Genomic DNA, 113,133 nt, shown 5'->3' with positions numbered 1-113,133 from the left:
AGCGGATGACGATGGTCGACTCCGCCCAGCCCTTCTTCTCGAAATGGTGGTGGATCGGCGCCATCAGGAAGACCCGCTTGCCCGTCCGCTTGTACCAGGCGACCTGGATGATGACCGACAGCGCCTCGACCACGAAGAGCCCGCCGATGATCGCCAGCACGATCTCGTGCTTTGTCGCCACCGCGATCGCGCCCAGCGCGCCGCCCAGCGCCAGCGAGCCGGTGTCGCCCATGAAGACCGCGGCAGGCGGCGCATTGTACCACAGGAACCCAAGCCCCGCGCCGATGACCGCCGCGCAGAACACCGTGATCTCCCCGGTTCCGGGCACGTAATGCACGTCGAGATACTCGGTGAAGTCCACGCGCCCCACGAAGTACGCGATCACCCCGAAGGAGGCCGCCGCGATCATCACCGGCATGATCGCCAGACCATCCAGCCCGTCGGTCAGGTTCACCGCGTTCGCCGCCCCCACGATCACCAGCACGGCGAAGGGAATGAAGACGTAGGAGAGGTTGAGGAGCAGTTCCTTGAACACCGGGAAGGCCAGATGCCCCGACAAATCCGGCGTGTGCAGCCACATCGCCCACACCCCGGCAGCGGCCGACAGCGCGATGCCGATGGCGAGCCGGGTCTTCGCCGGCACGCCCTTCACGTTGCCCTGGCTCACCTTGGCATAGTCGTCGGCAAAGCCGATCGCGCCGAAGCCGAAGGTGACCATCAGCACCATCCAGACATAACCGTTGTCCCACCGCGCCCAGAGCAGCGTGGACACCAGCAGGGCCACCAAGATCAGCACCCCGCCCATGGTCGGCGTGCCCGCCTTCTCGATGATGTGCCGCTCGGGTCCGTCATCGCGGATCGGCTGGCCCTTCTTCTGGCGGCGGCGCAGCTCGTCGATCAGCGGGCGCCCGAAGGCGAAGCCGATGATGAGCGCGGTAAAGAACGCGCCGCCCGACCGGAAGGTCAGGTAGCGGAACAGGTTGAACAGGTCGCCGCCGTCGGACAGGCCGGTGAGGTAGTAGAGCATCAGGGCTCCTCGTCGTCGGGTTCATGGGCGGCCGTGGCCTGCCCGAGTTTGAGAATGGCGTCAACGATCAGCGCCGCCTTCGATCCCTTGGAGCCCTTGACGAGCGCAACGTCACCCGCATCGAGCAGGCGCCCGGCGCGACGGGCCAGCGCCTCGGCCTCGCCATGCCACTCGCCGCGCTTGTCGTGGGGCAGCGCGTGGTGCAGCGCCTGCATCAGTGGCCCGGCAGTGTGGATCCGGTCGCAGGTGGCGAGCGCGGGGTGCTGCGCGAGCTCCGCGTGGAACTCCGCCGCCTTCGGTCCGAGCTCCAGCATGTCGGTCAGGAACGCGACCCTGCGGCCGCGCGCGACGCGACCGATATCGTGCTTCGGCGCGGCGGCCGCCAGCACCTCGAAGGCCGCACCCATCGAGGTCGGGTTGGCATTATAGGCGTCGTCGATCAGCACGATGGAGCCGTCGAGCGCGGCTTCGCCCAGGTTCACCCGCCAGCGCGCGCCCCGCCCCTGCGGCGCCTGCCAGTGGCCGAGCGCCAGCGCGGCCTGCGCGAGGTCGAGGCCCAGCGCCTCGACGGCGGCGAGCACGGCCATCGCGTTCTCCGCCAGATGCCGCCCGGGGGCGGCGAGCTTGAACATCAGGCGATGCCCGCGGATCCGCGCCCGCGCCACGGTGGTCGCGCCGCTGATCCGCGCGCTCACCAGCCGGAATGGCGGCCGTCCCTTTGCCCCGAAGGTCGTGGTCCGCGCCCCCACCTTCAGTGCGCGGTAGCGCAGGGTCGGATAGGTCTCGATATCGCGGTTCAGCACCGCCGTCCCGCCGGGCTCCAGCCCTTCGAGGATCGAGGCCTTCTCCCGCGCGATGCCCCGCACGTCGCGGAAGGCGGCGGCGTGCACCGCAGCAACCGTCGTGACGATCCCCACATGCGGCCGCGCGAGGCGGGAGAGCGGCGCGATCTCGCCCGGTGCGTTCATTCCGATCTCGATCACCGCGAAGTCCGCATCCCGCGGCATCCGCGCCAGCGTCAGCGGCACGCCCCAGTGGTTGTTGAAGCTCTTTTCAGCGGCGTGGACCGTGCCGAAGGCCGCAAGCGTGGCGCGCAGCATCTCCTTCGTGCCGGTCTTGCCGACGGAGCCGGTGACGGCGACCACCTTGGCTTTTGCCCGGGCGCGGGCGGCGACGGCGAGCGCTTCGAGAGCGGGCAGCACGTCGTCCACCATCAGGAGCGGCGCATCCTCGGCCACCCCCTCGGGCCGGCGGGAGACAAGAGCCGCGGCCGCCCCCTTCTCCAGCGCCTGCGCCACGAAATCGTGGCCGTCGCGCACGTCCTTGAGCGCGACGAAGAGGTCACCGGGCTCCAGACTACGCGTGTCGATGGACACGCCTGTGGCGCTCCAGCCCGTGGGGCCGGTGCCTCCGGTGGCCTCCTGCGCCTCCTCTGCCGTCCAGAGCGCGCTCATCGATGGCCTCCGGCAGCATCTGCGTATTTGGAGAAAGATGAAATCACGGCAGGCCGTCCAGTTCGGCGACGATGCGGGCCGCAACCTGGGCATCGTCGAAGGGAAGGGTGACGTCGCCCACGATCTGACCGGTTTCGTGCCCCTTGCCCGCGATCAGGAACACGTCGCCGTCGCGCAGCAGGGTGCAGCCCTCGCGGATCGCCTGCTCGCGGTCGCCGACCTCGCGCGCCCCCGCAGCACCCTCGAGCACGGCAGCGCGGATCGTGGCGGGATCCTCGGAGCGGGGGTTGTCGTCGGTGATGATGGCGATGTCCGCGTTCTCCACCGCCGCGCGGCCCATCAGCGGGCGCTTACCGGGATCGCGGTCGCCGCCCGCGCCGACGGCGACGATCAGGCGGCCCTCGACATGGGGGCGCAGGGCTTTCAACGCAGTCGCCACGCTGTCGGGCGTATGGGAGTAGTCGACATAGACCGTGCCGCCCGCCTGCCGATGCGCCACCCGCTGCATCCGCCCGGCGACGGGCTTCAGCTGCGAGAGTGCGGAGAAGACGCGCGCTGGCGCACCGCCCGCCCCGATGGCGAGGCCGGCGGCGAGCAGTGCATTCTCCGCCTGGAAGGCACCGACCAGCGGCAGCTCCACCTCCGCCTCAACCTGGCCGTAGCGATAGGTGAGGCGCTGGCCGGTCGGGCGGAATTCGACGCGGATCAGGCGGATGCGAGCCTCCTCGCCCTGCCCCACCGCGATCACCCGCTGGCCGCGGGCGGTGGCGAGGGCGGCCATGCGCCGCCCGGCCTCGGTATCGGTGTTGATGACGGCCGTCGCCCCTTCGGGCAGCACCCGGTGGAAGAGCAGCGCCTTGGCGGCCTCATACTCCTCGAACGTCGCGTGGTAGTCGAGGTGATCGCGGCTCAGATGCGTGAAGCCCGCCGCCGCGAGCCGCACGCCATCGAGGCGACGTTGAGCGAGGCCATGGCTCGACGCCTCCATCGCCGCATGGGTCACGCCCTGCTCGTTGAGTGCGCAAAGGAGGTGATGGAGCGTGATCGGCTCCGGTGTGGTGTGGCTGAGCGGCGCCGCGATATGGCCCTCGACGCCCGTCGTGCCGAAGTTGACCGCCGGAAGCCCCATCGCCTGCCAGATCTGGCGGGTAAAGGTGGCGACGGAGGTCTTTCCGTTGGTCCCCGTCACCGCCACCATCGTCTCGGGCTGGGCGCCGTACCAGCGGGCGGCGGCATGGGCGAGCACCGCGCGGGGATCGTCGCTGACGACCACCGGCGCGCCCTCGATCAGGCCCGCGCCCTCGGCGTCGGTCAGGATCACCGCAGCCCCGGCGGCCACCGCCTGATCGGCGAAGCGCGCGCCATGGGCATTCGAGCCCGGCAGGGCGGCGAAGAGATGCCCCGGCCGCACCATCCGGCTGTCCACCGACAGGCCGGTCAGTGCGATCCCCTCCCATCCCGGCGCAGCGCAGCGGACCTCACTGGCGAGGCCGAGCGTGGCAAGGGTCCGGGGGGCGGCGGCGGTGTCGGTCACGGGGCGCGGGCTCTCCACAAAGGTTGCGTCGCGCCACATCTACGCCGACCGGCGATGGGCGCAAGGGGCGATCATGGGCGGGATCCTGCGAGCGTCAGCGGCTCGTCCGACGCCGCGGGCGCCTCCGGCACCGGGCGCAGGCCCAGGATCGGTGCGATCCGGCGGATGGTCTGCCCCGCGGTCGGCGCCGCGGTCCAGCCCGCGGTGCGGCGCACGACGGGGCCGGAGCGGTCGACCGGCTCGTCCAGCGTCACGACCAGCACGTATTCGGGGTCGGAGGCCGGGAAGATCGCGGCGAAGGTCGCGATCACCCGGTCCTCGGCATAGCCGCCGGCGATGGGTTTGTCGGCGGTTCCGGTCTTGCCGCCCACCTCGTAACCCTCGATATCGGCGAAGCTCGCGGTGCCATCGGCGACCACCGCGCGCAGGATGCCGTTCATCGTGGCCGAGGTCGCGGCGGACAGCACACGGTCCTCCTCCGTCGGCAGGGGGGCGTCCGCCATCAGCGTCGGCTCCACCCGCAGGCCGCCATTGGCGATCGTCGCGTAGGCGGTGGCGAGGTGCAGCGGCGTGGCCGCCAGCCCGTGGCCATAGCTCACCGTCATCGTCGACAGCTCCGACCAGCGCGGCGGCAGCAGCGGCCGGGCCGAGCGTGCCTCCGGCAGCTCCACCGGCGAGGGATCGAAGAAGCCGAGGTCGCGCAGGAAGTCCTGCTGCGGGCCGATCCCGGTCTCCAGCGCCATGCGGGCCGTCCCGATATTGGAGGACTTCACCATGACATCCGTCACCGACAGCTCCGGGCCGTAGTTGCGGAAGTCGCGGATGCGGAAGCGCCCCCAGGCGAGCGGGCCGCGGGTGTCGATGATGGTGTGGGGTGTGACCTCGCCCCGCTCCAGCGCCAGCGCCGTGGTGAACGCCTTGAAGGTGGAGCCGAGCTCGTAGACGCCTTGGCTCGCGCGCGAAAACAGAAGCTCGTCCTCCGGCCCCCGCGGCGCGGGCCGGTCGTTCGGATCGAAATCGGGCAGCGAGACCATGGAGACGATCTCGCCATTGTCCGCGCGCATCAGGATCCCGGCGGCGCCCACGGCGTCGAACCGGTCCATCTGGTGCTCCAGCACATCGCGCATGGCGTTCTGGACGCGCAGGTCGATCGAGAGGCGCAGGGGCGTGTTGACCTGCGCCGGATCGCCGAGCCGGTCATCGTAGGTGAACTCGATCCCGGCCACGCCCGCGACCTCGGCCGCGCGCGCGCCCTCCCGCTCGAACCGCGCTCCGCCGAGGATATGGCCCAGCCGCTGGCCCTGCGGGTAGATCCGCGTCTCGCGCGGGCCGAAATAGACGCCCGGCTGGCCGAGATCGTGGACGGCCTGCTGCTGCTCCGGGCTGATCTGGGAGCGGACCCAGTGGAAATTGCCGCGCCCCTCGAAGCGGGTGAGCAGCGTCTTCTCGTCGAGATCGGGGAAGATCTCGGCAAGGCCGCGCGCCACGCCCGGCATGTCCACCATCTGCCGCGTCTCGACGTAGAGCGCGGAGGTCACGATGTTCGTCGCCAGAAGCTCGCCGTTGCGGTCCACGATGTCGGCGCGGTGCGCACGCATCGGATCGCCCGCGAACTCGGCCACCGGCTCCTCCGGATCGGTCGCGGCGAGCATGGTCATCCGCCCGCCCACGGCGAGGAAGCACATCAGGAACAGGACCGACAGGAGCCACAGCCGCCCCTCGGCACGCCTCCGCTCCTCGGCCCGTCTCGCGCGCAGGGCGGCCGCCCGGCGCTCCGCCTCGGCGATGTCGGGGTCGATGCCCTGGTTGCGCGCGGCGATGACGCGGGCGAGGGGGCGCAATGGGACACGGATCATCGGGCCACCCCCTCGACATAGGTCTGGGTCACCTCGTCCATGGTCATCGGCAGCCGGAAGTCGCGGTTGAGCGGCATGCGGGACGAGATCGCGGCCGGGTCCTCCACCGGGTAGGCCACCATCGAGAGCTCGCCGAAATGCTGCGGGTCGAGCGGCATCAGGCCCAGCCGGTCGAAATGCATCGCGGTCAGCCGCTCCAGCCGCTCGGGGCGGTTTAGCCAGGCCCACTCGACCCGAAGGACAGAGATCGTCTCGCGCGTCTGCGCAATCTCCGCGCGCAGCTCGGCCACGTTCTCTAGGGCGGCCTTGGTGCGGTAGTTCACCTCGTAGGCCCAGGAGGCGACGGCGACGACGAGGGCCACGGCAAGGACATAGATCGGGCTCTTCATGGCGCGCCCCCGAGCAGGTCGAGGTCGAGGCGCGGCAGGCCGAGCCCCGTCACCTTCGCCGGATGGGCGGGGGCCGACGTGCGGCGCGCCGCACGGAGCTTGGCGGAGCGGGCGCGGGGGTTCGCCTCCAGCTCCGCAGGGCCGGCGGTGACCGCGCGCTTCGTGATCGGCTCGAAGCTGGGTGCCGCGGCCTCCTCGGCCGGCTGGTAGCGGTTCCCGCCCCCGGCGCGGCCGGACCGTTCGGCGAGGAACCGCTTCACGATCCGGTCCTCCAGCGAATGGAAGGTGACGACGACCAGCTTGCCGCCCTCCACCAGCATCTCCTCCGCCGCGAGCAGGCCCCGAACAAGCTCCGCCAGTTCCTCGTTCACCGCGATGCGCAGCGCCTGGAAGGTGCGGGTCGCGGGATGCGGCTGGCCGGGTTTCTGCTTGGGCAAGACACTCGCCACGATCTCGGCGAGCGCAAGCGTCGAGTCCGGGATGGGACGTGCGGCGACGATGGCCTTCGCGATGCGGCGCGACGCCCGCTCCTCGCCATACTGGAAGATCAGGTCGGCGAGGTGCGCCTCGCTCGCGCCGTTCACGATGTCTGCGGCGCTCTCGCCCTCCCCGCTCATGCGCATGTCGAGCGGGCCGTCCTTCTGGAAGGAGAAGCCGCGCGCCGCCTCGTCGATCTGCATCGAGCTCACGCCGATATCGAGGACGACGCCGTCCAGCGCCTCCACCCCCGCGGCGCGGGCAAGCGCATCGAGCCGCCCGAAGGTGCCTGCGAGGAAGGTGAAGCGCGCGCCATAGGCGTCGGCCCAGCGCGCCACCTCCGCCTCGGCCCGTGGATCGCGATCAACGCCGAGCACCCGCTCCGCCCCGGCATCGAGCAGCGCGCGGGTATAGCCGCCGGCACCCAACGTGCCGTCGAGCCACACGCCCTCCACCGGGCTTGCGGCCTCCAGCACCTCGCCAAGCAGGACGGGGATATGCGGCGCGTCGGTCATTGGACGTTGTACTTCGCCTTGGCGGCGCGGATCAGCTCGAAGAGGTTCTCCGGATCCGGCTCGCTCGGCATCGCGCCGGAGCTCACGGCCTCGAAGCCCTCGGGCGACCAGATCTGGAAACGCTCCACCATGCCGGAGAAGACGGCCTGATCGCCGATCCCCGTCTTCTCCCTCATCTCGGCGGTCAGGCCGAAGCGGCCGTTCTCGTCGAGCGTGAGGTTGGCCGAGCCCGAGGCGAGACGCCGCGCGATCCGGTCCCGCTCCTCGGTGAAGCGGGGCAGTGCATAGATCTCGTCATCGATCAGCTCGATCTCGGCCACGGAATAGACGTTGAGGCAGGGCTGGCTGTCCTGGTTCTTCACAACGACGAAGGGAACGGGATCGCCGGACTGCCAGCCGGGCGCGCCGGCCTCCAGCACCCGGCGGAACGGCGCAGGCACGGAGACGCGACCTTTCGCGTCGACCTTATGGGTCCATTCTCCACGGAACCTCAGCGCCACGTCTGTCCCTCACCCACGCGCGTTAACCGGGGTCGAGGAAAAGAAAACGGCGGGTGCGCCTGCTCAAACGCGCATCCCGCCGCCTCTGTCCCTCGAAGATCTGCCGACGCAGCGGCTGCTTGGTTCGGTTCGCGCCAGTCTTATCTGCGTCTTGTCTTCGCCTTCTTCTTCGGACGAAAGGGCGGCCTGATGAAACCTGCCTCTGATTTCGGCCGGCGCCTTTGCGGCGTCTCGACGTGGTGCTCTTTCATCTGAATCAGGGTGTACCATGGGTAACCATGGGGAACAAACAATTTTCATGGGCCATGATGGGATTTAGATGGGAAACCGGAGGGCGAGTACGCCGCCGGGCGTTAACCCTTCGGCAGTTTGGTGGCTCAAGCCGTCAATCAACCACTATATGTTGTGCTGTTGCGCCAAAGATACGCGCCCCACGCTGTCCCACGGTGTCCCATGACAGATCAGGTGCGGAGGGTCTGTAAGCCGGATTCTGTCCGGGGGACCGTCAGACGTGTCCCCGTGGATGATCATTCATCTGGGCCGCCGCTTGCGCGGGACCTCGAGCAGCCAACCCGGACCGCGGGGAGAAGCACCCCATGCGCGATCCCTATTCGGCCTTGCTCCCGGCGGGGCTTGCCGTGCCCGGTCTGTTGCCAGCCCGGCGGTGGGCTCTTACCCCACCGTTTCACCCTTCCCCGTCGCCGGGGGGTCTGTTCTCTGTGGCGCTGTCCCTCGGGTTGCCCCGGCCGGGCGTTACCCGGCGCCGTCGCTTCTGGGAGTCCGGACTTTCCTCGGACACGCATGCCCGCGATCATCCAACCCTCCGCACGGCCCCTGCCCTAGTCCCTCGCAGGCGCCTGGTCAATCGCGCAAAGCCCTCGATTCGCTGGGCAGTCAACCGTTGACCATGGGGAATCTGCACTAATGTAGAGGCCAGTCCTGCCGCACCGGGACGGCCACCACCCGCATTGAGGCCCTGCAAGAGGCCGCGCGGCGACCCGGCGGCGCTTCGCGGCATGGTCCGCATCTCAACGAGACCGGCACGCGAACCCGGCACTACTCGCTAGCTTATTCGGGAGGCCAGCCATGGCAGTTTCTTTCACCGTGAACGGGGAGCGTCGCAGCGTCGACGTGGATCCGGACACTCCGCTCCTCTGGGTCCTGCGCGACGAGTTGGGCCTGACGGGCACCAAGTTCGGCTGCGGCATCGCGCAGTGCGGCGCGTGCACCGTGATGCTCGACGGCGCGACCCGCCGCGCCTGCGTGACGCCGGTCTCCACCCTCGAAGGCGCCACGGTCGAAACGATCGAGGCGCTCGACAGCCCCGAGAGCCGCGCCGTGCAGGCCGCCTGGACCGAGATCGACGTGCCGCAATGCGGCTACTGCCAGTCCGGGCAGGTCGTGACCGCCACCGCCCTCCTGCAGATGATCCCCCGCCCGACGGACGAGGACATCGACGCCGCCATGGCCGGGAACATCTGCCGTTGCGCCACCTATGTGCGCATCCGGCAGGCGATCCACCGCGCCGCCGACATGCTGGAGGCCTGAGCCCATGACCATCATGAACGTCTCCCGCCGCGGCTTCCTCGCCGGAGCCGGCGGCCTCGTCATCGCCGTTACCCTGCCCTCCGCGGGCCGGGCGCAGCAGGCAGCCTCCGTCCTGCGGCCCGACACGGCGACCGGCGCGATCCTGTCGCCGAACGCCTTCGTGCGGATCGGGGAGGACGACCTCGTCACCGTGATCGTGCACCACCTCGAGATGGGCCAGGGCTCCTATACCGGCATCCCGATGCTGGTGGCCGAGGAGCTCGACGCCGACTGGGGCCAGATGCGCGTGACCAGCGCGCCCGCGGACATCTCGCGCTATGTGAACCCGATGTTCGGCATCCAGGGCACCGGCGGCTCCACCGGCCTCGCGTCGTCCTGGGAGCCTCTGCGGCGCGCCGGGGCCACCGCCCGCGCGATGCTGGTCGAGGCGGCCGCCCGCGAATGGGACGTGCCCGCCGAGGAGATCACGGTCGTCGACGGCCGCATCGCCCACGAGGCCAGCGGCAACGAGAGCGGCTTCGGCCCCATGGCGCAGGCCGCCCTCGACCGCGGCGTCGAGGCTCCGGAGGACGTTCGCCTCAAGGAGCCCTCCGAATACAAGCTGATCGGCAAGCAGGCCGGCCGCCTCGACAGTGCGTCGAAATCGGACGGCTCCGCGATCTTCACCATGGACGTGATGCGCGAGGGCCAGCAGGTCGTCTCCATCGTCCATCCGCCGAAATTCGGCGCGACGGTCGCGTCCTTCGATCCGTCGGCAGCGCTGGAGATCAACGGCGTCAACGCCGTGCGCGAGGTCCCCACCGGCGTTGCGGTCTACGCCGACAACACCTGGGCCGCCTTCAAGGGCCGCGAGGCTGTGAGCGTGACCTGGGACGAAACGGGGGCGGAGACGCGCTCCTCCGAGCAGATGTACGAGATCTGGGCGGCGGCCGCGCGCGCCTCGGGCCGCGTGGCCGAAGCCTCCGGCAATGTGGAGGAGGCGCTCGCCTCGGCTACTACCACCCACGAGGCCGAGTACGTTTTTCCCATGCTCGCCCACACGCCGATGGAGCCTCTGGACGGCGTCATCGAGCTGACCGAGGACGGGGCGGAGGCCTGGCTCGGCTCCCAGCTTCCGACCGTCGATCACCAGACGGTGGCCGGACGGCTGGGCATGGAGCTCGACCAGGTCCAGATCCACACGATGATGGCCGGCGGCAGCTTCGGCCGCCGCGCGACGCCCGCCTCCCACTTCGCGGGTGAGCTGGCGGAGGTGGCCCGCGCCGCGGGACCGGGTGCCTACAAGCTCGTCTGGACGCGCGAAAACGACGTGCGCGGCGGCTATTACCGCCCGATCACGGTGCACCGCCTGCGTGGCGGCCTCGACGCAGACGGCAACATCGTCGCCTGGGACAACGGCATCGCCAACCAGTCCATCATCGCGGGCTCGCCCTTCGAGATGCTGATGGAGGACGGGGTGGACGCGACCTCGGTCGAGGGCGCGACCCGCATGCCCTACGCCTGGCCCGCCCACCGGGTGAGCTGGTCGCAGATGGAAAGCCCGATCCCCGTGCTCTGGTGGCGCTCGGTCGGCCACACCCATACCGGCTACGCGACGGAGACGTTCCTCGACGAGCTGCTGGAGATGGGCGGCAAGGACGCGATCGCCGGCCGACTGGAGCTCATTCAGGACAGCCCCCGCGACCGCGGCGTGCTGGAGCGGGTGGCCGACATGGCCAACTGGTCTGGCCCCGATGCGGGCAACGGCCGGATGCTGGGCGTCGCCCTGCACGAGAGCTTCTCGACCTATGTCGCCATGATCGCGGAGGTTGAGGAGCGCAACGGCATGCCCCACACCACCCGCATGTGGTGCGCGGTCGATTGCGGCATCGCGGTGAACCCGGACGTGGTCGTCTCGCAGATCGAGGGCGGCATGCTCTTCGGCCTCGGGACGGCGATGTTCAACGAGATCACCATGGCCCGCGGCGGGGAGATCGTGCAGTCCAACTGGCACGACTACCGCATGCTGCGCATCAACGAGCAGCCGCAGATCGAGGTCTCCATCATCGACAGCTCCGAGGCGCCGACCGGCGTGGGTGAGCCCGGCACGCCGCCGGTCGCGCCCGCCGTCGGCAATGCGTGGCGCGCCCTCACGGGCCGCACTCCGCGCCGCCTGCCCTTCCAGCCCGTCAGCGCCGTGTGAGGAGACCCGACATGAAGACGCTACTTGCCACGGGCGCGGCCCTCGCCGCGCTCGCCCTGAGCCTGCCGCTCGCAGCCCAGGACACGCTGCGCGAGGTCTCCTCCTTCGACAGTATCGAGGACGAGGAGGAGCGCGCGCAGGCGATCTTCCGCGAGATGGCCAAGGTCATCACCCACCCGCGCTGCATGAACTGCCACCCGGTCGACAACTTCGCGCGGCAGGGCGATGCGATGGCCATGCACCAGCCCCCCGTCGTGCGCTATGACGAGGGCGGCTTCGGCGCACCCGGCCTGCAGTGCAATTCCTGCCACGGGGTGGAGAACGTGGCCTACGCCACCGGCACCGGCTCGATCCCGGGTCACGAGCCGTGGCATCTCGCGCCCGGCTCCATGGGCTGGATCGGTCTGACCGTCGGCGAGATCTGCCAGCAGATCCAGGATCCGGAGCGCAATGGCGGCCGCACCCTTGCCGACATCCACGAACATCACGCCGAGGACGGCCTCGTCGGCTGGGCGTGGGATCCGGGCGAGGGCCGCACGCCGGCGCCGGGCAGCCAGGCGCTCTTCGGCGACCTCACCCAGGCCTGGATCGATGCCGGAGCGCACTGCCCGAGCTGATCCTCACGATTTCGGCAGAAAGTTGCCGCCGACGTGAACAAAAGTTGCCCCGCGGCCGATTGAAGCGGCCGCGGGGCGTCCCATTTCATGACCTAACGTCAGTTGAGAATGGAGGGCGTGATGTTTCCCCTGAGATCCACCCTGAACCGTCGCGCCGTCCTGTCGGGCGCCGCAGCCATGGGCACCGCGGCACTCGCCGCACCGGCCGTCGTCCGGGCGCAAGGCACCCCGGCCGACAGCGCCGAGACCGAGTTCGCCTACGAGATCACCCGGTCGGATGCGGAGTGGCGTGAGCAGCTCAGCGAGCTCGAATACGCGATCCTGCGCGAAGGCCAGACCGAGCGGACCTTCATCAGCTCCTATGCGAGCGAGAACAATCCGGGGCTCTACCACTGCAAGGGCTGCGACCTGCCGCTCTACAGCTCCGAATGGTACTCCCCGCAGGAGATCGGCTTCGTCTTCTTCGAGCACGCGATCCCGAACGCCGTGCTGACGGGCATCGACATCACCGACTATAACGGTGCGCTGCCCCAGCCGACGGAGTTCTTCCAGGTGCACTGCCGCCGCTGCGGCAGCCATCTCGGCCACGTCGTCGCGATCCGCGGACAGGTGCTCCACTGCATCAACGGCACGTCGCTGCGGCTGGAACCGGCGGAGGCGTAAGGCGGCGCAGCCTTTAGAGCTGCGCCATCACCTCGTCGGAAATCTCGAAATTGGCGGTGACGGTCTGCACGTCGTCATCGTCCTCCAACGCCTCGATCAGCTTCATCAGCTTCTGCGCGCCTTCCAGGTCGAGCTCGGTGGTCGTCTGCGGCTTCCAGATCAGCTTGGTCGACTCGCTCTCGCCAAGTTCCGCCTCCAGCGCATTCGACACGTCGTTGAGGTCGGTGTCCGCGGTCAGGATCACATGCCCGTCCTCGGAGCTTTCGACATCCTCGGCCCCCGCCTCGATCGCGGCCATCATCACGGTGTCCGCGTCGCCCGCCTCCGCCGGATAGGTGATCTCACCCTTGCGGTCGAACATGAACCCGACCGAGCCGGTCTCACCGAGGTTCCCGCCGTTCTTCGTGAAGGTCGAGCGGACGTTGGACGCCGTGCGGTTGCGGTTGTCGGTCATCGCCTCGACGATCACCGCCACGCCGTTGGGCCCGTAGCCCTCATAGCGGATCTCATCATAGGTCTCCCCATCGCCGCCCGTCGCCTTCTTGATCGCGCGCTCGATATTGTCCTTGGGCATGGACTGCGACTTCGCCTCCTTCACGGCGAGGCGCAGGCGCGGGTTCTTGTCGGGATCCGGATCGCCCATCTTCGCGGCGACCGTGATCTCCTTTGAGAGCTTGGAGAAGAGCTTCGACCGCACGGCGTCCTGACGACCCTTGCGATGCTGGATGTTGGCCCATTTGGAATGGCCGGCCATGGGGGCCTCCGTTCATGCGTCGTGAAATCTGCCCTGCGGTATAGGACAGGCCCGCCACCCTGTTCAAGAAAGCGGCCTTCATCTTTCCTCAAATACGCGCCCTAGAGCGGCCAGATGAAGGGGATGACGATGGCTGAGACCAAGCCGAGGGTGATATTGAGAGGCGCGCCCACCTTGATGAAGTCGGTGAAACGGTAGCCGCCGGGCCCGTAGACCAGCGTGTTGGTCTGGTAGCCGATGGGCGTTGCGAAACTCGCCGAGGCCGCGACCATCACCGCGATGACCAGTGGGCGCGGGTCCACGCCCAGCTCCGCCGCGAGCCCGACGGCCACCGGTGTCACGACCACCGCCACCGCGTTGTTCGACACCAGCTCCGTCAGCACCGACGTCATCAGGAAGATCGCCCAGACCAGTAGTACGGGCGGCAGGTCGGCCAGCGCCGGGGCGAGCGCCATGGCGATCAGGTCGACACTTCCGGCCGCGCTTAGCCCTGCCCCGATCACCAGCATGGAGAAGATCAGCGCGAGCAGCCGCCCGTCCACGAGGCTCATCGCCTCGTCACTGTCGATGGCGCGCGTGACCAGCACCACGGCGACCCCGATCAGCCCGAGGATGTGGATCGGCGCGACGGAGAACGCCGCGAGCCCCACCACGCCGGCCAGCACGAACAGCACCATCGGCGCGTGGGTGCGCCGGTAGGCCCGCTCCACCGGCTCGGCGAGGTTCACGAGGTCCACATCGCGGGCCAGCCGCTCGATATCCTCCGGATCGCCTTCGAGCAGCAGCGTGTCACCCACCCGCACGATCACGTCGTCCATCTGCCGACCGAGATTCTGGTTCCGCCGGTGGATCGCCAGCGGATAGACCCCGTAGCGCCGCCGCAGCCGCAGCCCGCCCAGCGTTCGGCCCACGAGGCGGCAGCCCGGCGAGATCAGCGCCTCGACCGTAACCATCTGCCGCCCGTCGGCGCGGTCGACCATCACGACGTCCGGGCTCTCCTTCAGCCCCAGAAGCTCGTTGACCGCAGTGCGCAGTACGACGCGATCACCCTCCTCCAGCTTCACGTCCGGGAAGTCGCGGCGCAGCGAGGCATCGCCCCGCAGCACGTCGATCACCCGCATGCCGTCGCGGGTGAAGAGCCCGATCTCCATCGCCGGGCGCCCCACGAGGCGAGAGCCGACGGGGATCGCCACTTCCGTGAAGAATTTCGGGCTCTTGCGCGCACTCAGAAAGCCCGCCATCGAATGCCGGTCCGGCAAGAGATGCGGCCCGATCAGCCGCAGATAGACCATGCCGACACAGGCGAGGATCAGGCCAAGCGGCGTGATCTCGAACAGGGTAAACGGCTCCAGCCCCAGATCGCGCGCCACCCCGTCCACAAGCAGGTTCGTCGAGGTGCCGATCAGCGTGCAGAGCCCGCCGAGGATCGCGGCATAGCTGAGCGGGATCAGGAGCTTGGAGGGGGCGAGCCGCAGCCGCTGCGCCAGCCCCACCACGATGGGGATCAGCATCACCACGACGGGCGTGTTGTTCATGAAGGCCGACGCCACCACGGTGAAGAGGCCCAGCGCCATGATCACCCGGATCGGCCGCTTGCCCGCCTGCTCCGCGATCCGGCTCGAGAACGCGGCGAGCGCCCCGGTCCGCACCAGCGCCCCGGTCAGGATGAACATCGCCGCGATCGTCCACGGCGCGGGGTTGGAGACGGCACCCAGCACGACCTCCTGCGGGGCGATGCCGCTGACGATCATCAGCGTGGCCGCGCCCATCGCGACGACCTCGACCGGCCAGCGTTCGGTCAGGAACAGGACGAACATGACGAGGACGATGGCGATGCCGCCCATCGCCGGACCCATATTCGCGGTCATCAACTCTGTCACGGACGCCTATCCCCTCGGCAAAGCGGAGGCAGCATGGCGCATCGCCCGCGCGGCCTCAAGCGGTTCCGCGCGGACGCACCAGCGTCAATCCGGCCAGCATCAGCAGGAGTGCTGCCCAGACCCACGGCGAATAGCGCTCGCCAAGGAGCAGCATGGACCACAGCACGCCGGCCCCCGTCACCACGTAGGCGACCTGCGAGGCGAAGACCGCGCCCGCCCAACCAACGAGTGCGATGTAGCCTGCGTAGGCCGCGACATGCAGCACGCCGTTGATCACGATCGCCCACTTCGCGACGTCCCACGCGCCGGTGGGCGAGGCCCATTGCCCGGAGCCCAGCGCCAACGGCAGCGCGATGACCACGCCGAGCGCCGAGGCGCCGAACAGCACCTCCACCGGGTCGAGGCCCTGCGTGCCGAAGCGCGACAGCAGGTTGCCCTCGAAGGCATAGGCGAGCGGCGCGAGGAGCGCGATCAGAACCCAGGGCGCCTTCTCCGGCTCCGGCAGGCTCGCCTCCGGCCCTACGATCATCACGACCGCCACGGCCCCGAGGGCGACGCCGAGGAACCGCATGAGCCGCGGCCGCTCCCGCCCGAGGGACAAGGCGACGGGCAGCGCGAACATCGGCACCATCGCGATCACGATGGCCATGACGCCCGCGGGCAGCTCCGCCGCGGCCCGGTAGGAGAAGCTGTTGGGCACCAGCGTCCCGAGCAGCGCCACCATCAGGAAGAGCGGCCAGGCGCGCAGCAGCGACGGCAGGCGGCCGCGCCGCGCGAGCCAGCCGCCCAGCAGCACCGTCGCCATCGCCAGCTGCCAGAAGATCAGCCCGAAGGGCTGGTAGCCGGTTGAGACCGCGAGCTTGGTCATCGGGATCGTCGCACCCCAGGCAGCACCAATGGCGAGCAGTGCGGCAACCGCGCGCCAGCGCGTCCCGGGCAGGGCGACGGTCATACGGGCTGCGCCGGGCTCATAGGGTCCGCGCCGCGCTCATGCCGGCCGCGCCTCCGCCAGCCGCCCGCCGACCCGCACCGGCGCGCAGGCCAGCGCCTTGCCCGTCGCGTCATCCGTCTCGACGAAGAGGCCCGACAGCGTCGCCTCCCCCTCCGCCGGTTGGAACCGGCCCTTGGGCATCCCGGTGATGAAGCGGCGCAGCGGCTCGTCCTTGGTCATGCCGATCACGCTGTCATAATCGCCGCACATACCCGCATCGGTCATGTAGGCCGTGCCCTTCGGCAGCACCTGCGCATCACCGGTGGGCACATGGGTGTGGGTGCCCACGACGACGCTCGCACGCCCGTCGCACCAATGGCCCATCGCCATCTTCTCACTCGTCGCCTCGGCGTGGATGTCCACGAGCGTCGCGTTGACCCGTCCGCCCAGAGGGGCGCGCTTCAGCTCCGCCTCCACCGCCGAGAAGGGATCGTCGAAGGGCCGCTTCATGAAGACCTGGCCCAGCGCCTGGACCACCAGCACCCGCCGCCCGCGCGACACCTCGAAGATGCGCGCGCCGCGCCCGGGTGCCACCTTGGCGTAGTTCAGCGGCCGCAGGATCCGGTCGTCGCCGTCGATATGGGACAGCATCTCCTTCTGATCGAACGCATGATCGCCGAGCGTCACGCAGTCGGCCCCGGCCTCGAACAGCAGCGAGGCATGACCGCCCGTCAGCCCCATGCCACCCGAGGCGTTCTCCCCGTTCACCACCACGAAGTCCGCCTTGAGCTCGGCTCGCAGGCCTGGAAGCCGCTCCACGACCGCCTTGCGACCGCCGCGGCCCATCACATCGCCCAGAAAGAGAATACGCATGCCGTCCGGCCTAGCCTGCCTCTCCCGGCGCGGCAAGGCCCGGACGTGTCGCAGGTGTGACCAGTCCACGCTCGGTCACGATCACGTCGAGCGGCTCGTCGGTGGGCTCGGGCTGGAGCGGGGCCTCCTGTGCCGCATAGGCGAACCCCGCGGCGAAGATCGGACCCGCGGCGCGCAACCGCGCCAGCGTCCGATCATAGAACCCGCCGCCATAGCCGAGCCGGTGGCCCGACGGATCGAAGGCCACCAGCGGCACAATGAGCGCCTGCGGGGTGAGCCAGTCTCCCGCCGCGGGCACCTGCGCGCCGAACGGACCGGCGACCATCTCGACCTCCGGCGTCCACTCGCGAAAGTCAAGCGGCTGGCCCTCCCCGGCGATCACCGGCACGCTGACACGTCTCCCGGCCGCCACGAGGGCTCGCATCGCGGGCAGCGGATCGATCTCGGTCCGGATCGGCATGTATCCCGCAACCACCCGCTCCGGCCGGGCGAGCAGCAGCGCCGCCAGCCGCTCCGCCGCATCCCCCGGCCCCGCCGCATGGGCCGCCTTGCGCCGCGCGAACGCGGCCTTGCGCTGTCCGGACTTGTCCATGGGCGCGACGTTAGGAGCGATGATCGGCAAGGGAAAGGGCGGCGGGCCCGTAGCAACCGTGGAGCTACTCATTCTCGGGACCTGGTAAACCAGGTGGGCGCCGGGTGCGATAGGCCAGGACCAGTCGCAGAGCCAGCTCCCATAAGAATGAATAAGGCCTCGTGAATATAGAGCTCTCACGAGAGGAACAGCACCCGCCGGAGCAACAAGATAAGGCGGCGTCCGCGCGATGCAATCCCCGCCGACCGGACTTGCCCTTCACTCTCGTCAGATACGCCCGCGCAGCGCGCGGTCCCGTCCTTGACCATTCGTTCACCATCCGTTCCAATAAGGCCATGACCGAGATCCTCGCCCCCGGATTCGAGATCGCCCGTGGCGTTTGGCGCCATCTCGACACGCTCGACGTGACCGCCCTGCCGGAATTCGTGCCGGCGCGCGGCCTCCGGGTCGATCTCGCCTGCCTGACGCCGAAGGGCGAGATCTGGATCGTCGAGGTGAAGAGCTCCCTCGCCGACTTCCGCGCCGACCAGAAATGGGAGGGCTACCTGCCCTTCTGCGACCGCTTCTACTGGGCGGTTCCGGCGGATTTCCCCTCCGAAGTGCTGCCGCTCGAAACCGGCCTCATCATCGCCGACCGCTTCGATGCCGCCATCTTGCGGGAGGGGCCGGTGACGCCACTCGCCGCCGCGCGCCGCAAGGCCCTGTCGCTGAAGATCGCGCGCACCGCCATGCGCCGCCAGTTGGGCTGGCTCGAACCCGATCTGGGCCTCGCGCGGGCGGATGGGTGAGGAAGGGCGTATTTGAGGAAAGATGAAGGCACGGGGCCGTACCTCCCGCTTTCATCTTTCCCGAAATACGCAAACGCTCCGCCCGCAGGCCGCGCGACGCCCGATCAGCCGCCGGTCCGGGCCGCCTCGATCGCCGGGCGGATGCGGGCCTCCAGCACCTCTTCGGTGACCGGACCGGGGAAGCGCAGCACGATCCGGCCGTCGGCATCGAGGACGAATGTCTCCGGCACGCCGTAGAGACCCCAGTCGATGCCGGTCCGCCCGGTCTCGTCGACGCCGATCGCGGTGTATGGATCGCCGAGCTCGGCGAGGAAGCCGCGCGCGTCGTCGGGATCGTCCTTGTAGTTCACCCCGACGATGGCGAGCCCCTCTTCGGCGAGGTCCATCAGGTGCGGGTGCTCGATCCGGCAGGGCCCGCACCAGCTTGCCCAGAAGTTCACCAGCATCACCTCGCCGCCGAACTCCGGCAGCGGGCGGCCGTCCATCGGCTCCACGGTCAGCGGCGGGGCGGCCTGCGCGATGAAGGTCGAGGGCAGCTCGTCGGGGTTCTCCCGGAACATCGCCCACAGAAAGGTGCCGAGGATCACGCCCGCGATCAGCGGCACCAGCAGGATCGGATTGAATTTCATCTACTTACGCCCCTCCAGCCGGTCTAGCTCACGCCGCACGCGCGCCGACCGGATCACCGATTGCGCCACCAGCCCGCCGATCAGCACCAGAGCCGCTCCGTAGGACGATAGCACCCAGACCGCGTATTCGCCGAGCATCAGGCCATCTCCCGCAACATCAGCGCGCGGGCCCGGCGGGCGCGGATCTCCGTCCGGGTGCGCAGCAGCACGAGTGCGACGAACAGCAGCACGAAGCCCGCGATGCTCAGGAGCAGCGGCTGGTAGAACACATCGGCCACGTTCTCCTCCCGATCGACGGAGAGCGACGCGCCCTGGTGCAAACCTTGATTCCAGATCAGCACGGCGTAGCGCGACAGCAGCGCGAAGACGGTGCCGACGAGGCAGAGCACGCTCGTGAGGTCCGCGGCGGTGTCGGGCTCGTCCACCGCTTCCCAGAGCGCGATGTAACCGAGATAGAAGACGAAGAGGATCAGGAAGGAGGTCAGCCGCGGATCCCAGACCCACCACGTCCCCCACATCGGCTGACCCCACAGCGCGCCGGTCACCAATGCTACGATCGTCATCACGGCTCCGACCGGGGCGGCGGCGCGGGCCGCCAGTGCGCTCACGTGATGCCGCCGGATCAGCCAGATAAGCGAGGCCACCATCATCATGAACCACGCATTGATCGCGATGAAGGCCGCGGGCACGTGCAGGTAGATGATCTTGACGGTGGAGCCCTGCCGGAAATCGTCGGGCGTGAAGAAGAAGCCCCAGATCAGGCCGATGCCGAGGCAGAGCGCTGCCGCGCCCGAGATCCAGGGCAGCACCCGGCCGGTCAGGCGCGTGAACCGCGCGGGATTGGCGAACTCCCAGAAGGACATGGGTTGGATGTATCGGCGCGGTGTTCCGCGCGCAAGCGGTGCGGCGTCACGGCTTTGTCAGGCTGGCCTCTTTCGTCCGGATCGGCTGGGCGGCGGGCCTATGCGTCGACCCCGACCGCGTCGGTGACGGTGGCAAATCCGTCGCGCTCCAGCAGGGTTTCGAGCTCCGTGAGGATCCGCGGCACGAGGCCCAGCCCCTCGTAGACCAGCGCGGAATAGAGCTGCACCGCCGACGCACCCGCCCGGACCTTGGCATAGGCCTGCGCACCGGACCCGATGCCTCCGACGCCGATCAGCGGGATGCGGCCGCCAGTGAGGCCGCGCACCTCGCGCAGCACCGCGGTGGATCCCTCGAAGAGCGGCGCGCCGGAAAGGCCGCCTGCCTCATTCGCCTGCGGATCGGTCAGGCCCTCGCGGCCCAGCGTCGTATTGGTCGCGACGATGGCGTCGATGCCGGCGGCCTCGGCGACGGAGCAGAGTTCGGCGAGTTCGCTCGTGTCGAGATCGGGGGCGATCTTGAGGAAAACCTTCGGGGGTTTGGCGAGCCCGTCGCGCGCCTCCATCACGCCGGAGAGGAGGCGGCTGAGCGCCTCGGCCCCCTGCAGGTCGCGCAGCTTCTCGGTGTTCGGGGAGGAGACGTTAACTGTTACAAAATCCACGAGCTCCCCGGATTTCTGTAACACGTCGGCGAAGTCGGCCGCCCGGTCCGCGCTGTCCTTGTTCGCGCCGAGGTTGAGGCCGAGCACGCCCTGCTCCCGCCGCGCCGCGAGCCGGGCGGCGATCGCCTCGACCCCCTCGTTGTTGAAGCCGAACCGGTTGATGACGGCGCGGTCGCCGGTCAGCCGGAAGAGCCGCGGTTTCGGATTGCCCGGCTGCGGCCGCGGAGTGGCGGCCCCCACCTCGACGAAGCCGAGACCGGTGCGCAGCAGCGGATTGATGGCCACCGCGTTCTTGTCGAAACCCGCGGCGAGGCCCAGCGGGTTCGGAAGGTCGATCCCGGCCACGGAGGTCGCGAGGCGCGGCGAGGTGATCGGCCCCGGCTTCGGCGCGAGCCCGGCGCGCAGGGCCGCGAGTGCGAGGCCATGCGCCCGCTCCGGCTCGAAGGCGTGGAGGGCGCGCAGACCGAGGCGCTCGATCACGTGATGCCCTCCGGGAAGACATGGCCATCGGGGCCGAGGGGCAGATCCCGGTGCCAGGCGACTTCGTCGCGGCGCAAGCGTCTGTAAAGGTGCGGAAAATTGACGCCGCCGCGGCTGGACTCCCATTTGAGAGCATCTAGGCTATCGGCCTCCACCGCGGCGAGGACGAGGCCCTGCTCGCCTGCGAAATGCTTCGCGGCGGTCTCCCGCACGGTCTCGGCGGTGGAGAAGTGGATGTAGCCGTCGGTGAGGTCGATCGGGGCGCCCGCAGTGTCGCCGTCACGGTCGAGCAGGGCCCATTCGTCGGCACGGAAGATTTTGTAGATCAGCATGCGGGTGGAGTAGCGCGTTGCCGGGGCGGTGTCATCAGTGGTTGGCGTGGCATGTCACCCTACCGCCCGGCGGCCACGCCGGGCCGCGCCCGACCTCCCCCCGGAGGGCGCGTTGTTGAGGCCGAAAGCAGAATGCGCGGCGTGGATGCTTGAGGGCGCGAGCCTATCAATTCTGTCCGGCAAACGCCCTCCAGGTCGGGCGCAGCCCTTGTTTCTTGGCTTCAACGGTCCGGGGCTCCGTCCGTTCACACCTTAAACGCTCCACCGGAGCGTTTGCGAGACGCGCCTCTCCCGGGCCTCCGGCCGTAATCGGGCGAAATCGTCCACTGGACGATTTCCAAGAAGCCCGCTTCTCCGGGGCTCCGCCCGTTCGGCGCTGAAAACGCTCCACTGGAGCGTTTTCCGGGCGCGCCTCACCCACGCCAGAACGCGACGGTGAAGAGGACATAGACGCTCATCAGTTCGAGCCGGCCGATCAGCATCGCCATCGCGAGCACCCATTTCGCCTGGTCCGGCAGCCCCGCGAAGTTACCTGCCGGGCCGATCTCCGGCCCCAGGCCCGGGCCAATATTGGCCACGGCCGTCGCCGCGCCCGACAGCGCCGTGATCATGTCGAGCCCCATCAGGCCCAGGATGGCCGTCACCACGCCCAGCGTCAGCATGAACATCACGAAGAAGGCGACGACGGAGCTCATGACATCGTCGGCCACCGTCCGGCCCTCATAGCGCGGGCGGAAGACGCCGGAGGGGCTGTGGAGCTGGCGGATCTGGCTCACGAGCGCCGCAAACAGAAGCTGGAACCGGAACACCTTCACCGAACAGCAGGTCGAACCCGCGCAGCCTCCGATCAGGCCGATCAGGAAGATCACGGCGACCGGGAAGCTGCCCCACAGGTTGTAGTTCGCACTCGCATAGCCCGTGCCGGTCATGATCGAGGTGGCGTTGAAGAGCGCCTTGCGGAACGCGGGCTCCGTCGGCTGCTCGGACACGGCAGTCTGCCAGAGCGCGAGCACCAGCACGGCGCCCGCGAGGATTGCCAGAAACGCGCGGATCTGGCTGTCGTGGAACAGCGGCTGGTGCGCCCCGGCGACAAGCTGGATGTAGCGCACGAAGGGCAGGCTCGCGAGGATCATGAAGATCGCGGCCATGTACTCCGCCGCTGGGGTGAACGCCGCGAAGCTGTTGTTGTAATTGGCAAACCCGCCTGTCGCCACCGTCGTCATCGCATGGGTGATCGCATCGAAGAGGCCCATGCCGGCGGCTCCGTAGCTCAGCGCGCAGGCCAGCGTCAGGACCAGATAGATGCCGGAGATCGAGCCCGCGATCTCCGCCGCGCGGGGCAGGATCTTGCCGAAGGTGTCGAACGCCTCGGACCGGAAGAGCTGCATGCCGCCCACCTTGAGCATCGGCAGGAAGGCGAGCGCGAAGACGATGATCCCGACGCCCCCCATCCATTGCAGCAGCGCGCGCCAGAGCAGCGTGCCGCGCGATAGCTGGTCGAGATCGGAGTAGATGGTGGAGCCTGTGGTGGTCAGCCCGCTCATCGCCTCGAAAAACGCATCGGTGTAGGAGACGGGCACCGGCCCGGTCCAGAGCGGGATCGCGCCGAAGATCGGCAGGCTCAGCCAGCAGGCGACCGTCAGAAGGAAGGTCTGGCGGATGTCGAGCCCGCGCGTGCGGCTGTTCGCACAGCTCAGGATCAGCGTGAGGCCCGCCATCATCGTCACCACGCTCGACAGCGCGAAGGTGCCGCTCGCCCCCGCCTCGGTCGGCAAGTCGATGAGCGCGGGCAGCAGCATGGCCGCGCCGAGGGCGAGGACAAGCAGCCCGACGACATAGCCGATTGGACGCAGGGAGATCATGCCGCGAGCCTTCGCGCTGCACTGCGGCACTGTCAAGCGGTCCGGTGGCTGGGACAGAGCGGGACGGCAGGAAGACCATCGTTGACGTGAGGCGTTCTCTCTTCGACAAGAGGGCCGTTTGCCAATCTGGGAGGCGTCGCAATGCCCGATCCGGCAGGAGCATCCTTCAAGGCTGCCGACGTGGTCGACCTCTACACGCATCGGCCACCCTACGCGCCGAAGATCTACGAGTACGTTGTCGAGCACGCGCTCTCCACCGGGCGCCTTCTGGATCTGGGATGTGGCGAGGGGAAGGTGGCGCGGCCGATGGCCAGGGTCTTCGGCCACGTCACGGCGGTCGATCCCTCGGCGAACATGATCGCGCTCGGACAGTCGCTGGAAAACGGCGCGGCTGAGAACCTGGAATGGATCGAGGCGACGGCGGAGGATGCGCCTCTGGTTGGCGCATTCGACGCGGTCACGTTCGCGTCGAGCATCCACTGGATGGATCCGGCGAGGCTGTTCCCGAAGCTCGCCGACCATCTGAATGCAAGCCATGTTCTTGCGATCATCGGGGGTGACGAGGCCTTCGCGCCGCCGTGGCACGACGAGTGGCGGCGGTTTCTCGCGAGATGGGTGCCCGAGATCACGGGCCTGCCGCTGGATTCGGAGGAATGGCGGGCATCGAGGCGGAAGCATCTGGATTACGTGGACGTCGTCGACAGCACCGAGTTCGTGTCCGACCCCTTCCGGCAGACGGTCGAGAGCTTCATCCTGTGCCAGCATTCCCGCGACACGTTCGCACTGCACAAGATGGGAGACCGGCGTGTTGAGTTCGATCGCGAGCTCGAAGCGCTCTTGCGGCCCCATGCGGATGGTGACGGAGAACTGACGTTCCGGGTGAAAACCAAGCTCACGCTCGCGACGCTTCGGACGATGTGACGCCACGGATCGCGGAGCAGGTTTCGCGGATGGAGGGGCGGCACCGGCCCCCGCATGAAGGCCGGTGCGGAGCGGTCAGCTCATCCGGTTGGTCGGATTGCCGATGACGGTCATGAATTCCTTGCGCGTCGCGGGGTCGTCGCGGAAGGCGCCGAGCATCGTAGAGGTCACCATGCTCACCCCCGGCTTGTGGACGCCGCGGGTGGACATGCAGTGGTGCTCGCCCTCCAGCACGACGGCGACGCCGTGGGGCTCCAGCGTGTCCATCAGGACCTGCGCGATCTGGGCGTTCATCTTCTCCTGCACCTGTAGGCGCTTGGCGAAGGCGTCGACGATGCGCGCGAGCTTGGAGATGCCGACGACGCGGCCCTTCGGCAGGTAGCCGACATGGGCCTTGCCGATGATCGGCGCCATGTGATGCTCGCAATAGCTCTCGAACCGGATATCGCGCAGGACGACCATCTCGTCGTAGCCCTCGACCTCCTCGAAGGTGCGCTGGAGGAGCTCGGCCGGATCCTCGTCATAGCCGCGGAACCAGTCGGAATAGGCCTTGGTCACGCGCTTGGGCGTGTCGAGCAGACCCTCGCGGTCGGGATCATCGCCGGCCCAGCGCAGGAGGGTGCGCACGGCATCCTCGGCTTCCTGCCGGGTGGGGCGCGCGGGCTTCGCGCGCTCGGTCTCGATGGTGATTTTGGGATCTTGAACGTTCATGGCGATCTCCCCGGATGCCGTTTTACACGGATACGTAGTCGGCCGGGGCATGGATCAGCCTGCGCCGACCGCTCCGGTTGGAGAGTCACATAGGGTGTCAGGGCGCCGTTACGACCGGCGCCCGGTCACGCCTTCGCCAGCGCCTGTGCGAAATCCGCGATCAGATCGTCGGCATCCTCCAGCCCCGCGGAGATGCGGATCGTGCCCGGCGTAATGCCCAGCGCGGCCCGTGTTTCCTCGTCCAGACGCTGGTGCGTCGTGGTGGCGGGATGGGTCAGGATGGTGCGCGCGTCGCCCAGATTGTTGGAGATGATGGCGACCGTCGCTGCATTCAGAAAGCGGAAGGCGGCGGCTTGGTCGGCGAGTTCGATGGCGAGCATTGTGCCGCCCGTCTCCATCTGGCTGGCTGCGACATCGTGCTGCGGGTGGTCGGCGCGGCCGGGATAGAGGACTCGGGTGACCGTGTTCTTCTCCGCGAACCAGTCGGCGAGGCGGGCGGCGGTGGCGGCCTGCGCGCGGACCCGCAGGTCGAGCGTCGTCAGCCCGTTCAGCATGACCCAGGCGTTGAAGGGGGAAAGCGCGCCGCCGGTGTGCTTGAGATAGGGCTCCAGCGTGCCGCGGATGAACTCCTCCGTTCCCAGCACGACGCCGCCGAGGCAGCGGCCCTGCCCGTCGATATGCTTGGTGGCGGAGTAGATGACGACGTCCGCCCCCCGCTCCATCGCGCGCATCAGGATCGGGGTGGCGAAGACGTTGTCGGCGACGACCATAGCCCCCTTGGCGTGGGCGATCTCGGCGACGCCGGCGACGTCTATGACTTCGAGAACCGGGTTCGACATGGTCTCGAAGAACACAAGCTTGGTGTCGTCGCGCACGGCGGCGCGCCACTGGTCGAGATCGGTGCCGTCCACGAACGTCACCTCCACGCCGAAGCGGGGCAGCAGCGTCTCCACGATGTAGAGGCAGGAGCCGAACAGCGCCCTGGCGCTGACCACGTGGTCCCCGGCCTTGAGCATGGAGAAGAGCGCACCGTTGACCGCCGCCATGCCCGACGCGGTGGCGAAGGCGGCCTCGGCCCCCTCGATCGCCGCGATCCGGTCCTCGAAGGCGGCGACGGTCGGATTGCCGTAGCGGGCGTAGATGAACTCGTCCTCTCCGAGTTCGATAAAGCGCTGCTCCGCGGCCTCGGCCGTCGGGTAGACGAAGCCCTGGGTGAGATAGACGGCCTCGGCCACCTCGCCGTATTGCGAGCGGCGGGCGCCGGAATGGACGAGCTTCGTGCGGTGCTGCCAGTCGGACGTATCGGTCATGGAGAGGTATCCTTTCCTCGCGCGGTCGATCGGCCCGCGCGGGGTCCGACCTCTTTAGCGGCTTGTTTTACGTGGCCCGCAATCCGGTTCGACAAATCGCCACGAGAGCCGCGATACGATGCGGACTGCGCGAGGTCAATGCCGCGGTCCGGCGCGCCCCTTTCGCAGTGCGTCACGGCTGCGCGAGCGTGCCCTGTGGAAAACGGGGACAAGCTTGGGATTAGGGCGCAAGTGCAACAGCTTTGCCAGCTCGGGTGCGCCGCCGCGCAGAGTCACGTTTTCTTCACGGAAACTAAACGGGCTTGTCGCAGGATGAGCCCATGCCTTCGCGAAACAAAATAATGCTGAGGCAGGCTGTCATGCGGTGCGTTGCAACGCCCGAGCAAGTGAGTGCCGATCGCACCGGCACTCCCGTCGATCCAGCGCTTGCGGAGCTGCTGGAGCGGCCCGGCCCCGTTACGATCCTGCTGCATGGCTTCAAGTTCTGCCCCCTCCACGAGCCCTCCGCGGGCGATCCGGCGCTGCGTGACCCGCACCGGCTGGTCTACGCGGCGGAGCCGGAGGTGCGCTGCGGCCGCATGGTGAGCTGGCCGGGTATGCTGGAGCGCAATGGCCCGGTGATCGGCGTCGGCTGGCCCGCGATGCATCGCGGGCGCGGCACCTGGGGGGCTATCGCGGGCTTTGCCGAGGTTTACGAGCGCGCGGGCGCCGTCGCGCGGCAGGTCGCGCGGCTCATGGACCGGATCGCCGCACTCGACCCGCATCGGCGCATCGACCTCGTCGGACACTCGCTGGGGGGTCGCGTGGCGCTCGCCGCCCTGCCCCACCTGATGCGGGCCGAACCGCGCCGGGTGCTCCTTTGGGGTGCGGCGGAGCGGCAGACGGTGGCGGACGCCGCAGTGGCCGAAGCCCCCGCGCGGACGGAGATCGTGAGCGTCACGGCCCGCAGCAACGCGCGCTACGACGCGATGTTCGAGTGCTTTGCGCCGGGCGCAGGCCGCAGCATGGGTCGCGGGCTCGACCGGCCGGGCCTCGCGACGCTGCAACTCGACGATCCGGTGACGGAGGCGTCGCTGAGCGTCCGCGGGCTGCCGCTCGACGCCTGGCCGCAGCGCCATTGCCACTGGAGCTTCTACCGCCGCGGCGGAACCGGCGCGCTCTATGCCGACCTGCTCGACCGGCCCGAGTTCTGGAGCCTGGAGCGGATCCGGGACCTTGCGATCGCGGACGAAAGCGACGCGCAAAGCGGCCTCTGGCAGAGCGTCGCCGCCTTCTTCCCGATGCAGGGGCCGCGGCGCGCCTGATCCTTCCTGGGGCTTGAACCGCCCTGCAATCCCGGCATGTTGAGGTCCAACCAAGAACAGGGGAGGACCGCGACGTGCCGCAACCGATCGAGCTCTATTACTGGCCCACGCCGAACGGATGGAAGATCACCATCGCACTGGCCGAGATGGACCTGCCCTACAACCTCAACCTCGTGAATATCGGCAAGGGCGAGCAGTTCGCGCCGGAGTTCCTGAAGCTCTCCCCCAACAACCGGATGCCCGCGATCCTGGATCCCGAGGGGCCGGACGGGGCGCCGATCTCGCTCTTCGAGTCCGGTGCGATCCTGCAGTACCTCGCCCGCAAGACCGGGACGTTCTGCGGATCGACGGAGCGGGAGCGGATCGAGGTTGACCAGTGGCTGATGTGGCAGATGGGCGGGCTCGGGCCGATGGCAGGCCAGGCGCACCACTTCCTAAAGTACGCGCCCGCGATGGAGCCCCCGAACGACCTTCCTTACGCCAAGGACCGCTACCGGAATGAGACCGGGCGGCTCTACGGCGTGCTGAACAAGCGGCTGGCGGATCGGGAATACGTGGCCGGCGACTTCTTCTCCATCGCCGACATGGCGATCTGGCCCTGGGCGAGCCTGTGGGAGGGGCAGCAGCAGGACCTCGATGACAAGCCGCACATGAAGGACTGGCTCGACCGTTGCGCCGCGCGCCCCGGCGTGCAGGCGGGCCGGGCGGTGGCCGCCGAGTTGCGCCAGAACCTCCAGGATCAGAAGGACACGCACAAGGTCCTCTTCGGGCAGAAGGCGGGCAACTGATGAAGAGCGGACAGCACATCCTCGCCCTCGACCAGGGCACGACCTCCTCGCGCGCAATCGTCTTCGACGACAAGCTGCGGCCCGTGGCGACGGGGCAATACGAGTTCACCCAGCACTTCCCCCAGCCCGGCTGGGTCGAGCACGATCCGGAGGAGATCTGGAGCTCCACGCAGCGCGCGGTGCGCACGGCGCTGACCGATGCGGAGCTGACGGGGCGTGGGATCGCCGCGATCGGCATCACCAACCAGCGTGAGACCGTGGTGGTCTGGAACCGCGAGACGGGCGAGGCGATCCACCGCGCCATCGTCTGGCAGGACCGCCGCACGGCGGAGACGACGGCGAAGCTGCGCGACGATGGCCGCGAGGCGATGGTGACGGAGCGGACGGGGCTGCTCTTAGACCCCTACTTCTCCGCCTCCAAGCTCGCCTGGCTGCTCGATCACGTGGAGGGCGCGCGGGCGGACGCGGAGGCCGGGCGCCTCGCCTTCGGCACGGTCGATAGCTGGCTGATCTGGAAGCTGACGGGCGGCGCGCGGCATGTGACGGACGCGACGAACGCCGCGCGCACCATGCTCTACAACATCCACGAGGGGCGGTGGGACAGCGAGATGCTGTCGCTCTGGAACATCCCCGCCGCGATGATGCCCGAGGTGCTCGACTGCGCCGCGGAGTTCGGCGAGACCACGGACGAGACGATGGGCTGCGCCATCCCGATCCGCGGCGTGGCGGGGGACCAGCAGGCAGCGACCGTCGGCCAGGCGTGCTTCGAACCGGGGATGCTGAAATCGACCTACGGGACGGGATGCTTTGCGCTGCTGAACACCGGGGAGACGGCGGTGCGGTCGGAGAACCGGCTGCTCACCACCATCGGCTACCAGCTCGACGGCACACCGACCTACGCGGTGGAAGGCTCGATCTTCATCGCCGGGGCAGCGGTGCAGTGGCTGCGTGACGGGCTTCGGATGATCCACTCGGCCGGTCAGACGCAGGGGCTGGCGGAGGACGCGGACCCCGCGCAGAACGTCTACCTCGTGCCCGCCTTCACCGGCCTCGGCGCGCCCTACTGGGATGCGGAGGCGCGCGGGGCGCTCTACGGCCTCACCCGCAACACCGGTCCGGCGGAGATCGCGAAGGCGACGCTGGAGAGTGTCGCCTACCAGACCCGCGACCTCTTCGAAGCGATGAAGAAGGACGGCGCGGGCGGCGACGTGGTGCTGCGCGTGGATGGCGGCATGACGGCGAGCGACTGGACGATGCAGGCGCTGGCCGATCAACTTCAGGCCCCCGTCGACCGGCCCGTGGTGCGGGAGACGACGGCGCTTGGGGCGGCGTATCTCGCCGCCTATCAGTCCGAGCTCGCCGGACCGCCGCAGGAGTTCGCCAAGGGCTGGCAGCGCGAGCGTCAGTTCGCGCCGAAGATGCCGACGGAGGATGCGGACCGGAAATACGCAGGCTGGCGCGACGCGGTGCGGCGCACCCTGAGCTCCACCTGATGTGGGCCGCGGCCGCCCTGCTCTGGATCGTTGCGGTGGTGACGCCGGGGCCGAACTTCTTCGTCATCGCGCGGCTGGCGGCGGCGAACGGGCGGCTGGCGGCCTTGGGCGCCGTCGCAGGCGTTGCGGTGGGCACGGCGGTCTGGGGGCTGGCCGGGCTCTTCGGCATCCGGGCGCTGTTCGCGCTGGCGCCGGGCGCCTTCGTGATGCTGAAGCTGGTGGGCGGCGCCTACATCCTGTGGCTCGGGGTGAAGGCGCTGCGCGGGGCGCTTGTAGGTGGCGCGGAGCCGGAAGTTGCGCCCGGCCACGGCTTCCGCCTGGGCCTGATGACCAACCTCGCCAATCCGAAATCGGCGGCGTTCGTCGCGGCGCTGTTCGCCGCGACTCTGCCGCCGGATCTGAGCCTCGCGGCCGGGCTGACGGCGGTGGCGATGATCGTCGCGATCTCCGCCGGATGGTACGCGCTGGTGGCCCTCGCCCTCTCCCGCCCCGTGGTGCGGCGAGGCTACCTGTCACTGCGGCGCGGCGTGGACGCGGCAGCCGGGACGATCTTCGCGGCCTTCGGGCTCTCGATGATCCGCGACGCGGTGCGCCCATGATCTGGACCGTTGAGGCACCGCCGGGCCGGATCGGCATCATGGGCGTTCCGCGCTCGGCGGAGGATATCGAGAGGATCGTGGACTGGGACGCCGGCATGGTCCTGTCGATGACCACCGCCGCCGAGATGCCGATCACGCTGTCGCAACCCCTGTCGGACCACGGCATCGGGTGGGAGCACCTGCCGATCCCCGACTGGCGCGCGCCACCCGCGGAGGTGCAAGCCCTCTGGCGCGATGTCGGCCCGCGCGTGCATGCGGTGCTCGACGACGGCAAGGGGGTCATCGTGCACTGCCGCGGCGGCTGCGGACGCTCCGGCATGATGGCGCTGCGCCTGCTCGTCGAACGGGGAGAGGCCGCCTCGAAGGCCCTCGATCGCATCCGGAAGGTCCGCCCCTGCGCGGTGGAGACCGATGCGCAGTACAGCTGGGCCGCCGCCGTTTGACGGTTGCAAATCGCCGCCGCAGCCTGACCTGAAAAACGGGGAGAAACGACATGACGGTCCTGATCGCGGGCGCGGGCATCGGCGGGCTGACGCTGGCGCTGAGCCTGCACGAGGCGGGCGTGCCCGTCCGGGTCTTCGAGGCGGTGCGCGAGATCAAACCGCTGGGCGTCGGCATCAACGTGCAGCCCCACGCGGTGCGGGAGTTGCAGGCCATGGGCCTGTCGGATGCGCTCGACCGGGTGGGGCTGAAGACGGAGGAGGTCGCCTACTTTTCCTCCCACGGGCAGCTCGTCTGGGCCGAGCCGCGGGGGCTGAAGGCGGGCTACCGCTGGCCGCAATACTCGCTACACCGCGGCGGCCTGCAGATGGAACTCTACCACGCGCTGATCGAGCGGGCGGGGCCGGAGGCGGTGACGACCGGCGCCATGGTCTCGGGCTGGGTCGAGGACCCGGACGAGGTGGAGGTCCAGCTCACCGACCGCAAGAGCGGGGAGAGCCGGGGGCTGGTCCACGGCTCCCTCCTGATCGGCTGCGACGGGATCAACTCGACGGTGCGCAGCGTGCTCTATCCCGACGAGGGGCCGCCCGCCTGGGGCGGCATCATGATGTGGCGCGGCGTGACCGAAGGGCCGCGCTATCGCACCGGGCGCACGGTTGCGATGACCGGCTGCAAGCGGCGCAAGTTCGTGGCTTACCCGATCGCGGACACCGAGGGCGGCAGCCTGATCAACTGGATCGCCGACCTCGCCTTCCCGCCGGAGCACCTCTTCGCCCGGCAGGACTGGAACCGGCCCGGCGATCCGGCGGACATCCTGCCGCATTTCGCGGACTGGTCCTTCGACTGGCTCGACGTGCCGGACCTGATCCGGCGGGCCGAAAGCATCTGGGAATACCCGATGGTCGACCGTGATCCCCTGCCCCGCTGGCGGCACGGCCGGGTGACGCTGCTGGGTGACGCAGCGCACGCGATGTATCCCATCGGCTCGAACGGGGCGAGCCAGACGGTGCTCGACGCGCGCGTTCTGGCGCGGGAGATCGCGCGGCAGGGCGCCGGTATCGCGGCGCTCGACACCTACGAGGCGGAGCGGCGCGAGGCGACCTCAGCCATCGTGCTGGCCAACCGCGGCGACGGGCCCGATGCGGTGCTCGACATCGTGGAGGGCCGCGCGCCGCAGGGCTTCGAGCGGATCGAGGATGTGCTGAGCCGGGAGGAGCTTGCGACGGCCGCCGACGGTTACAAGCGGATCGTGGGCGGGGACATGGCGCGGCTCAACGCCTCCGAAGCGATCCGGGTCGCATGAAGCTCGCCACGGTCGCACTGCCGGTGCCGGATTACGATGCGGCGATCGCGTTCTTCACGGCCGCCGGGTTCGAGCTGCTGGAGGACACGGCGCTCGGCGGCGGCAAGCGCTGGGTGAAGGTCGGCGCGCCCGAAGGCGGCTCGGCGCTGTTGCTGGCGCAGGTGGCCGACCCGGTTCCGGCGGCGGGTGGTCGGGTCGCTTTCTTTCTGGAGACGGCCGAGTTCGAGGCGACGGCCGCGCGGCTGGAGACGGCGGGTGCCATGTTCGAGGAAGCGCCGCGCGACGAGCCCTATGGCCGCGTCGCCGTCTGGCGCGATCCGTGGGGCAACCGCTGGGACCTGATCCAGCCGGCCTGAGCCGGCCGAGGGATCGTCAAACGCTGTGGCGGCTGCCGGGTGCGGGCGGCGGATGGGGCGGGCCGGCGAAGCACTGGGCGTTCTCCATCCAGCGCTGGGCGACCTCGCCTTCGACCACCAGCGCCGTATCGGCCACGTTCCGCGTCTGCGTTACGACCTGGGCGAAGTGCTCGGCCTCACCCTCGATCCGGCCTGCGGCTGCGTCCCCCCATTCCTTCACCTCGTCACCGATGGTCAGGCGGACGAGCGGCATGGTCTCGGGCACCGGCCAGTCGCGTACCTGGTGGGTCCAGCCGAAGGTGTTGATGCCGAGCATGACCACATTCCACAGCCGCGGCGTGGGTTTTCGGTCGAGCCCCGCGACGTCGTAGATCGCCTGCCCGTGCGACCAGACCTCCATGATCCGCGCCGTCATCGACGAGCGGACCGACATGGACGGCCCCGCCCATTTCAGGCGACGCTTGGGGTCCTCCGCCGCCCATTCCGCACCCATCCGCTCGTAGCGGGCCTGCCAGGCGGCGACCAGCGCCCGGCCCGTGGCAGGCACCAGCTCGAGCTCGGTCACCCGCGTGTTGCCGCCCATCACGGCGGCCCCGGCCTTGGGGATCGTGGCGAGGAACGCCTCCTCATCCGTGCGGGCGAGGTCGGCGAGGCCGTCCCAGACGTGGAGGTGGCGGACGATCTCCTCGACCGTCCAGCCCTTGAAGAGGGTGGGCGTGGCGAGGAACGCCACCGGACGGGCGGCGATCACGCGGTGGAGCGCGCGGGCTTCCTCCAGAAAGTCGATGGCCTGCTGCATCATCCGATCTCCCAATCCTTGAGGACGTCGTCGAGATCCGCGCCGCGGGCGGGCGGCGGGCGGTCGAGCGCGCCCGGCGTGCGCGACAGGCGCGGGGCGGGCGCGGGCTGCGTGACGCCGTCGCGGGTCTCGAAGGTCCGGCGGGCGGCGTTGTGCGGATGCTCCGGCGCCTCGGCAAGCGAGAGGACGGGCGCGACGCAGGCATCGGTGCCCTCCAGCAGCTCCATCCACTCGGCGCGGGGGCGGGTGGCGAAGAGCGCGGCGAGGCGGGCCGAGAGCTCGGGCCAGGAGGCCGGGTCATGCTGGGGCGCGGTACAGTCCGCCCCCGTGAGCTCCAGCAGGCAGGCGTAGAACTGCGGCTCGATGGCACCCACCGCGAGCCACTTGCCATCGGCGCATTCATAGCAGCGGTAGTAATGCGCAGCACCGTCGAGCGCGTTGCTCGCCCGCCGATCTTGCCACAGCCCGTTCGCCGCCATCCCGTAGATCATCGCCATCAGATGCGCCGTCCCGTCGGTGATCGCGGCGTCCACCACCTGCCCCTTGCCGGAGGTCCCGCGCTCCACCAGCGCTGCAAGCAGTCCAGCCACCAGGTACATCCCCCCGCCGCCGAAATCGCCGACGAGGTTGAGGGGCGGCACCGGGGCCTCGCTGCCGATCGCGTGCAGCGCGCCGGTCAGCGCGATGTAGTCGATGTCGTGCCCGGCGGCATGGGCCAGCGGGCCGTCCTGCCCCCACCCGGTCATGCGCCCATAGATCACCCGGGGGTTCGCCGCGAGCGCCACGTCGGGGCCGAGCCCGAGCCGCTCCATCACGCCGGGGCGAAAGCCCTCGATCAGCAAGTCCGCCTTGCCGATGAGGGAGAGGGCGAGCGCGTGGCCCTCCTCCGACTTCAGGTCGGCCACCACCGAGCGGCGGCCGCGCGCCAGCACGTCGTAGTCCATCGGGAAAAGATCGCCGCCGCCGGGCCGGTCGATCCGCACCACGTCAGCGCCCATATCCGCCAGCCACATCGCGGCGAAGGGGCCCGGCCCCAGCCCTGCGAACTCCACCACGCGGATGCCCTTGAGTGGCCCCACCGGTTCCCTCCCCGTCTTTTGGCCAGAGCGTGGCCGAAACCGCCCGCGGCCACAAGGGCTTGACCCCGGCGGGCGGCCCCGGCCTTGTGAGCCCTGAGACGAGGAGGACGAACCATGACCGGCGGCGAGCTTTTGATGCAGTGCATTCTGGCGCAGGGCGGCCGCATGGGCTTCGGCGTGCCGGGGGAGAGCTACCTCGCCCTCCTCGACGCGATGCGCGACGCGCCGTTCCGCTTCGTCAATGCGCGGCACGAGGGGGGTGCTGCCTTCATGGCGGAGGCTTGGGGCAAGCTCACCGGCGAGGTCGGCCTCTCCTTCGTCACACGCGGACCAGGAGCCACGAACGCCGCCATCGGCGTGCATTCGGCGATGCAGGCCTCCACCCCGATGATCCTCTTCGTCGGACAGGTGGGGGCGGAGATGCGGGGCCGCGAGGCGTTTCAGGAAGTCGACTACCGCGCCGCCTTCGGCCCCCTCGCGAAATGGGCGGTGGAGATCGAACAGGCCGACCGCATCCCCGAGATCGTGGCGCGGGCCTGGGCGACCGCCCAATCCGGCCGCCCGGGTCCGGTGGTCGTCGCCCTGCCCGAGAACGTGCTGAGCGCCGAGGTCTCGGCCCCCGTCTGCCGCCCGGTCGTCGTCGCGGAACCGGCGCCGTCGGCGGAGGACGTGGCGGCCGCGATCGACGCGCTTGCAAAGGCGGAGCGCCCCCTGATCCTCGCCGGAGGGTCCGCCTGGCGCGACACGGGCCGCGCCGACCTGCAGGCCTTCGCCGAGGCCGCGGACATCCCGGTCGTCGTGAGCTTCCGCCGGCAGGACGTGATGGACAACGCCTCGCCCTGCTATGCGGGCGACGCGGGCGTCGGGATGCCCGCGGCCACGGCGCGGCTGATCCGGGAGGCGGACGTGATCCTCGCTATCGGGCCGCGCTTCGGGGAGATGACGACGGACGGCTACACGCTCCTGCGCGCACCCGATCCGGAGCAGGTGCTGATCCACGTGCATCCTTCGGCCGACGAGATCGGGAAGATCTATACACCGCGGCATGCGATCGTGTCCGGGCCAAACCGGATGGCGGCGGCACTGCGGGACGCGGGCCTTCGGCCAGTGGCGGCCCGGGCGGGGTGGCGCGAGACCGCCCGCGCCGGCGTCGAGGCGGTCTTCCGCACCCGCCCCCAGCCCTCGCCAGTCGATATGGTCGCGGTCTGCGCCCATCTGCGCGAGGTGCTGCCGCCGGACACTATCCTGACCAACGGTGCCGGCAACTTCGCCACCTGGCCCTCCCGCCACGTGCCGTTGGGTGGGGGCCGGAGGCTCCTCGCCCCGCAATCGGGTGCGATGGGCTACGGCATCCCCGCCGCCATCGCCGCGAGCCTGGAGGCGCCGGAGCGCACGGTGGTCTGCTTCGCCGGCGACGGCGACTTCCAGATGACCGGCATGGAGCTTGCGACCGCGGCGCAGGAAGGAGCCCGACCCATCGTGCTGGTCCTCGACAACCGCAGCTACGGCACGATCCGCATGCACCAGGAACGGCACTTTCCGGAGCGGGTGTCCGGCACCGATCTCAGCAACCCCGACTTCGCGGCCCTGGCGCGTGCCTGCGGCCTTCACGGCGCCCACGTCGCCCGGACCGAGGACTTCCCGGCCGCCTTCGACGCCGCCTTGGGCTCCGGAACCGCCGCAGTCCTGCACCTCGACATCGCGACGGAAGCGATCACCCCGGGCCAGACCATCGCCGAAATCCACGCGGCCGCGTCCGGGTGACTGACTGCCTCAGACTTTGCTATTTTCGGCCAAAACAGTCGCGACAAGGGCGTGCTAACCTTCATTGCAAATCGCGTTCACAATCATCGACGAGGGAGTTGTCGGGGATCGGTCATGCTTAAGCTGTCACGGCAGCCCAAGTCGCGGGGTGGTGCATAAGACGCGGAAAAATAACATTTAACCGAGCTTCTTTCAGGTGAAACGCTGCCTCAGCGCTTCTTCTGACCGACCTTCCGCGCCTGCGCCGCCGCCGCCTTCAGCTCCTCGGCGATCTCGTCGGCCTCGTCGGGGTCGAAGTCCAGCGGCAGCTCCACCCCGTCGCCCTCGACATAGAGGCGCACCATGCCCCGGTCGGTCGGGCCGATCTGCAGGTTTGCCGCGATGTCGCTTTCGCTGTTGATGCCCATGGTGCAATCTCCTTTGCCGCGCCACGTATAGCGGGCCGCCGCGCATGTCCAGATCGCCCCTTGCAATCGGTCAGGCCCGGCGGTATTTCGCAGGCCAGTGCCGACATAGCTCAGTAGGTTAGAGCGCTTGATTGTGGATCAAGAGGTCCCCCGTTCGAGCCGGGGTGTCGGTACCATCCCCTCCGGACCCGTCTAAGCGATGTAGATCGCCCGGAAATCGTTGACGTTGGTCAGCGTCGGTCCGGTCACGACCTGGGCGCCCAGCGCCTCGAAGAGGCCGTGGCCGTCGTAGTCGCGCAGCGCCCGGGCGAGGTCGCCGCGGTCCGTGTCGGGCCCGATCACGGCGCCCGCGACCTCCGCCGCGCCATCGACGCCGTCCGTATCGGCGGCGAGCGCATGGATGCCGGATGCGCCGTCGAGCGCCTCCATCAGGCCCATCAGGAACTCCACATTGCGCCCGCCTCGACCCGGCGCGCCCTTGGGCAGCGTTACCGTGGTTTCCCCACCCGACAGCAGCACGCAAGGCGGACGGATCGGCAGGCCATGGGTCTTCACCGACAGGGCGATCCCGGCCATGGCACGTCCGACCTCGCGCGCCTCACCCTCGATCGCGTCGCCGAGGATCAGGCAGGGCACGGGGGCCACCGCCTCCGCCGCGCGCAGGCTCATCAGCGGCGTGGCGATCATGCGCAGCTCGGTCCCGGGCAGCGCATCCGGCGTCTCGTTGGCCGGATCGGCGAGGGCGTGGCGGATGCTCTCCGGCAGGTCGAGGCGGTAGCGCGCCACGATCTCCAGCGCGTCTTCCAGCGTCGTCTTGTCCGCGACCGTGGGGCCGGAGGCGATGTCCGCCGGATCGTCGCCCGGCACGTCGGAGATCACAAGCGTCAGCACCCGCGCCGGCGCCGCCGCCGCCGCGAGCCGCCCGCCCTTCACCGCCGAGACGTGCTTGCGCACGCAGTTCATCTCATCGATGGACGCACCGGAGGCGAGCAGCGCGCGGTTCAGCGCCTGCTTGTCGGCGAGGCTCACGCCCGGCGCGCCGAGCGACAGCAGCGAGGAGCCGCCCCCGGAGATCAGCGCCACCATCAGGTCGCCTTCGCCGAGGCCGGTGGCGAAGTCCAGAATGCGCCGCGCCGCCGTCTCTCCCGCCGCATCGGGGACGGGGTGTGCGGCCTCGACGATCTCGACCCCTTCGCAGGGGACCGCATGGCCGTAGCGCGTGACGATCAGGCCCTCGCAGGGACCCCACGCCGCCTCCAATGCCGCGCCCATGGCGGCCGAGGCCTTGCCCGCGCCGACCACAACGACCCGGCCCTCGGGCTTCGGCGGCAGATGCTCGGCGAGGACCTTCGCGGGCAGCGCCGCCTCCACCGCCGCGCCGAAGAGATCCCGCAGGAGCCGCTCGGGGTTCAAAGCGCGGCCTGCGCGGTGACGGAGCGCATGGCGATCGCCACCTCGTGATGCAGGTGCCGGGCAAAGGAGCGCATGACGAAGATCCTGACCCCACCCTCGATCCCCACGACCAGCGCCATGAGATGCGCAAACTCGCTGCGCTGCGCCGTGCCGGTGGCGATGGTCGCGGGGTCAAGCGGACAAAGGCGGGCCAGCACCCCCTCCCAACCCGAGCCCGTCAGGTCGAGCGCCGCCCAACCGTCGGACTGGTCCGTGACCCGGCCCTCGGGACGGTCGCCGAAGACGAACCAGTGCGCATGATCGGCGCGGATCGCCTTGGCGGTCGGGGCGGTATCGACGGCGACGGACCACATCCGCTCGATCGGGTACTCGGAGAGGCGCAGGCCGCCAGCAGTCAGCGGCAGTTCGCAGGTGGCAAAGGGGGAAGTCGCGGTGAGGGTCATTACCGAAGACTCTCACAACGAGCGCCGATGGCATCCAAGGGCGCGCACCGACGAAAGACTTTCGCCCGGCGGTACCGCCGGGCAGCGCCCGAGCCTCCCCCCGGGAGGGCGCTTTGCAGCCTCTCAAGTCGCTCCGCCGTGGATTGTCTTGAGGGGACAACGCCTTGAGCGACCGTCACGAGGGCGCCCACCCAGGCTCGGGCGCGGCCCTCCGCAAACAGTGTCGTCGTATCGTTCACCGCTTCACGCACGCATCCGCTCCCCATCCGGGTCGAAGAAGACCGGATCACAGATCTCGCACGTCACGTCCGCTCCGCGCAACAGGTCGACGGCCCGGATCCGCTCGCCATGCCGCGCGCGACCGTTCACGAGGAAGCCCAGCGCCAGCGGCCCCAGCGTCGGCGAGATGCAGGCCGAGGTGATGTAGCCCTGATCCGTGCCCGTACCCGGCACCGCGCCCTCCGCGAAGAGATGCGCTCCGGCAAGCAGCCGCCCCTCCTCGACCGCGCGCAGACCCACCAATTGCTGGCGGTCCGGCCCAATCAGGCCGGGCCGCGCGGCCAGCACCTTGCCGATGCAATCCTTGGAAGGGCTGATCATGCGACCCATGCCGAGGTCCTCCGCAGTCACCCGGCCATGGATCTCGGAATGGGTGAGATAGCCCTTCTCGATACGCAGGATGTTGAGCGCCTCCATCCCGTAGAGCCCGCCGCCGCGCGCCTCCGCCTTCTCGGCCAAAAGCCTTGCGAGCGCATCGCCGTAGCGGGCGGGCACGGCGACCTCGTAGGCCTGCTCGCCGGAGAAGGAGATGCGGAAGAGGCGGCCCGGCACGCCCGCAACGATGGTCTCGACAAAGGCCATGAAGGGGAGCGCCTCGGTAGAGAGATCCGCCTCCACCACCTCCGCCAGCAGGTCGCGCGCCTGCGGTCCGGCGACGGCGAACTGCGCCCACTGATCCGTTACAGAAATCACCGACACATCGGAATTCTGTAACAGAACCTGCGCGCAGAATTCGATATGGGACATCACCTCCCCGGCCGCCGCGGTGGTCGTGGTGATGACGTAGTGCTCCGTCCCCAGCCGCGCGCAGGTGCCGTCGTCCATCACGTGGCCGTCTTCGCGCAGCATCAGGCCGTAGCGCACCCGGCCCTCCTTCAGCGTGGACATCTTGCCGGTGTAGATGAGGTCGAGCAGCGCCTGCGCCCCCGGCCCCTGCACGTCGATCTTGCCGAGCGTGGTGACGTCGCAGATGCCGACTGTGTTGCGCACGTAGCCGACCTCGCGATCGGCGGCGGTTTTCCAGTCCTCGCCGCCCTGCGGATAGTAGGCGGCGCGATGCCAGAGCCCGGCTTCGAGGAACGCCGCCCCCCTCTCCACCGACAGATCATGCGAAGGCGTCAGGCGGTGCGGCGCGAACTGATCTTCCCGCGCGCGGCCGGCCATCGCGGCGATGGGCACGGGCGTGTAGGGCGGGCGGAAGGTGGTGGTGCCGACCTGCGGGATCTCCCGGCCCGAAAGCTCGGCGAGCACCGCGAGACCGCCGACATTGGAGAGTTTACCCTGATCGGTCGCCATGCCGAGCGTGGTGTAGCGCTTCATGTGCTCGACGGAGGTGAAGGCCTCGCGGTGGGCGAGTGCGACGTCCTTCACGGTCACGTCGTTCTGGAGGTCGAGCCAGGCGCGGCCCTTCGCCTCCACATGCCAGAAGGGGGTGATGCGGGTGGGGCCGTCCTCGGCCTCGGGCACCTCGCCGCCGCCCCCGGCCTCGGCCCCGGCGCGCAGGGCGGCTGCCGTCGAGAAATCGCCGTTCGCCGCTCCGATGGCCGTGAGGCCCGGTACCGCGTTCTCCGCCGGGACGAAGGCCGCGATGTCCTCACGCCAGACCGGGCGTCCGTTCATTTGGCAGGTAAGGTGGACCGAGGGGTTCCAGCCGCCGGAAACGGCGAGGCAGTCGCAGGCGATCCGCTCGGTCCGGCGACCGTGGCGCACCTCGATGCCCTTCAGCCCCCAGTGGCCGCTGGTGGAGATCACCTCGCCTTGGATCAAACGGGCCTGCACGTCGGGCGCCGTGCCTTCGCGCGTGTCGATGAGGGCCGCGACCTCGATGCCCGCCGCCTCCAGATCGCGGACCGTCCGCCAGCCGTCGTCGTTGTTGGTGAAAACAGCGATCCGCTTGCCGGGGGCGACGCCGTAGCGGTGGAGGTAGGCGCGCACGGCGCTCGCCTGCATCACGCCGGGGCGGTCGTTGCCGGGGAAGGCGATCAGGCGCTCATGCGCCCCGCCCGCCAGCACCGCGCGCCGGGCGGCGATCCGCCAGAAGGTGCCGCGGGGGCAGTGCTGCGGCAGCGTGCCGAGATGCTCGGCGACCCGCTGATAGGCGCCGTAGGTGCCGCCGTCATAGGCGCCGGTGACGGTGGTGCGGGTCATCAGCGTCACGTTGGGCAGCGCGGCCAGTTCCGCCGCGACCCCGGCGGCCCAGTCGGCGCCGCTCGTGCCGCCGATCTCGAAGCTCTCAGCGTCCAACCGCCCGCCCGGCCGCACATCCTCGTCGACGAGGATCACCCGGTCGCCCCGCCGGGCGGCGGTGAGTGCCGCCATCAGGCCCGCGGGCCCTGCGCCGATCACCAGGAGATCGCAATGGGCGAAGGCCTTGTCATGGGCCTCCGGCACCTCGCCGGACAGCGCGCCGAGCCCCGCGGCACGGCGGATCATAGGCTCGTAGACCTTCTCCCAGAAGCTCTTGGGCCACATGAAGGTCTTGTAGTAGAAACCCGCGCCCAGGAACGGCGCGAGCCGGTCGTTCACCCCCATCAGGTCGACGGCGAGCGAGGGCCAGCGGTTCTGGGAGGCGGCGTCGAGCCCGTCGAAGATCTCTTGCGTGGTGGCCCGCACATTGGGCCGGTCACCGATGGTGAAGAGCGCATTGGGCTCCTCGGAGCCCGCCGTCACAACGCCGCGCGGCCGGTGATACTTGAAGGACCGGCCCATCAGCCGGGTGCCCCCTGCGAGCAGGGCGGAGGCTAGCGTATCGCCCTTCATCCCCGGATGCCCGCGGCCGTCCACGGTGAAGCGCACCGAGCGCGACCGGTCGATCCGGTTGCCGTGGGAGGGAAGCCTCATGCCCGCTCCACCTTCAGAATCTGGTGGGTGCGCGTGTCCCGCTCGACCCGCAGCCACGCGCGACAGCCCGAGGCGTGCTGCCAGAGCTCAGCATGGGGTCCGGCGGGGTTGTCGCGCAGGTGGACATAGGCGTCCCAGGCCTCGGCGGACGCCTCCGCCCCCGGCCGGTCGGCCAGCCGCGCGTCCCCGAGATAGGAGAACTCCCGCAGGTCGCGTTCGCCGCAGAGGGGACAGGTGATCCTCATCGCAGGTCCAACGCCTGGAACGAAATGACATTGCTCCGCTCGACCACAGCCTTCAGGCCCTGTGCAGGTGCCGCCCGCTCGATCTCGTCGATCTGTTTGCGGATGCCGCGGTTCACGATGAAGAGCCAGATCAGTCCGCCGAAGAAGGTCAGCGACCCGGCGGCGAACAGCTCGAACACCTCGTTTGCCAGCAGCCACTGATCCGCATCGGGATCGGCCGAGAGCCCCATCAAGGCGATTACCGCACCGAAGGAGATGAGGACACCGATGCCCAACAGCTTCTTCTGCTTCTTGCCGAGTTCCGCTACCGCCCGGCGCAGCTCCTCCGGCACCCGGTCCTCCCAGTATTCGATCCGTTCAGCCACGCCCCACCTTCATCTTTCCCGAAATACGCACGATCCCGCCCTCAATGCCGGTTGGGACGCGCCCCGGTCCCTTCCTCGTCCAGAAGATGCCCGGTGGCGAAGCGGTCGAGGCGGAACTTGGCGGCGACCTCGTGCGGTTCGCCCGTCGCGATCAGGTGGGCGAAGCACCAGCCCGAGGCGGGCGTCGCCTTGAAGCCGCCATAGCACCAGCCGCCATTGAGGAAGAGCCCGTCCACCGGCGTGCGGTCGATGATCGGCGAGCCGTCCATGGTCATGTCCATGATCCCGCCCCACGACCGCAACAGCTTCGCCTGGCCGATCATCGGGACCATGCTCATCCCGGCCTCCATCACGTGCTCGACCATGGGCAGGTTCCCGCGCGCGGCGTAGGAGTTGTAGAAGTCGAGGTCGCCACCGAAGACCAGTCCGCCCTTGTCCGACTGGCTGATGTAGAAATGGCCCATGCCGAAGGTGACGACGCCGGGGATGCAGGGCTTCAACCCTTCGGAGACGAAGGCCTGCAGCACGTGGCTCTCGATCGGCAGGCGCAGGCCCGCCATCTCGCCCACCTGGGAGGTGCGCCCGGCGACCGCCATCCCGACCTTGCCGGCGGCGATGGAGCCGCGGGTGGTCTCCACCCCCGTCACGCGGCCATCGGTGATCTGGAAGCCCGTGACCTCGCAGTTCTGGATCAGGTCGACGCCCATCCGGTCCGCCCCGCGTGCATAGCCCCAGGCGACCGCGTCGTGCCGCGCCGTGCCGCCGCGCCGGTGCAAGAGCCCGCCGCGGATCGGAAAGCGCTGGTTGTCGTGGTTGAGAAAGGGGGCATGGGCCCGCACGCCACCGGCATCCAGCAGCTCCGCATCGTCGCCCTGCAGGAGCATCTGGTTGCCGCGCCGCGCAAACGCGTCCACCTGCCCGTCCGAATGGGCGAGGTTCAGGACGCTGCGCTGGCTCATCATGGTGTTGTAGTTGAGCTCCTGCTCCATCCCCTCCCACAGCTTGAGGGAGTGGGAGTAGAACTCCGAATTGCCGGGCAGCAGGTAGTTGGCGCGCACGATCGTCGTATTCCGCCCGACATTGCCGCCGCCCAGGTACCCCTTCTCCAGCACTGCGACGTTGGTAATGCCGTGGTTCTTGGCGAGGTAATAGGCGGTGGTCAGCCCGTGCCCGCCGCCGCCGATGATGACGACGTCGTAGCGCGACTTCGGCTCCGGCGTGCGCCAGACCGGCCGCCAGCCCTTGTTGCCGGTCAGTCCCTCGCGAATGATCCTGAAGGCCGAATAACCCATGGCGCCACCTGAGCTTGCGCAGCGGGCCGAGGCAAGGGCGCTTGCGACGGCCCGGTGTCGTTTTCAGGGCATCGCCTGCCGCGCGGCATCAAGCCAGCCGAGACCCGCCTTGGTCGCACCCGCCGGGCGGTACTCGCAGCCCATGGCGAGGTCCGGCGTGGCGCGCGCCGCCGCGACGATCAGCGCGATCTCGTCGGGGCCAGGCTCGTGGCGGCCGGAGAAGCCCGCGACCTGCCAGTGGGCGACCAGCGGCGCGTGGCGCGCGATGCGGTCCGCGACCTCGCCGTGGATCCGGTGGCAATGGTAGAGGTCGAATTGCAGCCGCAGGTTCGGCAGGTCCATCCCGGCCACCAGCGCTGCGCCTGCATCCATGTCGGCGAGGTGATAGCCCGGCATGTCCACCGGGTTGATCGGCTCGACAGTCAGAGTGAGATCGCCGAGCGCGTCGGCCGCAAAGGCCAGGTTCTCGCGATAGACCGCGTCATCGCCGCCGATCCCGGCCATGGCGTGCAGCGTCCGGCAGCCCAGCGCCGCGGCATAGTCCGCCGCCCGCGCGACGCCCTCCCGGAACGCCGCCTCGCGCCCCGGCAGGGCGGCGAGGCCCCGCTCCCCGGCCTCCCAATCGCCGGGGGGCAGGTTGAAGAGCACCTGTTCGAGCCCCTCTCCCTCCAGCCGCGCCGCGATCTCCCGCGCGTCGAAGGCGTAGGGAAACAGGAACTCCACCGCCTCGAACCCCGCGGCCCGCGCCGCCGCGAACCGGTCGAGGAAGGGCAGCTCGTTGAACATCATAGAAAGATTGGCGGCGAGGCGCATGGGCAGGTCTCCTTCGCCCGCGATCCTCGCCGCGGTCGGCGCCCCGTGTCGAGCCCCGCCTTCATCTGTCCCGAAATATCCCCGCCGGAGGCGAAGGCCTCAATCCCGCGCGGCGTCCAGCACCTCGCGCAGCCGGGTGAGCCCCGGCAGCAGGTCGTCGGCGAGCCCCGCGGGCAGGTGGGGCATGACCTCGGTCAGCTCCGGCCCGATCGCAGCGATCGCCCCCTCGCGAAAGCGCCGGCCCGCGTCGGTCAGGAAGACGCATTTCGCGCGCCCGTCCTCCAGGCTCGGCTCCAGCCGCACGAGGTCGCGGGCGACGAGGCCCTTCAGCGTGAAGCTCATCGTCGTCTTCGGCACCTGGAAGGCGCGGGACAGGCGCAGGGGCGTCGGCCCCTCGCCCACCCGCACCAGGTGGTTCAGCACGCTGAAATGGAGCACCGTCAGCCCGTCGAGATGCCGCTCCAGCATCGCTCGGCTGAGCTGCTGGAGGATGCCGATCTCGTTGAAGAGACGGAACATCTTGGCGGCGTCGTCAGGTGCGGATCTTGGCATCGAGGCTCCAGCGCGGCGTCTGCGGGACCGGCCCGGCATGGCCCAGCCGCCCCAGCATCTGCACAGTCTCGCCGGGGGCCGCAAGCATATCGTGCGCCGCCGCGTAGTGCTCCGCCATCTCCGGATACTCCTGCAGGCACTGGGACATGGGGTGCAGCCCCAGTCCGGCTTGCGTCGTGGCGAGGTTGAGCCGGAGCCAGCGCCGCCCGGCCTCGAGCTGGTCGACGCGGGCATTTCCGGCGGTGTTGATCCAGACGAAGGCGGGGGTGCCCGTGATCATGGCGCTGTACATGGCGACGCCCTGCTCATAGGCGGTGGTGCCCGGCGTGGCGAGCTGGTCGCGCGTGACGAGGCCGGCGAGCATCAGCGCCTCCAGCATCGGGCCGCCGAGCTCGATGCCGTCGGGGTTCGCCTCGATCTCCGCCTTGCCGAGGCGCATGACATTGACGCTCTCCATGTGCTTGGCGGGGGTCGAGGACTCGACCCGCCAGGAGGCCCAGCAGAGGTCGCGCAGGGCCGCGACGCGGGCGGGATCGGTGGTGCCGTCGGTGGCGAGGTCGGGGCCGGTGAAGGGGGCGGTGTCGGGCACCCGCTCCATGTCGTAGGGCACCTTGGCGGAGCGGCGCTCAACGATGGCGGGGAGCAGCGGATCGGGGGTGGCGCCGGGGCGGAACACGGCGCGCGCGACGAGCCGGTCGTCGAGGCGCCCGTCCGGCTCGCCCTCGGGAAATGGCGTGATGTCAACGGCATGGCCGGTGGCGGTGGCGGCGAGGCGGAGCTGTTCGAGGAAGCAGCCGAGGGAGATCGTGATCTGGCGGTCGAGGGGGTCAGTCTCGGGCAAGAGGCGGGTGCGGTCGACGTGGAGCACAACCTCATCCTCGCCCACGAGCTCCACCAGCCAGGGCTGCAGGTTGTGGGAGTTGGGGGCCAGGATCGCGTAGGACAGCGCGTCGCGCCGCGCCTCCCCGTAGCTGCCTGCAAGTCCCCACGGAGCAAGGGCCTTTTCGGGTGTGCGGGTGAGCGCGAAGCCGGTCGCGGTGACGCCGGCGGCGGCGATGACGCCGCCTCCGACGAGGGCGAGAGTCTGGCGGCGGGTCAGGGACATGGGGGCCTCCGGTCGGGTTGATGTCCCTCCGACATAGTACAATCTTGCACTTAAACAAGTGCAGCGTTGCACTATTAACCATGCCCGACGGCCCGGCAGGCCGCGTATGATCTGCGTATGAAAAGCGTATGACATCCGTATGCCACCCAGCGGACCGGCCTCCGCCCCGCGAAAGGTTAACGGGGGTGCGACATGCAAGCGGTTTGGAGGGGGCGGGACGCGTGCTACCTTACGCAAAGTCAAGCAGAGGAGTATCCAGATGAAGACCCTTGTCCTGGCACTCGCCATGACCGCCGCCCCGCTGACCGCTTTCGCGGCGGGCTGCAACTGGGGCCAAGAGCAGGTGATGTCCTGCGCCCCGGGCACGACCTACGACGCGGACACGCGCACCTGCGTGGCGACCACGAGCTGATCCGCCCGCAGATCGAGATCCTGAGGCGCCCCGGCATCGTCCGGGGCGTTTTTCCTGACGGAATGTCGCAGGCGGGGGTTCAGCCGGGTCGGAGAATCTGATACAACCTGCGGACGAAATGATTGGTGCCACGATTTGTGGAGGGCTGCACATGATGAAGGATATTGATCTCCCAGCGCTCTGAGAGCCTGCAGCCCCCTGGCCGTTGCGGCGGCCTTTTTCCAAAGACCAATCACAGGATCGCAGCCATGCATCCCCCGTTTTTCATCTTCGACCGCAAGGTCGATCGCGACCCCGACTCCCGTTCGTCCCGCCGGGACAACCGGCACGTGCTGCCGGTCCAGCCCTGCATCACGCCCGGTGAGTTCAACCCGCTGGCCCACACCCTGCCCCGCGTGTGCTCCGAAGAGCATGACGGGCAGAACGACCCCCGCTTCGTCCCCCTGGCCCCGCGCCGGCGGGTCAACCTGTGGAAAAAGCTGCGGTGGTTCCTGAGAAAGGGGTGGCGGGAGAGTGCTTAAGCCCGCCCCCTTATAGACACATCGATTGCGACTTTGTATTCCTATGCCACCGAACATGCAGCAAGAAGACAGAAAACATGAAGTCGGAAGCGCCGAGCGTTCGAAAAAAAGCATTTAATTGCCCACACTGCAACGTGCTAACAACTCAAACTTGGTATGAGGCCCTCGCAAATCGTATAGCAGGCGCCCGAACAACACCTGACGTCACGATGTATAGGAGTGATAGCGATGGCAATGAGAGCAAAGTACCACCAACAGGAATTGAAGCCCTGATTACTGCAGTACATACGGCTCAAAATATCAACGCACTTCAACTACTAGAAATCTCTCCCGACACTGTCGCTGAATACTCAATAATAAAGCTATTTATGTCATCTTGCTATCATTGCTCAAAAATATCAATTTGGGTCAATGATAAGTTAGTCTATCCTATTGCAAACACAGCACCTCTGCCAAACCCCGACCTACCGAAAGATATTTTAGATCTATATAAAGAAGCGGCGTCGATTCTGAATAGCTCTCCGCGCGGAGCAGCAGCCCTTTTACGGCTGGCCATACAGATGCTATGCAAAGAGCTTGGCGAGGAAGGCTCTAATATTAACAAGGATATTGGCTCTCTTGTTTCCAAGGGCATGCCTCAAGACGTGCAAAGAGCGCTTGATGCAGTACGTGTAATTGGAAATAATGCTGTTCACCCTGGAAAAATAGACTTTTCAGACGATAACGAAATTGCAATTACACTTTTCAAATTAATCAATATTATTACAGAAAAAACTATCTCAGAGCCGAAGCAAATTAATGATATTTACAATTCCCTCCCCCAAAGCGCACTTGAAGGCATCAAACAGCGCGACATGAAGTAAGAAGGGCGCCGCTAAAACTCCTCCACATACTCCACCCCCGGTGCGCTTTTCAGGGCCGCCTTGATCTGGGGGGTGATGCGGTACTGGTCGGCGAGGGCTATCTCGACCTCTCCGGGCAGGTCGGGGTGGCGGAGGACGAGGTTCACCGGCCCCCTGCCCCGGCGCGGGCCGTCCTTGAGGTCGGCGAGGCGGGTGGCGACGGAGCCGATGGCGGTTTCCTCGGTGACGAAGATGCGCAGGCCCGCCGCCCCCGCATCCGCCACGATCTCATCCACCGGGGCGACGGAGCGGGCGAGGAGCTTGAGGCTGTCGCCCTCCACCGTCGCCTCCACGCTCATCACCACGTTCTGCCCGGTGTCGAAGAAGTCGCCCGCCTGCTCCAGCGTGTCGCCGAAGACCGTGACCTCGTAGAGCCCCGTCGGGTCGGAGCAGGCGACGAAGGCGAAGCGGTTGCCGCGGGCGGACTTCCTCACCTGCTTCGATGAGACGGTGCCCGCGATCTTGGCGGCCTTGGGGGCGCGGGCGGCCTCCTTCGTGATCTCGGCCAGCGTCATGACGCGCTTGCGCTTGAGCGCGGGCATGTAGTCGTCGAGCGGGTGGCCGGAGAGGTAGAAGCCGATGGCCTGATGCTCCTCGGCCAGACGCTCGGTCGGGAGCCAGTCCTCGGGCATGGGGAGGCGGGGCGCGGGCAGCTCCTCGCCTGCGTCGCCGAAGAGGCCGCCTTGGGCGGAGGTCTTCTCCTCATGGGTGGCGGCGGAATAGGCGACGAGCTGGTCGAGGCTGCGGAACACCTTGTGACGGTTGGCGTCGAGCAGGTCGAAGGCACCGGCGCGGGCGAGCATTTCGAGCGGGCGCTTGCCGACGCGCTTGAGATCCACCCGGCGGGCGAAGTCGAAGAGGTCGAGGAAGGGTTTTTCTCCCCCCTTTTCGTCTTTTCTGGCCTCCGTGATGAGGCGCATGGCCTCGACGCCCACGTTCTTCAGCCCGCCGAGCGCGTAGACGACCTGGCCGTCGCGCACGGTGAAGGTGGCCTCGGAGCGGTTGACGCAAGGCGGGACAAGGCCGATGCCGAGGCGGTCGACCTCCTGCTTGTAGGTGTTGAGCTTGTCGGTGAGGTGGATATCGCAGTTCATGACGCCCGCCATGAACTCCACCGGATGGTTCGCCTTGAGCCACGCGGTCTGGTAGCTGACCACGGCATAGGCAGCGGCGTGGGATTTGTTAAAGCCATAGTTGGCGAACTTGTCGAGGAGGTCCCAGACCTCCTGCGCCTTGGCCTGGTCGACGTTGTTCTCGGCGGCCCCGGCGAGGAACTTGGGGCGCTCGGCGTCCATCGCCTCCTGGATCTTCTTGCCCATGGCGCGGCGCAGGAGGTCGGCGCCGCCGAGGCTGTAGCCCGCCATCTCCTGCGCGATCTGCATCACCTGCTCCTGGTAGACGATGATGCCCTGCGTCTCGTCGAGGATGTGGTCGATGGTGGGGTGCAGGTTCTCGCGCTCCGCCCGGCCGTTCTTTACGTCGCAGAACTTGGGGATGTTCTCCATCGGGCCGGGGCGGTAGAGGGCGACGAGGGCGATGATGTCCTCGATGCAGGTGGGCTTCATCTGGCGCAGGGCGTCGCGCATGCCCGAGCTTTCCACCTGGAACACCGCGACCGTGTGGGCGGAGGCGTAGAGGGCGTAGGTCGGCTCGTCGTCGATGGGGATCGCCGAGATGTCGTAGGGGTTCTTTTCGAGGGCGGCGCGGCGGGCGCGTGCCTCGATACTGTCGCCCTCCGGCGGTGCGATCATCGGCTTGCCCTGCGCCTTCAGGAGGTCGAGGGCGTTCTGGATGACGGTGAGTGTTTTCAGGCCCAGGAAGTCGAACTTCACCAGCCCCGCCTGCTCGACCCATTTCATGTTGAACTGGGTGGCGGGCATGTCGGAGCGGGGGTCCTTGAAGAGCGGGACGAGCCGGTCGAGGGGGCGGTCGCCGATCACGACGCCCGCAGCGTGGGTCGAGGCGTTGCGGTAGAGCCCCTCGATCTTCTGCCCGATGTCGAGGAGGCGCTGGACGACCTCCTCCTGCCTCGCCTCCTCCTTGAGGCGCGGTTCGTCCACGAGGGCCTGTTCGATGGAGACGGGTTTGACGCCCTCCACCGGGATCAGCTTCGACAGGCGATCCACCTGGCCGTAGGGCATCTGGAGCACGCGGCCGACATCGCGGACGGCGGCCTTGGAGAGCAATGCGCCGAAGGTGATGATCTGGCCGACTTTCTCGCGCCCGTATTTCTCCTGCACGTAGCGGATGACTTCCTCGCGGCGATCCATGCAGAAGTCGATGTCGAAATCGGGCATGGAGACCCGCTCGGGGTTGAGGAACCGCTCGAAGAGGAGCGAGTAGCGCAGCGGGTCGAGGTCGGTGATGGTGAGCGCGTAGGCGACGAGGGAGCCCGCGCCGGAGCCGCGGCCGGGGCCGACGGGGATGTCGTGATCCTTCGCCCACTTGATGAAGTCGGCGACGATCAGGAAGTAGCCGGGGAAGCCCATGCTCTCGATGATGCCGAGCTCGAAATCGAGGCGGTCCTGGTAGTCGGAGATCGGGGCGGCGGGTTCGATGACTTCGAGCCGGGCCTTGAGGCCCTCGTTGGCCTGGCGACGCAGCTCGTCCACCTCGTCATCGGCGAAGCGCGGCAGGATGGGGTCGCGCGTCTCGACCTTGAAGGCGCAGCGGCGGGCGATCTCGATGGTGTTCTCGGCCGCTTCGGGGAGGTCTGCAAAGAGGTCGGCCATCTCGTCGGCGGTCTTGAAGTAGTGCTCCGGCGTCAGGCGGCGGCGCGGTTCGGCCTGATCGACATAGGCGCCCTCGCGGATGCAGATGAGGGCGTCGTGGGCCTCGTACATCTCGCGCTGAGGGAAATGGACGTCGTTGGTGGCGACGAGCGGCAGGTCGAGCTCGTAGGCGAGGCCGACGAGGCCGGGTTCGGTCGCGGCCTCGGCCTGCGTGCGGCGCTCGGCCCCCTCCGGATGGCGCTGGATCTCGATGTAGAGGCGGTCGGGGAAGAGCGCCGCGAGGCGTTCGGTCAGCGCCTTCGCTTTCGGCGCATGGCCGTCCCGGATCAGTTGGCCGAGGGGGCCGAGCGCGCCGCCGGTCAGACAGATCAGCCCCTCGGTATGCTCGGCGAGCTCGTCGAGGGTGATGTGCGGGAGCGCGTCGCCGGACTCCAGATAGGCGCGGGTGTTGAGGCGCATGAGGTTGGTCCAGCCGGCCTCGTTCTGCGCGATCAGCACGATGTCGCGCGGCTCGGGCGCCTTGTCGCCGGGACGCGCGGGCGGGGCGTAGGAGAGCGGGAACTGGGTGCCGATGATGGGCTGGAGACCCGCCTTCTTCGCCACCTCGGAGAACTCCAGTGCTGCGAAATTGTTGCAGGTATCGGTGATGGCGACGGCGGGCATCCCCGCGGCCTCGGCCATGGCGGGGAGCTTCTTCACCTGGATCGCCCCTTCGAGAAGGGAGAAGGCGGAGTGGACGCGGAGGTGGATGAATCGGGGCTGGGTCATGGGCGTGACGTTATCGCCGCCGCGGCGCGGGGGCCATGGGTCGGGACGCCTCCGGCGGGCGTATTTGGCGAGAGTGATGAAACTTAGCCGGTGCGGAAAGTTTTCCTTGCGCGGCGCGCGTGGCGGGGCGATAGTTTCCCACATGGCTTACCATGATTCTGCCCTCGACGCGGTGTTCCGCGCCCTCTCCGACCCCACGCGCCGGGCGATGATCGCGCGGCTGGAGCGGGGGCCCGCGGCGGTGGGCGAGCTGGCCGAGCCGCTGGAGATGGCGCTTCCTTCCGTCCTGAAGCACTTGCGCGTGCTGGAGGAGGCGGGCCTGGTCGCGAGCGAGAAGGTGGGCCGGGTCCGCACCTGCCGGCTGGAGGCGGAGCGGATGGCGGACGCGGAGCGCTGGATCGCCGAGCGGCGGCGCGCGTGGAGCGCGCGGCTCGACCGGCTGGAGGCGATGCTGGAGGAGGAGCGAGACCATGAGACATGACAGCTTCACGATGAGCCGGGTGCTGGCGGCGGCACCCGATCGGGTCTGGCGCGCGTGGTCCGACAAGGACCGCAAGGCGGCGTGGTTCGCCAAGGACGACGCGCCGGGTTGGCGGACGGTGCGCTACGATCTCGACTTCCGGATCGGGGGTGCGGAGAGCGGGGCGTGGGCGAAGGACGGGCTGGAGCATTCCAACGCCACCACCTTCCTCGACATCGAGGACGGCGCGCGGATCGTCTATGCCTACACCATGGCGCTGGACGACGTGGTGCATTCGGCCTCGCTCGCCACCGTGACCTTCGCGGCGGAGGGGGACGGGACGCGGCTGACCTTCACCGAGCAGGGCGTTTATTATGGCGACAGCGACGGGATCGCTGGGCGCGAGGCCGGGTGGGAGCACCTGATGGGCGCGCTGGCGCGGAGCCTGGAGGCGGAGCATGTTTGATCTCAACCCCGAGACCGACCTGGAGATCGTGCGCGAGATCGCGGCCTCGCCCGAGCGGCTGTGGCGGGCCTGGACGACGCCAGAGGAGCTGAAGATCTGGTGGGCGCCGAAACCGGTGGAGCTGGTCGACGTCGTGATCGATCCGGCGCCGGGCGGGCGGTTCTTCACCCGGATGCGGATGCCCGACGGGGCCGAGATGGCGGGCGAGGGCTGCATCCTGGTGGCGGAGACGGCGCGGCGGCTGGTGTTCTGCGACGCGCTCTCCGCCGGGTTTCGGCCCAATGCGGATAGCTTCTTCACCGGGATCATCCTGATGGAGCCTGCCGGGAGCGGGACGCGCTACACGGCCCGGGTGCTGCACAAGGATGCAGCGGGTCGGAAGTCGCACGAGGAGATGGGCTTCTTCGACGGCTGGGGGACGGTGATCGACCAGCTCGCGGCGTATGTGGCGGAGTAGGATGGTGGGACCGTCCCGGGCCTGACCCGGCACCTTTCGGAGGGTTGCGCGGCGTTCAGGAAGACCCCGGGTCGGGGTCCGGGGTGGTGGCGCGTTGGAGCGGGTCGACGGCGGCGGGATGCGGGACTAGCATCGCGGTTCACATGCAGCCGGAGGCCGCCCCCCGTTGACCGCGCTCTATGCCAAGATCTTCGCCGAACGCAATTCCGGTGCGTCGTGGCTGGCGCGGCTCGTGCGGCGGCGGTTCCGGGTGACGGTGATGCGCGGGGAGCCGGAGCTCGACCGGCAGGCTCTGAAGGAGGTGTTGCAGGAGGTGCGCTCGCAGGAGCGGGCGGAGCTGCACAACCGGCTGCTGGATGCCGAGCATGACCGGATCCTCTATTCCGATTTCGGCTGGACGGCGACCGCGCCCTCGATCGACGTGATCCGCTCGGCCGCCCATGCGCGCGAGACGCTGTTCGTCTGCGTGGCAGCCCACCCCGTCGTCTGCCTCGAGGGGCTGTTCCGGCGGCCCAAGGTGCCGGGGCTGAGCGAGCCTGCGGGGGGCTTTGCTGCCTTCCTGGACCGGCCGTTCCCGGTGTTCCGGCGAGACGGCTTCGGGCCGGATGCCCGCTTCGACCCGATGCAGCTGTGGTCCGCGAAGATGCGGGCGCTGCTGGATCTGTTGGAGACCGACGTGCGCGGCGTGCTGCTGCGCGCCGAGGAGATTGCGGACGATCCGGAGCGGACGGTGACGGCGCTCTCGCCCCACCTCCTCGCCGGGGATCAGGACGGCGCGCCGCCCACGACGAAGGACCTGCCCTCGGGCGACGCGGTCGAGCGGCTGGCGGCCGCCCTGCCCGACCCGCTGCGCCGCAAGCTGCGCAACGAGGTCGATCCAGGGCTGATGCGGGCGCTCGGCTATGCGCCGCTTTGACAGGGGCGCGCGGGATTTACCCGGTTTTGACCGTCTGATAAAAATCGCGGGATTGATGCGGAGCGCGGCACGGGAGCGGCGATGATCTCCTTTCTTCTGAACGGTGAACGGGTGGACGTGGAGGTCGCGGACCCCACGGTGACGCTGCTCGACTGGCTGCGTGAGGAGCGGCGGCTGACCGGCACCAAGGAGGGCTGCAACGAGGGCGATTGCGGCGCGTGCACGGTGACGGTCACGACGCTGGACAAGGAAGGTCTGGTCCATCAGGCGCTGAACGCCTGCATCCTGTTCCTGCCGCAGCTCGCGGGCAAGGCGGTGCGCACCGTGGAGGGGGTCGCGGCGCCCGACGGGCGGCTCCATCCCGTGCAGGCGGCGATGGTGGAGCATCACGGCAGCCAGTGCGGCTTCTGCACGCCCGGTTTCGTGATGAGCCTGTACACGGCGCACCGCACGGGGCGCGAGGATCACGACGACGTGCTGGCGGGCAATCTCTGCCGCTGCACCGGCTACGCGCCGATCGTGCGCGCGGCGGAGGCGGCGGCGGGCGAGCCGGTGCCGGACTGGGAAGTCGACGAGACCGCCGGGCTGTGGGCGCTGGCCGAGGCGGGCGACATGAGCGGGGACGGCTTCTTTCTGCCGGCCTCCGCCGAAAGCCTCGCGGCGATCTACGGCATGCATCCCGATGCGACGCTGGTGGCGGGCGCGACGGATGTGGGGCTTTGGGTGACGAAGCAGTTCCGCGACGTGGCGCCGATGGTCTTCCTGCACCGCGTGACTGATCTGCTGCGGATCGAGCGAGTGGAGGGCGGCTTGCGCATCGGCGCGGGGGTGACGCTCTCCCGCCTGCGCGGGGCGATGGCCGACCGGCACCCGGATTTCGCGGAGCTGATCCGGCGCTACGGCTCGGTGCAGGTGCGAAACGCGGCGACCATCGGGGGCAATATCGCGAACGGCTCGCCGATCGGGGATGGGTCGCCGGCGCTGATCGCCTTGGGCGCGACCCTGGTGCTGCGGCACGGGGAGGAGCGGCGGGAGATGCCGGTGGAGGACTTCTTCCTGGACTACGGCAAACAGGACCGGGCGCGCGGGGAGTTCGTGGAGAGCATCTTCGTTCCGGATCAGGAGGATACGCTGGCCTGCTACAAGCTCTCCAAACGGTTCGACCAGGATATCTCCGCCGTCTGTGGCTGCTTCGCGGTGCGAATGGAGGGCAATGTGGTGGCCGAGGCACGGCTCGCCTTCGGCGGGATGGCCGGGGTGCCGAGGCGGGCGGCGGCGGCGGAGGCGGCGCTGGTCGGGCGGGCGCTGGATGCGGCGGCGGTAGCGGATGCGCAGGCGGCGCTGGCCGAGGATTTCACGCCGCTGACCGACATGCGGGCGAGCGCGGCCTACCGGCTGCGGGCCGCGCAGAACATGCTGGAGCGCTACCGGCTGGAACGGGCCGGGACGGCGACGCGCCTGGTCGGGCGGGGTGCGGCATGAGCGGCCGGGCTTTTGCGTATTTGACGAGAGTGATGCGGGCATGAGCGTCCATCAGAAGCATCCGCACGACTCAGGCCCGCTGCATGTCACGGGGCGCGCGAGCTACACTGACGACATTCCGGCACCGGCCGGGGCGCTGCATCTCGCCTTCGGTCTGGCACCCGTGGCGCGGGGGCGGGTGACGCGGCTCGACCTGGAGCCGGTGCGCGCGATGCCGGGGGTGGGGCTCGTGCTGGGGCCTGCGGATTTCGAGGAGATGCCGGACGTCTCGCCCTCGCCGAAGCCGGAGCCGCTGCTGTCTACCGGGGAGGTGCTTTATCACGCGCAGCCGCTGTTCATCGTGGCGGCGGATACGCATCTGCTCGCCCGGCGCGCGGCGCGCGCGGCGGTGGTGGAGGTCGAGGAGGCGCCTGCCCTGCTGACCATCGAGGATGCGCTGGCGGCGGGCAGCCTGCTGGAGGAGCCGCTCGAATGGGAGAAGGGCGATGCCAACGCGGCGGTCGCCTCGGCGCCGCGGCGGCTGACGGGCTCGATCGAGATCGGCGGGCAGGAGCATTTCTACCTGGAGGGCCAGGCGGCGCTCGCCGTGCCCGGCGACGGGGACGAGATGCGGGTCCATGCCTCGACCCAGCACCCCTCCGAGATCCAGCACAAGGTGGCGCATGCGCTGCATGTCCCCTTCGCCGAGGTCTCGGTCGAGGTGCGGCGCATGGGCGGCGGCTTCGGCGGGAAGGAAAGCCAGGGCAATGCGCTCGCCGTGGCCTGCGCGCTGGTGGCGCGGCGGACGGGGCGGCCGGTGCGGATGCGCTATGACCGCGACGACGACATGGCGGTCACCGGCAAGCGGCATGATTTCCGCATCGACTACGAGGTGGGTTTCGACGCGGACGGGCGGATCGAGGGCATCGTCTTCGATCAATACTGTCGCTGCGGCTGGTCGGCGGACCTGAGCTTGCCGGTGGCCGACCGGGCGATGCTCCACGCGGACAACGCCTATCACCTGCCCGCCGCCCGGATCCGCTCGACACGGCTCATCACACATACCTGCTCCAACACGGCCTTTCGCGGCTTCGGCGGGCCGCAAGGCGTGGTCGGGATCGAGCGGGTGATCGAGCACATCGCCGCCGATCTGGGCCGCGATCCGCTGGAGGTGCGGCGGGTCAACGCCTATGCCCGCTCCGGCCAGATCACGCCCTATGGCATGCCGGTCGAGGACTGCGTGATCGGCGAGATGATGGAGACCCTCGCGGAGCGCGCCGAATATCAGGCCCGCAGGGCTGAGATAGAGGCCGCGAACGCGCAGAGCCCGGTGCTGAAGCGGGGGATCTCGCTGACGCCGGTGAAGTTCGGGATCTCCTTCACGCTGACCCAGCTCAACCAGGCGGGGGCGCTGGTGCATGTCTACACCGACGGCTCGATCCGGCTGAACCATGGCGGGACGGAGATGGGCCAGGGCCTGTTCATGAAGGTGGCGCAGGTCGCCGCTACCGCCTTCGGGCAGGACGTGGCGCGGGTGAAGATTACGGCGACGGACACCGCGAAGGTGCCGAATACGTCGGCGACGGCGGCGTCCTCAGGCTCGGACCTCAACGGCATGGCGGTGAAGGCCGCCTGCGACACGATCCGCGACCGGCTGGCGGCCTTTGCCGCCGAGCGCTGGCAGGTGCGGCCGGAGGCGGTGCGCTTCACCGACGGCGCGGTGGAGGTTGGCGAAACCCGCCTCGCGTGGGAGGAGCTGATCGCGCTGGCCTACAACGCCCGGATCTCCCTCAGCGCCACCGGCTACTACGCCACGCCGAAGCTCGAATGGGACCGGCTGCAACGCTCCGGCCCGCGGCGGCCGTTCTTCTACTTCGCGCACGGGGCGGCGGTGACGGAGGTGGCGCTGGACACGCTCACGGGCGAGAACCGGATCCTGCGCACCGACATCCTGCACGACGTGGGCAAGTCGCTGAACCCCGCGCTCGATATCGGACAGATCGAGGGCGGTTACGTGCAGGGCGCAGGCTGGCTCACGATGGAGGAGTTGGTGTGGACGCCGCAGGGCAAGCTCGCGACGCATGCGCCGTCGACCTACAAGATCCCCGCCTGCTCGGACCGGCCGAAGGTGTTCAACGTGGAGCTTTGGGACGGCGAGAATGCCGAGGATACGATCCACAAGTCGAAGGCGGTGGGCGAGCCGCCGCTGATGCTGGGCACCTCGGCGCTGATGGCCCTGCAACATGCCGTGCAGCAGGCGGGCTCGGACGTGCTGATCGACGCGCCCGCCACGCCGGAGCGGCTGCTCAACGCCATCGAGACCGGGCGGGGCCGCGGATGGTGAGGCCTGTCCTTTCATCTTTCTCCAAATACGCCTGTCGGACCGCGTGTGGCGGGCGGGGCGGTTGCGTATTTTCGGAAAGATGAAGACGGGGTTCGATCTCGACGGGCTGCGGGCGGCGCTCGCGGCGAACGGTGCCGTGGTGCGGGTGCTGGTGGCCGCGCATCGCGGCTCGGTCCCGCGGGAGACGGGGATCGCGATGCTGGTCTGGGCGGACGGGCAGTCCGGGACGATCGGCGGCGGGGCGCTGGAGTTCGAGGCGGCAGCGACAGCGCGGGCGATGCTTTCGGAGGGGCGCGACGTGGCGCGGCGGGCAGTGCCGCTCGGGCCCGCGCTGCGGCAGTGCTGCGGCGGGCATGTGGAGCTGGTCTTCGAGCGGTTCGCGGCGGTGCCGGAGGCGGGCGAGACCTTCGTGCGGCGGATCGAGGGGGACGCGCGCTGCCCCGTTTTCGGAGGCGCGCTCCTCAAGGACGGTTGGCTCAGTGAGCCGGTCGGGCGGGCGGCGACGCCGCTATGGCTCTACGGCGCCGGGCATGTAGGGCGGGCGGTGGTGCAGGTCTTCGCCGAACTGCCCTTTGTGATCACATGGGTGGACGATGCGGTGGAGCGGTTTCCGGATCCGCTGCCGGATCACGTCGCGCCCCTGCTCGCCGCCGATCCGGCCGCCGCCGTGGCGCGTGCGCCCGATGATGCGCTGCACATCGTGTTGACATATTCGCATGCCCTGGACCTCGACATCTGTCACGCCGTGCTGTCGCGGCCGCACGCGCATCTCGGCCTGATCGGGTCGGAGACGAAGGCGGCGCGGTTCCGGTCGCGCCTCGCGGCACTTGGTCATGACGCGGACACAATCGCACGGCTTCATTGTCCGATCGGCAACAGGGCGCTGGGGAAGGCGCCTGCTGCCATCGCCGTGGGGCTGGCGGCGGAGCTTTTGCAGTTGCGAAATGGGGCGGCGGCGCTTACCGACCATCAGGGATGAACGAACTGCTCGATATCCGGGGCCTGACCAAGGCCTATCCGGGCGTGGTGGCCAATGACGACGTGGCCTTCGACATTGCGCCCGGCGAGATCCATGCGCTGCTCGGCGAGAATGGGGCCGGGAAGTCGACTCTCGTCAAGATGATCTACGGGCTGGTCGCACCCGATGCGGGCATCATGAAGCTCGCCGGGCAGGACTACGCGCCCGAAAGCCCGACGGATGCGCGGGCTGCGGGCGTCTCCATGGTCTTCCAGCATTTCAGCCTGTTCGAGGCGCTGAGCGTGCGGGACAACATCGCGCTCGGCCTCGATGAGCCGGTGGCGCCACGGAAGCTCGCCGAGCAGATCCGGGAGGTGAGCCGCAGCTACGGCCTGCCGCTCGACCCGGACCGGCTGATCGGGGACCTGTCGGTGGGCGAGCGGCAGCGGGTGGAGATCGTGCGCTGCCTGCTGCAGGACCCGCGGCTTCTGATCATGGACGAGCCGACCTCGGTGCTGACGCCGCAGGAGGTCGCGCTGCTCTTCGACACGCTGCGGCTGCTGGCCAAACGTGGCGTGGCGATCCTCTACATCTCCCACAAGCTCGACGAGATCCGGACGCTGTGCGACCGCGCGACGATCCTGCGGGGCGGCAAGGTGGTGGAGACCTGCACGCCGAAGAACGAGACGGCGAAGAGCCTTGCCGAGATGATGATCGGGGCGGAGCTGAAGGCGCCGAAGGCGAAGCGGGTCGTGCCGGGGCGCACTCTGCTGTCGCTCGTGGGGCTCGACCTGCCGAGCGATGATCCGTTCGGGGTAAGCTTGCGCGGCGTGAGCCTGACCCTGCATGCCGGCGAGGTGTTGGGCATCGCGGGTGTCGCGGGCAACGGGCAGGACGAGCTAATGGCCGCGCTGTCGGGCGAGGTCCGGGTCGCGCAGACCATGATCGCACTCGACGGCAAGCCCGTGGGGCACCTGCCGCCCAACAAGCGGCGGGGGCTGGGGCTGTTGACCGCGCCCGAGGAGCGGCTGGGCCATGCGGCGGCGCCCGACATGGACCTCACGCACAACACGATGCTGACGGGGCGGGTGCGGCAGCGGCTGTCGGGCTCGGGCTTCCTGAAATGGGGCGCGACGGCGAACTTTGCGCGGGCCGTGATCTCCCGCTTCGATGTGAGGACGCCGGGTGTGGGCACGCAGGCGCGGGCGCTCTCGGGCGGCAACCTCCAGAAATTCGTGATCGGGCGCGAGGTGATGCAGAAGCCGCGCGTCCTCGTCGTCAATCAGCCCACATGGGGCGTGGATGCGGCGGCCGCGGCGGCAATCCGCGAGGCGCTGCGCGACCTGGCCGAGGCCGGGGCGGCGGTGCTGGTGATCTCCCAGGATCTCGACGAGTTGATGGAGATCTCGGACCAGTTCGCGGTGCTCGCCAACGGCAAGCTGAGTGCGGCGCGGCCCGCCGGTTCGACCTCGATCGAGGAGATCGGGCGGCTGATGGGCGGCGATACCTCGACGCTGGGGCATGAGGCGCCGGTGGCGGAGGCCGCGCAATGATCGGGCTGGAGCTGCGCCGCGCGCCCTCGCGCGCCATGGTGTTCCTGACGCCCGCCTTCGCGGTGCTGGCCACGATGATCGCGGGCGGGATCCTGTTCGCGGCCCTCGGCAAGAATCCGGTGGAGGCGATCTGGATCATCTTCGGCGAGCCCTTCGTCGATCCGTTCTCCCGCTCCGAGCTGTTCGTGAAGGCCGCCCCGCTGATCCTGATCGCGATCGGGCTGTCGCTGGGGTTCAGGGCGGGCATCTGGAATATCGGGGCCGAGGGGCAGTTCATCGTGGGGGCCATCGCGGGCTCGGCGGTGGGGCTCGCGTTCTACGGCACGCAAGGAATCTGGCTGTTGCCGCTGATGGCGCTGGCGGGGATGCTCGCGGGCATGGGCTGGGGCCTGATCCCGGCCTTCCTCAAGGTGCGCTACAACGCCAACGAGATCCTGGTGAGCCTGATGCTGGTCTACGTAGCCGATCAGCTGTTGCGGGCGATGGTGTCGGGGCCGCTGCGCAATCCGCAGGGCTTCAACTTCCCTGAAAGCCGGCTGTTTCACGACAGCGCGGTGCTGCCGATCCTCGTGGAGGGGACGCGGGTGCATATCGGCGTGGCGGTCGCGGTGCTGGTGGTGCTGCTCCTGTGGCTGGTGCTGGACCGGCACGTGCTGGGCTTCAACATCAAGCTCATGGGCTCCGCCCCTCGCGCGGCGCGCTTTTCGGGGGTGAAGCCCTCCGGGATGGTGCTGCTCTGCCTCGGCCTGTCGGGCGCGCTGGCAGGGCTCGCCGGGCTCTTCGAGGCCACGGGGCCTGTGCAGCAATTGGTGCCCGCGCTGCCGCAGGGCTACGGCTTCACGGCGATCATCGTGGCGTTCCTGGGGCGGTTGAACCCGCTGGGGATCCTCGCCGCCGGGATGGTGATGGCGCTGACCTATATCGGGGGCGAGAACGCGCAGCTCTCGCTGCAACTGCCCGCCGCGGCGATCAGCGTGTTCCAGGGAATGCTGCTGTTCTTCCTGCTGGGCCTCGACATCCTCGTGCGCTACCGCGTGCGCTTCGGCCGGCGGGAGGTGGCGTAATGGTGCATCCCGCGATGCCATGGGTGATGGGCGGTGCGATGGGGCTGATGCTGCCCTGGGTGCCGCATATGGAGGGCGCGGGCGGCCTCGCCTTCGTGCTCGGCCACGTGGCGGTGCTGCTGGTGGTCGCTGCGCTGGCGCTCGTCCTGCCCTGCGCGCGGCGGCTTGCAGCGGCGCATCTGCGTGGTGGGCACGTGCTGCGCATGGGCGGTGCAGCCGCGATGGGCTTTGCGGCGAACTGTGCGGTGTGCCTTCTGATCGGGGGGCAGCATTGGACCTGAGCTCGCTGGATTTCGTCGCCCTCTTCGCCTCGCTGATCGTGGCCGCGACCCCGCTGGTGCTGGCCGCCATCGGGGAGCTGGTGGTGGAGAAATCGGGCGTCCTGAACCTCGGCGTCGAGGGGATGATGATCATGGGGGCGGTCACCGGCTTCATCCTGGCGGTGACGACGGGCATCCCGCTGCTGGGCTTCGTGGGTGCTGCGATCGCGGGGGCGGCGCTGGCGCTGGTCTTCGGCGTGCTGACGCAGGTGCTCCTGAGCAATCAGGTGGCGACGGGGCTCGCGCTGACGCTGTTCGGGCTGGGGCTCGCGGCGCTGTTGGGGCAGAGTTACACGGGCATCCGGCCACCGCAGACAGCGTCGCTCGACCTACCGGTGCTCAGCGATCTGCCGGTGCTGGGGCGGCTTCTCTTCTCCCACGACTGGGTGGTCTATTTCGCGCTGCTCCTTGTGGGTGCGGTGTGGTGGTATCTCAACCGGACGCGCCGGGGCCTGATCCTGCGCGCGGTGGGGGAGAACCATGACGCGGCCCATGCGCTCGGCTACCGGGTGGTGGCGATCCGGCTGGGCGCCATCGCCTTCGGCGGGGCCTGCGCGGGGCTGGGTGGAGCGTATCTGAGCCTCGTCCGCGTGCCGCAATGGTCGGAGGGCATGACCGCCGGGATCGGCTGGATCGCGCTCGCCATCGTGGTGTTCGCAAGCTGGAAGCCGTCGCGGGTGATCCTCGGCGCATGGCTCTTTGGCGGGGTCACGATCCTGCAGCTCAACATCCAGGCGGCGAACCTCAACGTGCTTGCGATCCTCGCGCTGGTGCTGGGCGTGGTGGCGGCCGGCCTGCTGATCTTCAACATCCGGCGGCTGAACGGGCACCTGATGATCCGCAGCGCGTTCATCGGCGCGCTGGGGCTGTTGAGCTGGTCGCTGGCGCTGAGCTTCCCGGATTTCCAACTCGACAGCGCCTATCTGTCGATGACACCTTACCTGACGACGATCGCGGTCCTCGTCGCCATTTCCGGCGACCGGACCCGCGCCGCGCTCAACGCCCCGGCCTCGCTGGGGCGCGTCTTCCACGCCTCCGCCTGAACGAGGGGCGATTGTCCGGGGATCGGATGTTCAACAAGGAGAAACGAATGAAACTGCTCAAAACCCTCGGCCTTGCCGCGGTGCTGGCGGCCTCCCCCGCGCTGGCACAGGACGATCCGCTGCAGGTCGGCTTTATCTATGTCGGCCCTGTCGGCGACTACGGCTGGTCCTACCAGCACGACCAGGGGCGCCTCGCCATCGAGGAGCATTTCGGCGACGCGGTCGAGACGAGCTTCATCGAGAGCGTGCCGGAGGGCGACAGCGAGCGGGTGATCCGCCGCATGGCGCAGGAGGGGCACGACCTGATCTTCACCACCTCCTTCGGTTACATGACGCCGACCGTGCGGGTGGCCCAGCAGTTCCCCGACGTGAAGTTCGAGCATGCGACGGGCTACCAGCGCGCCGACAACGTCTCCACCTATTCCGGGCGTTTCTATGAGGGGCGCGTGGTGCAGGGCTACCTCGCCGGGCACATGACGGAGTCGAACATCATCGGCTACATCGCGTCCTTCCCGATTCCGGAGGTGATCCGCGGGATCAACGCGGCTTACCTCGCGGCGGCTGAGGTGAACCCGGACGTGGAGTTCCGCATCATCTGGGTGTCCACCTGGTTCGATCCAGGCCGGGAGGCGGATGCCGCCAACACCCTCATCGAGCAGGGCGCGGACGTGATCCTGCAGCACACGGACTCCACCGCGCCGATGACCATCGCGCAGGAGAGCTGGGAAGGCCTCAGCGAGGGGGAGCGGGGCATCTACGCCTTCGGCCAGGCCTCCGACATGATGGAGTTCGGGCCGGATGCGCGCCTCACCTCGATCATCGACGACTGGGCGCCCTACTACATCGACCGCGTGCAGGCCGTGCTGGACGGCACGTGGGAGAGCGAGGACACCTGGCACGGGATCGACGAGGGCATGACCTCGATCGGTGCGTTCAACGGCGCGATCCCGGCGGAGCTGCGCAAGGGAGCGATGGACATCGCCATCGCCATCGCGGCGGGCAAGCGCCATGCCTTCACCGGCCCGATCAACTGGCAGAACGGCGAGGCGTGGCTGGCCGAGGGCGAGACGGCGGATGACGGCACGCTTCTCGGCATGAACCGCTATGTCGAGGGGATCGAGGGTACGATCCCGAACTGATCCGGCTGAGACTGGTTGCGGAGGCCCCGGAGCGATCCGGGGCCTTTTGCGTTTGGCACGTCAGGAGTAGGGCGTGCCGTCCTTGTGAACGAAACGGCCGTCGGCATTAGTGCTCATCATGTCGATGTCCGAGCAGGTGGTCACGTCCTCGGGCTGGCGCGAGCCGACCTCGAGATAGACTGCAACGGCGTCCGACCGGTTGATGAGGTGATGCCCGTCGCCTGTGCCCTTGGCGAAGGCGGCGCAGTCACCGGCGCGCAGCACCGTCTCGCCCCCGTCCTCGACCAGCGAGAGCTCGCCGTCGAGCACGTAGACGAACTCATCCTCGTGGGAATGCCAGTGCCGCTGGCTCGACCAGGTGCCGGGCGGGAGCCGCATGAGGTTGACCCCGAAATCCGTGAGCCCGCCCGCATCGCCGAGCCTTTGGCGCAGGCGCTCGGCACAGGGGGCGTTGAACTGGGGCGGGTAGCCGGAGCCCTTGGCAACCGGCACGGCGGCGATGTCGATCTTCGGCATGGTGGTGCTTCCTTCGGTCCGGACGCGAGGCGTTGCGGAACGAGTGTACACCCGACCGCGGCTTTGCGGGGCCGCCAACCCAAGACGCGCGATTGCCAGACCGCGGGATGGCGAGCCTCGGTTGGATCAACGCGCTTTATGGTAGCCAGGTCTGTGTGACGTTCGAGCGGCGCATCTACAGAAGCCAATCGCCAGCCCGGGGGGCGGTCTGGCGATCGCGCGGCGCCTTCGGCTTGATTCCGCGCGTTTCTGGGACCAAGCGGCGTTGAACTAGAGCAGTTCTCTCAGCGGGTCGCCGGTATCGATGAAAAGCCGCCCGCCGGAGCGCAGTGCGGCGCGGATGCGGGGTAGTGCGAGACGCCCAGCCGCCGGGTGCCGTCCGTCGAGGGCGCCGACCCGCATGGCGAAGGCGAGGTCGAAGGGGGCTTCTCCGTCGATGAGTTCGAAATGCTCCGCGGCGACGCACCGGATGGCCAGGCGACCGGCAGCGATCTCCGGCCTGGAGCGGTCACGCGCCAGTGCAACGGCCTTCGGCGAGCGATCGATGGCGAGGACGAAACCCGTGCAGATCCGCCGCGCGACCTCCCGCGCGGCGACGCCGGGGCCGCAGCCGATCTCCAGCACGCGCATGCCGTCTTCGAGCGGCAGGGCGTCGACGAAGCTCAGGATGCGGGCGGAGGGTTTGGTGGGCATGTTCGAAAACCGATCGCGATCTTTGGCTGGCGCAGTGTAGCCCACGCGAGCCGGGCGGTCGCCAGACCGCGGGGTGGCGATCTGCCGGTGGGACGGTGCGGTTTATGGTGGCCAAGTCCGTGTCACGCTGGAGCGATGTGCTTCCATCAGCCAATCGCCAGACCCGGGGGTCGGTCTGGCGATCGCGCGGCGCCTTCGGCTTGATTCCGCGCGAAGAACGGACCGCTGACAGGCGCGGCGCCCCATTCGCGCACATGTCCGCTTCGTCGCACCCCCGGAACGCGGGCCCGGGCGCGGCGCGTTTTCCTCTCGAACAGAAGGAATTGGAGGACCGGGATGATCCGCTCGACCGTTTTTGCGACCCTTGCCACGCTGACCGCAGGCCCCCTGCTCGCGCAGGCGACCGCGGGGCAGATGGCCGCCACACCGCCCACGATCGAAGGGCCGGATGAGATCGACAAGGAGGGGATCGACGTGATCCCCGGCGGCAACCACACGTTCCGCAACGACATGCCGGTGGACTCCAAGATCGTGGCGAACAGCGAGAACGGGCTCAATCCGGACGGGCCGCTGCGCCTCGCGCCGCCGAACGTGGTGCTCGACGGCTTCTCGACGGTGCCGATGGCCGAGATCGATCCGGCGGAGCTCGACGGCGTGCCGGTCTGGCAGGAAGCCTCCGAAGAGTTTGCCGAGATCACCCGAGTGGTCGGCAATGACGAGGACACGGTGATCGTCGCCCTGCCTTGGCTGCTCGCCGATTGGGAGGTCGCGGTGCCGATCGAGGCCTTCACCTTCGTTGAAGCCGAGGAGAGCGAAGAGCGTCGCGCCTATATCGCCGCGTCCGAGGAGATGTTGCGCACACTGCCCCGCTGGGACGGCTGAACCCCATCCGATCGCAACACCAAACGGGTCGCCTGCCGGGCGCCCCGTTTTCGCGTGCCCTATCCGCTTGCCCTCCGCCGCGTGCGCCAATAGGACTTTGGCCCCAGAACAGGACGCCAGAACCGCCCGACCGGGGAGCCAGCCATGAGCATCGACAAATCCCGCCTACCCTCGCGCCACGTGACCGAAGGGCCCGCGCGCGCGCCGCACCGCTCCTACCTCTACGCGATGGGGCTGAGCGAGGAGGAGATCCACCAGCCTCTCGTAGGCGTGGCCACCTGCTGGAACGAGGCGGCCCCCTGCAACATCGCGCTGAACCGCCAAGCGCAGAGCGTGAAGCAGGGCGTGAAGGTCGCGAAGGGCACCCCGCGGGAGTTCACCACGATCACCGTGACGGATGGGATCGCGATGGGGCACGAGGGCATGCGCTCCTCGCTCGCCAGCCGCGAGGCCATCGCGGACACGGTGGAGCTGACCATGCGCGGCCATGCCTATGATGCGATCGTGGGCCTTGCGGGCTGCGACAAGTCGCTGCCGGGCATGATGATGGCGATGGTGCGGCTGAACGTGCCCAGCGTCTTCGTCTATGGCGGGTCGATCCTGCCGGGCCGCTACGAGGGGCGTGACGTGACCGTGCAAGACGTCTTCGAAGCGGTGGGCCAGCATCAGGCCGGCAACCTCTCGACCTGCGAGTTGGAGAAGCTGGAGCAGGTGGCGTGCCCCTCCGCCGGGGCGTGCGGCGGCCAGTTCACGGCGAACACCATGGCGTGTGTCAGCGAGGCAATCGGCTTAGCACTCCCGAACTCCTCCGGCGCGCCCGCGCCCTACGAGAGCCGGGACCAGTATGGCGAGGCGTCGGGCCGCGCCGTCATGAACCTGATCGAGAAGAACATCCGCGCGCGGGACGTCGTGACGCGGGAGAGCCTGATCAACGCCGCGCGCGTCGTCGCCTGCACCGGCGGCTCGACGAATGCGGGGCTGCACCTGCCGGCGATTGCGCACGAGGCGGGGATCGACTTCTTCCTGGAGGATGTCACCGACATCTTCCGCGAGACGCCGTATTTCGTCGATCTGAAGCCGGGCGGCGCTTACGTGGCCAAGGACCTCTACGAGGCGGGCGGCGTGCCGGTCGTGCTCAAGGAGCTCGACAAGGCGGGGCTGATCCATCGCGACTGCATGACCTCCACGGGCTATTCAATCGGGGAGGAGATCGACAAGGTGAGCCGGGAGGCGGACGGCAAGGTGATCCACCCGATCGCCACCCCGATCTCCACCACCGGCGGCGTCGTGGGGCTGAAGGGCAACCTCGCGCCGCAGGGTGCGATCGTGAAGATCGCGGGGATGAGCGACGACCAGCTCACCTTCATCGGCCCCGCGCGCGTCTTCGAATGCGAGGAGGATGCCTTCGCCGCGGTGCAGGAGCGTAAGTACGAGGAAGGAGAGGTCATCGTCATCCGCAATGAGGGTCCCGCAGGCGGGCCGGGCATGCGGGAGATGCTGGCGACCACGGCGGCACTCAGCGGTCAGGGCATGGGCAAGAAGGTGGCGCTGATCACCGACGGTCGCTTCTCCGGCGCGACGCGGGGCTTCTGCGTCGGCCATGTGGGACCGGAGGCCGCGGCAGGCGGTCCGATCGCGATGCTCCGCAACGGTGACACGATCTCCATCGATGCGAAGGCGGGCACGATATCGGTCGACCTGAGCGATGACGAACTCGCGGCGCGGAAGGCCGACTGGAAAGGTCCACGCGACACGATCTACGCCTCCGGCGCGCTGTGGAAATACGCGCAGCAGGTGGGCGAGACCTACAAGGGGGCCGTAACCCATCCCGGCGGCAAGATGGAAAAGCACTCCTATGCCGATCTTTGAGCGCGCCGCGGCGCTGGCGCTGATCGGCCTGCTCGCGGCCTGTGACGTGCCGGTCGAGGAGGCGCGGGCGCCCCTGCCGCTCGTCGAGGCGGAGACCGTCGAGGTCGAGGTGGGCGGGCGCAGCGTGCGCCTCGCCCCGCCCGAGGGGCTGTGCATCGATCCGGCCTCCGTCTCGGTCTCCGACCGCGGGGCGGCGCTGCTGGCGGGCGATTGCGAGGCGGCAGGCGTCGTCCGCGTCTCCCAGGCGCCGCCGATCGCGTCCGTGCTGACCGCGAGCATCGGGGCCGCCCCCCTGCCCGGCGAGGGCGGGGTGGACCGGCGGGCCGAGGCGCTGGAGGAGGCACTGCAGGCAGGCCTCGCCGATGCGCTGCTGGCCGAGGCGGACGGAGTGGCCCGCCTCATCGAGACGCGGCTGATCGACGGGACGGTCTATGCGCTGCTGGAGGATGGCACGGCGCAGGCCTTTGCCGGGGCCGCGCCCCGCTATTGGCGCGCGGTGGGTGAGGAGAACGGGCGCATGATCCTCTTGACCGTGCGGGGGCTCGAAGGGGCGTGGCCCGGCGAGGGGCCGCTCTTCGACCAGCTCGCCGCCTTCCGCGCGGCGATCGCCCGCGCCAACGGCTCCGCGGCCTGAGGCGGGGATGCTCGCCCGGCTGACGGGGCTTTGGGGTGTGATCCTGACCCGCCTCACGGCGGGACTGTGGACCCGGCGGCTGACCCGCGCCGAGGGGGTCGAGGCGAAGGTGCTGCGCCGTTGGCGGGCGCAGTCGAGGCGGTTGTTGCGGCTGACCCGGACGCTCGATGAACTGGCGACGCGGCGGCTGAACGGGCCGGTCAGCACCTCGGCGGTGATCGAGGTGCCGCCGGACGCGACGATGGTGTTCCGCCCGGCCCTGCTCGCCACCGCGCAGGAGCCCGCGGGCCATGCGGGACCGGCGAGCAATACGGCGGTGGCCCCGGGCGTCACGCTTTTCCACGACATGCCGCGGGCCGATGCGCTGATCCGCCAGCGGCCGGGTCCGGACGGGCGGCATGCCTGCGAGATCGAGCTCTGGGGTGGCGGCGGCAGCTTCCTGTCCCTCGCGCTCGCCTTGCCGGAGGCGGAGGCGCAGGCGACCCGGCGGGAGGACCTGATCCGCCTCGCCTACGATATCGGGGCCGAGCACCCGACCGAGATCTTCGCCCGCCTCAACCTCAGCCACGGTCCCAACGTGGAGGAGGTCGTGCGGCAGGTGGACCTGCGGGCAGGCACCAACTGGCTGGAATTCGACGTCTTCTACACCGACTTCGAGCCAGAGCGGGTCAACGAGATCTGGATCGACCTCATGTTCGATCCCAGGACCGCCAACCGGATCACGCTGCGGGACATCCTGATCCTGCGGCGGCCGCGGCTGTCGCTCTAGGAGGGGACCATGGACGAGCATCGGGACCGGTTGTGGATCGAGGCGGGCGTGGTGCGCGGGCGCCTGAAATCGGGCGGCTTCATCCCGCTGGAGCTGGTGCTCGCCGGCTTCGTTATCGCCCGGCCCGTGCCACGGCAGGTGGAGGGCACGCCGAGCCTCGTGGAGATCAGCCATCCCCTGCCCGCGGCCGCGATGAACCAGGGCCTGTCGATCCTGATGATCCGGCGCGAGGGGGAGGAGACGCCGCTCGCCCACCTGCCGATCCTGATCGGCGAGGATCTGACCGAGACCCTCGCGGGCGAGGTGGCGCTGCTGCGGGCGGAGCTCGACATGGTCAAGACCATCCTGCGCGAGCGCCTGCGCCGCGGGGCGTGAGGCTGGACCGGGCGGCGGCCGCGCCTAGCTGAGCGGCGCATGAAGGCGACCGATCTCCTCGAAGTGCGCGACGCCGGGCTCTACTGCCCGCCTGGCGGGTTCTGGATCGACCCGGTGCAGCCGGTGGACCGGGCGCTCGTGACCCACGGGCACGGCGACCACTGCCGTCCGGGATCGGCGCATCTGATGGCGACGGCGGAGACGATTGCGATAGCCCAGACCCGCTACGGCGCCGATGCCTTTGCCGCGACGCAGGTGGCCGAGCCCGGCGAGGTCATGCGGATCGGCGATGTGGACGTGCATTTCGCGCCGGCAGGCCATGTGCTCGGCTCCGCCCAGATCGTGGTGGAGGCGGGCGGCGCGCGGGCCGTCGTCTCCGGCGATTACAAGCGGGCGGCGGATCCGACCTGCGCGGGGTTCGAGCCGGTGGCCTGCGATCTCTTCGTCACCGAGGCGACGTTCGGCCTGCCGGTGTTCCGCCACCCGCCGGTGCAGGACGAGCTCGACAAGCTCTTCGCCTCCATCGCCGCCTTTCCGGAGCGGTGCCACGTGCTGGGCGTCTACGCGCTCGGCAAGGCGCAGCGGATCATGGCGGAGCTGAGGGCGCGCGGCTACGACCGGCCGGTGTGGATCCACGGGGCGCTGAGCAAGCTGACGGAGCTCTATGGCGAGTTGGGCGTCGATCTCGGCCCCGTGCGGCAGGTGATGGCGGCGGACAAGGCGGAGCTGGCGGGCGAGATCGTGCTGGCGCCGCCGAGTGCGATCCAGGACCGCTGGGCACGGCGGCTGCCCGACGCCCTGCCCGTCGGCGTCTCGGGCTGGATGCAGGTGCGCGCACGGGCGCGGCAGCGGCGGGTGGAGCTGCCGCTGATCGTGTCGGACCACTGCGACTGGGACGCGCTCTGCGCCACCATCCGCGAGGTGGGGGCCGAGACGGTGTGGGTGACCCACGGCGCCGAGGAAGCGCTGGTCCACTGGTGCCGCGAACAGGGGCTGGAGGCCGATCCCCTGGCCATCGCGGGCCGCGGCGACGAGGACTGACCTGCCACCCGAACCCGGTCTGCTGAAAATTTGATCCCGATGCCCGAAAACGTGGCGATCTTTCAGGCTTGTGACGCGGAACGGGGCAGATCGGCCATTGGGGGCTTGGTGTTGCCCGTCCTCCGTCCCTAGAGTGATGGGGATACAACAGGGAGACTACCATGCTTCGCAAACTGTGCACGCTCGCGGCGCTCAGCCTCGCGGCGCCTGCGGCCTTTGCCCAGACCGAGATGCCCTTCGCGCTCGACTGGAAGTTCGAGGGACCGGCCGCCCCCTACACCGTCGCCATCGACGAGGGCTTCTTCGAGGCGCAAGGCCTCGAGGTCACGATCGAGGAGGGTGCGGGCTCGCTCGCGGCCATTCCGAAGGTCGCGACGGGCGCGTTCCCGGTCGGGTTCGCCGACATCAACTCGCTGATGCGGTTCCTCGACCAGAACCCCGGCGCGCCGGTGACGGCAGTTATGATGGTCTACGACAAGCCCCCCTTCGCCGTCGTGGGCCGCGTGAGCCAGGGCGTGTCGGCCCCCGCCGACCTGCAGGGCCGCGTGCTGGGCGCACCGCCACCCGATGGGGCCTGGGCGCAGTTCCCGATTTTTGCCGCCGAGAACGAGCTCGATGTCGCCACGATCACGGTGGAGCCCGTGGGCTTCCCGACGCGCGAGCCGATGCTGGCGCAGGGCGAGGTGGACGCTGTGACGGGCTTTTCCTTCTCCTCCACGCTCAACCTGATCCGGCTCGGCGTGCCGGAGGAGGACATCTCCGTCATCCTGATGGCCGATCACGGCGTCGACCTCTACGGCAACGCGATCATCGTGAACACGGACTTCGCCGAGGCGAACCCGGAGGCCGTGACCGGCTTCTTGACCGCCGTCGCACAAGGCTGGCAGAGCGCGATCGACAACCCCGAGGCCGCGATCACCTCGCTCCTGGAGCGCAACCCGGCCGCCGATGCGGGGCTGGAGCAGCGTCGCCTGCAGCTCGCCATCGATGCGAACGTGATGACCGACTACGTGCGGGAAAACGGGATGGGCGGCATCGACGCCGACCGCTTCGCCGCCGCCATCGAGCAGACGCGGACGGTCTACGAGTTCCAGAACGAGCCGGACGCCGCCGTCATCTTCGACGCGAGCTACCTGCCCGAGGGCGACGTCCTGTCGCTCGAATGACAATGCGGGCGCCGGGCCGGTCCCGGCGCCCCTGCCAAGGCCCTATCCCATGTCCCTTCTCGATATTCGCAATGTCCGCCACGCCTACCGCACCAAGGCGGGGCCGCTGCCGGTGCTCCACGGGCTCGACCTCTCGGTGCCCGAGGGCGAGTTCTGCGCGGTGGTCGGCCCCTCGGGCTGCGGTAAATCCACGCTGACGCGGCTGGTCGCGGGGCTGATGCGGCCCGATGAGGGCGAGGTCTGGCTGCACGGCTCGAAGGTCACGAGCCCGCGCAAGACGGTGGGCATGGCCTTCCAGAACCCGGTGCTGCTGGAATGGCGCACCATCCTCGACAACGTGATCCTGCCGCTGGAGATCGTGGCGGGCTCGATGCCCCGGCGCGAGCGAGTGGCGCGGGCGGAGGAGCTGCTCGCCATGGTCGGGCTGGAGGGGTTCGAGGGCAAGCGCCCGTCGGAGCTGTCGGGCGGGATGCGCCAGCGTGCTTCCCTGTGTCGGGCCATCGTGCACAAACCGGACGTGCTGATCATGGACGAACCCTTCGGCGCGCTCGACGCCTTCACCCGCGAGGATCTGTGGCAGACGATGCGATCGTTGCGGGCGGCGGAGCCCTTCACCGCATTGCTCATTACCCATGATTTGCGGGAGAGCGTGTTCCTCGGCGATCAGGTTGTGGTGCTGTCGGGGCGGCCCGCGCGGACGCAGCATGTGATGCGGGTGGACCTGCCCGCCGACCGGACGCTCGACGTGCTCTACACGCCCGAGGTCGGCGACATGCTCCACACCCTGCGCGACGAGATCAAGATCGCGCAGGGCCGCGTGGTGGAGGACGCGTGATGGAGCGGTTGCAACAGGTTCTCGTCCCCGTCGCGGCGCTGGTGGTCTTCGCCCTGCTCTGGGAGCTTCTGGTCTGGGCCAATGGCTGGCCGGACTACGTGATGGCCTCGCCCAGCGACCTGCCGGCGGCGTATTCGCGGTTCTGGTCGCTCTTCGTCTCCGGCGCTTGGGAGACATTGTGGCGCACGGTACTGGGGCTTTTTATCGCGGTCGTGGCGGGGCTGGCGCTCGGCATGATCATGGGGTTCTCGCGGATCGCGCGGGATGCGCTCTATCCCCTGCTGGTGGGGTTCAACGCGATCCCGAAGGCGACGCTGGTGCCTGTGCTGGCGCTGCTCTTCATCGGGCAGCACGACTTCAACACGGTGATGATGGCGTTCCTGATCTCCTTCTTCCCCATCGCGGTGTCGGTGGCGGTGGGGCTGTCGACGCTGGAGCCGGAGTATCGCGACATCCTGCGGGCGCTGGGGGCGTCGCGGGTGACGATCTTCTGGAAGATCGCGCTGCCGAAGACCCTGCCGGAGTTCTTTGGCGCTTTGAAAGTCTCCGTGACGCTCGCTTTCATCGGGACCAACCTGGTGGAGATCGTGTCGCCGCACGGGCGCGGGCTGGGGGCGCTGTTCCTGTCGGGGCAGACGAACTCGAACTACCCGCTGATGTTCGCGGTGCTGATCGCGCTGGCAATTCTGGGCATCGCGCTGTTCTACGCGGTGGTGGCGCTGGAGCGGATCTTCGCGGGCTGGGCGGAGCGGCAGACGGGTTAGATCTGGAGACCAGTCGCGCGATTGCCAGACCGCGGGATGGCGATCCGGCGATGGAACGGGGCGCTTTATGGCGGCCAAATCCGAGTGACGTTCGAGTGGCGCGCCCGCATCGGCCAATCGCCAGACCGGTGGGGCGGTCTGGCGATCGCGCGGCGGCCTTTGGCCTTGATTCCGCGCGGAGGCACTTCGCCCGACGGGAGCGATCCGTCGCATGGGGTGCGCCACTTATCCCTCGCCGCAAACCCTTGCGGGCGGTAGCAAGGAGGGAGAGCCCACACGCCTTCGGGACAGGAGTGCTGCCATGCCTCGCGATACCCCCCTTCCGCCGCCGGTCCTGCCATTGTCGCCCTATCCGGATGTGGAGGAGGTGCTGAGCGGCCTCATCGCGGAGGCCGGCCTCTCGGACACCGATCGCGCCGCCATCGCCGCCCGCGCCACCGATCTCGTCGAGGCGATCCGGGCGGAGACGCAGCCAGGGCTGATGGAGGTCTTCCTCGCCGAATACGGCCTCTCCACCGACGAGGGCATCGCGCTGATGTGCCTCGCCGAGGCGCTGCTGCGCGTGCCCGACGCCGCGACCATGGACGAGCTGATCGAGGACAAGATCGCGCCCGGCCGCTGGTCGGAGCATCTGGGGCAATCCTCCTCACCACTCGTCAACGCGTCGACCTGGGCGCTGATGTTCACGGGGCGGGTACTCGACGACGACGACACCAAGCCGCTCGCCGCGCTGCGCGGGGCGATCAAGCGCCTGGGTGAGCCGGTCATCCGCCGCGCCACCCTGCAGGCGATGCGCGAGATGGGCCGGCAATTCGTGCTGGGCGAGGATATCGAGGATGCGCTGAAGCGCGCGACCAGGATGCAGGAGCAGGGCTACACCTACTCCTACGACATGCTGGGGGAGGCCGCCCTGACAGAGGCCGACGCGCAGCGTTATCATGACGCCTATGCCCACGCGATCCGCACCATGGCGCGCGCGGCGAACCATACGGAGATCGACCGCAATCCGGGGATCTCGGTCAAGCTCTCCGCCCTCCACCCCCGCTACGAGATGCGGCAGCGCGAGCGGGTGCTGGAGGAGCTGACGCCGCGCCTCGCCGAGCTCGCGCTGCTCGCCGCCGAGAAGGGGATCGGTCTCAACGTCGATGCGGAGGAGCAGGACCGGCTCACCCTGTCGCTCGAGATCATCGAGCGGGTGCTGGAGGATCCGCGGCTGAAGGACTGGGCGGGCTTCGGCGTCGTGGCGCAGGCCTATGGCCCCCGTGCCGGTGCGGTGATCGACTGGCTGGAGACGACGGCCGAACGGCTCGACCGCAAGCTGATGGTGCGCCTCGTCAAGGGCGCCTACTGGGATACGGAGATCAAGCGCGCGCAGCAGGAGGGGCTCGCGAGCTTCCCGGTCTTCGCCCGCAAGCCCGCGACGGATGTGAGCTACATCGCCTGCGCGCGGCGGCTTTTGAAGGCGGAGCGGATCTATCCGCAGTTCGGCACGCACAACGCGCATACGGTGGCCGCGGTGCTGCATATGGCCGAGCAGATGGGGATCGGCGCGGATGCCTATGAGTTCCAGAAGCTGCACGGCATGGGCGGCGCGCTCTACGACATCGTGATGGAGCATTTCGGCATCCGCTGCCGGATCTACGCGCCGGTGGGCAAGCATCGCGACCTGCTCGCCTATCTCGTGCGGCGGCTGTTGGAGAACGGAGCGAACTCCTCCTTCGTCAACCAGATCGTGGATGAGGATGTCCCGGCGGAGAAGGTCGGCGCCGATCCGTTTGCGGCGATCGGGCATGATCCGGTCGTGGCGCCCGGTACGGAGCTGTGGCAGCCGGAGCGGGCGAATGCGCGGGGCTGGGACCTCGCCGCACCCGAGCATCTGGCGGAGATCGAGGCGGCGCGGGCCCCCTTCCGCACGACGCGGTTCGAGGGTGGGCCGCTGCTGGCCGGGGAGGCGGCGCCTGAGCCTGCGCACAAGGTGCTGAGCCCATCGGACCCGGCGGATCTGGTCGGGCACGCGCGTTTCGCTTCGACCGCCGACGTGGAGACGGCCTTTGCCGCCGCACAGCCCTGGGCCGTGGCGGTGGAGGAGCGGGCGCGGGTCCTGAATGCCGTCGCCGATGCCTACGAGGCCGAGTTCGGGCGCATCTTCGCCCTGCTCGCCCGCGAGGCCGGGAAGACGCCCGACGACAGTGTGGCCGAGATCCGGGAGGCGGTGGATTTCCTGCGGTACTACGCGGCGCAGAAGGTGGACGCGCCGCCACTCGGCCGGGTCGTCTGCATCTCGCCCTGGAACTTCCCGCTCGCGATCTTCACCGGGCAGATCGCGGCGGCGCTGATGGCGGGCAATGCGGTGCTCGCGAAACCCGCGCCGCAGACCACGTTGATCGCAGCACTCGCGGTGAACCTGATGCACGAGGTCGGCGTGCCGCGCAGCGCGCTGCAACTGCTGCCCGGTGCAGGCGAGGTCGGGGCGGCGCTGACCTCGGATGCGCGGGTGGACGGCGTCGCCTTCACAGGCTCCCACCCTACGGCGAAGCGGATCCAGGCGGCGCTGGCGGAGCATGCCGCCCCCGGCACGCCGCTGATCGCGGAGACCGGGGGGCTCAACGCGATGATCGTGGATTCCACCGCACTGCCGGAGCAGGCGGTGAAGGATGTGGTCGAGTCGGCCTTCCAGTCGGCGGGGCAGCGCTGCTCGGCGTGCCGGTGCCTCTACGTGCAGACCGACATCTACGAGAGCTTTCTGGAGATGCTGAAGGGCGCGATGGATGCGTTTCGGGTCGGCGATCCGTGGTTCCTGGATGCGGATTCCGGGCCGCTGATCGACGCGGCGGCGCATGAGCAGATCGCTGGCTATGTCGAGGGGAAGCGGGCGGAGGGCAAGCTGCTCCACCAGATCGCGGCGCCGGAGGGCGGGCACTTCCTCGCGCCCTCGCTGATCGCGGTGGACGGGATCGGGGAGATCGAGCGGGAGGTGTTCGGCCCGGTCCTCCACGTCGCTCGCTACCGCGCCGCCGATCTGGAGAAGGTGATCGGGGCAATCAACGCGACGGGCTACGGGCTGACCTTCGGGCTGCATACACGGATCGACGATCGGGTGGAGTTCGTGACGGAGCGGGTCCATGCGGGCAACGTCTACGTCAACCGCAACCAGATCGGTGCCATCGTCGGCTCCCAGCCCTTCGGCGGCGAGGGGCTGTCGGGGACGGGGCCGAAGGCGGGCGGTCCGCACTACCTGCCGCGGTTCTGCCAGCCGGTGGAGCCTGCCCTGCCCGCGAGCCCCGTGGACCTGCCCGGCCCGACCGGCGAGGCGAACCGGCTGCGGCTGGTGCCGCGCCCGCCGCTGCTCTGCCTCGGCCCGAGCGTGGACGACCGGGCCGAGCAGGTGCGACAGGTGGAGCGGCTGGGCGGCGTCGCGCTCCCGATGGACGAGCTGCGGGACCTCACAACGGTGGAGCCCTTCGGTGCCGCGATCTGGTGGGGTGATGCAGAGACAGCGCGGACGCTCGCCCGTCAGCTCGCGGAGCGCGACGGCCCAATCCTACGCCTCGTGACCGGAGCGGTGGCCGTGGCCGACGCGCTGCATGAACGGCATCTGTGCATCGACACGACCGCGTCGGGCGGCAACGCGCAGCTTCTCGCACAGGCCGCGACGGACGATCCGGCGGGCTGACACCGCGGTTTCCACGTTGATCCGCGTCAATCCGGGCGTCTCGCGATCCGTTAGCCTCTCTCCATGGCCCTGCCGATCGCCGGGCGGGCCCGGAGAGACGCCATGGATCCGACACGCACGCTCGTCCTCTACTATTCGCGCAGCGGGTATACCCGGCGCGCTGCGCAGGATCTCGCCCGCCATCTCGAAGGGGCGACGGCCGAGTTCAGGACGCGGCGCTACGGCTTTCCGGCGCTCGGCGTGCTGCGCGCGCTGTTCGACGTCGTCATCAAGGCCTCGCCGGAGCCACAGGCGCCCCTTCCCGACCTGCGCAATGCGGGCCTCGTGGTGCTCGCGGGGCCGGTCTGGGCGGGAAAGCCCGCGGCCCCGCTGCGCCGGATGCTGGGTCTGGGCTCGGTTCTACCGGCGGATGTCGGGCTGCTCCTGACCTCCGGCGAGCCGTCGGAGCCCAAGAACACCTACGCCGCCTGCGAGGCGCTGCTTGGCCGGCCGTTCGCGGCCACTGCGTTCATTGGCAACAAGATCGACGGGACCGACGAGATGGGCGAGCGGCTCGCCGCCTTTGCCGCGCTGCTGCGCCAACGCTCCTCCGACGCCGCGGAATGAACGCGCCCCTCCCGCCCGACCGCACGCGCCCCGTCTTTCGCACGGAGGGCGTGACGAAGGTCTACGACACCGGCGAGGTGAAGGTGCACGCGCTGGCGGGCGTCGATCTGGAGCTCTATCCGGGCGAGCTAACGGTGCTGCTGGGCCCGTCGGGCAGCGGGAAATCCACGCTGCTCAACATCCTGGGCGGGCTCGACCATGTGACGGACGGGCGGGTCTGGTTCCGGGAGCGGGAACTGACGGCGCTCAACGACCGGGGGCTGACGCGGTTCCGGCGCGACCATGTCGGCTTCGTCTTCCAGTTCTACAACCTCGTCCCGTCGCTGACGGCGCGGGAGAACGTGCAGCTCGTCACCGACGTGGCCCCCGACCCGATGGACCCGGCGGAGGCGCTGGGGCTGGTGGGCCTCGGCCCGCGGATGGATCACTTCCCGGCACAGCTTTCGGGCGGGGAGCAGCAGCGCGTCGCCATCGCGCGGGCGATCGCGAAACGGCCGGAGGTGATGCTCTGCGATGAGCCCACGGGCGCGCTCGACAGCAGGACCGGTGTGCAGGTGCTCGAGGCGCTGCGCGACATCAACGACCGGTTCGGCACCACGACGGTGGTCATCACCCATAATGCGGAGATCCGGAGGATGGCGCATCGCGTCATCTGGTTCCAGGACGGCCGCATCAGCCGGATGGAGGTGAACGAGACCCGCCTCGCCCCGTCCGAGATCGCGTGGTGAGCCATGGACGCGCTCGACCGCAAGCTGTTGCGCGATTTCGCCCGGCTCTGGATGCAGGCGCTGGCCATCGCGCTCGTGATGGCGGGTGGGGTGGCAGTGCTGCTGATGTCCTTCGGCATGTCGCGCGCGCTCGACGAGACGCGGGCGGCCTACTATGAGCGCAACCGCTTCGCCGACGTGTTCGCCGATGCCACCCGCGCGCCGACATCACTGCTGGCGGAGATCCGGGGGATCGAGGGGGTGGCGAGTGCCGAGGGGCGGGTCACGGCGCTCGCCACGCTCGATATCGAGGGGAAGACCGAGGCCACCATCGCCTATCTCGCCTCGCTGCCCGAGAGCGGCCCGCCGCAACTCAACGTGCCGATGCTGCGCTCGGGGTCGTGGCCCGACCGGCATGATACCGACCGGGTGGTGATCAACGAGCCCTTCGCGCTCGCCAACGATCTGCGGATCGGGGACCGTTTCCACGCCAATCTCAATGGGGCCCGGCGGGCGCTGACGGTGACGGGCACGGCACTTTCGCCGGAGTTCATCTACACGATCGGCCCCGGCGCTCTGGTGCCCGATGACGAGAATTTCGGGATCGTCTGGATGCCGGAGCGGGCGCTGGCCGCCGCCTTCGACCGGACAGGCGCGTTCAACAACCTCGCGGTGAAGATCCGTCCGGGCTTCGACGCGGAGCCGGTGATGGATGCGGTCGATGCGCTGCTGGCGCCCTATGGCGGGCTCGGCGCCTTCGACCGGGCGGACCAGCCGTCCAACGCCTATATCGACAGCGAGATCGAGCAGTTGAGGACGCTCTCCTACATCCTGCCGCCGATCTTCCTGGGCATCACCGTCTTCCTCGTCAGCATGGTGATCGGGCGGATCGTGACGCTGGAGCGCAGCGAGATCGGCCTGCTGAAAGCGCTCGGCTATTCGAGCGCGACGGTCTGCCTGCATTACCTGCTGCTGGCCGGGATGGTGGCGGTGGTGGGCGTCGGCCTCGGCTGGGCGGTGGGAAGCTGGCTGAGCTTCGGGCTGGCGCAGATCTATGCCGAGTTCCTGAACTTCCCCTACCTGATCTACAGCGTCTCGTGGAACAGCTACATCCTCTCGGCGCTGCTGGGCTTCGCCGCGGCGGCGGTGGGGGCGGTGCGTGCGGCACTCAGGGCCGCGGCGCTGTCACCCGCGGTGGCCATGTCGCCGCCTGCGCCGACGCGCTTCCACCGGAACTGGCTGGACCGGGCGATCGCGGCACTGCGCTTCGGCCAGCCGACGATGATGATCCTGCGCAGCCTGATCCGCTGGCCGGTGCGCGCGGCGCTGAGCGCGCTCGGCATGGCGCTCGCGGTGTCGGTGCTGGTCGCCTCCAACTTCTTTCCGGATTCCATCGACCTCATCATCGACACGGCGTTCTACCAGTCGAACCGGCAGCACGCGATGCTCACCTTCGAGGACGAGATGCCCGACAGCGCGTTGCAGGAGGTGCGCGCCCTGCCCGGCGTGCTGCAGGCGGAGGGGCAGCAGTTCCACACCGCCATCTTCCGCAATGCCCATCACGAGAAGCGGGTGGTGGTCGAGGCGCGGCCGCCCGGAACCGATCTGAGCCGGATCGTCGACGCATCCGGCCGGGTGGTCGATGCCCCGCCCGGCGGCGTGATGCTGTCCGCCCGGCTGGCCCGGCAGCTCGACATCGCTGTGGGCGACGTGGTCGAGGCGGAGTTCATGAGCGGCAAGCGCGGCACCTACACGCTGCCCGTCACCGGCTTCGTCACGCAGTTCTTCGGGCTGGGCGCCTACATGGACGAGGCGACGCTGAACGCGATGTTCCAGCAGGCGCCGCAGGTCTCGGTCATCAACATCACCTTCGACACGGCGGAGGAGGACGCGCTGCATGCGAGCCTCCGCGAGCTGCCGAACCTCAGCGGCACGATCATGATGGTGGAGAACCGCCGCAGCTTCGAGGAGACGATCGGGGAGAACATCCTGATCGTCACCACGATCTACGCGATGCTGGGCATCCTGATCACCGTGGGCGTCGCCTACAACGGTGCCCGCATCCAGCTGTCGGAGCGGGCGCGGGAGCTGGCGAGCCTGCGCATCCTGGGCTTCACGCGCGGCGAGGTCTCCTACGTGCTGGTGGGTGAGACCATGCTGCTCGCCCTGATCGCGCAGCCCTTCGGCTGGTGGATCGGATGGCGCGTGGCGAAGCTGATGACGGACAGCTTCGCCAGCGACCTCTACACCATCCCGCTGGTCATCGAGCCCGCCACCTATGCCAATGCGAGCCTCATCGTGCTGAGCGCGGCGCTGCTCTCGGTGCTCGTGGTGCGGCGGCGGCTCGACACGCTCAACCTGGTGTCCGTCATGAAAACGAGGGAGTAGGCCCATGCCGCAGCTTCGGCGCAACATCCTTCTCGGCCTGATCGGGGTCGCCGTCGCGGGCGGGCTCGGCTACGTGGCGTTCCGGCCCGAGCCGGTGCCGGTCGACCTGCACACGATCGAGGTCGGAACGCTGACCGTCACCGTCGACGTGGATGGGGAGACGCGGGTGCGCGACGTGTTCGAGGTCGCGGCCCCCATCACCGGCGTCGCGCTGCGCTCCCCCGTCGAGGTGGGCGACCGGGTCACGGAGGGGCAGACGGTGGTCGCGCGGGTCGAGCCGGTGGCGCCGACGCTGCTCGACGCCCGCACGCGGCTGCAGGCCGAGGCGGAGGTGCGGGAGGCGCAGGCGGCCCTGCATGTGGCACGTACGGACCTCACCCGCGCGAACGAGGATGAGGTGCACGCCCGCTCCCAGTTCAACCGAGATGCGGAGCTGGTGGATCGCGGCGTGCTCTCGCTCACCCGGCTGGAGGACGCGCACCAGCGCCTCGCCGTCGCGGTGGCCGCCGTGGAGGCGGCGCAGGCCCGGATCGACCAGGCGCGCAGCACGCTGGAGCGGGCGGAGGCGGCGCTGATCGAGCCCGGCGGCACCGGTGCTGCGGGCGGGACCTGCTGCACCGAGATCGCGGCCCCGGCCACCGGCGCGGTGCTGGAGATCGACACGATCAGCGAGCGGCCCGTGCTCGCCGGCGCACGGCTGTTGTCCATCGGTGATCCGGCGGAGCTGGAGATCGTGGCGGACCTCTTGTCGAACGACGCGGTGCGCCTGCCCGACCAGGCCCGCGCCACGGTCGAGCGCTGGGGCGGGCCGCCGTTGGAGGCGGTGCTGCGCCATGTGGAGCCCGCAGCCTACACCAAGGTCTCCGCCCTCGGGATCGACGAGCAGCGGGTGGACACGATCTTCGACCTCGTCTCGTCGCCGGAGGAGCGGCCCGCGCTCGGCCACGGCTTCGCGGTCTTCCTGCGCATCGTGGAATACGAGGAGCCCGACGTGCCTCTGGTCCCGCTCAGCGCCGCGTTCCGCAGCGGCGACGGCTGGGCGGTGTTCCGCGCGCAGGGCGACGTGGTGGAGCGGGTTCCGGTGGAGCTCGGCCGCCGCGACGGACGCTCCGCCGTCGTGCTCTCCGGGCTCGAAGCGGGCGACCGGGTCGTGGTGCACCCCAGCGACGCGCTGGAGGACGGCGCGATCATCGTCGAACGGACAACCTTCTGAGGTCATGAGGCGGATCCCATGAAACACTCTCCCCTTCCCCGGCCCGAGGCGCAGATCGACATCGACAGCGTGTTTCACGCCGGGATCGGACGGCTGACCGGCGGGCTGTCGCCCGCGGCGCTGACCAGTGCCGGGCTCGACTGGTGGATGCATCTCGCAGGTTCCCCCCGCAAACAGGCGGAGCTCGCCCAGCGCGCCTGGTCCGGCGCGTTCGAGGCGTGGATGACACCGCTGCGCTGCGCACTCGATGGCGGCGAGGGCCGACTCTGCAAGCGGGCGGCGGCCGACAAGCGGTTCCGCCAGGAGGAGTGGGAGAGCTATCCCTTCAACCTCTTCAGCCACTGGTTCCTGATCCAGCAGGACTGGTGGCAGGCCGCGACCAGCGGCATCGAGGGGATCGAGCCCGCCCATGCGCGGATGGTGGAGTTCATGGCCCGCCAGACCCTCGACATGATGGCGCCGTCGAACTTCATCGCGACGAACCCCACGGTGCTCGCCCGGATTCAGGAGGAGCGCGGCGCGAACCTCGCGCGGGGCTTTCAGAACTGGCTTGAGGACCTGCACCAGCTTCTGGGGACCGACACGCCCGAACCCTCCGACTACCGCGTGGGGGAGAACGTGGCGGTCACGCCGGGGGAGGTCGTCTTCCGCAACCGGCTGATCGAGCTGATCCGCTATCGCCCGACGACGAAGACGGTGCGGCCCGAGCCGATCCTGGTCGTCCCGGCCTGGATCATGAAGTACTACATCCTCGATCTCTCGCCCCACAACTCGCTGGTGCGCTACCTGCGCGATCAGGGCTTCGAGGTCTACATGATCTCCTGGAAGAACCCCGAGAAGAGCGACGCGGATCTGGGCTTCAACGACTACTACGACCTGGGGCTGGGGGCCGCGCTCGACGTGATCGCGCCGCAGCAGACCGACCGGGTGCATGCGGTGGGCTACTGCCTCGGCGGCACGATGCTCGCCACCGGGGCGGCGGCGATGGCGCGGGACGGGGACGCGCGGCTGGCGACGCTCTCGATGCTCGCGGCCCAGGTGGATTTCACGGAGGCCGGGGAGCTCTCGCTTTTCATCAGCGAGAGCCAGGTGACGTTCCTGGAGGACATCATGGCGATGCAGGGCTATCTGCGCGCCGACCAGATGGCCGGGACCTTCCAGATGCTCCGTTCCAACGATCTGATCTGGAGCCGGGTGATCCGCCACTACCTGCTGGGCGAGCGCACGGCGATGAACGACCTGATGGCGTGGAACGCGGATACGACGCGGATGCCCGCGCGCATGCATTCGGAGTACCTGCGCCAGTTCTTCCTGGAGAACCGGCTGGCGCGCGGGCAGTTCGAGGTGGCAGGCCGCGCGGTGGCCCTCACCGATATCACGGCGCCGATCTTCTGCCTTGCGACGGAGAAGGATCACGTCTCGCCCTGGCGGTCGGTCTACAAGATCGGGCTGCTGACGGACACGGACGTCACCTTCTGTCTGACCGCGGGCGGTCACAACGGCGGTGTTCTGTCGGAGCCGGGACATCCGCGCCGTCACCACCGGATCGAGGACCGCGCCCAGCGCTCGGACCATGTCGGGCCGGAGGAGTGGCTCGCCGATACGCCCCGTCGTGATGGCTCGTGGTGGCCCGCCTGGATCCCGTGGCTGGAGGCGCGCAGCGGCTCCCCCGTCCGGCCCGAGGCCGGAGGTCGGGGCCATGCGCTGGGGCCGGCCCCCGGAAGCTACGTCTTCGCCTGAGGGGTGATCAGGCGTCGCGGCGATCAGGCATCGGGCCCCTTGCGCGCGGGGGCAAACAGCGTCTGGCTCATCTCCACCAGCTTGCCGGTCTCGGCGGTGTACTGGTCGATCGCCTTCTGCATGAATCGGGCCTGGATCTTCTGCAGGTCGCTCATGTTCTTGCAGTGCAGGATCTCGTGCTGCGTCTTCACATCCTCGCGGATGCGCTCGGCCATGAAGGAGACCACCTCGCTGCCGAGCTCGCTCATCGTCTCGGCCCAGGTGGTGCCCATGGCGGAGAAGTTGTCGAAGCCGAGCTTCTGCATCGTCGCGATGTCCTCGGCCGCGGTGCTCGTCGTGCCAGTTGCGGCGGCCTGGGCCTCCTCGGCCTTGGTGGATTGGGTCGTGCTTTTCATGGTCTCGGACCTCCCTTCGTCACGGTTCAATCCTGCACGCATGGTACACGGGCGGGATTGATTTGGCGCAAAGGGCTTGGGGCGGTGGCGGGTGCCGCAGGCTGGCGAGCGGTGCTAGGCCATTCCGAAGACGCGGGAAAACGCCATGCCGACCTGCCCGAGAAAATCGAGCCATTGCCAGTCGGCGTTTTCGGGGCGGGGATAGTCCTGGTAGCGGAAGCCCGCGAACATCAGGGCCAAGAGAGCGAGGCCCAGAGGCGTCCGGATCCGGTTGGGAAGGAACCAGGGTCTGTCGGGACCGAAAAACGTCCTGCTCTCCGACGCGCCGGTGAGCGGCAGCGCCAGCAGGCTGACGACGATGGCGAGGTCCGCCCAGATGGTCATGATGCTCCGTGCTTCTTCTTTGCCAGTAGCACACAGGGCTTTCGTGTCGGTTTTGCGACAGCGTTGCTGTTCGGACCTACCGAAGTGGCAGGAGTGCACCGCGTTAGTATGCAGATGATCGATGTTTCGACGAGATATCTTTTGATATTAGCGTCTTGGCTCAATGCGGCCGGTATCAAAGACACGTTGACTTTGGGGCTAGCCAACAGAGCGGCACATCAGGGGGCGTGATCTTCGCATGACAGTGGCCTACTTCCCACGCGGGCACATTGGGGAGCAGCATGGCCGCCAGGGCGCGCTGCCGTCCTCCGGATCCTCCGCTCAGAAGATCATGGTGCCGGAGCTCCCTTCGTCACGGATCAGTCCTGCACGCGTGGAGCACGGGCGGGATTGATCTGGCGCAAAGGACCTCGCCTGCCGCGGCGCTACTGAGGGGGCACGCATCGAGGATCGTGCCATGCCCAGCGCCGCGGAGACCTTCGTGCCCATGCCACAGGGCCTGACCGGCGAGGAGGTCGCGGCGCGGCGCGCGGAGGCCGGATGGAACGAGTTGCCCCGGCCGCCCCGCGACGGGCCGTTGCGCGTGCTCCTCCGGCAGTTCACGGGGCTCCTCGTTCTGATCCTGATCGCCGCCGCGGGGATCGCGCTGGCTCTGGGCGAAACCGTGGACGCGATCGCCATCGGGCTCGTTGTGGCACTGAACGGCATCCTCGGTTTCGTGCAGGAGTGGCGGGCGGAGAACGCGTTGGAGGCGCTGCGCTCGATGCTCTCGCCCAGCGTCCTCGTGATCCGGGATGGCGAGGAGCGGGTGATCCCGGCACGCGAGCTCGTGCCGGGCGATCTCGTGGTGCTCGCCGCCGGGGACCGGGTGCCAGCGGATGTGGAGCTGGTGGCCTCGACCGAGCTGCGCGCCGATGAAAGCGTACTGACAGGCGAGTCGCTGCCCGTCCACAAGACCGCAGGCGCGGCGGAGGACGCGGGCCGGCTTCTCGCGGGCACCGCCGTCGCGGCGGGTCGGGGCCAGGGCGTGGTGATCGCGATCGGGACGGAGACGGCCTTCGGCCGGATCGCGGAGCTGACGGGCTCGCTCGGGCGCAAGCGCACGCATCTGCAGGTGCAGCTCGCAAAACTCGCCCAGCAACTGGGCCTCGCCGCCCTGCTGATCGCGGCGGCGATCATCGCGCTTGGCGCCGCAGTCGGACGACCCCTGTTCGAGATGTTCATGACCGGGCTCTCGCTCGCCGTTGCGATGGTGCCGGAGGGGCTGCCGGCGGTCGTGACGATCACGCTGGCGCTCGGCGCCTCGGCCATGGCGCGGCGCAAGGCGCTGGCCCGGCGGCTGCAGGCGGCCGAGACGCTCGGCGCGGCCTCCGTCATCTGCACGGACAAGACCGGGACGCTGACCGAGAACAAGATGACGGCAACCCGGATCTGGACGCCTGCTGCGACCTATAAGGTCACGGGCACCGGCTACGACCCTGCCGGTCACATCGCGCGGGACGGCCAGGTCGTGCGGGCGGAGGGCGACCCGGCGCTGGCCGCGCTGCTGGACACGGCGCTGACCTGCACCCACGCCCACCTCAGACGCGCGGACGGCGCGTGGGAGATGATCGGCGCCCCGACGGAAGGCGCGCTCGTGACGCTCGCCTACAAGGGATGGGCGCCGCTGCCGGACCCGGACGCGCAGGTGGCGGAGACCCCCTTCTCCAGCGAGCGCAAGCGGATGAGCGTGCTGTCGCGGAGCGCGGACGGCCATGTGCTCCACGTGAAGGGGGCGCCGGAGGTGGTGCTGGAGCACTGCATAGACTTGCGGTCAGGCGCCGACGCCCAGCCGCTCACGGAGGCGACGCGCGCCGAGGTGCTGGACGCCTATCAGGCCATGGCCGCCGAGGGCCTGCGCGTCATCGCGCTCGCCGCCCGTGCGGCCGCGCCGGGGGATATGGACGAGAGCGGGCTGACCCTGCTCGGCCTAATCGGTCTCATAGACCCGCCGCGACCCGAGGTCCGGCAGGCGATCGCCGGGGCGCGCGCGGCCGGGATCCGCGTCATCGTGATCACCGGCGACAGTGCCGTAACCGCTGCAGCCATTGCCGCGGAGCTCGGCATGGAGCAGCCGCGCTGCGTCGAGGGGGCGGAGCTGGAAGCCATTTCCGACGCGGCGCTGGAGGAGATGCTGGAGGGTGACGTCCTCTTCGCCCGCACCCTGCCCGAGCACAAGATGCGCATCGTTGCCGCCCTGCAGGCGCGCGGTCAGATCGTGGCGATGACCGGAGACGGCGTAAACGACGCGCCGGCGCTGAAGCGCGCCGATATCGGCATCGCGATGGGCATCCGGGGCACCGACGTGTCGAAGGACGCCTCCGACCTCGTCCTGCTCGACGACAATTTCGCGACCATCGTCGCCGCCATCGCGGAGGGGCGGCGGCAATTCGATAACGTGGCGAAGTTTGTGCGCTATCTCCTCGCCTCGAATGCGGGGGAGGTCATCGCCATCGTGGTGAACCTGATCGTGGGCGGGCCGCTGATCTTCCTCGCCACGCAGATCCTGTGGATGAACCTCGTGACCGATGGCGTCACTGCGGTGGCGCTGGGGCTGGAGAAAGGGGAGCGCGGGCAGATGGAGCGCCCGCCACGGAAGCGCGATGCACCGATCCTGGGCCTTGGCGGGCTCGGGCTGATCGTCGCTTTCGGCTGCTACACCGCGGGGGCGAGCCTGTGGCTGTTCTACACGATGCTGCCGCTGGGCGAGGACATCGCGCGCACGGTGGCCTTCACCGGCATGGTCGTCTTCGAGAAGGTCAGTGTCTTCGCCTTCCGCTCGCTGAGGGAGCCGTGCTGGCGGATCGGCTGGTTCAGCAATCCCTTCCTCCTGCTTGCGCTCGGCGTGACGCTGGCGCTGCAGGTGCTGGCGATCACCTGGCCGCCGCTGCAACTGCTGCTGCACACGACGACGCCGCGGCTGGAGCATCTGGGGCTCGTCGCGCTGCTGGCCCTGCCGCTGATCATCGTGCCGGAGCTCATCAAGTCGCTGCGGCCGCGGCACCGCGCGGCGGAGGCGTGAGGCGGCGGCACCCCACCGCCCCACGCGCACTCCCCACGGCTAGAGGATCATGGTGTTGATGTCCCAGAGCGACGGGTCGTCCGAGGCGCCGGTGGGCATCGGGCGGGGCTTCAGGCTCATCTCCACGAGGTTGTGTTTGTAAGGGCTCTCGCCCACGCGCCGGATCACGCCGCGGCCAAGCTTGTAGCGGTAGTTGCCGCTGACCGGGTCGGGGACCGCGTGGCAGACGGAGTTGGCGAGGCTGCCGGGGTAGTTAAAGTTCGCCATGGTCACGCCCGGCCGCATCTCGTCCGAGACGATGGCGACCGCGACGAAGCTGCCTTCGACGGTGTCGATATGCCCGGCCTCCATGAGTTGGGTGAAGCTCAGCTCGCCGTCCTCGACACCCACGGGCCGACCCTTCTGCACGTAGACCGTGTCGTTGTAGCCCTCGACCAGATCGCCGCTCTCGATCCCCCGCGGTTCGGCATCGGCGGGGTGGATGAAGATGTAGGGCCAGGGCCAGCGGCGGTGAAGGTAGGGCTTGCGCCGGTCGTCGAAGCCGGACTGCCACGTTTCGTTGACGCGGCCATTGGTGATCCAGACCTCATCCATCTCGGGCCGCGGCTTGATCGCCTCGTAGAAGTCGGACCAGCCGTCGTTCTGCCACGGTGTGCGCAGCATCACCGCCTTGCCTGAATGGGTGCCGAAGGCGCTGAGCCACTTGCGGTCACGGGTCGGCCCCTCCTGCTCGCCCCAGTTGTTTTCGGGGTCAGGGAGGCTCGGGGTACCGACGAGCTCACCGTTCACTATGCGCACCGGCGCCTGGATGCCGGTCGTGCCGAGCTGCGGCCACGCCGACCGCATCCACCACGAGGCGACCTGTGACACGGTTGTGCGCTCGCGCCATGTGGATACGGGGACGGAGCCGGGCCTCGCCTCCCGCTTGCTGGCGAGCACCGATCGGCGGATCGCGCGGGACGGGGCGCGGATCGTGCGGCTTGCCGGTGGGCGGCCGGTTCCCAGCCTATCTGCCATGATCCTCGACCTGCTCGACCGGGGGTGCGGGGACGATGCCGGGGCGGATGTGCTCAGGATGCCGATCAGCAGGGCGGAGGTGGCGAGCTATCTGGGCTTCGAGCCCGAAACCGTGAGCCGCGCCTTCGCCGCACTGAAGCGGTCGGGCACGATCCTGCGGCACGGCTGGGCCACGGTGGACGTGGTGGACCGAGCGCGGCTGCACGCGCTGTCGGAGGTCTGAGGTCAGAGGACGATGTCGAAGGTGGAGGCCGCCGCGCCCTCGGCACAGCAGGTCTCGTGCTCCACGCGGATGCGCGGGCCGGCGAGCGTACGGAACAGACGGGCGAAGACGGCTTTGTGCCAAGGACAGCCGGGTGTGGCGATCGGGTTGTGGGTGATGGTGAGGCGGAGCGTGCCCGCGTGCCGAGTGACGCCGAACGCGCCCGACCCGGCGAAGGTCCAGGCGTGGCGGGTGATGGCGCGGGCGAGGAGCGGGGCCGCGAGGCGGCTCGGCAGGAGGCGAAGGGTCGTGCGCGCGAACCGCGGGATCCGGTGGGCCATGACATAGTCGGCCGTCCGCGTCCCGGCGTCCGTCAGCAGCACCTGCCAGTCGTCAGGGCGCTCGCTCATCAGGGCGTCGAAGAGCTGCCGCACGTCGGTTTCGGGCACCATGCCGTCGGGCACATCGCGGGAGACGCCAGCAGTCGCGAAGATCCGCGCGGCCTCCACCTCGCCCAGCCGTTCGATTAGCACGAGATCGGTCTGGATCAGCGCGTTCGGCCCGATGCGGGCGACCCCGGCATCGTCGAGCATCGGACTACTCGGCCGGAGGTCGCGCGTCCGGCAGGACCAGCGCGTCGATCTGGCCATCGCCCCCGCCGCAGGCCTTTGCCGCCATCTCGGCCGCGCGTGCCTTGCCCTGCGCGCGGATCGCGGCCTGACGCTCCTTCACCTTGCGGCTGCGCTCGGCCGCGGCCTCCCAATCGTCGGTCTGGGCCTGGGCGATCTGGCGGGTCTCGTCGAACTGGAAGTCGAGGCTCTTCTTGGTCTGCGGCCCCCAGTAGCCGACCTTGCCGAGGTCGTAGAACGTCCGGCCCACCCCGGCCTTGAGGAACGCCCTCAGGCAGCCGAGGAGGTAGCGCCGCCGGTAGCCGGTCCCGCGCCATGGATAGTGGAACAGCGCCTTCCACATGTAGAAGCGCCGGTAGTTCGCCATCACCCGGTCGAGCAGCGTGGCGCGGTCCATCGCCTCGGGCTTCATGATCGGGGTGACGAAGTTGTACTTGGAGAAATCGAACACCTCGACCTTGTCGCCGAGCTCCTGGAAGAGCGGCGTGAACGGCCAGGGCGTGTACATCGACCAGTTGGCGAGGTCGGGGTTCCATTCGCGGGCGTAGCGATAGGTCTCCTCCAGCGTCTCGACCGTCTCGTTCTCCAGCCCGACGATGAACTGTGCTTCGGTGAAGATGTCGGCCTCGCGCAGCAGCTCGATGGCGCGGCGGTTGTCCTCGACCTTCGTCTCCTTGTTGAAGCGGTCGAGCTTCAGTTGGGCGGCGGCCTCGGTGCCGAGGCTTACGTGGACGAGACCGGCGCGGCGGTAGAGCGGCAGCAGCTCCTCGTCGCGCAGGATGTCGGTGACGCGGGTGTTGATGCCCCACTGGATGCGGCGCGGCAGGTCGCGGGCGATCAGCTCCTCGCAGAAGGCGATGAACTTCTTGCGGTTAATCGTCGGCTCCTCATCGGCGAGGATGAAGAAGCCGACGCCGTGGTCGTTCACCAGCGCCTCGATCTCATCCACCACCTTCTTCGGATCGCGCACGCGGTAGTCGCGCCAGAACTTCCACTGGCTGCAGAACGAGCAGGTGAAAGGGCAGCCGCGGGCGAGGTTCGGGATCGCGACCTTGCGGTTGAGCGGAATATAGATGTAGCGGTCCCACTCGATGATCGACCAGTCCGGGTCGATCCCGTCGAGATCGCGGACGGTGGAGGCGGCGGGCGTCGCCACGATCTGCTCCCCGTCGCGGAAGGCGAGGCCCTTGATGCTGCGGCGATTTTCGGGCCATGCGCCGGTGGCGACGGCCTGGGCGAGGGCGACGAAGATCTCCTCCCCCTCGCCGCGCACGATCACGTCGACCGCGTCGCTCTCGGACAGGACCTGCTTGTACATGAAGGTCGCGTGGACGCCGCCGAGGACGCGCAGGGCCTCCGGTGCCGCCTCGCGCGCCAGCTCCAGCGTGCGCTCCGCCGCGTAGATCGAAGGAGTGATCGCGGTGACGCCGACGAGGTCGGGCTTCACCGCCGCGATGCGGGCGCGCAGCGTGTCCTCGCCGATATCCTCGGTCATGGAGTCGATGAAATGGACCTCGAACCCCGCGCGTTTCAGCGGTCCGGCGAGGTAGGGCGCCCAGGCGGGCGGCCAGTTACCTGCGATCTCGGCGCCGCCGGAATGGTAGTTCGGATGAATGAGGAGTATACGCATCATGACATGTCCACTTTTGTTGACAGTCTACGGGGCGATGCGGTGGACGCCTTGATCGATATCAAGGCGTCAGGGGGAGCGACCTGCTCCGGGAGATCTGGGCGTGGCCGGGCGAGCGATCCAGGTGGCCCCGATGATCGCCGCGGCCCCGATCCAGAACGCCGCCGTGGGCACTTCGGAGAACACCAGCCAGCCGACGACGGTGGACAGGATCAGGCTGGAATAGCCGACGATGGCCAGCAGCCCGGCGGAGGCGTGGCGATGCGCGCGCAGGAAGCAGAACTGCGCCGCCTGCGCGAAAAGGCCGATGGCCAGCAGCACCGGCCAGTCCCCGGACGCGACCGGCTGCCAGGACCAGAGCGCGGGGCCCGCGGTCGTGACCATCAGGCCCGCGGTGTAGGCGGTCATCAGCACGACGGGCGGCTGGTCGTTGATCTTGCGCGTAACGACGATCGCCGCCGTGCCCGCGATCACCGTCACCGCCATGGCGAAGAGGGCCGGGTCCAGCGTCGCGCCCCGCGGATCGACCGCAACGACGACGCCGATCAGCCCTAGCGCCCCCGCCAGCCAGCGGCGCGGCGTGGCGGGTTCGGCGAGGAAGAGCGCGGCCAGCGCGATCATCACCAGCGGCCGGGTGAAGTTCACCGCGGTGTAGAGCGCGAAGGGCAGGTTGGCGACCGCATGAAAACTCGCCGTCAGCGTGACGGAGGACAGCGCGATCCGCGCGAGATGCAGCCGCGGTCGCCGGGCCTGCGCGAAGTCGCCCCGTGCTTGCAGGATCCACGGCAGCATCAGGGCGAGGCCCACCGCCGCGCGAAGGAAGACGAGCTGGACCGCCGGGAACTCCGCCCCGCTCGCCTTCACGATGACCAGCGCCCAGATGTTGAGCGCCATGTCGAGGATGAGCCATGCTCCGCCCCGCCACTCGGAGCGGGCGACGGGGTCAGCGGCGGGGGTCACAGAGGTTCGCCATCAGGCGGAAGGCACCGGGGACAAGCTGCTCCATCTGATGATGCAGGATGAGCGCGCAGTGGCTGTGGCGACCCGCGCCGATCTCGGCGGAGACGAGCGCGCCTTCGAGCGGCGCCTCGCCCGGATCGGCCATGGAGAGGAGCGGGCGGTAGGCCTCGTCCCAGCGCGCGGCGAAGTAGAGGCCGCGCTCCTTGTGCCAGCCTCTCCAGTCCTCCGGCCCGATCGGGTTGGGGCCGGTGAGGATCGGGTGATCGGGGGCGAGATGCGTGACCTCGGCCCGCTCGTCGGTGACGCGCCAGCGTAAGGAGGGCTGGCCGATCTCCAGCCGCGCGGGCATCGCCGCGGGATCCCAGTTGTCCCAGGGGCGGTGATAAAGGGTGACGAGGGTGCCACCCTCCCGCACCCATGTGGCGATGCGGGCTATGCGCTCGGCCAGGCCCGGGCGGAAGCGCAGGGCGAAGATGCCGAGAACGAGCGTGTCGACGCCCGGCAGGCCCGCGTCGATGGCGGCGAGGTCGGGCTCGGTGACATCGGCACCGATGCGGCGCAGCCAGTGCGCAACCCGATCACGGCCCGCCCCGACGACGGCGATCCGGGCCTCCGGCAGGGCCACGTCGAGCAGCGCGAGGCGCAGGACCGCGGGTCGGGCGAGGACGCGGGGCGCGGTGTGCGGCGCCTCGATCTGCATGACGGTGAAGGCCGGGGCACTGTCGAGGGTGACGGGGAGGTCGTGATGGCCCGGCTTGGCACTTTCGGGCAGCGAAAGCGTGCCATCCGTGCGGTTCCATCCGTCGGGCAGCTCCAGCGCCGCACTCTCGGGGCGAAGGACCACGGCGGCGGAGCGCGCGCTAGTGGCGAGGTTGATGACCTCCGCGGGCGGATCGAGCGTCACCCCGGCCGGCAGGGCCGCGGCAGTCCGGTCGAGCGGCAGGCGGACCTCGATCCCCTGCCCCGCAATGATCGCCGAGGCCGCGATGCCCGGGCGCGGCGGATCGAGCGGGTCGTAGGTCATGGGATAGGCGGGCGGCACGTGGCCCGGATCGGGGGTGTCGCCGGTCCAGCCTTCGGGTGGCAGGACTTGCGCCTCCAGCGCCTCGGCATCGCCTGCATGGGGCTCCAGCGTGATCCCGGCACTCTCGCCCGGCGCGACGAAGGACCGGGCGGCGGCGCCGCGGACCTCTGCCCCCGATGCAAGCCAGAGGACGCGGGCGAGCTGCTTTCGCTTGCGCTCCAACCGATGCGCGTCGGGGCCATCGGGCTGGTCGGGCAGCAGGGACAGCGCCTCGGCGGCATGGCGAGCGATCGAGGCGCCGTCGGGCCAGGCGGCGATGGCGGCGTCCATGGCCTCCTGCACCACGCTGTGGCCGAGCGCGCCGAGGTCCGCGGGCAGGCCGTCGAGGATCGACGCCTCCGCCCCTCCACCGACGAGGTGAAGCGGAAAGTCCCGCCCCTTACGCGGCCAGTGGCCCATGCCTTGCGTCCGGTGCAGCGCCCGGGAATGCTGACCCATCCGCGCCCAGGTCCAGCCGGTCACGGGATCGCGGCCCTCGCCCGAAACCATCACCGTCTCGGGCGGCGGCGGCAGGTCGTCGTCATAGGCGGTGCCCGCGCCGGACCAGGCGGGCAGGTAGAGCTTCGCGACCTGCCAGGGCGTGGCGCCCTCAATCACGAAGGCCGGATCGGCGGCACACTCCATCACCTCGTGCGCGATCAGCGTCATGGCGCGGTGGTGGCCGTGCTGCCCGGGCACGTCGAGGAAGGTGGGGCACAGGATGTCGGGCCGGGCCTGCCGCACGGCGCGGACGAAGGTGCGCAGCGTGTGCTCGCGGCCCCAGCGGGCCAGCGTCTCCTCCCCCGACTTCGAGAAACCGAAATCGGCCATGGGGTCGTCGGGCCCCTCGCCCATCCACCACAGCCGCATGTCGAGGCGGTGGGCCGCCCCCTCCATCTCCGCCGTGCGCAGGGCGCCGAGTGCTGCTCCGGCCTCGCGCCCGATATCGTTCTGCCCGCCCTCGCCGCGCGTCGAGCAGACATAGGCGAGGTCGATCCCGTCGCGAAAGCGCAGGGCGGCGAGCATCGCCGACATCTCGTCATCGGGATGGGCGCCGGACTGCATGAAGAGCACCGGCGTCTTCAGCGCGCTCAGCGCATGCCACAGCGCCAAGATGCGCGGCGTGGCGCGGTCGGTTTCGAGCCGGGACTGGTCAGGCGTCATGGGACCTCAGGCGGCGAGCGTGGGGGTGAAGGACTGGGCGAGCACCAGCGCCGCCCCGCCGCGGGCCGCAGCCATGCGGGAGCAGGTGCCGATGCGCAGGGGCGGCCCCGCGCCATCGGGGCGGCGGGTAACGGTGGCGGGCAGCTCGGTTCCGGCGATCAGGTCGCGGAGCAGGCCCTCGGGCATCGCGCCGCAGAGGATCGTGGCGGCGGGGTCCAGCATGTTCTCGATAACCGCGAGGGCCTGGGAGAGCGCGGCGCTCGCCTCCTCCATCCAGTCGGTCAGCGCAGGGATTCCGTCGCTGTGAAGCGCTGCGATCGCGTCCATGTCGGAGGCCGTGATCCCGGCGGCGGCGAGGCGCCGTTCAAGGGCGTCGCGGGACAGGATCTCCTCCAGCGGGACGAGCGCGCCCCTCGCGTGGATCGGCAGGCGCCCGATCTCGCCTGCGTTCCCGTAGGCCCCGGCGACGAGGCGGCCGTCCTGCACGATGCCGAGGCCCAGACCGGTGCCGAAATAGAGGCAGGCGAAGCTGTCGAGCCCTTCGGCGGCGAGCGCGATCCGCTCGGTCATCGCGGCCGCGTTGGCATCGTTCTGCACGATCACCGGCAGGTCGAGCGTGACGGAGAGGTGCGCATCGGGATCGACCTCCGTCCAGCCCGGCAGGTCCGTCGCCTGACCGGAGAGGGCCGTGCGCCCGAAGGGGCCCGGCATGACGATCCCGGCGCCGAGGAGACGCCCCCGCGCGCCCGGAACCGCGGCGAGTGCGGCCTCCCGCAGCCCTGGCAGGATCGCGGCCACCCCCGCCGGATCGGCCCGGCCCAGCGCGACGCGGTCCTGCCAGACGGGATCGCCGGCGAGGTCCAGCAGCGCGATCAGCACCGCCGCGGGCCGCAGCTCGATGCCCAGCGCATAGCCCCCGCTGGGATTGACCGCGTACTGAGTCGCCGGCAGCCCCCGTCGCCCTCGGGCGCTGCCGACGATCTGGAGCAATCCCTCCCCCTCCAGATCCGCGATGATGTTGCTCACGGCCTGAGTCGTGAGCCCCGCGCGCCGCGCGATCTCCGCCCGGCCCAGCGCGCCCCCCGCGCGCAATTGTCCCAACACCATCTGGCGGTTGTGGTCCCGCGACCGGGATGGATTCGCGCCGAGCGAGCGCGGTTTAGAGGGTGTTGCGGCTGCCATGGCTCATGGCTAGCTCAACAAACTTGATTACTCAAGAAAATTGAGTTTAGGCTGAAGGGGGAGCGCCGCTGACGGGGATCCACGAGATCGGGGCGGTGACAGGAACCGGGAGAACACGATGCTCAGGATGAAACTGGCCGCCCTTGCCGCGGCGGGCTCGCTGGCGGGTGGCACGGCCTCCGCTCAAGTGGAAATCGAATACTGGCAGTACTTCTTCGACGCGCGGGTGACCGCGATGGAGACGCTGATCGAGAACTTCGAGGAAGCGAACCCGGACATCACCGTCACGATGACCCACTTCCCCTATGCCGATTACCGCACCAAGGTCGCGGCGGCGATCCCGGCGGGTGAAGGCCCGGACGTGGTCCAGCTCTTCTACGGCTGGCTGAACGACTACATCGAGGCGGAGCTGATCCAGCCGCTGCCCACCGACACCTTCGATCCGGAGGTGATCGATGCGGAGTTCTTCCCCATGGTCGGCGCGATGAAGCGGGACGGGCAGTATTTCGCCCTGCCGACGGCGGTGCGCAGCCTCGCGCTCTTCTACAACGAGCGGCTGTTTGAGGAGGCGGGGATCGAGGGCCCGCCCGAGACGCTCGACGAGATGGTCGAGATCGCGGCGGCCCTGACCGAGCGGGACGGTGCGGGCAACATCACGCAGGTCGGCATCACCACCGGCATGACCGCGCAGGACCACCACTGGTTCCGCGAAGTGCTGGTGCGCCAGTTCGGCGGCGAGCCCTATACCGACGACTATCGCAACGTGAACTGGAATTCGGAGGCCGGGCAGGCCGCGCTCGAGTTCTATGCCGGTCTCGAAAGCGAGCACGGTGTGACCGCGTCGGGCTTCATGGATGAGCCGCAGGCAGCCTTCAAGGCGCAGCGCGCAGGGATGCATATCGACGGCAGCTTCCGCATCGGCTCGCTGGAGGATGTGCGCGGGCTTCGCTATGGCGTCGCCGAGCTGCCGGCGGGGCCGGACGGCACGCGCTCCAACTATTCCTCTTACTGGGTGAACGCGATAACGACGAAGGCTGAAGGTGAGCGCTACGACGCCGCCGTGCGCTTCATGGAATACGTGGTGTCGGACGAGGCCATGCAGATCTGGCTCGACGTGGTGGGTGAGCTGCCCGCGAAGCCGTCCGTGGGTCTGACCGACGAGAACGCCAACGACCCAACCTTCGGCCCGTTCATCCGGGGGCTCGACTACGCCCACACCACCAAGTTCGCCGATGAGAGCGCGCAGCGGCAGATCCTCGTCGACATGCTCGCCCGCGTCGACATTGAGGGGCAGGACATGGCCGAGAGCCTGGCTGAGGCCGCAGCGGCCGAGCAGGCGATCCTCGACGAATACTACGGCGAGTGAGCCCGGCGGCGCGGTCCTCGGGCCGCGCCGGTGTCCAACCAAGGCGGCGAAATGTTCAAGAACCTGACCATTCGGCAGAAGCAGATCGCCTGGGCGTGGGCCTTCCTCGCCGTGCCGGTGATCTTCTACGTCGTGATCCGGTTCTATCCGACCGGCAATGCCTTCGTGATCTCGTTCCAGGAATGGAACCTCTTGGGCACGCGAAGCTGGACCGGCCTCGACAACTACGTGAAACTCTGGAACGACCCGGTGTTCTGGAAGGTCTTCATCAACACCTTCGAATACCTGTTGATCGGCACGCCGATCTCGCTGCTGATCTCCTTCATCATCGCCTATCACCTCGACAAGGTGCGCACCGCACATGGGTTCCTGCGGATGCTCTACTTCCTGCCGTTCATGACGAGTGCGGTGGCGATGGCGTGGGTCTGGCGGTGGTTCTACCAGCCGGTGCCGACGGGGCTTTTCAACAACATGCTGGCGAGCGTCGGCATCCCGCAGATCGCGTTCCTAAACTCCACGACCAATGCGCTGCCCGCCGTGCTTGCCCCGGCAGTCTGGGCCGGGTTGGGCTTTCAGGTCATCATCTTCATGGCCGGGCTGCGCGCGATCCCGACGTCGTACTACGAGGCCGCGCGGATCGACGGGGTGGGCTGGTGGACGCAGCTCACGCAGATCACCATCCCGCTTCTGCGGCCCACGATCGTGTTCATCGTGGTCTTCTCCTCCATTGGGTTCCTGCGGATCTTCGACCACGTCTTCAACATGACAACGAACAATCCCGGCGGGCCGCTGAATGCCACGAAGCCGCTGGTGCTGATGATCTACGAGACGGCGTTTTCGAGCTTCGACATGGGGTATGCGGCGGCGCAGACGGTGGTCCTGTTCCTCATCCTGCTGGTCGTCAGCCTGATCCAGCTCCGCCTGTTGAGGAGCGACTGAGATGGCCGGCGTGACCCTGACGGACGTTCCCGAGACGGCGAAGCCCTCCTCCAAGGCACTCTTCGCCAGGCCCACCGGGCGTGGTCCGCGCGACAACGCCGCCGTGATCCGCTGGATGCTGCTGTTTCTCGGCGGGATCATCATGGTGATGCCCATCGCCTACATGATCTCGACCTCGCTGAAGTGGCCGCACGAGGTCTACAACGTGAACCTCATCCCCGAGGAACCCACGATCGAGAACTACACCTACGTGCTGGAGGACGGGCGGTTCTACGGCTGGTTCGTCAACTCGCTGATCATCGCGGTGCTGACCACGATCTCGAACCTCTTCTTCGACAGTCTGGTGGGCTACACGCTCTGCAAGTTCAAGTTCCCGGGCCGTCAGATCGTCTTCATCGCGATCCTGTCCACGCTGATGATCCCGACCGAGATGCTGGTGATCCCGTGGTACCTGATGAGCCAGAGCTTCGGCTGGCTCGACACCTATTGGGGCATCATGTTCCCGGGGCTGATGACGGCCTTCGGCGTGTTCCTGATGAAGCAGTTCTTCGAGAGCGTGCCCGACGATTTCATCGAGGCGGCGCGGATCGACGGGCTCAACGAGTTCCAGATCTGGTGGACGGTGGCGATGCCGCTGGTGCGGCCTGCGCTGGCAGCCCTCGCGATCTTCGTGTTCCTCGGCAACTGGACGGCGTTCCTGTGGCCGCTGATCGTGACCAATTCGGTGGAGCTCTACACCCTGCCGGTGGGCCTGTCGGGCTTCGGCGACGAGGCGGACGTGGCGTGGGAGCTGATCATGACCGGGGCCGCGATCTCCACCATCCCGACGCTGATCGTCTTCCTGATCTTCCAGCGCTTCATCATCCGAGGCGTCGTCATGGCGGGGCTGAAGGGGTGAGCGGCGGCCCGGCAAAGCCGGCAAACGCTCTGGTGGAGCGTTTGAGCCGCGAACGGGCGGAGCCCCGGACGAGCGGCAGCCAAGCGGAACCCCAGGTGCCAACCCTTGCGGAGGTGCACCAATGACTGACCGCAGCACCTTCCCCGATCCGGTCTACCGCGACACGGTGCTTGCCCCGCTCTTCGAGGGCGTGAAGGCGAACTTCGCGGAACACATGGACGCCGTAGACCGCGCGCATCTCGTCATGCTGGCAGAGACCGGGATCCTGACGGCGGAGGATGCAGGCCGGATGGCGGGTGCCCTCCACGCCATCGCAGAAGAGATGGACCCGGAGGAACTCACCTATACTGGCGAGCACGAGGACTGGTTCTTTCTCGTCGAGGCGGAGCTGAGGGCGCGGCTTGGCGAACTGGGCGGCGCGCTCCACACCGCGCGGTCGCGCAACGACATCGACCACACGATCTTCAAGATGGCGCTGCGCAGCCGGGTCGCGGCCTTCGAGGGGCTGCTCCACGACCTCGCCGCCACGATGCTCGCGAAGGCGCGGGCGGAGCGGGACACGCTGATCGTCGCCTATACCCATGGCCAGCCCGCCCAGCCCTCGACCTACGGCCACTACCTGTCGGCCGCCCTCGAAGTCCTGCTGCGCGACGCCCGAAGGGTGAGCGAGGCCGCGGACCTGCTGGAGCTATGCCCGATGGGTGCGGCCGCGATCACCACCTCCGGCTTTCCCATCGACCGGGCGCGGGTGGCGGAGCTGTTGGGTTTCGAGCGGCCGCTTCTCAACTCCTATGGCTGCATCGCGTCGGTCGACTACGTCACCGGGCTCTACTCCGCGATGAAACTGGTCTTCGTCCATCTGGGCCGCGTGGTGCAAGACATGGCCTTCTGGTCGGCCTTCGAGGTCGGGCAGCTGCGGCTACCCAACGCGCTGGTGCAGGTGAGTTCGATCATGCCGCAGAAGCGCAATCCGGTGCCGATCGAGCATATGCGGCACCTCGCGAGCGTCGCCGCCGGGCGGTGCGACGCGATCGTGGACGCGATGCGCAACACGCCATTCACCGACATGAACGACAGCGAGGGAGAGGTTCAGCAGGCGGGGCACGCGGCGTTCGAGGGCGGGGGGCGGATGTTGCGGCTGATGTCCTCCGTCCTCGATGGCGCGCGCATTGATGGGGAGAAGGTGCAGCGCAACGCCGATGCGGCGTGCGTGACGATCACCGAGCTCGCCGACACGCTGGTCCGGCAGGAAGGGCTGACCTTCCGGGCGGCGCACGAGATCGCGGCGGCCACGGCGCGCGACGTGATCGCCCGGGGCGTGCCTTTGGGCGCGGGCTTCGAGGCCTTCCGCGTGGCGTTCGAGGAGCGGGCCGGGCGTGCACCGACGCTCGACGACGCGGCCTTTGCCGAGACGGTCGCACCCGAAACCTTAGTTGCCCGGCGCGACCGGCCCGGCGGCCCGGCTCCGACAGCACTCGACGCGGCCTTCGAGACCTACGCGGCGGAGCTCGACGCCCTGCGCGCCAGCACCACCGCCCGCACCGACCGCCACGCCGCCGCCGACACGGCCCGCACCGCCGCCTTCGACGCGCTGAGAGGATAGACATGGCCCATCTCGCCCTGAGGAACCTGACCAAGCGCTATGGCGAGACCGAGGTGCTGCACGGCATCGACCTCGACATCGCCGACGGGGAGTTCGTGGTGCTGGTGGGCCCGTCAGGCTGCGGGAAGTCCACCACCCTGCGCATGATCGCGGGGCTGGAGGAGATCAGCGCCGGCGATGTCGCCATCGGCGGGCGCGTGGTCAACAACCTGGAGCCCAAGGACCGGGACATCGCCATGGTCTTCCAGAACTACGCGATCTACCCGCACATGACGGTGAGGAAGAACATCGGCTTCGGCCTGCGCGCTTCCAAGATGCCGCGCGCGGACAAGGAGCGGCGGATCGACGAGGTGGCCGGGATCCTCGACATGACGCCGCTCCTCGCCCGCAAGCCTGCGCAGCTCTCCGGCGGACAGCGCCAGCGGGTGGCGATCGGGCGGGCAATGGTGCGCGACCCGGCGGTGTTCCTGTTCGACGAGCCGCTTTCGAACCTCGACGCGCAGCTTCGCACCCAGATGCGGCTGGAGATCAAGAAGCTGCACCAGCGCGTGGGCTCCACCATTGTCTTCGTCACCCATGACCAAGTGGAGGCGATGACGCTCGCTGATCGGATCGTGATCATGAAGGACGGGCATATCCAGCAGGTCGGCACGCCGGACGAGGTCTACCGCCATCCGGCGAACACCTTCGTCGCCCGCTTCATCGGGGCGCCATCGATGAACATGATCGAGGCGGAGGCGTCGGACACCGCGGCCCAGTTGCCCGGCGGTGGAGCGATCGCGCTGCCCGTGGCGGCGCAGGGCCCGGTCCTGCTCGGCGTCCGGCCCGACGATCTGCAACCGGTGGAGGGCCCGGCGCTGGTGGAGGGGCGGGTGACGGTGCGCGAGCCGCTCGGCCCCGACACCCTGATCTACGTCGACACGGCTGCAGGGGAGATCGTGGCGAAGGCCGATGCGCGCACGCCGCCCGAGGTCGGCTCGACGGTCCGGCTGGGGGCCGCGGCAGAGGACCTCCACGTCTTCGACAAGGCCTCGGGCGCCGCCCTCGCGCGGGTGCCGGCATGAAGGACGCCGTCCTCAGCCCCCGGCGCGGCGCGGTCCTCTGCGTGGGCCGCGTCTATTGCGACCTCGTCTTCATCGGCGTGCCGAGCGATCCGGCACTGGGCCGCGAGGTCTTCGCCGACGGGCTGTCGCTGCATGCGGGCGGCGGGGCGGCGATCACCGCAGGGTGGCTCGCGAGCCTCGGGCGCCGGGCGGAGCTCTGCGCGCACCTGCCGGCCGCGCCCTTCGATACTCCGGTGACGCGGGAGCTGAAGGCGGCGGAGGTGGGGATGGAGCTCTGCGCGCCCGCCTCGACCCCCGAACCGCAGATCACCGTTGCCATGGTGCGCGGCGACGACCGCGCGTTCCTGACCCGCGCGCCCGGTCCCGTGGCGCCGATGCCCGAGGCGGCGGACCTCAAGCGGCTCGGGGTCGGGCATCTGCATGTGGGCGAGTTGAGGACGCTGGTGGAGCGCCCGGACCTCATCGACCTCGCGCGGGCGGCTGGGGCGACGCTTTCCTCCGATTGCGGCTGGGACGATGCGCTGGATGCGAGCTGCGCGCCGCTGGTCGCGGCCCTCGACGTGTTCCTGCCGAACGAGGATGAAGCGGCGCAGCTCACATCCCTCGGCCTGCCGCCCTGCCCCGCCCCGCTGACCGTGGTGAAGCGCGGTGCGGACGGGGCCGAAGCGCGGGAAGGCGGACGAAGCACGACGCGCCCCGCCCCGCGGATCGAGGTGATCGATGCGACCGGCGCGGGCGATGCCTTCGCCGCCGGGTTCCTGTCGCGCTGGCTGGAGGGCGCCCCGCTCGACGACGCGCTGCAGACCGGGGTGGCCTGCGGCGCGCTGGCGGTCACCCGGCCCGGCGGTCTCTCGGCGGCGCGCAAACCGGTATCGGCATGAGGGACGACGTGCAGCATCTGGATGATTTCGTGTCCCGCGCCCGCGCTGCGGCGGCCGCGCCCGACCCCGAGGCGGAGACCATGGCGCTGATGGTGCGCACCTTCGCGGATCCGCGGGCGCTCGACGCCGCGCTGCCGGAACCCGAGGGCGAGGTCTGCCTCTTCGAAGACGATACGGTGAGCATCTGGCACGAGCGGTTCGAGCCCGATGCAGAGCTGCCGCCCCACGACCACGCGATGCCCGCCTTCCTCGGCGTCTATCGCGGGCGGGAGCGGAACCGGCTCTGGCATGTGGCGGGCGGGAGAGCACATCCGGGCGGCGTGCTCGACCTCGGGCCGGGGCAGGTCCATGCCTTCAGCCCCGCCTGCGTGCATTCGGTGATCGCGCTGGATGGCGCGCCGAGCTTCGGGCTGCACGTCTATCTCGGCCCGCTCGGCAAGGTCGAGCGCTCGCTCTACGATTGGGAGAGTGGCGAGCCACTTCCGCTGACCGAGCCCGCCTTCCTGTCGATGGTACGCCGTCCATGACCAGCCACATGGCGCGTGAGATCGCGGAGATCCCGGCGGCCTGCGCGCGCCTCCTGTCGGGACCTGCGGACGAGGCGATCCGGGCCGCGGCGGCGGAGTGGCGGGCGCTCGATCCCCCGCTGCTGGTGACGGTCGGGCGCGGCAGTTCGGACCACGCCGCGACGTACCTGTCGTATGCCTGCGGGATCGTGTCGGGGGTGATCCCGGCCTCCTACCCGCTGTCGCTCGCCTCGCTGCACCGGCAGGAGCCGCGGGCGGCAGGGGCGGCGGCGCTCGCCATCAGCCAGTCGGGGAGCAGCCCGGACATCGTTGCGGCGGCGACGGCGATGCGGGATGGCGGCGCCTCGCTGCTGGTGCTGACCAACACGGCGGGCAGCCCCCTCGCCCGCACCTCGGAGCAGGTCATCGATATCGGCGCGAGACCGGAGCGGGCGGTGGCCGCGACCAAGAGCTATGTCGCCTCGGTCGTCGCGGGGCTGCGGGTGATCGGGATGTGGCACGAGGCAACGGAGCTGCTGGACGCGACGGAGCGGCTGCCCGACGCGCTCGCCGACGCGCTGACACGGCGGACGGATGGGATCGCGGAGGTGCTGGGAACCACCGACCGCCTCATCGTCGTCGGACGCGGGCCGTCGCTGGGCGTGGCGCAGGAACTCGCGCTGAAATCCATGGAGCTCTGCCAAACCACGGCGCTCGCCTTCAGTTCGGCGGAAATCCGGCACGGGCCGATGCAGGCGCTGCACGGCGACTACCCCGTCCTGGACCTCGAACGTGGCGATCCGCTGCCGGGCACCCGGACGCTGCATCCGCCCGAGCGGCCGTCGCTGCACCCGCTGGTCGATCCGCTGCTCGACCTCGCGCCGATCTACGTGGCGCTGGAGGCCGCGGCCCGCGCGCGCGGCCTCGACCCCGACGCACCCTCACGGCTGACGAAGGAAACGGCCACCACTTGAGCCGGTTTGCCTGATCCCGAGGAGCGGGACGCCAATCTGCTTCGTGCAAGGCAGACGACCGACACCCCGCCCGCGTTCGCGGCAATTTTCGTCAAATTGTCACCTCGAGTGAGTCGGGCTGTGACAAAGCAGGGGTACTCCACCGCCAACGCAACGGTTCGAGGATCGCGTATGGTGGACGTGCTGAGGCTCGACAACGTGTCCCGTCATTTCGGTGAGACGAAAGCCGTGGACCGTGTCTCTCTCGACGTGCAACCGGGTCAGTTCGTGGGCGTCATCGGCCGCTCGGGCGCGGGCAAGTCCACGATGCTGCGGCTCATCAACCGCCTCATCGAACCCACCGACGGACGCATCCTGTTCGGGGAGACCGAGGTCAGCGCCCTACGCGGACGCGCGCTCAGAGCCTGGCGCCGTGACTGCGCGATGATCTTCCAGCAGTTCAACCTCGTCGAACGGCTCGACGTGCTGACCAACGTCCTGATCGGGCGGCTGGCCGAGCGCGGGTTCCTGTCGTCGATGGCGATGCACTTCACCGATGCCGAGCGCACCATGGCGATCGAGGCGTTGGACCGCTTCGACCTCGCACCCCAGGCGCTGCAGCGCGCGGGCACGCTCTCGGGCGGACAGCAGCAGCGGGTGGCGATCGCCAAGGCGCTCGTCCAGCAGCCGCGCATCATGCTGGCGGACGAGCCCATCGCCTCCCTCGATCCTGCCAACGCGACGCTGGTGATGGACGGGCTGCGCGACATCAACCGGGACGAGGGGATCACCGTCTTGGTGAACCTCCACACCCTCGACACCGCCCGCGCCTATTGCGACCGCATCGTCGCGATGCGCGGCGGCCGGATCTTCTTCGACGGGGTCGCGGCCCAGCTCACCGACGACGTGGTGCGCGACATCTACGGGCTAGAGGGCCTGCGCGAGTTCAACGAGGCCGTGACGTCGACGCAAGCCGTCCACGTCCCCGGCTGACACCACAACAAGCCGCATCAGGGAGAACAACATGCGCTTTGTGACGACGACGATCCTTGTGACCGCCATCGCCATGCCGGCCCTCGCCTGGCAGGACGATTACCAGACCATCCGCTTCGGCATCCTGTCGGGCGAGAACGAGCAGGACCGGCTGGAGCGCAACGAGCCGCTGCGCGTCCATCTGGAGGAGACGCTGGGCGTCGAGGTCGAGATCTTCACCGCCGGCAACTACGACGGCGTGGTTCAGGCGATCGCCGCAGATCAGATCGAGATCGCGCGCTTCGGCTCCTCCTCCTACGCCGCGGCCTACACCGCGACCAATGGCGAGGTGGTCCCGTTCCTCACCACCGAGAAGCAGAACGGCAACACCGGCTACCGCTCGATCATCGTGAGCCGCTGCGACAGCGGGATCGACACGCTGGCCGATGCGGCGGGCAAGGTCATGGCCTTCGCCGATCCCGACAGCACTTCGGGCTATGCCGTGCCCTACTACAACCTCGTGGAGCGCGAGGGCATCACGCCGGAGACCTACTTCTCCGCCGTGCCGTTCTCCGGCAGCCACGAGGCAGGCGTGCAGGGCGTCGTGAACGGCACCTTCGACGTCGCCGCGACCTGGCGCAACGACGAGTATGACGGCGTCTACCAGCGCATGGTCGCCAAGAACATGATCGACGACGGCGAGGTCTGCGTGATCTGGGAATCGCCCGAGATCACCTCCGGCCCGTGGACTGCACGTGCAAACCTGCCCGAGGAGATGATCGCGGACGTGGCCGCCGCGATCCAGTCCTTCCCCTCCACCGATCCGGAGGGCTGGCAGCTCTACACCAACTTCACCGAAGGCGAGGAGAACCCGGATACCGGCTTCATCCCAGTGACCCACGAACGCTACCAGTGGATCGTCGACATGCGCGCCTGGCTGCGCGACCAGCGTCGCAGCTGATCCGATCCGGGGCGGGGCCATGTGGCTCCGCCCCTTCCCCATCCGGAGCCCGGACATGTCCCTGATCGCCGAGATGACGGCCCACCCGCCCAATGCGGGGCGCAGCGCCGTGGCCGCCTTCGAAGAGGAGTTCGCCGCACACCGCCGCGCAGCCCGCCGGGCCTGGGGCATCGGAACGGCGATCTTCCTGATCCTCTTCGCGCTGACCGCATGGCTCGGCGACTTCTTCGACGTGCGTCAGGTCACCAACGCCGAAGGGGAGCGCGAATGGCGCTGGGTGATCGCCGCCGGCATCCCACGGCTCGGCGAGTACATCGCGCAGACCATTCCCGTCCTGCGGTGGGAGAGCCTCGGCGCCGACTTCGCCGAATGGTTCTGGCGCTGGCGCGTTTGGCTCGACCTGTTGCTGGAGACGGTGCTGATCGCCTTCATGGCCACGACGCTGGGCGTGATCGGCGGCTTCATCCTGTCCTTCCCGGCCTCGCGCAACCTCGCGCCCAATGCCTGGGTGCTCTGGCTGAGCCGGCGGTACCTCGAGATCGCGCGGACGGTGCCGGAGCTTGTCTGGGCGCTGATCTTCGTCTTCTGCTTCGGGGTCGGGCCGATGGCCGGCGTGCTCGCCATCGGGCTGCACGCGGCGGGCGCCCTCGGCAAGCTCTATTCCGAGGTGAACGAGAACATCGACATGGGTCCGCTCGAAGGGGTGAAGGCCGCCGGAGGAAGCTGGTTCGACCAGATCCGCTACGGCGCCGTACCGCAGGTGCTGCCCAACATCGTCAGCTACACGCTGCTGCGGTTCGAGATCAACGTCCGCTCCTCCTCGATCATCGGCTATGTCGGCGCGGGCGGGCTGGGGCAGGAGTTCCGCACCGCCATGTCCTTTCAGGAATACACCGACCTCTCCGCGCTCTTCCTCATCATCCTGGTGACGGTGATCGTGATCGACTTCGCCTCCGAGAAGCTGCGCCACCGCATCATCGGCATGGAAGGTTCGCCCGCATGACCCAGCCGACCGACGCCCGCATCGCCGCCGCCATGACGGCGCATCCCCGCGCCTTTCGCGACCCCGCCCCGGTGCGGATACGCAAGATCGCGCTCTGGGTGCTCTTCATCGGGCTCATCGCCTGGTGCCTGTGGGACTTCAACTTCTCACCCGAACGGATCTGGACCGGGCTCGGCCGCCTCGGCCGGGTCGCGAGCTTCATGTTCCCGCCGCATATCTGGACGACGTGGGAGGACTGGGCGGAGATCCTGAATGGCCTCGGAGAGACGCTGTCGATGGCCTTCCTCGGCACGGTGCTGGGCGCGGTGGTGGCGTTTCCGCTGGCCTTTCTCGGGGCCAAGAACATCAACCGGATCTTCTGGCTGCGCATGAGCGCGCGGCGCGGTTACGACGTCATCCGCGCCTTCGAGACGCTGATCCTCGCCCTGATCTTCATCCGCGCCTTCGGCCTCGGCCCGCTCGCGGGCATCCTCGCCATCGCGGTGAGCGAGATCGGCACCTTCGCGAAGCTGTTCTCCGAGGCGCTGGAGAACACGTCCCGCCGCCCGGTGGAGGGGGTGGTGGCCTCCGGCGGCTCCCGCCTCCAGTCGATCCGCTACGGGATCCTGCCGCAGGTGGCCCCGGTCTACCTGTCGGTGATCCTCTACAACTTCGAATCCAACGTCCGCTCCGGCACGATCCTCGGCATCGTGGGCGCGGGTGGCATCGGGTTCCTGCTGTCGGACCGGATCTCGGCCTATCGCTGGGACGAGGCGTGGTCGATCATCTTCCTCATCATCGCCATGGTCTACCTGATCGACGGCCTCTCGGCCCGCGTGCGCACCCGCCTGATCGGCTCGCTGGAACGCACCGCCTGACGGGCCCACCATGCTTGCGGGAAAGAACCTATGTTTGCGCGCGTCAATCCTCTAAGCTTCCCGTAAAGAAACCGGGGCCATACGCCCCAACGGGCAGAAGGTCAGGCGGCGCATGGGCGGTGAGAAGGTCAAGACGATGGAGGAGTTCGCCTCGGTCAGCGGGATCTCCCGCCCGACGATCTCCAAGTATTTCCACGACCCCAGCAGCGTCCGCTCCTCCACCCGCGCGCGGATCGAGAAGGCGCTGGAGCGCTACGAGTACCGCCCGAACATCTACGCGATGAATCAGAACCGGCGGCTGACCAAGAATATCGGCATCGTCGTGCCCTACCTCGCCGATCCGTTCTTCGCCGAGATCGCCCGGAACATCGAGCGGCGCTGCATCGAGGCGGGCTTCTCACCCGTCCTGTTCAGCGCCCATGGCGATCCGACGCTGGAGCGCGACATCCTGGAGAACCTGCGCGCCCAGAAACCCGCAGGCGTGCTGCTCGCGCCCCTCGGCAAGACGTCGGACCGCGCGGCGATCGAGCGGTTCTGCGAGAACGTGCCGACCGTGCTCTTCGACAGTAACATGGACGGCGTGGGCGAGGCGTTCATCGGCTCGGACAACATGCAGAGCATCCCGCTCATCATCGAATATCTCTGCCGGACAGGCACGCCGCCCTCCTTCTTCGAGATGCCGCCGGTGAACCCGAACGCGAACAAGCGGCGCACGGCGTATCTCACGACCATGGAGCGGATGGGCCTCGCGCCCGATGTGGTGCGGGTCGAGGGCGAAGGCTGGCAGTTCGAGGAGATCGGCTATGAAGGCGGGCTGAAGGCCATCGAGGCCGGGCGCTTCGCCAGCGGCACCGTGCTCTGCAGCAACGACCGGCTGGCCATCGGCCTCATCGCGGCGGCCTATGCCAAGGGGCTGAAGGTGGGGCGCGGCCCTGACTGCGCGCTGCGCGTGGCGGGCCACGACGACCACCCGTTCTCCCGCTTCACATGCCCGTCGCTGACCACGGTGGCGCAGGACTACGACGCGATCTCCAACCGCAGCGTCGAGACCCTCTTCACCGTCGCCGAGCGACAGGAGCGCGGCGCCGCACGCTTCGAGACGCTGTTCGAGGGCAAGCTCATCATGCGCGAGTCCGCCTGAGCCAGAAATTTACGCGCGTAAAATTTCAATTGACTTCGCGGCATGAATCACCTCTCCTGAGACTGGCAGATCCAACAAAAAACCTTGGGAGGAAACGGAATGCCTTTGAGATCGTCACGCGGAGTGGCGAGCGTGATCGCGCTTGCCGCCGCGACCGGCGCCTATGCCGACAACCACACTACAACCGTCACCATCGCCACCGTGAACAACGGCGACATGATCCGCATGCAGGGTCTGACGGACGACTTCACTGCGCAGCACCCCGATATCGAGCTGGAGTGGGTGACGCTGGAGGAGAACGTGCTGCGTCAGCGCGTCACCCAGGACATCGCCACCAATGGCGGGCAGTTCGACGTGCTGACCATCGGAATGTACGAGACGCCGATCTGGGCCGCGCAGGACTGGCTCGTCCCGCTCGACGATCTGGGCGCGGACTACGATGCCGAGGACATCCTTCCGGCGATGCGTGCCGGTCTCAGTCATGAAGGCACGCTCTACGCAGCGCCCTTCTACGGCGAATCCTCCATGGTCATGTACCGCACCGACCTGATGGAGAGTGCGGGCCTCGAGATGCCCGACGCCCCGACCTGGGAGTTCATCGCCGAGGCCGCGGCGGCCATAACCGACCGCGACGCAGAGATCTACGGTGTGTGCCTGCGCGGCAAGGCCGGCTGGGGTGAGAACATGGCGTTCATCACCACGGTCGCCAACTCCTTCGGCGCGCGCTGGTTCGACGAGAACTGGCGGCCGCAGCTCGACAGCCCGGAGTGGATGGAGGCGGTCACCTTCTACAACGACCTCCTGCAGAACTACGGCCCGCCGGGCGCCTCGACCAACGGGTTCAACGAGAACCTCGCCCTCTTCCAGCAGGGCAAGTGCGGCATGTGGATCGACGCCACCGTCGCGGCGTCCTTCGTGACCAACGAGAACGACTCGACCGTGGCCGACAGTGTGGGCTTCGCGCTCGCGCCCGACACCGGGCTCGGCAAGCGCGCCAACTGGCTCTGGGCCTGGGCGCTCGCCGTGCCGGCCGGGTCGGACGCCACGGATGAGGCGAAGGCCTTCATCGAGTGGGCGACGTCCAAGGACTACCTCGCGCTGGTGGCCGAGAACGAGGGCTGGGCGAACGTGCCTCCGGGCAGCCGCACCTCGCTCTACGAGAACGAGACCTATCTGACCGAAGCCCCCTTCGCGCAGATGACGCTCGACTCGATCAACGCGGCCGACCCGAACGCTCCGACGGTCGATGACGTGCCTTACGTCGGCATCCAGTACGTCGCGATCCCGGAATGGGCGGGCATCGGCACCTCCGCAGGGCAGGAGTTCTCGGCCATGGTTGCCGGGCAGCAGACGCCCGCGGAAGCGCTGGAGAACGCGCAGGCCCTCGTCGCCGACGAGATGGAAGCCGCGGGCTACTGAGAGACGCGAACGTCTCCTGACTGGCCGGGGGTGATCCCGTGATCGCTCCCGGCGCCTTTCCCGCCTCGCCGCACCCGTGCGATCCGAGACGGCTTCGTCCCTGAGACATCGAGGGATTTTCCGATGGCGACCCAACATTCGCGTTCCGCGGCCCGACTGATGATGGCCCCTGCCGTCATCCTGCTCCTCGGCTGGATGCTCGTGCCGCTGACGATGACGCTCTACTTCTCGTTCAAGCGCTACCTGCCGCTTCGCGGTGGCGACCAGGGCTGGGTCGGGTTCGAGAACTACGTCCGGTTCGTCACCTCCTCGGCCTTCTGGCCCAGCGTGCAGGCGACGCTCATCATCGTGGGTGGCGTGCTGCTGATCACCATCATGCTCGGCGTGTTGCTCGCCCTGCTCCTCGACCAGCCGATGTGGGGTCAGGGGGTCGTGCGCATCCTCGTCATCGCCCCCTTCTTCGTGATGCCCACCGTCTCCGCCCTGGTGTGGAAGAACATGTTCATGGACCCGGTGAACGGCCTCTTCGCGCATCTTTGGGAGTTCTTCGGGGCCACGCCCGTCGAGTGGCTCAGCCAGGCCTCGCTGCTCTCCATCGTCATGATCGTCTCGTGGCAATGGCTGCCCTTCGCCACGCTGATCCTGCTGACCGCGATCCAGTCGCTCGACAGCGAACAGCTCGAGGCCGCCGAGATGGACGGCGCCTCGCCGCTCGCCCGCTTCGCCTTCATCATCCTGCCGCACCTGTCGCGCGCGATCACGGTGGTCCTGCTGATCCAGACGATCTTCCTCCTGTCGATCTTCGCGGAGATCTTCGTGACCACCCAGGGATCGTTCGGCACGCGGACGCTCACCTACCTGATCTACCAGCGCGTGCTGGAGAGCCAGAATATCGGCCTCGGCTCCGCGGGTGGGATCTACGCCGTCATCCTGGCCAACATCGTTGCGATCTTCCTGATGCGCATCGTCGGCCGCAACCTGGACACCTGAGGGAGAGCGCCCATGGCCCGTGCTGTCACGACCCGCCGCAAGGCCCTCAACACCGCCCTCGCCTGGGCGATCGGGCTCCTGATCTTCTTCCCGATCCTCTGGACGATCCTGACGAGCTTCAAGACCGAGGCCGCGGCCATCGCCGATCCGCCGCAGTTCCTGTTCTTCGATTGGACACTGGAGAACTACCGCGTCGTGCAGGAACGGTCGGACTACGCGCGCTTCCTCTGGAACTCCATCGTGATCGCGGGCGGCTCGACGCTCCTCGGCATCCTCGTGGCGATCCCGGCGGCGTGGTCAATGGCCTTTGTCCCTTCACGACGGACCAAGGACATCCTGCTCTGGATGCTGTCCACCAAGATGCTGCCAGCGGTGGGCGTCCTCTACCCGATCTACCTGCTCTTCATCCAGCTTGGGCTGCTCGACACCAAGATCGGGCTGACGCTGGTGCTGATGCTAATCAACCTGCCGATCATCGTCTGGATGCTCTACACCTACTTCAAGGAGATCCCGGGCGAGATCCTGGAGGCCGCCCGCATGGACGGCGCCACCCTACGGTCCGAGATCCTCTACGTGCTCACGCCGATGGCGGTGCCGGGGATCGCCTCGACCATCCTTTTGAACTTCATCCTCGCGTGGAACGAGGCGTTCTGGACGCTCAACCTCACCGCCGCCTCCGCCGCGCCGCTGACGGCGTTCATCGCCAGTTATTCGAGCCCCGAGGGGCTGTTCTACGCCAAGCTCTCCGCCGCCTCGACCATGGCCATCGCGCCGATCCTGATCCTGGGCTGGTTCAGCCAGAAGCAGCTGGTACGCGGCCTTACCTTCGGCGCGGTCAAGTAAAGGACGATCGATATGGGACGCATCACGCTCGACAAGGTGACCAAGACGTTCGGCGAGGTGGAGGTCATCCCGCCCCTCGACCTGGTGATCGAGGATGGGGAGTTCACCGTCTTCGTCGGTCCGTCCGGCTGCGGGAAGTCCACGCTGCTGCGCCTGATCGCGGGGCTGGAGGACATCACAACCGGCCAGATCCGCATCGACGGAGCGGACGCGACCAACGTGCCGCCAGCGCGGCGCGGCCTTGCCATGGTGTTCCAGTCCTATGCGCTTTATCCCCATATGAGCGTGCGCAAGAACATCGCCTTCCCGCTGCGCATGGCGGGCCTCGACAAGGCCGAGCAGACCCGGCGGGTGGAGCAGGCGGCCGCCGTGCTCAACCTCACCGACTATCTCGACCGGCGGCCCGGGCAGCTTTCGGGCGGCCAGCGCCAGCGGGTGGCCATCGGGCGCGCCATCGTGCGGGAGCCCGCAGCCTTCCTCTTCGACGAGCCGCTCTCCAACCTCGACGCAGCTCTGCGCGTCGGCATGCGGCTGGAGATCAGCGAGCTCCATGAACGGCTCAAGACCACGATGATCTACGTGACCCACGACCAGGTCGAGGCCATGACCATGGCCGACAAGATCGTGGTGCTGCGCGCAGGAAACATCGAGCAGGTGGGCTCCCCACTGGAGCTCTACCGCACCCCGCGCAACCTCTTCGTCGCGGGCTTCATCGGCTCGCCCCGGATGAACTTCCTAGAAGGGGAGGAGGCCGCGCGCCACGATGCGGCGACCATCGGCATCCGCCCCGAGCATATCGACGTCTCGGCCACCGGAGGCACGTGGCACGGCACCGTCGGCGTGTCGGAGCATCTGGGCTCCGACACCTTCTTCCACGTCCATGTCGACGGCCAAGAGCAACCGATCACCGTGCGTCAGGGCGGCGAGGTCTCCTTCCACCACGGCGACCGGATCTGGCTAACCCCGGACGAAAGCCAGCTCCACCGCTTCGACGCGCAGGGGCTGCGCCTGTCATGACGCGGCTCGCGGGGAAACGGGCGCTGATCACGGGGGCGGCCCGCGGCATCGGCCGCGCCTTTGCCGAGGCCTACGTGGCGGAGGGCGCGCAAGTGGCCATCGCCGATATAGACATCGAGCGGGCGCGCAGTACGGCCGCTGCGATCGGGGATGCGGCGCTGGCGGTGCAGATGGACGTCACGCAGCAGGACAGCATCGACGCCGCGGTCGCCAACACGGTGCAGCAGTTCGGTGGCATCGACATCCTGATCAACAACGCCGCCATCTTCACCGCTGCCCCGATCGTGGAGATCGCGCGCGCCGACTTCCAGCGCACCTTCGACATCAACGTCGCGGGCACCCTCTTCCCGATGCAGGCCGTCGCCCGCCACATGATCGAGCGTGGCCAGGGCGGCAAGATCATCAACATGGCAAGCCAGGCCGGCCGGCGCGGCGAGCCGCTCGTGGCCGTCTACTGCGCCACCAAGGCCGCCGTGATAAGCCTCACCCAATCCGCGGGCCTCAACCTCATCGAACACGGCATCAACGTGAACGCCATTGCGCCCGGCGTGGTGGACGGCGAGCACTGGGACGGCGTCGATGCCTTCTTCGCGAAGTACGAGGGCAAGGCACCGGGCC

107 protein-coding genes, 1 tRNA gene, 2 other RNA genes and 1 riboswitch (2 of these 111 cut by a window edge) are annotated in these 113,133 nt (G+C 68.9%); of the genes, 65 read left to right on the top strand and 45 right to left on the bottom strand.

Going from position 1 to position 113,133, the window contains the following annotated elements; translation table 11 throughout:
- From mraY to rnpB, 8 genes are all read right to left on the bottom strand, one after another.
- Positions 1–1,027, bottom strand: partial view of a phospho-N-acetylmuramoyl-pentapeptide-transferase gene (mraY, locus tag I0K15_RS14545; protein WP_196102225.1) — the 5' portion only. Its footprint begins 59 nt before the window's first position; the window shows 1,027 of its 1,086 coding nt (coding positions 1–1,027); its start codon is at positions 1,025–1,027; its stop codon lies off the left edge, out of view.
- On the bottom strand, positions 1,027–2,481 hold the full coding sequence (locus I0K15_RS14540) for a UDP-N-acetylmuramoyl-tripeptide--D-alanyl-D-alanine ligase (protein WP_196102224.1): 1,455 nt from the start codon (positions 2,479–2,481) through the stop codon (positions 1,027–1,029). Before I0K15_RS14540 ends, mraY begins: the two co-directional genes overlap by 1 nt.
- A gap of 43 nt (positions 2,482–2,524) precedes the next feature.
- A complete protein-coding gene (locus I0K15_RS14535) occupies positions 2,525–4,015 on the bottom strand; it encodes a UDP-N-acetylmuramoyl-L-alanyl-D-glutamate--2,6-diaminopimelate ligase (RefSeq protein ID WP_422393984.1) in 1,491 nt (496 codons plus the stop codon).
- Positions 4,016–4,086: 71 nt separating this feature from the next.
- Positions 4,087–5,871 carry a peptidoglycan D,D-transpeptidase FtsI family protein gene (locus I0K15_RS14530; RefSeq protein ID WP_196102222.1) on the bottom strand — a complete coding sequence of 595 codons (1,785 nt, stop codon included), beginning with the start codon at positions 5,869–5,871 and terminating at the stop codon, positions 4,087–4,089.
- Positions 5,868–6,260: a cell division protein FtsL gene (gene ftsL, locus I0K15_RS14525; protein ID WP_196102221.1), complete on the bottom strand. Its 393-nt coding sequence runs from the start codon at positions 6,258–6,260 to the stop codon at positions 5,868–5,870. Before ftsL ends, I0K15_RS14530 begins: the two co-directional genes overlap by 4 nt.
- Positions 6,257–7,252, bottom strand: a complete 996-nt coding sequence (gene rsmH / locus I0K15_RS14520) for a 16S rRNA (cytosine(1402)-N(4))-methyltransferase RsmH (RefSeq protein ID WP_196102220.1) — start codon at positions 7,250–7,252, stop codon at positions 6,257–6,259. Before rsmH ends, ftsL begins: the two co-directional genes overlap by 4 nt.
- Complete coding sequence (locus I0K15_RS14515; protein ID WP_230374137.1) at positions 7,249–7,692, bottom strand: division/cell wall cluster transcriptional repressor MraZ; 444 nt, start codon at positions 7,690–7,692, stop codon at positions 7,249–7,251. The genes rsmH and I0K15_RS14515 overlap by 4 nt, the downstream gene beginning before the upstream one ends.
- Positions 7,693–8,215: 523 nt before the next feature.
- Positions 8,216–8,579, bottom strand: an RNA gene (gene rnpB, locus I0K15_RS14510) — RNase P RNA component class A.
- A 259-nt stretch (positions 8,580–8,838) separates the two neighbouring features.
- Between rnpB and I0K15_RS14505 the strand changes: the two genes are divergently transcribed.
- The 4 genes from I0K15_RS14505 (at position 8,839) to I0K15_RS14490 (ending at position 12,762) form a co-directional block, all read left to right on the top strand.
- Positions 8,839–9,300, top strand: coding sequence for a (2Fe-2S)-binding protein (locus I0K15_RS14505; RefSeq protein ID WP_196102218.1), 462 nt, complete (start codon positions 8,839–8,841; stop codon positions 9,298–9,300).
- Between the two features lie 4 nt (positions 9,301–9,304).
- Positions 9,305–11,482, top strand: coding sequence for a xanthine dehydrogenase family protein molybdopterin-binding subunit (locus I0K15_RS14500; protein ID WP_196102217.1), 2,178 nt, complete (start codon positions 9,305–9,307; stop codon positions 11,480–11,482).
- 11 nt (positions 11,483–11,493) lie between these two features.
- Complete coding sequence (locus I0K15_RS14495) at positions 11,494–12,099, top strand: Isoquinoline 1-oxidoreductase subunit (RefSeq protein WP_196102216.1); 606 nt, start codon at positions 11,494–11,496, stop codon at positions 12,097–12,099.
- A 120-nt stretch (positions 12,100–12,219) separates the two neighbouring features.
- Positions 12,220–12,762, top strand: coding sequence for a peptide-methionine (R)-S-oxide reductase (locus I0K15_RS14490; protein ID WP_196102215.1), 543 nt, complete (start codon positions 12,220–12,222; stop codon positions 12,760–12,762).
- Between the two features lie 13 nt (positions 12,763–12,775).
- Here I0K15_RS14490 and I0K15_RS14485 read toward each other — a convergent pair whose 3' ends face one another.
- The 6 genes from I0K15_RS14485 to ssrS form a co-directional block, all read right to left on the bottom strand.
- Entirely contained in the window at positions 12,776–13,516 is a 741-nt protein-coding gene (locus I0K15_RS14485) for a YebC/PmpR family DNA-binding transcriptional regulator (RefSeq protein ID WP_196102214.1), read from the bottom strand.
- A 101-nt stretch (positions 13,517–13,617) separates the two neighbouring features.
- Positions 13,618–15,384, bottom strand: coding sequence for an SLC13 family permease (locus tag I0K15_RS14480; RefSeq protein WP_196105483.1), 1,767 nt, complete (start codon positions 15,382–15,384; stop codon positions 13,618–13,620).
- 67 nt (positions 15,385–15,451) lie between these two features.
- On the bottom strand, positions 15,452–16,348 hold the full coding sequence (locus tag I0K15_RS14475) for a DMT family transporter (RefSeq protein WP_196102213.1): 897 nt from the start codon (positions 16,346–16,348) through the stop codon (positions 15,452–15,454).
- A gap of 36 nt (positions 16,349–16,384) precedes the next feature.
- Positions 16,385–17,200 carry a TIGR00282 family metallophosphoesterase gene (locus I0K15_RS14470; RefSeq protein ID WP_196102212.1) on the bottom strand — a complete coding sequence of 272 codons (816 nt, stop codon included), beginning with the start codon at positions 17,198–17,200 and terminating at the stop codon, positions 16,385–16,387.
- A gap of 10 nt (positions 17,201–17,210) precedes the next feature.
- Positions 17,211–17,792, bottom strand: a complete 582-nt coding sequence (locus I0K15_RS14465) for a 5-formyltetrahydrofolate cyclo-ligase (RefSeq protein WP_196102211.1) — start codon at positions 17,790–17,792, stop codon at positions 17,211–17,213.
- A 40-nt stretch (positions 17,793–17,832) separates the two neighbouring features.
- Positions 17,833–17,989, bottom strand: a non-coding RNA gene (gene ssrS, locus I0K15_RS14460) — 6S RNA.
- Positions 17,990–18,127: 138 nt separating this feature from the next.
- Between ssrS and I0K15_RS14455 the strand changes: the two genes are divergently transcribed.
- The gene (locus I0K15_RS14455) at positions 18,128–18,580 is read left to right on the top strand and encodes an MmcB family DNA repair protein (RefSeq protein ID WP_196102210.1); all 453 of its coding nucleotides are present in this window, start codon (positions 18,128–18,130) and stop codon (positions 18,578–18,580) included.
- A 104-nt stretch (positions 18,581–18,684) separates the two neighbouring features.
- Here the strand turns inward: I0K15_RS14455 and I0K15_RS14450 are convergent, their stop codons facing one another.
- The 6 genes from I0K15_RS14450 to I0K15_RS14425 all read right to left on the bottom strand — a co-directional run bounded on the left by I0K15_RS14450 (position 18,685) and on the right by I0K15_RS14425 (position 23,405).
- Complete coding sequence (locus I0K15_RS14450; protein WP_196102209.1) at positions 18,685–19,209, bottom strand: DsbE family thiol:disulfide interchange protein; 525 nt, start codon at positions 19,207–19,209, stop codon at positions 18,685–18,687.
- On the bottom strand, positions 19,210–19,347 hold the full coding sequence (ccmD, locus tag I0K15_RS14445) for a heme exporter protein CcmD (RefSeq protein ID WP_196102208.1): 138 nt from the start codon (positions 19,345–19,347) through the stop codon (positions 19,210–19,212). It abuts the gene before it with no gap.
- The gene (locus tag I0K15_RS14440; RefSeq protein ID WP_196102207.1) at positions 19,347–20,072 is read right to left on the bottom strand and encodes a heme ABC transporter permease; all 726 of its coding nucleotides are present in this window, start codon (positions 20,070–20,072) and stop codon (positions 19,347–19,349) included. The genes ccmD and I0K15_RS14440 overlap by 1 nt, the downstream gene beginning before the upstream one ends.
- 98 nt (positions 20,073–20,170) lie before the next feature.
- Positions 20,171–21,211: a quinone-dependent dihydroorotate dehydrogenase gene (locus I0K15_RS14435; protein WP_230374136.1), complete on the bottom strand. Its 1,041-nt coding sequence runs from the start codon at positions 21,209–21,211 to the stop codon at positions 20,171–20,173.
- Positions 21,208–21,543: a DUF952 domain-containing protein gene (locus I0K15_RS14430; protein ID WP_230374135.1), complete on the bottom strand. Its 336-nt coding sequence runs from the start codon at positions 21,541–21,543 to the stop codon at positions 21,208–21,210. Before I0K15_RS14430 ends, I0K15_RS14435 begins: the two co-directional genes overlap by 4 nt.
- Before the next feature lie 413 nt (positions 21,544–21,956).
- Positions 21,957–23,405: a TrkH family potassium uptake protein gene (locus I0K15_RS14425; RefSeq protein WP_196102205.1), complete on the bottom strand. Its 1,449-nt coding sequence runs from the start codon at positions 23,403–23,405 to the stop codon at positions 21,957–21,959.
- 141 nt (positions 23,406–23,546) lie between these two features.
- On the opposite strand from I0K15_RS14425, the gene I0K15_RS14420 reads away from it, so the two are divergent.
- Positions 23,547–24,326: a class I SAM-dependent methyltransferase gene (locus I0K15_RS14420; protein ID WP_196102204.1), complete on the top strand. Its 780-nt coding sequence runs from the start codon at positions 23,547–23,549 to the stop codon at positions 24,324–24,326.
- A gap of 75 nt (positions 24,327–24,401) precedes the next feature.
- Here I0K15_RS14420 and folE read toward each other — a convergent pair whose 3' ends face one another.
- Both folE and metZ read right to left on the bottom strand, forming a co-directional pair.
- Complete coding sequence (gene folE / locus I0K15_RS14415; RefSeq protein WP_196102203.1) at positions 24,402–25,037, bottom strand: GTP cyclohydrolase I FolE; 636 nt, start codon at positions 25,035–25,037, stop codon at positions 24,402–24,404.
- Between the two features lie 125 nt (positions 25,038–25,162).
- Entirely contained in the window at positions 25,163–26,347 is a 1,185-nt protein-coding gene (gene metZ, locus I0K15_RS14410; protein WP_196102202.1) for an O-succinylhomoserine sulfhydrylase, read from the bottom strand.
- A gap of 33 nt (positions 26,348–26,380) precedes the next feature.
- Positions 26,381–26,460: riboswitch (SAM riboswitch) on the bottom strand.
- Between the two features lie 273 nt (positions 26,461–26,733).
- Between metZ and I0K15_RS14405 the strand changes: the two genes are divergently transcribed.
- From I0K15_RS14405 to I0K15_RS14375, 7 genes are all read left to right on the top strand, one after another.
- Positions 26,734–27,651: a lipase family protein gene (locus tag I0K15_RS14405; protein ID WP_196102201.1), complete on the top strand. Its 918-nt coding sequence runs from the start codon at positions 26,734–26,736 to the stop codon at positions 27,649–27,651.
- Between the two features lie 74 nt (positions 27,652–27,725).
- A complete protein-coding gene (locus I0K15_RS14400; protein ID WP_196102200.1) occupies positions 27,726–28,439 on the top strand; it encodes a glutathione S-transferase N-terminal domain-containing protein in 714 nt (237 codons plus the stop codon).
- The gene (gene glpK / locus I0K15_RS14395; RefSeq protein WP_196102199.1) at positions 28,439–29,932 is read left to right on the top strand and encodes a glycerol kinase GlpK; all 1,494 of its coding nucleotides are present in this window, start codon (positions 28,439–28,441) and stop codon (positions 29,930–29,932) included. Before I0K15_RS14400 ends, glpK begins: the two co-directional genes overlap by 1 nt.
- Entirely contained in the window at positions 29,932–30,531 is a 600-nt protein-coding gene (locus I0K15_RS14390; RefSeq protein ID WP_196102198.1) for a LysE family transporter, read from the top strand. Before glpK ends, I0K15_RS14390 begins: the two co-directional genes overlap by 1 nt.
- On the top strand, positions 30,528–30,974 hold the full coding sequence (locus tag I0K15_RS14385; protein WP_196102197.1) for a protein-tyrosine phosphatase family protein: 447 nt from the start codon (positions 30,528–30,530) through the stop codon (positions 30,972–30,974). Before I0K15_RS14390 ends, I0K15_RS14385 begins: the two co-directional genes overlap by 4 nt.
- A gap of 50 nt (positions 30,975–31,024) precedes the next feature.
- On the top strand, positions 31,025–32,275 hold the full coding sequence (locus I0K15_RS14380; protein WP_196102196.1) for a flavin-dependent oxidoreductase: 1,251 nt from the start codon (positions 31,025–31,027) through the stop codon (positions 32,273–32,275).
- A complete protein-coding gene (locus I0K15_RS14375) occupies positions 32,272–32,631 on the top strand; it encodes a VOC family protein (RefSeq protein WP_196102195.1) in 360 nt (119 codons plus the stop codon). The genes I0K15_RS14380 and I0K15_RS14375 overlap by 4 nt, the downstream gene beginning before the upstream one ends.
- A 16-nt stretch (positions 32,632–32,647) precedes the next feature.
- Here the strand turns inward: I0K15_RS14375 and I0K15_RS14370 are convergent, their stop codons facing one another.
- Positions 32,648–33,430, bottom strand: a complete 783-nt coding sequence (locus I0K15_RS14370) for a maleylpyruvate isomerase family mycothiol-dependent enzyme (RefSeq protein WP_196102194.1) — start codon at positions 33,428–33,430, stop codon at positions 32,648–32,650.
- A complete protein-coding gene (locus I0K15_RS14365; protein WP_196102193.1) occupies positions 33,430–34,509 on the bottom strand; it encodes a CaiB/BaiF CoA transferase family protein in 1,080 nt (359 codons plus the stop codon). The genes I0K15_RS14370 and I0K15_RS14365 overlap by 1 nt, the downstream gene beginning before the upstream one ends.
- Before the next feature lie 114 nt (positions 34,510–34,623).
- Between I0K15_RS14365 and I0K15_RS14360 the strand changes: the two genes are divergently transcribed.
- A complete protein-coding gene (locus I0K15_RS14360; protein WP_196102192.1) occupies positions 34,624–36,273 on the top strand; it encodes a thiamine pyrophosphate-dependent enzyme in 1,650 nt (549 codons plus the stop codon).
- A gap of 209 nt (positions 36,274–36,482) precedes the next feature.
- Here I0K15_RS14360 and I0K15_RS14355 read toward each other — a convergent pair whose 3' ends face one another.
- Positions 36,483–36,680 carry a DUF6324 family protein gene (locus I0K15_RS14355; RefSeq protein ID WP_196102191.1) on the bottom strand — a complete coding sequence of 66 codons (198 nt, stop codon included), beginning with the start codon at positions 36,678–36,680 and terminating at the stop codon, positions 36,483–36,485.
- A 99-nt stretch (positions 36,681–36,779) separates the two neighbouring features.
- Between I0K15_RS14355 and I0K15_RS14350 the strand changes: the two genes are divergently transcribed.
- Positions 36,780–36,856: transfer RNA gene (locus I0K15_RS14350), tRNA-His, on the top strand.
- A 16-nt stretch (positions 36,857–36,872) separates the two neighbouring features.
- Here the strand turns inward: I0K15_RS14350 and I0K15_RS14345 are convergent.
- The 9 genes from I0K15_RS14345 to I0K15_RS14305 all read right to left on the bottom strand — a co-directional run bounded on the left by I0K15_RS14345 (position 36,873) and on the right by I0K15_RS14305 (position 46,028).
- Entirely contained in the window at positions 36,873–38,093 is a 1,221-nt protein-coding gene (locus I0K15_RS14345) for a glycerate kinase type-2 family protein (protein ID WP_196102190.1), read from the bottom strand.
- Positions 38,090–38,536 carry an aminomethyltransferase family protein gene (locus I0K15_RS14340; protein ID WP_196102189.1) on the bottom strand — a complete coding sequence of 149 codons (447 nt, stop codon included), beginning with the start codon at positions 38,534–38,536 and terminating at the stop codon, positions 38,090–38,092. Before I0K15_RS14340 ends, I0K15_RS14345 begins: the two co-directional genes overlap by 4 nt.
- 243 nt (positions 38,537–38,779) lie before the next feature.
- Positions 38,780–41,656 carry a sarcosine oxidase subunit alpha family protein gene (locus I0K15_RS14335; protein WP_196102188.1) on the bottom strand — a complete coding sequence of 959 codons (2,877 nt, stop codon included), beginning with the start codon at positions 41,654–41,656 and terminating at the stop codon, positions 38,780–38,782.
- Positions 41,653–41,901, bottom strand: coding sequence for a sarcosine oxidase subunit delta (locus I0K15_RS14330; protein ID WP_196102187.1), 249 nt, complete (start codon positions 41,899–41,901; stop codon positions 41,653–41,655). The genes I0K15_RS14335 and I0K15_RS14330 overlap by 4 nt, the downstream gene beginning before the upstream one ends.
- Complete coding sequence (locus I0K15_RS14325) at positions 41,898–42,266, bottom strand: hypothetical protein (protein ID WP_196102186.1); 369 nt, start codon at positions 42,264–42,266, stop codon at positions 41,898–41,900. The genes I0K15_RS14330 and I0K15_RS14325 overlap by 4 nt, the downstream gene beginning before the upstream one ends.
- A 41-nt stretch (positions 42,267–42,307) precedes the next feature.
- On the bottom strand, positions 42,308–43,558 hold the full coding sequence (locus I0K15_RS14320; protein WP_196102185.1) for a sarcosine oxidase subunit beta family protein: 1,251 nt from the start codon (positions 43,556–43,558) through the stop codon (positions 42,308–42,310).
- A 63-nt stretch (positions 43,559–43,621) separates the two neighbouring features.
- The gene (locus I0K15_RS14315) at positions 43,622–44,371 is read right to left on the bottom strand and encodes a hydroxypyruvate isomerase family protein (protein WP_230374134.1); all 750 of its coding nucleotides are present in this window, start codon (positions 44,369–44,371) and stop codon (positions 43,622–43,624) included.
- A gap of 99 nt (positions 44,372–44,470) precedes the next feature.
- Positions 44,471–44,890, bottom strand: a complete 420-nt coding sequence (locus I0K15_RS14310; RefSeq protein ID WP_230374133.1) for a MarR family winged helix-turn-helix transcriptional regulator — start codon at positions 44,888–44,890, stop codon at positions 44,471–44,473.
- Positions 44,891–44,903: 13 nt separating this feature from the next.
- Entirely contained in the window at positions 44,904–46,028 is a 1,125-nt protein-coding gene (locus I0K15_RS14305) for an Acg family FMN-binding oxidoreductase (protein WP_196102183.1), read from the bottom strand.
- 259 nt (positions 46,029–46,287) lie between these two features.
- Here I0K15_RS14305 and I0K15_RS14300 point away from each other — a divergent pair, with 259 nt between their 5' ends.
- From I0K15_RS14300 to I0K15_RS21090, 3 genes are all read left to right on the top strand, one after another.
- Positions 46,288–46,440: a carbohydrate-binding module family 14 protein gene (locus I0K15_RS14300; RefSeq protein WP_196102182.1), complete on the top strand. Its 153-nt coding sequence runs from the start codon at positions 46,288–46,290 to the stop codon at positions 46,438–46,440.
- 248 nt (positions 46,441–46,688) lie between these two features.
- Positions 46,689–46,961: a hypothetical protein gene (locus tag I0K15_RS14295; RefSeq protein WP_196102181.1), complete on the top strand. Its 273-nt coding sequence runs from the start codon at positions 46,689–46,691 to the stop codon at positions 46,959–46,961.
- A 77-nt stretch (positions 46,962–47,038) separates the two neighbouring features.
- Positions 47,039–47,824, top strand: a complete 786-nt coding sequence (locus I0K15_RS21090; protein ID WP_230374132.1) for a DUF4145 domain-containing protein — start codon at positions 47,039–47,041, stop codon at positions 47,822–47,824.
- Positions 47,825–47,835: 11 nt separating this feature from the next.
- Here the strand turns inward: I0K15_RS21090 and dnaE are convergent, their stop codons facing one another.
- Positions 47,836–51,363, bottom strand: coding sequence for a DNA polymerase III subunit alpha (dnaE, locus tag I0K15_RS14285; protein WP_196102180.1), 3,528 nt, complete (start codon positions 51,361–51,363; stop codon positions 47,836–47,838).
- Between the two features lie 142 nt (positions 51,364–51,505).
- Between dnaE and I0K15_RS14280 the strand changes: the two genes are divergently transcribed.
- From I0K15_RS14280 to I0K15_RS14230, 12 genes are all read left to right on the top strand, one after another.
- On the top strand, positions 51,506–51,844 hold the full coding sequence (locus I0K15_RS14280; protein WP_196102179.1) for an ArsR/SmtB family transcription factor: 339 nt from the start codon (positions 51,506–51,508) through the stop codon (positions 51,842–51,844).
- Positions 51,834–52,289, top strand: coding sequence for an SRPBCC family protein (locus tag I0K15_RS14275; RefSeq protein WP_196102178.1), 456 nt, complete (start codon positions 51,834–51,836; stop codon positions 52,287–52,289). Before I0K15_RS14280 ends, I0K15_RS14275 begins: the two co-directional genes overlap by 11 nt.
- Positions 52,282–52,746, top strand: a complete 465-nt coding sequence (locus I0K15_RS14270) for an SRPBCC family protein (RefSeq protein ID WP_196102177.1) — start codon at positions 52,282–52,284, stop codon at positions 52,744–52,746. Before I0K15_RS14275 ends, I0K15_RS14270 begins: the two co-directional genes overlap by 8 nt.
- A 166-nt stretch (positions 52,747–52,912) precedes the next feature.
- Positions 52,913–53,662, top strand: a complete 750-nt coding sequence (locus I0K15_RS14265) for a hypothetical protein (RefSeq protein WP_196102176.1) — start codon at positions 52,913–52,915, stop codon at positions 53,660–53,662.
- Between the two features lie 81 nt (positions 53,663–53,743).
- Positions 53,744–55,144 carry a xanthine dehydrogenase small subunit gene (xdhA, locus tag I0K15_RS14260; RefSeq protein ID WP_196102175.1) on the top strand — a complete coding sequence of 467 codons (1,401 nt, stop codon included), beginning with the start codon at positions 53,744–53,746 and terminating at the stop codon, positions 55,142–55,144.
- A 40-nt stretch (positions 55,145–55,184) separates the two neighbouring features.
- The gene (gene xdhB, locus I0K15_RS14255; RefSeq protein ID WP_196102174.1) at positions 55,185–57,467 is read left to right on the top strand and encodes a xanthine dehydrogenase molybdopterin binding subunit; all 2,283 of its coding nucleotides are present in this window, start codon (positions 55,185–55,187) and stop codon (positions 57,465–57,467) included.
- Positions 57,468–57,546: 79 nt separating this feature from the next.
- Positions 57,547–58,446, top strand: coding sequence for a xanthine dehydrogenase accessory protein XdhC (xdhC, locus tag I0K15_RS14250; RefSeq protein ID WP_196102173.1), 900 nt, complete (start codon positions 57,547–57,549; stop codon positions 58,444–58,446).
- Positions 58,443–59,978 (top strand): ABC transporter ATP-binding protein, encoded by a 1,536-nt coding sequence (locus I0K15_RS14245; RefSeq protein ID WP_196102172.1) that lies wholly within the window; start codon positions 58,443–58,445, stop codon positions 59,976–59,978. The genes xdhC and I0K15_RS14245 overlap by 4 nt, the downstream gene beginning before the upstream one ends.
- Positions 59,975–61,042: an ABC transporter permease gene (locus tag I0K15_RS14240; RefSeq protein ID WP_196102171.1), complete on the top strand. Its 1,068-nt coding sequence runs from the start codon at positions 59,975–59,977 to the stop codon at positions 61,040–61,042. Before I0K15_RS14245 ends, I0K15_RS14240 begins: the two co-directional genes overlap by 4 nt.
- On the top strand, positions 61,042–61,323 hold the full coding sequence (locus I0K15_RS21085) for a hypothetical protein (RefSeq protein ID WP_230374131.1): 282 nt from the start codon (positions 61,042–61,044) through the stop codon (positions 61,321–61,323). The genes I0K15_RS14240 and I0K15_RS21085 overlap by 1 nt, the downstream gene beginning before the upstream one ends.
- Positions 61,314–62,405, top strand: a complete 1,092-nt coding sequence (locus I0K15_RS14235) for an ABC transporter permease (RefSeq protein ID WP_230374130.1) — start codon at positions 61,314–61,316, stop codon at positions 62,403–62,405. Before I0K15_RS21085 ends, I0K15_RS14235 begins: the two co-directional genes overlap by 10 nt.
- Before the next feature lie 47 nt (positions 62,406–62,452).
- Positions 62,453–63,544, top strand: a complete 1,092-nt coding sequence (locus tag I0K15_RS14230) for a BMP family ABC transporter substrate-binding protein (protein ID WP_196102169.1) — start codon at positions 62,453–62,455, stop codon at positions 63,542–63,544.
- Between the two features lie 60 nt (positions 63,545–63,604).
- On the opposite strand, the gene I0K15_RS14225 is transcribed toward I0K15_RS14230, so the two are convergent.
- Together I0K15_RS14225 and I0K15_RS14220 are read right to left on the bottom strand one after the other, a co-directional pair.
- Complete coding sequence (locus I0K15_RS14225; protein WP_196102168.1) at positions 63,605–64,060, bottom strand: cupin domain-containing protein; 456 nt, start codon at positions 64,058–64,060, stop codon at positions 63,605–63,607.
- A 270-nt stretch (positions 64,061–64,330) separates the two neighbouring features.
- Positions 64,331–64,753 (bottom strand): SAM-dependent methyltransferase, encoded by a 423-nt coding sequence (locus I0K15_RS14220; RefSeq protein ID WP_196102167.1) that lies wholly within the window; start codon positions 64,751–64,753, stop codon positions 64,331–64,333.
- Positions 64,754–65,089: 336 nt separating this feature from the next.
- Here I0K15_RS14220 and I0K15_RS14215 point away from each other — a divergent pair, with 336 nt between their 5' ends.
- The 15 genes from I0K15_RS14215 (at position 65,090) to I0K15_RS14145 (ending at position 83,415) form a co-directional block, all read left to right on the top strand.
- Positions 65,090–65,635: a hypothetical protein gene (locus tag I0K15_RS14215; protein WP_196102166.1), complete on the top strand. Its 546-nt coding sequence runs from the start codon at positions 65,090–65,092 to the stop codon at positions 65,633–65,635.
- A 144-nt stretch (positions 65,636–65,779) separates the two neighbouring features.
- The gene (ilvD, locus tag I0K15_RS14210) at positions 65,780–67,504 is read left to right on the top strand and encodes a dihydroxy-acid dehydratase (RefSeq protein WP_196102165.1); all 1,725 of its coding nucleotides are present in this window, start codon (positions 65,780–65,782) and stop codon (positions 67,502–67,504) included.
- Positions 67,491–68,138: a hypothetical protein gene (locus tag I0K15_RS14205; RefSeq protein WP_196102164.1), complete on the top strand. Its 648-nt coding sequence runs from the start codon at positions 67,491–67,493 to the stop codon at positions 68,136–68,138. Before ilvD ends, I0K15_RS14205 begins: the two co-directional genes overlap by 14 nt.
- Positions 68,139–68,145: 7 nt before the next feature.
- Positions 68,146–68,907, top strand: a complete 762-nt coding sequence (locus tag I0K15_RS14200) for a DUF6478 family protein (protein ID WP_196102163.1) — start codon at positions 68,146–68,148, stop codon at positions 68,905–68,907.
- 9 nt (positions 68,908–68,916) lie between these two features.
- Positions 68,917–69,282 carry a hypothetical protein gene (locus tag I0K15_RS14195; RefSeq protein WP_196102162.1) on the top strand — a complete coding sequence of 122 codons (366 nt, stop codon included), beginning with the start codon at positions 68,917–68,919 and terminating at the stop codon, positions 69,280–69,282.
- Between the two features lie 39 nt (positions 69,283–69,321).
- Positions 69,322–70,323, top strand: a complete 1,002-nt coding sequence (locus tag I0K15_RS14190) for a ligase-associated DNA damage response exonuclease (protein ID WP_196102161.1) — start codon at positions 69,322–69,324, stop codon at positions 70,321–70,323.
- Positions 70,324–70,484: 161 nt separating this feature from the next.
- Complete coding sequence (locus I0K15_RS14185) at positions 70,485–71,489, top strand: ABC transporter substrate-binding protein (RefSeq protein ID WP_196102160.1); 1,005 nt, start codon at positions 70,485–70,487, stop codon at positions 71,487–71,489.
- 49 nt (positions 71,490–71,538) lie between these two features.
- A complete protein-coding gene (locus I0K15_RS14180) occupies positions 71,539–72,324 on the top strand; it encodes an ABC transporter ATP-binding protein (protein WP_196102159.1) in 786 nt (261 codons plus the stop codon).
- Positions 72,324–73,088, top strand: a complete 765-nt coding sequence (locus I0K15_RS14175) for an ABC transporter permease (RefSeq protein WP_196102158.1) — start codon at positions 72,324–72,326, stop codon at positions 73,086–73,088. Before I0K15_RS14180 ends, I0K15_RS14175 begins: the two co-directional genes overlap by 1 nt.
- Before the next feature lie 301 nt (positions 73,089–73,389).
- The gene (gene putA, locus I0K15_RS14170) at positions 73,390–76,761 is read left to right on the top strand and encodes a bifunctional proline dehydrogenase/L-glutamate gamma-semialdehyde dehydrogenase PutA (protein ID WP_196102157.1); all 3,372 of its coding nucleotides are present in this window, start codon (positions 73,390–73,392) and stop codon (positions 76,759–76,761) included.
- Between the two features lie 102 nt (positions 76,762–76,863).
- Complete coding sequence (locus I0K15_RS14165; protein ID WP_196102156.1) at positions 76,864–77,367, top strand: flavodoxin family protein; 504 nt, start codon at positions 76,864–76,866, stop codon at positions 77,365–77,367.
- Positions 77,364–78,095, top strand: a complete 732-nt coding sequence (locus I0K15_RS14160; RefSeq protein ID WP_196102155.1) for an ABC transporter ATP-binding protein — start codon at positions 77,364–77,366, stop codon at positions 78,093–78,095. Before I0K15_RS14165 ends, I0K15_RS14160 begins: the two co-directional genes overlap by 4 nt.
- Positions 78,096–78,098: 3 nt before the next feature.
- Entirely contained in the window at positions 78,099–80,462 is a 2,364-nt protein-coding gene (locus tag I0K15_RS14155; protein WP_196102154.1) for an ABC transporter permease, read from the top strand.
- A gap of 4 nt (positions 80,463–80,466) precedes the next feature.
- On the top strand, positions 80,467–81,675 hold the full coding sequence (locus I0K15_RS14150) for an efflux RND transporter periplasmic adaptor subunit (RefSeq protein ID WP_196102153.1): 1,209 nt from the start codon (positions 80,467–80,469) through the stop codon (positions 81,673–81,675).
- Between the two features lie 18 nt (positions 81,676–81,693).
- Complete coding sequence (locus I0K15_RS14145) at positions 81,694–83,415, top strand: PHA/PHB synthase family protein (protein WP_196102152.1); 1,722 nt, start codon at positions 81,694–81,696, stop codon at positions 83,413–83,415.
- A gap of 23 nt (positions 83,416–83,438) precedes the next feature.
- On the opposite strand, the gene I0K15_RS14140 is transcribed toward I0K15_RS14145, so the two are convergent.
- Positions 83,439–83,810, bottom strand: coding sequence for a phasin family protein (locus I0K15_RS14140; RefSeq protein ID WP_196102151.1), 372 nt, complete (start codon positions 83,808–83,810; stop codon positions 83,439–83,441).
- A 114-nt stretch (positions 83,811–83,924) separates the two neighbouring features.
- Complete coding sequence (locus tag I0K15_RS14135) at positions 83,925–84,194, bottom strand: hypothetical protein (RefSeq protein ID WP_196102150.1); 270 nt, start codon at positions 84,192–84,194, stop codon at positions 83,925–83,927.
- Positions 84,195–84,651: 457 nt separating this feature from the next.
- Here I0K15_RS14135 and I0K15_RS14130 point away from each other — a divergent pair, with 457 nt between their 5' ends.
- Positions 84,652–87,255, top strand: coding sequence for a cation-translocating P-type ATPase (locus I0K15_RS14130; protein WP_196102149.1), 2,604 nt, complete (start codon positions 84,652–84,654; stop codon positions 87,253–87,255).
- Between the two features lie 39 nt (positions 87,256–87,294).
- Here the strand turns inward: I0K15_RS14130 and I0K15_RS14125 are convergent, their stop codons facing one another.
- Complete coding sequence (locus I0K15_RS14125) at positions 87,295–88,053, bottom strand: molybdopterin dinucleotide binding domain-containing protein (RefSeq protein WP_196102148.1); 759 nt, start codon at positions 88,051–88,053, stop codon at positions 87,295–87,297.
- A 10-nt stretch (positions 88,054–88,063) separates the two neighbouring features.
- Between I0K15_RS14125 and I0K15_RS14120 the strand changes: the two genes are divergently transcribed.
- A complete protein-coding gene (locus I0K15_RS14120; protein ID WP_230374129.1) occupies positions 88,064–88,495 on the top strand; it encodes a Crp/Fnr family transcriptional regulator in 432 nt (143 codons plus the stop codon).
- Positions 88,496–88,497: 2 nt separating this feature from the next.
- Here I0K15_RS14120 and bchJ read toward each other — a convergent pair whose 3' ends face one another.
- From bchJ to I0K15_RS14095, 5 genes are all read right to left on the bottom strand, one after another.
- Positions 88,498–89,124, bottom strand: coding sequence for a bacteriochlorophyll 4-vinyl reductase (bchJ, locus tag I0K15_RS14115; RefSeq protein ID WP_230374128.1), 627 nt, complete (start codon positions 89,122–89,124; stop codon positions 88,498–88,500).
- Complete coding sequence (bchE, locus tag I0K15_RS14110; protein ID WP_196105480.1) at positions 89,072–90,733, bottom strand: magnesium-protoporphyrin IX monomethyl ester anaerobic oxidative cyclase; 1,662 nt, start codon at positions 90,731–90,733, stop codon at positions 89,072–89,074. The genes bchJ and bchE overlap by 53 nt, the downstream gene beginning before the upstream one ends.
- A 69-nt stretch (positions 90,734–90,802) precedes the next feature.
- The gene (locus I0K15_RS14105) at positions 90,803–91,693 is read right to left on the bottom strand and encodes a DMT family transporter (protein ID WP_230374127.1); all 891 of its coding nucleotides are present in this window, start codon (positions 91,691–91,693) and stop codon (positions 90,803–90,805) included.
- Complete coding sequence (locus I0K15_RS14100) at positions 91,677–93,920, bottom strand: PIG-L family deacetylase (RefSeq protein WP_196102145.1); 2,244 nt, start codon at positions 93,918–93,920, stop codon at positions 91,677–91,679. Before I0K15_RS14100 ends, I0K15_RS14105 begins: the two co-directional genes overlap by 17 nt.
- A 6-nt stretch (positions 93,921–93,926) precedes the next feature.
- Positions 93,927–95,024: an ROK family transcriptional regulator gene (locus I0K15_RS14095; RefSeq protein ID WP_230374126.1), complete on the bottom strand. Its 1,098-nt coding sequence runs from the start codon at positions 95,022–95,024 to the stop codon at positions 93,927–93,929.
- Positions 95,025–95,220: 196 nt separating this feature from the next.
- Here I0K15_RS14095 and I0K15_RS14090 point away from each other — a divergent pair, with 196 nt between their 5' ends.
- From I0K15_RS14090 to I0K15_RS14005, 18 genes are all read left to right on the top strand, one after another.
- Positions 95,221–96,468 carry an extracellular solute-binding protein gene (locus I0K15_RS14090; RefSeq protein ID WP_196102143.1) on the top strand — a complete coding sequence of 416 codons (1,248 nt, stop codon included), beginning with the start codon at positions 95,221–95,223 and terminating at the stop codon, positions 96,466–96,468.
- A gap of 51 nt (positions 96,469–96,519) precedes the next feature.
- Positions 96,520–97,407 (top strand): carbohydrate ABC transporter permease, encoded by an 888-nt coding sequence (locus I0K15_RS14085; protein WP_196102142.1) that lies wholly within the window; start codon positions 96,520–96,522, stop codon positions 97,405–97,407.
- Positions 97,408–97,522: 115 nt separating this feature from the next.
- On the top strand, positions 97,523–98,305 hold the full coding sequence (locus I0K15_RS14080; protein WP_422394016.1) for a carbohydrate ABC transporter permease: 783 nt from the start codon (positions 97,523–97,525) through the stop codon (positions 98,303–98,305).
- 121 nt (positions 98,306–98,426) lie between these two features.
- On the top strand, positions 98,427–99,908 hold the full coding sequence (gene argH, locus I0K15_RS14075) for an argininosuccinate lyase (RefSeq protein WP_196102140.1): 1,482 nt from the start codon (positions 98,427–98,429) through the stop codon (positions 99,906–99,908).
- 2 nt (positions 99,909–99,910) lie between these two features.
- Complete coding sequence (locus I0K15_RS14070; RefSeq protein ID WP_196102139.1) at positions 99,911–100,972, top strand: ABC transporter ATP-binding protein; 1,062 nt, start codon at positions 99,911–99,913, stop codon at positions 100,970–100,972.
- A complete protein-coding gene (locus I0K15_RS14065) occupies positions 100,969–101,853 on the top strand; it encodes a carbohydrate kinase family protein (RefSeq protein ID WP_196102138.1) in 885 nt (294 codons plus the stop codon). Before I0K15_RS14070 ends, I0K15_RS14065 begins: the two co-directional genes overlap by 4 nt.
- An 8-nt stretch (positions 101,854–101,861) precedes the next feature.
- Complete coding sequence (locus tag I0K15_RS14060; RefSeq protein WP_196102137.1) at positions 101,862–102,380, top strand: hypothetical protein; 519 nt, start codon at positions 101,862–101,864, stop codon at positions 102,378–102,380.
- Positions 102,377–103,333 (top strand): SIS domain-containing protein, encoded by a 957-nt coding sequence (locus I0K15_RS14055; RefSeq protein ID WP_196102136.1) that lies wholly within the window; start codon positions 102,377–102,379, stop codon positions 103,331–103,333. Before I0K15_RS14060 ends, I0K15_RS14055 begins: the two co-directional genes overlap by 4 nt.
- A gap of 180 nt (positions 103,334–103,513) precedes the next feature.
- On the top strand, positions 103,514–104,305 hold the full coding sequence (gene phnC, locus I0K15_RS14050; protein WP_230374408.1) for a phosphonate ABC transporter ATP-binding protein: 792 nt from the start codon (positions 103,514–103,516) through the stop codon (positions 104,303–104,305).
- 31 nt (positions 104,306–104,336) lie between these two features.
- Positions 104,337–105,245 (top strand): phosphate/phosphite/phosphonate ABC transporter substrate-binding protein, encoded by a 909-nt coding sequence (phnD, locus tag I0K15_RS14045; RefSeq protein WP_196102134.1) that lies wholly within the window; start codon positions 104,337–104,339, stop codon positions 105,243–105,245.
- 55 nt (positions 105,246–105,300) lie between these two features.
- A complete protein-coding gene (phnE, locus tag I0K15_RS14040; RefSeq protein WP_196102133.1) occupies positions 105,301–106,248 on the top strand; it encodes a phosphonate ABC transporter, permease protein PhnE in 948 nt (315 codons plus the stop codon).
- Positions 106,245–107,105 carry a phosphonate ABC transporter, permease protein PhnE gene (gene phnE / locus I0K15_RS14035; RefSeq protein WP_196102132.1) on the top strand — a complete coding sequence of 287 codons (861 nt, stop codon included), beginning with the start codon at positions 106,245–106,247 and terminating at the stop codon, positions 107,103–107,105. Before phnE (I0K15_RS14040) ends, phnE (I0K15_RS14035) begins: the two co-directional genes overlap by 4 nt.
- A 112-nt stretch (positions 107,106–107,217) precedes the next feature.
- On the top strand, positions 107,218–108,246 hold the full coding sequence (locus tag I0K15_RS14030) for a LacI family DNA-binding transcriptional regulator (protein ID WP_196102131.1): 1,029 nt from the start codon (positions 107,218–107,220) through the stop codon (positions 108,244–108,246).
- 99 nt (positions 108,247–108,345) lie between these two features.
- Positions 108,346–109,665: an ABC transporter substrate-binding protein gene (locus tag I0K15_RS14025; RefSeq protein WP_196102130.1), complete on the top strand. Its 1,320-nt coding sequence runs from the start codon at positions 108,346–108,348 to the stop codon at positions 109,663–109,665.
- A gap of 123 nt (positions 109,666–109,788) precedes the next feature.
- A complete protein-coding gene (locus tag I0K15_RS14020) occupies positions 109,789–110,655 on the top strand; it encodes a carbohydrate ABC transporter permease (RefSeq protein ID WP_196102129.1) in 867 nt (288 codons plus the stop codon).
- 12 nt (positions 110,656–110,667) lie between these two features.
- Positions 110,668–111,498: a carbohydrate ABC transporter permease gene (locus I0K15_RS14015; protein WP_196102128.1), complete on the top strand. Its 831-nt coding sequence runs from the start codon at positions 110,668–110,670 to the stop codon at positions 111,496–111,498.
- Positions 111,499–111,510: 12 nt separating this feature from the next.
- Positions 111,511–112,515: an ABC transporter ATP-binding protein gene (locus tag I0K15_RS14010; RefSeq protein WP_196102127.1), complete on the top strand. Its 1,005-nt coding sequence runs from the start codon at positions 111,511–111,513 to the stop codon at positions 112,513–112,515.
- Positions 112,512–113,133: the 5' portion of an L-iditol 2-dehydrogenase gene (locus I0K15_RS14005; protein ID WP_196102126.1), read on the top strand. Its footprint extends 152 nt past the window's final position; only the first 622 of its 774 coding nucleotides appear in the window; its start codon is at positions 112,512–112,514; its stop codon lies off the right edge, out of view. The genes I0K15_RS14010 and I0K15_RS14005 overlap by 4 nt, the downstream gene beginning before the upstream one ends.

Source organism: Pontivivens ytuae (genome assembly GCF_015679265.1).
Taxonomy (GTDB): Bacteria; Pseudomonadota; Alphaproteobacteria; order Rhodobacterales; family Rhodobacteraceae; genus Pontivivens; species Pontivivens ytuae.
Note: the sequence above shows the minus strand (reverse complement) of the source record. Positions and strands in the feature narration are given on the sequence as shown.

Coding starts and splice junctions, on each gene's coding strand:
- I0K15_RS14355 (WP_196102191.1), bottom strand. CDS start 36,680: ATGGGCATCAACAGCGAAAGCGACATCGCGGCAAACCTGCAGATCGGC.
- I0K15_RS14530 (WP_196102222.1), bottom strand. CDS start 5,871: ATGATCCGTGTCCCATTGCGCCCCCTCGCCCGCGTCATCGCCGCGCGC.
- I0K15_RS14420 (WP_196102204.1), top strand. CDS start 23,547: ATGCCCGATCCGGCAGGAGCATCCTTCAAGGCTGCCGACGTGGTCGAC.
- I0K15_RS14025 (WP_196102130.1), top strand. CDS start 108,346: ATGCCTTTGAGATCGTCACGCGGAGTGGCGAGCGTGATCGCGCTTGCC.
- I0K15_RS14085 (WP_196102142.1), top strand. CDS start 96,520: ATGTTCAAGAACCTGACCATTCGGCAGAAGCAGATCGCCTGGGCGTGG.
- I0K15_RS14425 (WP_196102205.1), bottom strand. CDS start 23,405: ATGATCTCCCTGCGTCCAATCGGCTATGTCGTCGGGCTGCTTGTCCTC.
- I0K15_RS14100 (WP_196102145.1), bottom strand. CDS start 93,920: ATGACGCCTGACCAGTCCCGGCTCGAAACCGACCGCGCCACGCCGCGC.
- I0K15_RS14030 (WP_196102131.1), top strand. CDS start 107,218: ATGGGCGGTGAGAAGGTCAAGACGATGGAGGAGTTCGCCTCGGTCAGC.
- I0K15_RS14455 (WP_196102210.1), top strand. CDS start 18,128: ATGACCGAGATCCTCGCCCCCGGATTCGAGATCGCCCGTGGCGTTTGG.
- I0K15_RS14335 (WP_196102188.1), bottom strand. CDS start 41,656: ATGAGGCTTCCCTCCCACGGCAACCGGATCGACCGGTCGCGCTCGGTG.
- I0K15_RS14540 (WP_196102224.1), bottom strand. CDS start 2,481: ATGAGCGCGCTCTGGACGGCAGAGGAGGCGCAGGAGGCCACCGGAGGC.
- I0K15_RS14020 (WP_196102129.1), top strand. CDS start 109,789: ATGGCGACCCAACATTCGCGTTCCGCGGCCCGACTGATGATGGCCCCT.
- I0K15_RS14155 (WP_196102154.1), top strand. CDS start 78,099: ATGGACGCGCTCGACCGCAAGCTGTTGCGCGATTTCGCCCGGCTCTGG.
- I0K15_RS14450 (WP_196102209.1), bottom strand. CDS start 19,209: ATGAAATTCAATCCGATCCTGCTGGTGCCGCTGATCGCGGGCGTGATC.
- I0K15_RS14010 (WP_196102127.1), top strand. CDS start 111,511: ATGGGACGCATCACGCTCGACAAGGTGACCAAGACGTTCGGCGAGGTG.
- I0K15_RS14240 (WP_196102171.1), top strand. CDS start 59,975: ATGATCGGGCTGGAGCTGCGCCGCGCGCCCTCGCGCGCCATGGTGTTC.
- I0K15_RS14135 (WP_196102150.1), bottom strand. CDS start 84,194: ATGACCATCTGGGCGGACCTCGCCATCGTCGTCAGCCTGCTGGCGCTG.
- I0K15_RS14130 (WP_196102149.1), top strand. CDS start 84,652: ATGCCCAGCGCCGCGGAGACCTTCGTGCCCATGCCACAGGGCCTGACC.
- I0K15_RS14340 (WP_196102189.1), bottom strand. CDS start 38,536: ATGACCCTCACCGCGACTTCCCCCTTTGCCACCTGCGAACTGCCGCTG.
- ilvD (WP_196102165.1), top strand. CDS start 65,780: ATGAGCATCGACAAATCCCGCCTACCCTCGCGCCACGTGACCGAAGGG.
- xdhB (WP_196102174.1), top strand. CDS start 55,185: ATGAGCGTCCATCAGAAGCATCCGCACGACTCAGGCCCGCTGCATGTC.
- phnE (WP_196102132.1), top strand. CDS start 106,245: ATGACCCAGCCGACCGACGCCCGCATCGCCGCCGCCATGACGGCGCAT.
- I0K15_RS14305 (WP_196102183.1), bottom strand. CDS start 46,028: ATGTCCCTGACCCGCCGCCAGACTCTCGCCCTCGTCGGAGGCGGCGTC.
- I0K15_RS14065 (WP_196102138.1), top strand. CDS start 100,969: ATGAAGGACGCCGTCCTCAGCCCCCGGCGCGGCGCGGTCCTCTGCGTG.
- I0K15_RS14300 (WP_196102182.1), top strand. CDS start 46,288: ATGAAGACCCTTGTCCTGGCACTCGCCATGACCGCCGCCCCGCTGACC.
- I0K15_RS14480 (WP_196105483.1), bottom strand. CDS start 15,384: ATGACCGCGAATATGGGTCCGGCGATGGGCGGCATCGCCATCGTCCTC.
- I0K15_RS14315 (WP_230374134.1), bottom strand. CDS start 44,371: ATGCGCCTCGCCGCCAATCTTTCTATGATGTTCAACGAGCTGCCCTTC.
- I0K15_RS14485 (WP_196102214.1), bottom strand. CDS start 13,516: ATGGCCGGCCATTCCAAATGGGCCAACATCCAGCATCGCAAGGGTCGT.
- I0K15_RS14080 (WP_422394016.1), top strand. CDS start 97,523: ATGCTGCTGTTTCTCGGCGGGATCATCATGGTGATGCCCATCGCCTAC.
- I0K15_RS14205 (WP_196102164.1), top strand. CDS start 67,491: ATGCCGATCTTTGAGCGCGCCGCGGCGCTGGCGCTGATCGGCCTGCTC.
- folE (WP_196102203.1), bottom strand. CDS start 25,037: ATGAACGTTCAAGATCCCAAAATCACCATCGAGACCGAGCGCGCGAAG.
- I0K15_RS14200 (WP_196102163.1), top strand. CDS start 68,146: ATGCTCGCCCGGCTGACGGGGCTTTGGGGTGTGATCCTGACCCGCCTC.
- I0K15_RS14015 (WP_196102128.1), top strand. CDS start 110,668: ATGGCCCGTGCTGTCACGACCCGCCGCAAGGCCCTCAACACCGCCCTC.
- I0K15_RS14330 (WP_196102187.1), bottom strand. CDS start 41,901: ATGAGGATCACCTGTCCCCTCTGCGGCGAACGCGACCTGCGGGAGTTC.
- I0K15_RS14245 (WP_196102172.1), top strand. CDS start 58,443: ATGAACGAACTGCTCGATATCCGGGGCCTGACCAAGGCCTATCCGGGC.
- I0K15_RS14215 (WP_196102166.1), top strand. CDS start 65,090: ATGATCCGCTCGACCGTTTTTGCGACCCTTGCCACGCTGACCGCAGGC.
- I0K15_RS14190 (WP_196102161.1), top strand. CDS start 69,322: ATGAAGGCGACCGATCTCCTCGAAGTGCGCGACGCCGGGCTCTACTGC.
- I0K15_RS14175 (WP_196102158.1), top strand. CDS start 72,324: ATGGAGCGGTTGCAACAGGTTCTCGTCCCCGTCGCGGCGCTGGTGGTC.
- I0K15_RS14220 (WP_196102167.1), bottom strand. CDS start 64,753: ATGCCCACCAAACCCTCCGCCCGCATCCTGAGCTTCGTCGACGCCCTG.
- glpK (WP_196102199.1), top strand. CDS start 28,439: ATGAAGAGCGGACAGCACATCCTCGCCCTCGACCAGGGCACGACCTCC.
- rsmH (WP_196102220.1), bottom strand. CDS start 7,252: ATGACCGACGCGCCGCATATCCCCGTCCTGCTTGGCGAGGTGCTGGAG.
- argH (WP_196102140.1), top strand. CDS start 98,427: ATGACTGACCGCAGCACCTTCCCCGATCCGGTCTACCGCGACACGGTG.
- ftsL (WP_196102221.1), bottom strand. CDS start 6,260: ATGAAGAGCCCGATCTATGTCCTTGCCGTGGCCCTCGTCGTCGCCGTC.
- I0K15_RS14195 (WP_196102162.1), top strand. CDS start 68,917: ATGGACGAGCATCGGGACCGGTTGTGGATCGAGGCGGGCGTGGTGCGC.
- I0K15_RS14310 (WP_230374133.1), bottom strand. CDS start 44,890: ATGTTCCGTCTCTTCAACGAGATCGGCATCCTCCAGCAGCTCAGCCGA.
- I0K15_RS14495 (WP_196102216.1), top strand. CDS start 11,494: ATGAAGACGCTACTTGCCACGGGCGCGGCCCTCGCCGCGCTCGCCCTG.
- I0K15_RS14470 (WP_196102212.1), bottom strand. CDS start 17,200: ATGCGTATTCTCTTTCTGGGCGATGTGATGGGCCGCGGCGGTCGCAAG.
- I0K15_RS14070 (WP_196102139.1), top strand. CDS start 99,911: ATGGCCCATCTCGCCCTGAGGAACCTGACCAAGCGCTATGGCGAGACC.
- I0K15_RS14500 (WP_196102217.1), top strand. CDS start 9,305: ATGACCATCATGAACGTCTCCCGCCGCGGCTTCCTCGCCGGAGCCGGC.
- I0K15_RS14320 (WP_196102185.1), bottom strand. CDS start 43,558: ATGGGTTATTCGGCCTTCAGGATCATTCGCGAGGGACTGACCGGCAAC.
- I0K15_RS21090 (WP_230374132.1), top strand. CDS start 47,039: ATGAAGTCGGAAGCGCCGAGCGTTCGAAAAAAAGCATTTAATTGCCCA.
- I0K15_RS14160 (WP_196102155.1), top strand. CDS start 77,364: ATGAACGCGCCCCTCCCGCCCGACCGCACGCGCCCCGTCTTTCGCACG.
- I0K15_RS14270 (WP_196102177.1), top strand. CDS start 52,282: ATGTTTGATCTCAACCCCGAGACCGACCTGGAGATCGTGCGCGAGATC.
- I0K15_RS14390 (WP_196102198.1), top strand. CDS start 29,932: ATGTGGGCCGCGGCCGCCCTGCTCTGGATCGTTGCGGTGGTGACGCCG.
- I0K15_RS14150 (WP_196102153.1), top strand. CDS start 80,467: ATGCCGCAGCTTCGGCGCAACATCCTTCTCGGCCTGATCGGGGTCGCC.
- I0K15_RS14185 (WP_196102160.1), top strand. CDS start 70,485: ATGCTTCGCAAACTGTGCACGCTCGCGGCGCTCAGCCTCGCGGCGCCT.
- phnE (WP_196102133.1), top strand. CDS start 105,301: ATGTCCCTGATCGCCGAGATGACGGCCCACCCGCCCAATGCGGGGCGC.
- I0K15_RS14090 (WP_196102143.1), top strand. CDS start 95,221: ATGCTCAGGATGAAACTGGCCGCCCTTGCCGCGGCGGGCTCGCTGGCG.
- I0K15_RS14275 (WP_196102178.1), top strand. CDS start 51,834: ATGAGACATGACAGCTTCACGATGAGCCGGGTGCTGGCGGCGGCACCC.
- I0K15_RS14280 (WP_196102179.1), top strand. CDS start 51,506: ATGGCTTACCATGATTCTGCCCTCGACGCGGTGTTCCGCGCCCTCTCC.
- I0K15_RS14385 (WP_196102197.1), top strand. CDS start 30,528: ATGATCTGGACCGTTGAGGCACCGCCGGGCCGGATCGGCATCATGGGC.
- I0K15_RS14430 (WP_230374135.1), bottom strand. CDS start 21,543: ATGCTGATCTACAAAATCTTCCGTGCCGACGAATGGGCCCTGCTCGAC.
- metZ (WP_196102202.1), bottom strand. CDS start 26,347: ATGACCGATACGTCCGACTGGCAGCACCGCACGAAGCTCGTCCATTCC.
- I0K15_RS14140 (WP_196102151.1), bottom strand. CDS start 83,810: ATGAAAAGCACGACCCAATCCACCAAGGCCGAGGAGGCCCAGGCCGCC.
- I0K15_RS14230 (WP_196102169.1), top strand. CDS start 62,453: ATGAAACTGCTCAAAACCCTCGGCCTTGCCGCGGTGCTGGCGGCCTCC.
- I0K15_RS14120 (WP_230374129.1), top strand. CDS start 88,064: ATGCCGGTCGTGCCGAGCTGCGGCCACGCCGACCGCATCCACCACGAG.
- xdhA (WP_196102175.1), top strand. CDS start 53,744: ATGATCTCCTTTCTTCTGAACGGTGAACGGGTGGACGTGGAGGTCGCG.
- I0K15_RS14180 (WP_196102159.1), top strand. CDS start 71,539: ATGTCCCTTCTCGATATTCGCAATGTCCGCCACGCCTACCGCACCAAG.
- I0K15_RS14225 (WP_196102168.1), bottom strand. CDS start 64,060: ATGCCGAAGATCGACATCGCCGCCGTGCCGGTTGCCAAGGGCTCCGGC.
- I0K15_RS14465 (WP_196102211.1), bottom strand. CDS start 17,792: ATGGACAAGTCCGGACAGCGCAAGGCCGCGTTCGCGCGGCGCAAGGCG.
- I0K15_RS14440 (WP_196102207.1), bottom strand. CDS start 20,072: ATGTCCTTCTGGGAGTTCGCCAATCCCGCGCGGTTCACGCGCCTGACC.
- bchJ (WP_230374128.1), bottom strand. CDS start 89,124: ATGGCCAGATCGACGCGCTGGTCCTGCCGGACGCGCGACCTCCGGCCG.
- I0K15_RS14475 (WP_196102213.1), bottom strand. CDS start 16,348: ATGACCGTCGCCCTGCCCGGGACGCGCTGGCGCGCGGTTGCCGCACTG.
- putA (WP_196102157.1), top strand. CDS start 73,390: ATGCCTCGCGATACCCCCCTTCCGCCGCCGGTCCTGCCATTGTCGCCC.
- I0K15_RS14505 (WP_196102218.1), top strand. CDS start 8,839: ATGGCAGTTTCTTTCACCGTGAACGGGGAGCGTCGCAGCGTCGACGTG.
- dnaE (WP_196102180.1), bottom strand. CDS start 51,363: ATGACCCAGCCCCGATTCATCCACCTCCGCGTCCACTCCGCCTTCTCC.
- I0K15_RS14360 (WP_196102192.1), top strand. CDS start 34,624: ATGACCGGCGGCGAGCTTTTGATGCAGTGCATTCTGGCGCAGGGCGGC.
- I0K15_RS14055 (WP_196102136.1), top strand. CDS start 102,377: ATGACCAGCCACATGGCGCGTGAGATCGCGGAGATCCCGGCGGCCTGC.
- I0K15_RS14375 (WP_196102195.1), top strand. CDS start 32,272: ATGAAGCTCGCCACGGTCGCACTGCCGGTGCCGGATTACGATGCGGCG.
- I0K15_RS14380 (WP_196102196.1), top strand. CDS start 31,025: ATGACGGTCCTGATCGCGGGCGCGGGCATCGGCGGGCTGACGCTGGCG.
- bchE (WP_196105480.1), bottom strand. CDS start 90,733: ATGCGTATACTCCTCATTCATCCGAACTACCATTCCGGCGGCGCCGAG.
- I0K15_RS21085 (WP_230374131.1), top strand. CDS start 61,042: ATGGTGCATCCCGCGATGCCATGGGTGATGGGCGGTGCGATGGGGCTG.
- I0K15_RS14145 (WP_196102152.1), top strand. CDS start 81,694: ATGAAACACTCTCCCCTTCCCCGGCCCGAGGCGCAGATCGACATCGAC.
- I0K15_RS14295 (WP_196102181.1), top strand. CDS start 46,689: ATGCATCCCCCGTTTTTCATCTTCGACCGCAAGGTCGATCGCGACCCC.
- I0K15_RS14370 (WP_196102194.1), bottom strand. CDS start 33,430: ATGCAGCAGGCCATCGACTTTCTGGAGGAAGCCCGCGCGCTCCACCGC.
- I0K15_RS14165 (WP_196102156.1), top strand. CDS start 76,864: ATGGATCCGACACGCACGCTCGTCCTCTACTATTCGCGCAGCGGGTAT.
- I0K15_RS14490 (WP_196102215.1), top strand. CDS start 12,220: ATGTTTCCCCTGAGATCCACCCTGAACCGTCGCGCCGTCCTGTCGGGC.
- xdhC (WP_196102173.1), top strand. CDS start 57,547: ATGAAGACGGGGTTCGATCTCGACGGGCTGCGGGCGGCGCTCGCGGCG.
- phnD (WP_196102134.1), top strand. CDS start 104,337: ATGCGCTTTGTGACGACGACGATCCTTGTGACCGCCATCGCCATGCCG.
- ccmD (WP_196102208.1), bottom strand. CDS start 19,347: ATGCTCGGCGAATACGCGGTCTGGGTGCTATCGTCCTACGGAGCGGCT.